Source organism: Streptacidiphilus sp. MAP12-16 (assembly GCF_041262165.1).
GTDB lineage: Bacteria > Actinomycetota > Actinomycetes > Streptomycetales > Streptomycetaceae > Streptacidiphilus.
On sequence record NZ_JBGCBY010000019.1, the window covers coordinates 56589 to 168306 of the forward strand.

Consider the following 111718-nt stretch of genomic DNA (forward strand, 5'->3'; position numbering starts at 1 on the left):
GACCCCATGCCGGACCCGCTCCCCATCGCCGCGGTGCAGGCGGCCCCTCGGGCGATCGACGACCCGGTGCAGGACTTCGGCTCCGAGGTCGAGGAACTCCTGCGGACCTTCCCCGACACCCGGATCGCGGTCTACCCGGAGCTGCACCTTTACAGCGCCGACGACACGCCGCAGTCCAGGAACCAGCGGTTGCGGGACTCGGCCGAACCGCTGACCGGCGCCCGGACCCGGCTGCTCGCGGAGCTCGCAGGCGACCTGGGGATCTGGCTGGTGCCCGGCAGCATCTGCGAGCGGGGCGAGGACGGACAACTGTTCAACACCGCGCTGGCCTTCTCCCCGCGCGGAGAGCTGGCCGCCTCTTACCGCAAGATCTTTCCTTGGCGCCCCTACGAGCCCTACGACCCGGGCGACCGGTTCGTCGTCTTCGACCTGCCCGGCACCGGCCGGGCGGGCCTCTCGATCTGCTACGACGCCTGGTTCCCCGAGGTGAGCCGACACCTGGCCTGGCTCGGGGCCGAGGTGATCCTCAACCTGGTGAAGACCACCACCTGCGACCGGGCCCAGGAGATCGTGCTGGCCCGCGCCAACGCCATCACCAACCAGGTGTTCGTCGTCAGCGTCAACTGCGCGGGCCCGCTGGGATCCGGTAGGAGCCTGATCGTGGACCCGGAGGGCACCGTCCGGGTCGAGGCGGTCGACGCGAGCCCCACCGTCCTGACCGACGTCCTGGACCTCGGCCACGTCCAGCGCGTCCGACGGTACGGAACCGCAGGCCTCAACCGCGTCTGGGACCAGTTCCGCGCCGACGACCCGCCACTCGAACTACCGCTCTACCAGGGTCGGATCGACCCGGCCCGCTGGAAGCCGCCGGTCAACGGCTGAACGCGCTACCTGCCTGGTTCCTGATCCTGCCTGGTTCCTGATCCTGATCGCATTCCTGTTCCCGCTTCCAACGCTGTTCGTAGGTCGCGCTTCCGTTCGTGCCCCTGCTCCTGCCATCCCCCTCCCCTGACAGGACCTGCCATGCCCCTGGAAACCCCCGCTGCCACCCCTGCCCTCACCCGATCCCTCACCCTGAGATCCGTCGTCCTGTTCGGCCTCGCCTATATGGCCCCGCTCATCGTGCTCGGCACGTTCGGGATCATCGCGGAGTCCACCGGCGGTTCGACCCCCTCCGCATACCTGCTCGCCCTGATCGCCATGCTGTTCACCGCGTTCAGCTACGGCCGGATGGCCGCCGCGTTCCCGGTCGCCGGCTCCGCGTACACCTACGTGCGCCGCACCATCGACTCCCGGGTGGGCTTCCTGGTCGGCTGGGCACTGCTGCTGGACTACTTCTTCCTGCCCATGGTCATCTGGCTGATCGGCGGCGCCTACCTGCAGGCCAAATTCCCCGGCGTGCCGTTCTGGGTGTGGATCATCGCCTTCATCACCACCACGACCGTGCTGAACATCCTGGGCGTCAAGGTCGCCGAGAAGGCCAACTACCTGCTGATGGCTTTCCAAGTGCTGGTCATCGTGATCTTCGTCGCGCTGTCCCTGCGGCACGTCGTGCACACCGATGGAGGCGGGGCGCTGCTGAGCACGCACCCGTTCGCCAACAGCGCCACCACCTTCTCCGGCATCTCCGCAGGCGCCGCGATAGCCGCCTACTCCTTCTTGGGCTTCGACGCCGTCACCACGCTCACCGAGGAGACCCTCGACCCGCGCCGGAACATCCCGCGGGCCATCCTGCTGGTCGCCCTGATCGGTGGCGGCATCTTCGTCCTGGTCGCCTACACCACCCAACTGGTGCACCCCGGGGGCACGTTCAAGGACTCGTCGTCGGCCGCGTTCGACATCGCCAAGACCATCGGCGGGGACCTCTTCGGCTCGGTCTTCCTGGCCGGACTGGTCGTCACCCAGTTCGCCTCCGGGCTCGCTGCCCAGGCCAGCGCCTCCCGACTGCTGTTCGCCATGGGCCGTGACAACGTGCTGCCCAGGAAGTTCTTCGGCGCGATCCACCCGAAGTACCGCACCCCGGCACTGAACATCCTCCTGACCGCGGCGATCGGCCTGATCGCGCTGCGGATGAACGTCGCGACCTCCACGTCCTTCATCAACTTCGGTGCGTTCACCGCCTTCACTCTCGTCAACGTGTCCGTCATCGCCTACTTCCTCCGCGAGCGGAAGGCTGGTCGCCGCCACCATCCGGTGTCCTACGTCGTAGTCCCGGTCCTGGGCGCTGCCGCGGACCTCTGGCTACTGACCCAGCTCGACAGCCAGGCGGTCACCCTGGGGCTGAGCTGGCTCGTGATCGGCATCGTCTACCTCGGCATCATGACAAAGGGCTTCCGTACACCGCCACCCGAGATGGAGTTCACCGAAGAGCCCGCATTGGATCCGGTCATCGCGAGCGCGGTCAACTAGCAGAGCCACCTACCGCTCTGTGGCATCGCCCCGACTCGGCGAGATGCCACGGAGCGGCGGGTCCGCAGAAGGCCGAGGCAGTGTTGCTCGGCCAACAATCCGGCGCGCGCCGCTCGTGGTGAAATTGCGCCAGATCCCGGCGAGATTCCCCGCCTTGAACCGATGGTTGCCCGGGTCCTCGGCGGAGGCCGGGCCGGCCCGTGCTCCGGCTCACACGAGGTGCCGGGGGCTCACACGAGGTTCCGGGCTTCGGCAGGAGTGGTGGCAGGAAATCGTCTGGCGGGATGGGCCTGGGAGGCAGGCAAGCGGGAGGGAATTCCGTCGAGGAATCCGTCGACCAGACGGCGCGTACTGCAGCGGACGTAGGGCTGCATGGCCCGGCTTCGCGCCAGAAGGGCGTCCGGGTCGACTCCGTGGCGTGCCACCTGTTCGGCGCCACCGTTGCCGAGCCAGCCCTCCACGGCCGCCGTGGTGATCTCCGGGTGGAACTGCACGCCCAGGGACGACCCGGCCATGAAGGCCTGGGTGCACACGTCGCTGCGGGCCAACTCCACCGCCCCGGGCGGGATCACGCACCGGTCGAAGTGCCAGACGAACCAGGGTCCAGGCGGCACGAGGGCCGGGTCGTCGGTCTCGACGTCGATCCAGCCGATCTCCGCACGCCGTGCCGTCTCCACCGAGCCGCCGAGGGCCGCAGCCAGGGCCTGGGCCCCGAAGCAGACTCCCAGGACCGGTACACCCAGGTGGTGGGCCGTGCGCAGCAGCGCGAGTTCTCCGCCTATCCAGTTGCCGATGGCCGCGTCGTCGTAGACGGACCATGGAGCGCCGAGGGACACGATCAGATCCCAGTCCTGGGCGGCGGGGAAGTCGAACCGGAGGTTCGGCGCATGGCGGTGGCTCTCAGGTACCACGGTCACGGTCGAGAGTTCGTATCCGCGCTCGAGGAGCCGGACCCCGACCTCCCCGGGCTCGGTCACGTGATCGTGTAGGACGACAAGTGCGCGCACCCGGGGCCTTCCCTTCTTTTACGACCGTTCTCAGCCCACTCCCGGAGGGTCGCAGAACGCCCCTCCGATTCCCGTACGTCGCATCGCAGGCATGCAGCACGCGGGGCGCACCAGCGTAGAGCACCGCACCGACGGGACCCGTACGGGGATGAACGGCGGACTGTCCGGGGCCTGCCCCGCGGTCAGGACGAACGCCGGTGGGCGCAGTCGTAACGCCTGTCGCGGGGCGATGTCGACTCGACAGCCCAGGCTCGGCGGGCCGCCGGTGAGACCGGCGAGTCAGTCATGTGACGTTTCGATCAGCTCGACGAGGTTGCCTTCCGGATCGGCGATGTACGCGTAACGCATGCCTTCGGTTACGCCGGGCGCGGGAGACGACACCGGGGCGGCGCCGTATTCACCGGTCAGACGGGTGAACGCGGCGTCGAGGTCCGGGACTTGGAGAGCGAGGTGAGTGAAGGTCTGCACGACGGTGGCAGCAAACGGGTCGGCGTACGCGGCAGGGCTCGAACCGGGCCGTTCGACGAACTCCACACGCAGGTCGGCTGCATCGCTCAGGACGACGGTCCGGACGCCCGCCTCGGGCATCTCCAAGCGCTCGTCCACGTGAGTGAGCCCGAAAGCGCTGCTGTACCAGGCCTCCTGAGCAGTGAGGTCGGCGACCGAAAGGCTGATGTGGTGGAAACGAACAGCGGCCATGGCAACTCCCGTGGTTAATACCTCTCACCTGGTAAGTGGTGTTAACCTTAGCGCCATGAGTTCTCCTGTCAAGCGGCGACCTACCGGACAGCACCACGGGGATCTGCGCAATGCCCTGCTGCGAGCAGCCCTCGAACTGGTCTCCGAACGTGGCCCGCATGGTTTCACCCTGGCCGAGGCGAGCCGCCGGGCGGGAGTGAGCGTTGCGGCACCGTACAAGCACTTCGCCGACCGGGAGTCCCTGCTGGCCGAACTCGCCACGAGGGGATACCGCGAGCAACGGAGCCGCTTCGCTGTGGCTGTGGGCTGCAGCGAGGATCCTGTGGAGCAACTGGCGTCTTTCGCGTCCGCCTACGTCCGTTTCGCCGCTGAGGAGCCGGCCCTGTTCGACATCACCTTCAACGCGGGCCTCGACAAGTCCAGGTTCGCCGAGTTGGCTTCAGCCGGCGACGAGGTGGCCGTCCTCCTCCTACCTGTCGCCCGCCAGTTGACCCCGGACGCAGACGACGCCTTCGACCTGCTGCTTCGCGTTGCCGGTGCCGCGCACGGCCTTGCCGTATTCCTTCGCCAGGGCCTGTTCGGAGTGGGAGGCGGAGCCCTCACAGACACGGAGGAAAAGGCTGCACGCACGGCCCGAGCGATCACGCGACAGCGCGACGTCTGACCACTCACCACTCCGCAGCGACCCCGCCCTTGGCCCCGAGGACCAACTGGTCTCCACCCGCCACTTCCTGCGCGAGCTCAGCCGCTTCGGCACACGCTGGCTTCTCTCACCACGCGGAGACCGTCAGCCAGGAAAGCCTGGAGCGGATCAAGGCCCCTCGGCAGAGCGGTGTCCGTGCGGAATCGCATGTGTTCCGCCTCGATTGGTGCCGCGGTTTTGGTTATGGCGTGCACGTTCCGGATGTCTTCCTTGTGAGGCCGGCAGCGGGTTCATGGACCCGCGGCGGTACGAGAACACATCGAGGAGAGACCACGTGCTCAATACACGGATCGCGACTGCCCTCGCGGCGGCCACGCTCACCGTTCTCAGCGGCGGCACCTCGTCCGCCGCCGCGGCGGGGCAACTGCCGCACCGCGCCGAGGCGACGGCCGTGCATGAGGTGGGCGGCCACTGGGTCGCACCAGTCAGGGGCTACCTCGGCGGCAACTGGTTGCTCTTCCATCGCGGTGACACCGTCACCCTGCAGGGGAAGGGCTACTTCCTGGTCCGCTGGGAGATCGAGTACTGGAGGGGCACCGGGGTCGTCTCCATGCCCACCTACACCGACCAGCAGGGAACCTTCCTGCACGTCGCCTCCGGCGGCCACCGGATGGACGCCCCGTTCCCCGGGGGCCAGCTGGGCCAGACCTGGATGGGCAAGCCCTCGACGGGTTACGAAACGCTGCCTGCAGGAACGCCCATGATCTGGGTGAATGAGTACTACTACCTGGACGGGGCGATCACCATCACCTGCCAGGAGGCAGAGGGTGGGAAGAACGGCAGATACAACCTCGGCATCGCGCCCAAGACCTGGCAGCAGGTCCAGAGCGATGTCCACCCGGCTGGGCTCGGCACCACCGGGGTGGTGCTGGACGCGGGTGCGGCGACCTCCCCGTCCCCCGCCGCATCCGGGAGCGGCGCAGCCGGCGGAGCGACCACGACCACCCCCGTCGCGACCGGTGCGGCATCCACGGCCCGTGCAGCCGATGGGACGCCGACCGCCGCGGCCTCTGGGCAGGGCACCCTCGCGCGTACTGGGGCGAGCTCTGGCACGCCTGTGCTGGCGGCTGCCGCAGCCGTACTACTGGTCCTGGGCGGTGGCGTGCTGTGGCTGCAGCGGCGCCGGGCCAGCCCGTCAGGGCCGGGCACCCGCCACTGACGCCTGGAGGCAGTGAAAGACATACGTGGCTCTTGTGCGGATATCGGGAAATCGGTACGTTTCGTCTTCAATGCGGCTCGCAGGCCAGAATCCGCGGCCCGGCTCCCGAAGGCGCTGCTGAGCCCGGCGTCTGCGGCTACCTGCCGCTTCCCCCGTCCACAGCCCGGCCCGGCGGCATTGCACGACGGATCGACCCGTGCCTGAGCCCCGACGTCGCAACGAGAAACAGGAGCGAATGTGGCGCCTTCCATTCCCTCGGCGGCAGGCCAGCCGCCGGGTCCGCAGCGGGGACGCGCAAACCCCGAAGCTTCCGCTGCGACACCGGCGAAATGGCCGGGCGCCGTGCTGCGCCCTACCTCGCGCGAGTTCGAGCAGTCGGCCAAGGCTTGGCTGTTCGAGCTGGCGCCGGCGCGGTGGCGGTACGAGGAGGTCTTCCACCACGACCCGGCGGAACTGGCCCATATGGTTCGACTGCGGCTTGAGGCCACCGCTTCCACGATGCAGGCCAGCCTGAGGACGGCGCCCGGAATTGCCCGGTCCTACGTCCGTGCGGGTCCACTGGAGCAGAAGCTGGAGCTCTACGCGAGGGAGCGGGAGTGGGCCCGCGCCATGCTCGAACAGGTCAGGCTGGTCGAGGACGGCCTTCGGGCGCTCTACGACCGAAGGGCGCGCAAGGCGGCGCAGCGGGGCGGTCGCCCGCGCCCGATTCCCACTCCGCGAACGCGCCCTGCGACAGGTCCTGGGTGAGAGGGATCGTGCTGGTGGTGGTACCCGACCAGGCCACCCGTCCGGTTGGCGGGTGGTGAACAGCGGTGTGTGGGCGCCCCAGCCAGGGCCGGCCTCGCCGCGGTGGCGGGTCGCTGGGCCTGGCCCGTTCTGGCCATGCGGCCTCGTGTGCTGCTCGGCCGGCTGGCGATGATGGTCAGCGCTGGGTCAGACGGGAGAGCCATTCCACGGCGAGGGGGATCTGGTCCTCGGTGTAGGAGGTGGCGGACAGGCCGGTGAGGGTGATCACGTGCCACTGCTGCTCGCCGTCGGGCTGTTCGGTCAGGACGACGGTGTGGCCGTCGACGGTGCTGATGGAGACCGGCGTCTCAGGCCGGAGCGGCGCGGTGGTGTCGTGGTCCTCGTCTTCGTCGGTCTGGACGTCGTAGACCTCCAGGCTCAGCCGGTCGCCGGCGTGCTGGGGCAGGCGCAGGCAGCCGGTGACCGTGACCGGGGCTTCGTCGTGGAGGTATGACTCGGCGTCGGCGACGCTGCAGTTGCTCTCGTGCAGGACGCAAGGCAGCACGGCGTCGTCCAGGGCTTCGCCGGTGGGGGAGTAGACCAGCGTGAACCGGACGCTCACGCCGGAGCCGAGGTCGGTGATCTCGGGGCTGCCGCTGATGAAGCCGGTCAGGGTCAGCCGGGTGGGGAGCGTGGTCACGCCGCCCTCCTTTTGTTCAGTGCGGCCAGGAGCTCGGTGCGGTGACGGGCGGCCTGGGTTGTCGGCTACCGGCTCGGTGTGAGGCCGGTAGGGGGCGGGCGGCGGATCGGGACCAACCCGGCGGGCCAGCCGCCGATCCAGGACCGTAGGCAGCACGCCGATCACCGGGTCGCCTTGCGGGCCAGGGTGGTGACGGAGTGCAGCAGCTGCAGCGCCGAGGCGGTGCCGCTGTAGTCGGTGGCGGGCCGACCGTACCAGCAGTAGGCCCCCGGTCCCCAGTCGATCTCGCAGCGGTGGCAGCCGCCCAGCGAGCGCCGCAGGCGGTGCCGGGCGCCGATCGCGGCCGCCTACGTGACGAGCGGCGCGGCGTCCGTGCGCGATGCGGTCCTCGTCGAGATCGTCGACCGGGTCTTCCTCCCGCTGGTACGCGGCCGCGGCGCCTACCCTGCGCCCGGGCGAATCGCCGCGTCTCCGCGCCGAACGCGCAGGCGCCGCCGCGCCGAACGCCCAGGCTGACGAGCGTCTTGAGGGGGAGCAGTTCAGCCCGCTGTACGGCCTGGCGCCCCCCCTCAGGCGCACGCTCAGCGGGACGCCCACCCCGTGACAGAGGTACATTCACAGATAGGCCGTGAGGGCCGAACGCCGGGAGGGTCAATGTGGTGGACCGCGGCTCCTTCTCGACCCAGGCCACCGAATTCCCGGTGGCTGTTGGACCGTTACCCGGTCTGCCGATGACGACGTACGAGGCATGGGCTGCACTCGACCTGACCCGAGCGCCGGCGAGCGGGCCGGTCGCCTTCTGCGGTGAGCTCAGTCCCGAGAACCTGCTAGCCGCCTATCGGTCCGGCGTGTACCCGTTCCCAGTCTCCGACCCGCTCCTGCGCGACCTCAACGAGGCGCGGTGGGAGGAGCAGGTTGCGGACGGCCTGATCGCTGTCATCGGCGACGACGACCCCTACACGGTGGCCTGGTGGTCGCCCGATCCGCGACCCGTGATTCCGGTGGCGGGCGTCCACCTCGGGCACCGCCTCGCGAGGCGGCTGCGCAACCGGCTGCCCTGGTCGACCAGCCTCAACCGCGCCTTCGTCCGCGTCGTCGAGGAGTGCCGCACCGGCCGTGAACCCCGGTGGCTCACCGACGAGTTGGTCGACAGCCTGACCCACCTGCACCAGGACGGCAGGGCACTGAGCGCCGAAGTGTGGGAGGGCGACGAGCTGATCGGCGGCGTCTTCGGCCTGCGAACAGGCCCGATCCTCAGCCTGGACTCCATGTTCCATCGGCGCGACGACGCCGCCAAGGTGGCGGTCGCCGACCTCGCCGCGCGCTTCTGCCAGGTCGGCGGCCTCCTCCTGGACGCCCAGTGGGACAGCCCTCAGGCCCGTGCCCTCGGTGTCTTCGCCCTGCCCCGGGCCCACTATCTCGACCTCCTGCGTACCTCCCCCGAGCTTCCGCCGCTGTCTGCCTGCCTCCTTCCGGCCCGCCGCCTGGCGATCTTGCCGCACGACCTCGGTGTTCGCTGACCTGCGTCGACCCGCAGACGCGGCAAGGCCAGCGAGGCGACGACGGTGGCGAGCAGCCCGGCCGCCACTGTCACTGCGTAGCCGTCGGCGGCGCCCGCCGCATCCACCACCCAGCCCGCGGCCGAGGAGCCCAGCGCCACGCCGACGGCCAGGCCGGTGGCGGTCCACGTCATGCCCTCGGTCAGCCGGGCCGCGGGGACCAGTCGCTCCACCAGGCCCATCGCGGTGATGATGGTCGGTGCGATGGACATGCCGGCGACGAGGAGCATCCCGGTCAGCACGGCGAGGTTCGGCGCGAACAACAGGGGCACCAGGCTGGCTGCCATGGTCGAGACTCCGATGAGAAACTGTCGTGAGAGCGGCCCCCGGGGTCTGACCGTGCCGAAGACGATGCCCGCCACGCACGAGCCGAGCGCGTAGACGGCCAGGAGCACGCTGGCGAACGCCTTGTGGTGGTGCTCGCCGGCGAACGCCACTGTCACCACATCCACCGATCCGAAGATCGCACCCACTGCCACGAAGGTCAGTGCGACGGCGCCCAGGCCGCGGCTCTTCAGCGCGGAACCTCCGGTGCGCTGCGCCTCGGGTTTCAGCGACGGTTCGGTACGGCGCTGGGCGGCGAAGAGCACGACTCCCAGAGCCAGCAGACACGCGGACAGGAGCGGACCGGCTTCGGGGAATGCGACGGTGCACAGTCCGATCGACAGGATCGGGCCGACAATGTAGATCACCTCATCGAGTACTGACTCCAGCGAGTACGCGATGTGCAGTTGCGGGCTGCCGCGGTAGATCTCCGCCCAGCGTGCCCTGACCAACGAGCCCATGCTCGGCATGCAGCCCGCCACCGCCGCTGTCACGAACAGTGTCCAGTTCGGGGCGTTGTACCGGGCGCACAGCAGCAACGCACCCATGGCCGCGACGGTCACCGCCGTCGCCGGAAGGATGACCCGGCGCTGTCCGTGCCGGTCGACGAGTCGGGAAATCTGCGGGCCCAGCGTCGCGGTGGCGAGCGCGAGGGTCGCGGCGACCGCGCCCGCCAGGCGGTACTGTCCGCGAAGCTGGGACAGCATGGTCACGATGCCGACACTGGTCATCGAAATGGGCATCCGGGCGATGAAGCCGGCGGCGGAGAAGCCCAGGCTTCCAGGCGGGGCGAAGATCCGGCGGTAGACGGAGAGCACGGGCACTCCCAAAGGCTCGGCCGACTCCCGCAAACCGTCAGGAAGTAGCCGTCACGTCAAATCGACCCGTACGGGTCGGTAGTTCCGCAGATCAGGCGTACCCAGATGCGCCACGCTCTAAAGATAACGCTGGGTGCATGACCGCCGGCCCAGGGAAGGGCAGAACCGTATGCCTGCCTCCCGCGATTCGACGGATAGGTGCAGATATCACAGAGCGTCACAGGAATGTGGCTTCCCCAGCCACAGCTCGCAGGGAGCGCGCGCGAAGACTGTATGTATACGCGCAATATCCGGGTGGTCGAGTACACTGGTGGCACGTTTATGTCGAAGTCTCAACAGGGAGGATGCAAAGACCGGTGACCTCGGGCTCCTGTCCCTGACCTGGTCTTTTGTCCACTCGATCATACTCCATACGCCGAGCCGTCCGGCCGCACTGAGCCGGGGTTCGGACATCTTCTCGTCGGCTGGAATCGTCGAGATCCAGGTTCCGCGCACCGTCACCGAGCCGGATCCGGGCGCTCCCTTCAGAGGGTGCGCAGGAGGGTGGTTGGATTGAAGACCAGGCAGCGGTGGCGCTATGAGATGGCCGGGTTCAGTGCGTGGATGGTACTGCTCATCTCTCTGTACTACGCCTATCCCGAACAGCGACTGATCTTCGTTGGAATCGGGCTCAGCGGGGTTATCGGAATCCTCAGAGGTATCTCCCTCAACCGCCCGGCACACAGGCTTCCCTGGTTGGTTCTCGCCGCGGCCAATCTCAGTTTCACGGTGGGCGAGCTAGTACAGATCATTCTCATACAGTATCTGCACGAGCCGAATCCGTTCCCCGCGGCCGATGACGGTTTCTACCTGGCAACCTACGCGCTGTACGCCGCAGGGCTGTTCGGCTTCGTCCGCTGGCGGACGGCCAGGCGCGACCGCGCGAGCCTGGTCGACGCGCTGACCTTGACCGTCGGTCTGGCACTGCTCTCCTGGATCTACCTGATCGTCCCCTACGCACACATCGTCGAGCTCACCTGGATCCAGAAGGCGTTCTCCATCGCCTACCCGCTCGGTGACATCCTCGTGCTGGCGATGCTGCTGCGACTGCTTGCTCCGCGAGGCGGGAAGAGCGTGTCACTGGCGCTGCTCACCGCCGGCACGGTCGGCCTGCTGACGGCCGACGTCCTTTACGCCCTGATCCAGCTGCACGGAAACTGGAAGACGGGCGGGCCGGTGGAACTGGGGTGGGCCCTCTTCTACGGCGCCTGGGGAGCCGCCGCGCTGCACCCCTCCATGGTCACGCTGACCCAACCGGTGGAGTGGCGGCCCGATGCCGCACGTGGCCGACTGGGCCTGCTCACTCTGGCATCACTTATCGCGCCGTTCATGCTCATCATGGAGTCCGTACGGGGCGACACCAAGAACGCGGGCGTCATCGGAGCGTTCTCCGCCATCTTGTTCTTCCTGGTGCTCTTCCGCTTGTCGGGCGTGGTCACAACCCATCGGCAGGCAGTCAGCCGGGAGAGGGTCCTGCGCGTCGCCGTGGCGTCGCTGGGTGCCGCCGGCTCGGTGCGGGAGGTGGTTGCTGCCGTCCGTACCGCCGTGGCGACGCTGACGACCGCCGTCGGCCCACACGGTGACGCCCGCCTGGCCATCCACGAGGACGATGTGCTGTGGCTGATACGTGTCGACGACGGCGAGTACACACCCGCGTCGGCGGAGATCAGCGACACTGTGCGCACGCTGACGGCCACCGGCGAGAGCCGCCTGGTGAGCCTCGGCAGCTTGGGGACCGACCTCGTTGATCTCCAGGGTGTGCAGAGCGCGCTGGTCAGCCCGTTCGCGCTGCAGGGCCACCCTGCCGGATACTCGCCGGTCGGGGCGCTGATCGTGGCCGGACAGGAGCATGACCTCATCGTGCTACGGGACAGCCTGCAGACCTTGACCTCCCAGGCGGCGCTGGCGATCGAGCGCATCGCACTGAGCCGGGAAGTCACCAAGCGCAACAGCGAAGCGTACTTCCGGACTCTGGTGCAGAACGCCTCGGACGTCATCCTGATCCTGGACGATGTCGACCGGGTCCGGTACGCCAGCCCGTCGGCCGACCAGGTTCTCGGCTATCCCGCCATGGAGGGCACACTGCTGACGGATCTGGTTCCGACGGAGGACACCCGCACCGTCGTTCGGACGCTCGCCCGGATGCGGGACCGCGACCACCCGGGAAGACGTGAGCACTGGCGGATGGTACGTGTGGACCGCTCAGTCATTGAGGTCGAGGTCAGATTCAGCGACCTGAGGGAGGAGATCACGGTCAGCGGGCTGGTACTCACCCTGCGGGACGTCACCGAACAACGCAATCTGGAGCGCGAGCTCACCCACCGAGCCTTCCATGACTCACTCACCGGCCTGGCCAACCGGGTGCTGTTTCAGGATCGTGTCAACCACGCGCTGACGCAGAGCCAGCGCGAGGGCACAGTGGTCGGTGTCCTCTTCGTCGACGTGGACGACTTCAAGGTCGTGAACGACCTCCACGGCCACGCAGTGGGGGACGAACTCCTCGTCGCTGTCTCGATGCGCCTGTCGACGACGGTCCGCGCGTCCGACACCGCGGCGCGCATCGGTGGCGACGAGTTCGCCCTACTCGTCGAGGACTCGGTGACGCCAAGTGACCTCGAGACGTTCGCTGAGCATGTGCTCAGCGTGTTCGCCGAACCGTTCCGGCTGAGCGTGGGGCCGGTGAGCGTCTACGCCAGCGTGGGCATCGCGACGACAGGGGACAGTCTCGACTCCGTCGAGCTGCTGGCACACGCCGATCTGGCTCTGTACGAGGCGAAGACCGCAGGCAAACGCCAGTGGCGCCGGTACCGGCAGGTCCTGCAGACGGGTATGGCCGAGCGGCACGAGCTCCAGGAGAGTCTGGACAAGGCACCGATCAAAACGTCGTTCACGGTGCTCTACCAGCCCATCGTGAGGCTCAGCAGCGGTGAAATCGCCGGTTTTGAGGCGCTGGTGCGCTGGCCGCACTCCACCCGCGGCGTGGTACTTCCGGAAGAGTTCATCACCCTGGCCGAGGAGAGCGGTCAGATCGTTCCACTCGGCGCCTGGGTGCTCGATCAGGCGGTGGTGGAGGCCGTCCAGTGGCAGCGCATCGCCGCAGGCCGGCGAAACGGGGGAGCCGGCCCCGAGCTGTCGTACGTCAGCGTGAACGTGTCTCCCCGCCAGTTCAGGGATGAGGGATTCGTTGATGTGGTCCACCGGGCTCTCGACCTGTCCGGCATCGCGCCTTCCTCCCTGGTCCTGGAACTGACCGAGAGTCTCCTGATGCGCCACGACGAGCGCGTCCTGGCCGAGATGAGAACCCTCAGCGACCTCGGCATCCGCATCGCGATCGACGACTTCGGAACCGGCTACTCGTCACTGAGTTACCTGCGCGAGTTCCCGATCTCGATACTCAAGATCGACAAATCGTTCGTGAACGAGCTCGGCCACTCGCAGCAGCAGTACGCCCTTGTTGAGGGGATCACCCATCTCGCGGACACTCTCGGGGTCACGGTGATCGCCGAGGGGATCGAGAACCCGACTCAGCAGGAGCTGTTGATATCGATGGGCTGCCCACTCGGCCAGGGGTACCTGTTCGCCCGCCCGCTCACCGCTGACCAGGCCGAATCCTTCCTACTGACTCCACCGGCCGATCGCCGGGCGGGCTTGCGCGATGTGGAGGAGATGGACGCCGCCTTCAAACAGTGAGAACCATCAAGTGGTGACACCGCCGGGGAGTCCGCTCAATGCCGATGCGGCGGTGACGGTGGTGGTTGCGGCCAGTAGGGCAGAGATCTGACTGAGCGTTGACCTGGTCATCGTCGTGGGCCGACCACTTCAGGCGCAGCCTCACGATGCACACACTCACTCGTCGGATCGTCACTGTCCGTGCAGTTACCCTGAGTAGGGTCACCGCGTTGTCGCCGACGTGCTGGTGGGATCCTCCGACGTACGCGAGTGCTTGCCGTTGCCAGGGTCGGGTATAGGGGAACTCAGAGGCTGTCTGACGCTGTGACGGGCGCCGAGGTCGGCCAACGCCCTACGTGGCGGGAGACTGAAGTGACGAACAGCGACCGGATTGTGGGAGAGTCGGCCGAATCGCACGTCGTCCTGCGGAACGACGAACAGCAGTACTCGATCTGGCCAGGCGACACCGGGATTCCCGGTGGATGGCGCCAGATCGGCGAGCCCGGACCGGCGTCGCACTGCGTGACCACGATCGAGGGCATGTGGACCGATATGCGGCCTGCGAGTGCCCGAGCGGTGCAGGCATCCGAAGGAGTTCGCACCGGAGACCATCGGGCCGTACGTGCCGGGCGGTTGGACCAGACGGTGACCGACCTGATCCAGGCTCAGGCCGCTCGTACTCCGAACGCGTCCGCGATGATCTCGGACGAGGGGTCCCTCAGCTACGCGAGTCTGGACGGGCGCGCGACCCGGCTGGCGCACCGGCTGAGGGAGCAGGGGGTTCGCGCGGAGTCCGTGGTCACGGTATGCATGGACCGCAGCGCCGACCTGATTGTCGCTCTGCTGGCGGTACTCAAAGCCGGGGGTGCCTTTCTGCCCCTTGATCCGGACACTCCCCGGCAGCGTCTCGCTCAGCTGGTCAGCGACGCGGATTCCAGCATCATCCTGTCGTCCAGTGACCACGCCCAGCTGTTCGCCGGTCGCAAGGCCGATGTCATCGACGTTGCGGATTCTCCCACCGGGACGTCACCGGAAGGCGCGCAGCCACCCGCCGGTCCCCGGCCCGACGACCTCGCCTACATGATCTACACGTCGGGGTCCACGGGACCGGCGAAGGGGATCATGATCACCAACGGGTCGCTGGCTCACGCCCTCACGGTCGTGGCCCGGGAATACGGACTGACACCGGGTGATCGAGTCCTGCACATGGCGGCACTGGGGTTCGACACCTCGATCGAGCAGATCTTCGTGACCCTGATCAGCGGGGCCACGCTCGTCCTCGCGAGCCGACACGCCTGGGCACCCACGGATCTACTGCTTCAGCTCCCCGAACGCGGAATCACCGTCGCGGACCTCACCCCCGCCTTCTGGCACCGGCTCCTCGGCATCCTGAGCCCCGGAGAGAGTGCTGTCTCCTCACTGAGACTCGTCATCGTGGGTGGCGAGATCATCCACAGCAAGGACTGCCGCCTCTCCTTGCGGAAGATCCCCGGAGCCAGGCTCATCAATGCGTACGGGCTCACCGAGACGACGATCACCTCCACCCTGTGCAACCTCAGCGAGCACCTCCTCGCCGACCAGGACACCGCTCCGGCTCCCGTCGGCCGGCCGCTGGAGGGTACCCGTGTGTATGTACTCGACGGCCGACTGCGTCCCGTACCGCCGCGCGAGAGGGGCGAGGTCTACATCGGAGGCTCCCACCTCGCCCGGGGCATCTGGAAGCAGCCAGGACTGACAGCACGTCAGTTCCTGCCGGACCCGTACGGCCCCACGCCAGGAGAGCGGATGTACCGTACCGGGGACGTGGGCCGCTGGCGCCCCGATGGAAAACTGGAGATCATCGGCCGCGCCGACGACCAGATCAAGATACGCGGCTTCCGTGTCGACCCGGCCGAGGTGGAGGCCGCACTCGTAGCCCAGCCGGGCATTGGCCAGGCCGTGGTGGTGGCTCGCGGCCGCGGTGACGGAGAGAGAGACCTCGTCGCCTGCTACACGGCAGTCGGACCTCATCGAGTCGATGACGCCCGGACAATCGCCGAACAGCTGCGATCCGCCCTCTCCGAGACCCTGCCCGGCTACATGGTTCCGAAGACATTCATAGCCGTGGACCACATGCCCCTCACCCTGAATGGAAAGATCGACCGCGCGGCCCTGCCGCAACCCGACGTGGTGCCGACCCGACCCGACGCCGAACCACGGGCATCCGTATACGCCGGAATGTCCCAGCTGTGGAGTCAGATTCTCGGCGTGGAGTCCACCCGCGCGGATGACGATTTCTTCGAGCTGGGCGGAAACTCGCTCCTGGCCATGGAGATGCTCGCCCGGGCTCGCATCATGTTCGGTATCGGCGTCTCGCAGATCCGCGAACTGACCAGGTCGTTGCTGCACGATTCGGCGCTGGCGGCATTCGCCGAATGCGCGGAAAGAGCGCGCGCCGGTACATTGGTCAGCGCGGACCACCGTGATGTCGACTTCGAATCCGAGACCGGGCTCCGGGTTTCGGTGCACCGGAACGGTTCGCACCCACCGAACTGGCGGCAGCCGACCGACATTCTGCTCACCGGAGCGACAGGATTCTGCGGTGCCCACCTGATCGACGCACTGCTGAAGCAGACGACGGGGCGGATTCACTGCCTGGTCAGGGCATCCGACAGCGACCAGGCATGGGAGCGCATCCGGGCGGTCTATCAGCGCTATCTTCTCCGCGACCTGGCCACCTCCCGCATCAACCCGATCGTCGGCGACCTGAGCGAACCGAACCTCGGACTTCCTCCCGGGACGTTCGAGAGTCTGGGATCGACCATCGACACCATCTACCACCTGGGCGGCCAGGTCAATTTCATCTACCCGTACCACGACCTGCGCGGAGCGAATGTCGAAGGCACTCGGGAGATCATTCGCCTGGCTGCCTCCCGGGCGATTCCGGTTCACTACACATCCAGCATGGCGGTATTCTCCGGGTTCGGGCCGGCCGGGGTTCGCGAGGTCACCGAAGATACGCCACTCGCTTTCGCCGATTATCTGTCGGTCGGATATGTCGAGAGCAAATGGGTGTCGGAAATTCTGCTGCAGAAGGCCTTCGGCGAAGGGCTGCCCATCGCCATCTACCGTCTCAACGACGTGACGGGCAGCAGCGAGACGGGCGTGATGAACACCGCCACCGAAATATGCGCCCTCATCAGGTACATCGCCGACTCCGGGAGCTGCCCGGATATCGACCTACCACTGGATTTCCTTCCGGCCGAATGCTTCGCGCTCGCGGTGACGCACATATCCACGCATCGTCCGGCCGAGGGTATTGCCTATCATCTGACCAACCCTCGGCCCACTCTCGTAGGATCGCTGGCGGACAGTCTGCGCCGACGCGGATACGCGGTCGAGCAGACCCGCTACAGCAAGTGGGTCACCGATCTCATTCACTATGCGGCCGGACACCCGGCCCATCCCATGACGCCATTCGTCCCGCTTTTTGTGGATCGCTGTCGCGGAGCAGACATCACCGTGAGCGAGATGTACTTCAAGAGCACGTTTCCAAATTTCACGCGACGGAACGCCGACCGGGCTCTGGAAGGCAGCGGCATCGAGATCCCGCCCGTGGACGCCAAGTTGCTCGACCGCTACCTCGACTTCCTTCAGCTGTCGGGATACCTCGCCGAAGGGTAGGCGTGCGTCAAGGCGAGGGACTGGTCGCCGTGGGCGCGCAACCAACGCCCGCCGCACCCCACACCCCGACGGCGGAACAGGCCCGTTAGCGACCTTCGCGCCAAGGTCGCCCGCCGAGCCTGAGGACGCTGATCTGGTCCGCCGCTGGGCCGAGATCGCAGCGCGCACGCGGTGATCGGGTGAACTTCCGCGTTTGGCGGTTGTTTGGACTGCGCGGGGGCCTGACGGTGGGTCCATGACGCCGACACTCGACGACACCGACCAAGCCACCGCCCAGCTGGTCCGCACCCTGTGGAACCTCAAGGGCGCGGAGGCCGCCCACAGCCTTGCCTCCGAGGCTCCGGCCAGGGTGAACGCCCCCGCGCCGATGCTCGCCGTCGCCGACCCCTGCCGAGCTCTGTGATGGAGCTCGCAACAGCGACCCGTCCGCCGACCGGGACTTGTTCATTGACGGATGGTGCTACGCGTACCGCGAGACCTTGTAGCAGCTGACAAGCCCCCACCAGAGCCCGAGCTCCCGCAGCGTGGGCCGGGCTCTGCCAAGCCGCCTTGCGGGTTACTCGGCACCCTGGTCTGCATGTCTCCCGTCCAAGGGGCAGGTGACGCCCCGTCATCCAGGGCGGCCCGACCTCGTACATGCACGCCGTGCGCCGACGCCCATCGGTGAGGCCCGGCAGATGAAGGAGCTGTCTTTGACACCACCCATGCCCCCAACAGCGTTTCCGGTAGGACCTGCGCGTGCACTGGCTGCTGCCGGTGTCCTCGCGCTGGTACTCCTCGCCGGGCCGGGCCCCGCACACGCCTGGGCCCCGACCCGCCTCTGCGTCACCCCGATACACGGCCAGGCGGCCTACGAGGCATCAGCCCCGTCAAGCGCGCCTCTTTCCGTGGATGCCGAACCATGTAGAGCCGACCTGGCGGAGCGTCTTCGAGGCCTGGCGGCGGTCGCCGCAGCGCGCAACGTGCTCGGCACGCCGTACGCATGGGGCGGGGGCGACACCAGCGGACCGACCGTCGGGTTCTGCGACGGCGTCAACGGCTATCTCGACGGCGTATGCCAGGCCGACCACACGGTGGGCTTCGACTGCAGCGGCCTTGCCCTGTACTCCTGGTACCAGGCCAGCGGCGGAACCATCGTCCTGCCCCACTACAGCCTGCTCCAGCACGACCATGGACGACACCTGGAGCCGGACCAGCTGATCCCCGGGGACCTGCTGTTCTTCGCCGAACCGGGTGGCCCGATCTACCACGTCGGGATCTACCTGGGCCACGGTGCCATGGTCCACGCCGAGCGTACGGGCACCGTCGTCCGCGTCCTCGATGACGTCTTCCACGACCCCACCTGGGCACCGCGCTACGTCGGCGCCACCCGCCCCAGCCCCCTTGACAACCACCTCGGCAACCCGACACCCGACATCGACAGTGGAACCACTGGACACACCGGCCCGTCCGGACACCGCAGCGTTGATCCGTGAGCTGGACGGATTCAGGGTCCCGGCCCGGCCCGTACCGACGAGGCGCTGGAGCACTCCGGGAAGCCCTGCCGGGGGACCGGCTGAACGGCTGAGCCCGCCCGCCGCGCCGATGCGGGGATCGGTCCTCAGGATTGTGAAGTCAGCCGCGGTCTCAGTCGACCTGGGCCAGCGTCCGTTCTCTCTTACGGCTGCGGAATCTCGCAGCCCGAAGGGCCCTGCGGGCCGATACTCGGGAGCCAGCGCTCGGCTACGGTGGAGCGACCATGACCTACACCGCCGACCCACGAGTTGACGCCTACATCGAGGCCCTGCCCGCTTGGCAGCAGGCCATCTGCCGCGAGGTCCGTGATCTGGTCCACACCGCCGACCCGCAGGTGACTGAGACCATCAAGCGCACCAACCGGCCGTACTTCGTCCTGCAGGGCAACATTTGCGCTCTGCTGGCAGCAAAGGACCACGTCAACGTTTTCCTCTATGACGGGGCTATCGTCCCGGACCCCGACGGGATCATCACCGCCGGCCACGACAACAAGACCGCCCGCACCGTGGCAGTGCGTCAGGGTGAGACCATCAACGCACCGGCCCTCACCGCTATGTTCAAGCAGATCATCGCCAACAACCGCGCCGGTGGCTGGCGCAAACTGAAGCGGTGAGGCCAACCCCGACAGCGCGACGCGCTTTCGCTGCTTACCGTGCGAGGATGAACGAGCCTCGGTGAACCGTCAGGACGCCTGTCGCGAGGGCGACCGCGAAGTTCAGCATGCGAGTCGGCCCATCAGCCAGGAGTGCGGGGAGGGTGGCTTGGGTTCCGCCGGCCGCGATGCGGCGTCCGAGGTCCTCGAACCATCGGCGTACCCAAGCGGTCTCGTCGACCCACTCGACAAGCTCGAACCCGCTGGACTGGATCGTGGCGCGCAACTCGTCGGCTGTGGCCAGGAAGCTGTCGCTACCGTCGAGTGACCAGGGCAGCGGTGGGGTTGGTTGGGCGTCGCCGCTCAGACAGACCTCGAAGGTCGCGAAGCGCGCCCCTGGCCGCAGGCGGCGGGCGATCTCGGTGAAGTAGGCCTTCTTGTCCGCGACGTTCATCTGGACGTGCATGGTGTAGCCGGCGTCGAACTCGGCCGGGTCGAAGCCGGCGATGTCGCCGCAGAAGAACGAGACCTGCCCGGAAAGCCCTGCGGTGTCTGTCAGAGCCACGGCCGCGTGGACGTAGGCGGGTGTGATGTCTACGCCGACGACGGTGCAACCAGTTCTGCGGGCGACCTGCCGTGCCGGTCCGCCGAATCCGGAGCCGACGTCCAGCACCCTCATCCCCGACGCGAGGTGCAGGCTGGCCAGTAGCCGGTCGACGGCTTCGGCTCCGCCACTGTGGAACTGGTCGAACTGGTCCCGCTGCTCCTGGGACAGTGCGGCCAGGCCATCGCCGGCGAGGCGCTCTATCGATGCCACAAGGTCCGTTTCGGTGTAGGTCATGGTGTGGCTCCTGATCTGAGGGACGGATGAGCGGGGACGCACAGGAGGTCGGTGAGGACGGACGGTGTGCCGGCGATCTCCAGGCCGAGGTCCGCAGCCTGATCCGGGGTCAGACGACCGGACAGGACCGCACCGACGAGCGACGCCTGCCCGGAGAGCGTCACGTCGGCGTTCGGGGCCGTTCCGCGGCGGATCTCGAAGGTGGCGTGCCGCAGGATCGCGTGGACGGCTTCGCCGCCGGTCTCGAGCCCCACCGCGACTTCGGTCCCCGGGGTGACGCGCGGCGACAGTTCCAACGCGGCGAACAGCGCGGTCCACTGAGGCTGCACCGCGTCCTCGGCCTCCGTGACAGTTTGCATGCGCTCCAGTCCCCAGCACGCCAGCGCGTGCAGGACGTCCTGCAGCTCCCGGCCTCGGGCTGTGAGCTGGTACAGGCTGGTCCCGACCGGGGGCGGAGCGTCGTACCGCTCGAGCAGGCCCTCGGCCTCCATGGCTTTCAGCCGCTCCGCGAGCAGGTTGCTGGCGATGCCCGGCAGCCCTCGCTTCAGGTCGCTGTACCGGCTGGGTCCTAGCGCCAGCAGCTCGCGGACGATGAGCAGTACCCAGCGGTCCCCGACCACGTCCAACGCTCGGGCCACGGAGCAGTACTGCTGGTAGCTCTTCATGTGGGTAGCCTAGGGTGAGGAGTTTAAAATAGCAAGTGGCCGGTTTAAAATAGCTATCACTTGCTTTATTTATACAAGTATGACAACGCGTGCTCTTGCGCTGATGACCCTGCTGCTCGCGGCCTTCGCCGTGAGTCAGCATCGGGGGAGTGGCCCGAGCTACGTGGCCCCTGAAGAAGTCCGGGCATTGGCGGGAGCGACCTGGTCCGAGCGCTGGTGTGGGCGTGGCGGCGCGCCGGGCGGGCGCTCTCCGCCCGTGCCCAGTGGCATCCGGCCCATGAATGGTCCCCGAGGGGATGCCTTCGACCAGACTCGAAGGTCAAGACGCGTTGCCGGGTTCAGACTGGAACGCCTGTGCCGCCTACGAGCGTGGCGATGACGCGCTCCACTTGCGGTCCGGGGTCGGGGGCGCCGGCCCAGCTGGTCATCAGTAGGTGGTGCACGGTTGCGGTCAGCGCTAGCGCTAGCGCGTCGCAGTCGGCTGCGGCCGACAGGCGTCGTAGTGCCTTCTCGGCGGTCAGGTAGTCGGCGATGGACTTCTGGATGGCCGTGAAGCCCGGTGCGTCGGCCTCCCACGCCTGGCGGATCCGCATCGAGGCGGCGGGGCGCGCCATGGCCAGGCCCGCGATGGTGGGGCCGGCTTCGGCCAGGAGCGCCAGCGCGACCGTGCGCAGGTTCGCGGCCAGCGTGCTCTGGCCGGCCCTGTCGGGGAGTTGCTCGGCCTGTCGCGCGGTGTGCGCGAAGCGGTCCAGGACCAGGTCGGCGACGAACTCGTCCAGGCTGGCGAAGTGGGCATGCAGCAGTCCCTTCGCGCAGTCGGCCTCGGTGGTGATCGCCCTGCTGGTCAGCCCGGCCGGGCCCTCGCGCTTCAGCACGCGCTCCGCCGCGGCGAACAGTCGCTCCCGGGGATTGGGGGTGGTCACACCACGAGGTGACATCAAGCCTCTTTCACGGCGGCGGGGCTGCCAGTATGGGCAAGCGCCCATACTGTATGGGCATGCGCCCATTCTAGGGGCTCTGAGCTCCGCAGACTGCAGGAGGCACCCATGACGCAGATCGTCAACACCGACCAGGCACAGGCGTGGAACGGCTACGAAGGCGAACACTGGGCCCGCAACCAGCAGCGCTGGGACACCGTCAACGAGGGGTTCAACGAACCGCTGCTCACCGCCGCAACGATCGCCGAGGCCGACCGGATCCTGGACGTGGGCTGCGGAGCCGGCCGCACCACCCGCCTGGCCGCGCAGCGCGCACCTCACGGCCACGCCCTCGGCCTGGACCTCTCCGCCCCGATGCTGGAACGCGCCCGCGCCACCGCACGCGCGGAGAGCATCGACAACGTCGGCTTCGAACAGGGCGACGCCCAGGTCCACCCGCTTCAGTCCGCTGCCTTCGACGTGGCCATCAGCCGCTACGGCGTGATGTTCTTCGCCGACCCCGCCGCCGCGTTCACCAACGTCGCCCGCGCGCTGCGCCCGGGCGGGCGTGTGGCCTTCATCTGTGCGGCGGACCCCGGCGGCAATGACTGGGTCCGAGCCATCGGCGCACTGCGCGCCCACCTGCCGGTGGGTGACTTCACCAACTCGGGCGGCCCAGGCATGTTTTCGCTGGCGGACCCCGACCGCATCCACGCCGTGCTTACCTCGGCCGGATTCGCTGACGTCCGAAGCGAGCGGCTCGAGGTGCAGGCGAACTGGGGGCCAGACGCCGCCGACGTCGCTTCCTTCCTGCTGAACAGCGGACCGGGACGCTACTTGACCAGCGAGGCCGACCAGGAGACGCGCGTCCGGGCCCGCGAGGCGCTGACGGACTTCCTGCGCATGCACGAGGCCGATGGCCAGGTGCGTCTTCGCAGCACCGCCTGGCTGGTCACCGCACGCCGTCCGAGGTGACCCCCCAACGGCAGAAGACTCGCTTATCGCCCCGTGAGCACTGCGCTTAGCAGGCCGGGGAAACGCGCCTCCACGTCGCCGCGGCGCACTGTGACGATCCGCTTGCGTCCTTCTGCGACGGTCCTGATCAGGCCCGCTTCCCGCAGGACGCGGTAGTGGTGGGAGATCGTCGGGCTGCTCAGGCCAAGGTCGGCCTTCTCGGCGATGACCGCGCAGTCGATCGGCTCCGAACCGCGATACAGCTCGGTCATCAACGCTCGCCTGCCTGGTTCGGCCAGCGCGCTGAGAATGACGGTGAGATCGAAGGATTCGACCGAGGGTTCGGGTAGTGCACGCGGCATCCGTCGCCTCCTCATCGTTTGACGTACATCGAACTTTAGCCTACTGTCGCATCCTGTGATGCTTCGACAAGTATCAATCAATCTGTCGACAGTCTGGCTGCCCGTCCTCGCCGTCGGCACGTTCGCGTCAGCCCTGATTGAAGGAGGCACCGTGCCACGTACTTCCGAGGAGCCGACCCGATGACCGGCGTACTGGTGACTGGCGGCACCGGGAAGACCGGTCGCGAGCTGGTAGGACTGCTGCGCGGCAGAGGCGTGCCGGTTCGGGTGGGCAGCCGTAACCCGGCCGCCGACGACCCGGATGCGATCCGGTTCGACTGGGATGATCCGGCCACCCATCCGGCCGCTCTGGACGGACAGGACCGGGTCTTCGTGGTGCCTCCGGGGCAGAGCCTGGACCCGGTGCCGACGGTCGGGCCGTTCCTGGCCGAGGCGCAGCGCCTCGGCGTGCGCAGGGTGGTGCTTCTCGGCTCCGCCATCCCCCTTGCCCCCAGGGCGCCGGAACTGGCCGCCCAGGTCCGGGCCCAGCCCGGCTGGGTCGTGCTGCGCCCATCCGGGTTCATGCAGAACTTCCTGAGCCCGCACCCCCTGGGCGCGCGGATCCGGCGAGACGGTGAGATCCGCACCGCCGCCGGTGACGGTCGGCTGGGGTGGATCGACGTGCGGGACATCGCGGCAGCCGCCGCGGCCCTGCTGACTGATCTTGACGCAGTCGCCGGCGATCAGCGTGACTACCTGCTCACCGGCCCGCAGGCGCTGAATCACTGGGAGGCGGCGGCGATCATCACCGCCGGCACCGGACGGCCGGTCCGGGTGGTCCATGCGAGTGCGGACCAGCAGGCGGCCGATCGGCGGGCTGCGGGCATACCCGCAGGGTTCGCCGCGATCCTCGCCGCCGCCGACGCCAGCGTCCGGGCCGACCGCGAAGACAAGGTCAGCACCGCGGTGCTCGACCTGACGGGCCGTCCGCCCCGCACCTTCACCCAGTTCGTCCAGGAGCACGCGGCCCGATGGGCGGCACCAGCCGCTTGAGCGCGGGATCAGCCCCAATGCCAGCCGTTGTCAAGGTCCGCGACCCGACAAGGAAACCCCGTGAACGACGCCGCACAGGCCCTCGGCACCCGCTTCTGCGGGGCCAGCGAGAAGGTGTTGGGGGTCCTGCGGGTGCACGATGGAGAGAGTGACACATCCTTGGTCTTCGATTCGGGAATCGGCAAGGTCACCAAGGCGGCTTCCCCATTCGGCCCAGGGCGGCGGTCGGCTGGCGGTGGTCGGCTCCTGGTGCGGGGTGGTGCCGGAACCGAGAGGCGTCCGGAGGAACAGCCCGCCGCACGGCGACCCGATCGGATCCCGCGGGGGTGATGTCCACAGAGGAGATGATCATGTTCGGTTATCGAGTTCCCGCTCCGGACCAGGCGATGCTGATCTCCGGAGGCCAGCGCGGCATGGGAGCCGCGCCGTTCCGCGTGGTGACCGGCCACGGGGCCTACGTGCTGCCGGTCTTTCGCAAGACCCGTTTCCTGACGCTGGCGATGTGCGAGGCGGAGGTGGACGAGAACTGTGTTACCCACCAGGGCATCGCGCTGACGGTGCGCGCGGTGATCGCGTTCAAGGTCGGCAACGACAAGGAGAGCATCGTCAACGCCGGCCAGCGGTTCCTGTCTGACCAGGATCAGATGTCGGTGCTCACCGGGCGGATCTTCGCCGGCCACCTGCGGTCGATCATCGGTTCGATGACGGTCGAGGAGATCGTCACCGAGCGGCAGAAGCTGGCCACCGAGGTGCTGGACACCTCGAAGGCGGAGATGGGCAAGATCGGCCTGATCGTCGACTCGCTGCAGATCCAGTCGATCGACGACGGCCAGACCGGCTACATCTCGGCGATGGCCGCCCCGCACCAGGCCGCGATACAGCGGCAGGCGAAGATCGCCCAGGCCCAGGCCACCCAGGCCTCGGTCGAGGCGCAGCAGGAGGCGGAGCGGAACCAGGCCGAGTACGCCCGGCGGACCGCGGTGGTCCGGGCGCAGTACAACGCGGAGGTGGATCGGGTTCAGGCGCAGGCCGCGCAGGCTGGGCCGCTGGCCGCCGCACACGCCCAGCAGGAGGTGCTGACGGCGCAGACCGAGCTGGCTCAGCGGGCGGCCGGGCTGCGGCAGCAGCAGCTGGTCGCGGAGATCGTGCGTCCCGCCGAGGCGGAGGCCGAGCGGATCCGGGTGCTGGCACTGGCCGATGCCGAGCGGATGAGGATCCAGGCGGAGGCGGCGGCGTCCAACGACCGTGTGGCGCTGGACCGGCTGCTGATCGACCAGCTCCCGCTGATCGTCAAGGAGGCCGCCGGCGGCCTGGCCGGCGCCAACGTCAATGTGCTGAACGGCGCCGACGGACTGGGCGAGATCGCCGCCGGGCTCGTCGGCCAGGGACTGACCATCCTGGACTCGGTCCGACAGAACCTGGGCACATCCCACTCTCGCGCGGACCGCGATGGCGAATCGCGCAAACGAGCTCTCGGTCCGGTCGACTGACATGCCCGGCCGGGGAGCGAGGAGTCCCGGTGGCCCACCAGGCCGCGACCCAGCAGCACCGGTAGTCGTCACGCCACGACGCTGACGACCGCCCCGGCCCGCCAACAGGGTCACTGCTGCAAGTGCTGGGCCAGGGCGGTCAGGAGGGACGCTTCGGGCCGTGGCGGCGAGACTTGCGGGGGCGCTTGCCGGTCGCAGTGCAGCCGCTGTGGGGATTGATCCCCTCCTGCGGATGGATCCCCGACTTTGGACGACCTCGGACCGGCTTGGACGAACCTGGGCGGGGCGCAACTGCCGATCCCCGGGACAAGCCCCCTCGACGGCTGCACCCGCGTCCACCCGATACGCAGCAGGCCGTGACGGCACCTCGCCGCGTTGGCGCGCCGCCCTGGTAGCTCCGCTACGAAGGGCGCTCCGCCGCCTTGCGAGGCAGCGCCACGGGGCGGAGCCGCATGGTGTCACTGCGACGGCGTGCGCCCCGCGGCGGAGCCGCTGATGCCCGCAGCCGCGAAGATCGGCCGGACAGACCCTAGAAGGGCGGCGGCGAGGGCTCGCGTGCGGGGCTTGCGCATGGGGTCTCCGGGGAGGAGTGAGGATGTCGTGGTCGTGCTATCGTGCGCGCGCCGTTCAGTGGTGGGTTAGTTGCCGGTGACGATGCGTACGGACAGCCCCGTGGAGCTGTAGCGGGGCTCGACCCGGTAGCCCGGGAGGTCAACACTGATCGAGCCGAATCGACCGGTCAGCCCGCGGGCGCTGATGATCTGCAGTTCTTGACCGGGGCACAGGTCAGCGACCTGGGACAGACGGATCGTCAGCATGCTGTCCCAGCCGAGCCGCACGGTGCGTGCCACCCATAGCGTGGGTCCGTCGTGCCGGTGAGGGGTGACGTCCAGGGTGCCGCCGTTCAGCATGCCGGAGCCGTGTACCTGGACGGGCCCGGCCGCCGCGAGATACAGCGTGCCGCCGTCGATCCGGACGCCTCCCCGACCGAGGGCGCCGCCTGACCCGGCGCCCAGGACACCCTGCCGCACCCAGGTGTCGCCGGTGTAGCGGTTGTTCCCGGTGAGGGTCAGCGTGCCGGTGCCCTGCTTGGTCAGGCCGCCTCGTCCGGCGATGTCGTTGTGCCAGGTGTCGGCGGCGTTGAAGCCGCCTGCGGCGGCGTCCATCGCCAACACCACGTCCGCGTCGAAAGCACCGTAGCCGTCGGCCGCGGCAAAGAGGTTCAACCGTCCCCACGACTCCGGTCCGTCCAGTACCGGGTGGCCGGCCGGGAGCGCGGTCGTCCGCAGCACCTCGCGGCGCTGACTCGCGTCCAGGTAGGGCAGCCGGGTCTCCAGCAGTACCTCGGCGCCCTTGGGCACCGTCATCGGGCTGTCGTCCGGGCAACCGCGCGCGGGCAGGCCGTAGGTGAGCAGCGGCGCTACGGCGGCGGCGTTGGCTGCTCGGTCGGCGTAGGGGTCGGTGGAGGTGTCGGCCGCGTGCGCGAAGGCGTTGAGCGTGTCCGCGGTGGTACCGGTCTGCGCCTCGAAGTAGGAAAGTGCCTGGTTGCGGGCGGCGGTCTTGACGGTGGCGTTGGCCGGGTCGCTCAGGATGGCGGCGGCCAGCGCGGTGGCGAGGACCCGGCCGCCGAGTACGTCGACGGCGGAGTGCATGCCCGCCACGATGCGCGAGTCGGCCAACTCGTAGGCCCGGGTCACCAGCTCCTGGAAGCGCTCAGGGACGGCGTAGGCGTAGGCGAGGCCGGCCAGGAAGAAGGCGTTGGTGTGCCCGCTGGGGTAGCCGTCGTCGGTGGCCGGTGTGGTGCTTCGCTGGCGCAGCAGTTGCGGGGCCACCACGACCTCGGACTTGTAGACCGGGTAGCCGAATGCGTCGACGGCGCCGGTGTCGACGACCTCGCTGTCCTCCGTCATCCGCCAGGGCCGGGGGTACAGGTAGGCGAGCTTGGACGGGTTGCCGGAGGAGTAGTTGCCGCGCAGGGTCTGCATCAGCGTGACCACGGCGCCGAGTTGGGAGCTGGTGGAACCGGCGCCGGTGGCCGATCCGGCCGGAGCGCCCGGGGGTACCACATCGTTGATCGTGGTCGGCGGGGTGCCGTCGGGGGCAGAGGTGATGCTGGTGACAGCCAGGGCGCCGGTCTTGTAGAGCCCTGCGAGCGGGCCCAGGGCGTCGATCATGCCGTAGCTCTGGTCCTGGCGGTCGTGGATGAACGCCTGCTTGGCCTGGTCGTTGGTACGGGTGTTGGTGACCTTGATGCAGTGCCGCACGTTCGCCCGCAGCACCTCCCGGTCGAGTACCGTCCCGTTGTTCCAGGCGGTCCCGGTCCGCCAGAGCCGGGCCATGCCGGACAGGATGTCGACCGCCGCGTTGGACGCGGCGGCCAGGTCGGCGCTGATGTTGCTGGTGTAGTGGTCGACGAAGGGCAGCATCGCGTCGAGCGCCGAGGTCCCCGCCGTCGCCTCGGTTTCGCGCGCGGCGGCGATCGGCGCGGGGAGCACGGGCGCGGCTGCCAGCCCCGCCGAGAGGGCGATCGCGCTTCTCAGAAGTGCCCGTCTGTTCAAGGTGGTTGATGCGCCCATGGCTCTTTCCATCGCAAACGTTCCGGCGTCCTGGACGAGCCGGTGCCCTAGGAACCTAGGGGGTACATGACACGGGAGATCAAACAATCCACAACCAGGTTGTTAACGCTCACAAGACACATGGGATCTCACCGGAACGTGTCACGTCCCATGAGATGATTTGATGCAATGAAGACTGTTATGCAGGTTCTGCCTGCTGTTTCGGTTCGTTGATCCAGACCTGCGTGCAGATCGTGGGTGGCGCATCGTGCACTACAGCGAGTTGAGTCGAGTCATCGCTGGGGTCCGGGGCCCAGCCCGACCCCCAGGGCCGCACCGGCCAGCTGTGGCCGCGCCCCAGGGACCGGGAGCGCGCGGAGGCCGAGACCGCCGAAGGCCTGATGACCACCACAGTGTTCACCACCCGCCCGGAGTGGAGCGTGGTGGAGGCCACCCGGATGATGGACCGTCACCACGTCAAGCGCCTACCGGTGATCGACGAGACCGGCCCACTGGTCCGGCATCGTCAGCCGCAGCGACCTGCTGCGCGTCTTCCTGCGCCACCACACCGCGATCCGCGAGGAGAACACCCAAGAGGTGCTGGAACGCACCCTGTACCTCGCCCCCACCGCCGTGCGCGTCGAGGTGACGGACGGCGTGGTCACCCTGCGCGGCGAGGTGCTGCGCCAGAGCCTGCTCCCCATCGCGCTGCGCCTGTGCCGCTCCGTGGACGGCGTCGTTGCCGGCCACGACCAGCTCTGCTACACCTTCGACGACCGCAAGATCGACCTCGACCCGCCGAAGATCCACGGAACCCTGTAGCACCCACCCGGACGCCTCGACCGCGTCAGGCGCGCGGTGCCAGTGGCAGTGCGAACCACACGGCCTTGCCTTCGCTGGTGGGCCGGGTACCCCAGGTGCCGGCCAGGGACTCGACGAGGAGCAGGCCGCGGCCTGACTCTGCGTCGGTTCCCGCCAGCCGTGCGTGGGGGAGGAACGGACTGCCGTCACAGACCTCGATGCTGACTTCGTCCTCGGTCCGACGTACGCGCACGCGCAGGGGTCCGCAGGCGTGTTTGACCGCGTTGGTCAGCAGTTCGGAGGCCAGCAGGCAGGCGGTGTCGCTGATCTCCTCGCAGTCCGAGGAGTTCAGGGTGCGTCGCAGGATGCGGCGGCCCTCGCTGACGCCCGAGGGCCGGGCAGGCAAGGTCGCGGAGACCGTCGTGACCGGGATCTGCGGGACACGGGCCAGCAGCAGGGTGACGTCGTCGCCGTAGTCCTCAGGGTCGGGTAACAGGGCGGCGAGCACCGCGTCCGCGGTCTCCTCCAGATCGCAGCAGTCGGAGACTGTCTTCTCCAAGGCCACGCACAGCGCGCCCAGTTGGAGTTCGATGTCGCTCTGCGGGGTCTCCGCCAGGCCGTCGGTGTAGAGCGCGAGGACCGAGCCGGCCATCACGCGAAGGGTAGTCTGCTGGTGCGGGACCTCGCCGACTCCCAGCGGGACGCTGACCGGGACCGGAAGTGCCCGTGCGCGGCCATCTGGCTCGACCAGTAGTACCGGGAGATGCCCGGCCGAGCACACGCTCACTTCCCCAGCATCCGGATCGAGTACCAGGTAGCAGCAGGTGACCAGCTGATCGGGGAACTCGGACACCACCGCATCCAGGGCCTGCATCAGCTGCCAGGGCGGCATACCGGTCTTCGCCAGCGCGTGCGCCGCCGAGCGGAGCTGACCCATCACCGCCGCAGCCTCCAGGCCCCGGCCCATGACATCGCCGATGAGCACGCCGACCTGGCCGGTACCCAGGGCGACGAGGTCGAACCAATCGCCGCCCACTCCCGCACCCTGACGAGCGGGAAAGTAGCGGCTGGCGGTGGCCATGCCAGGGACGGGAGGTGGCGAGCCCATCAAGCTGCGCTGCAGAGTTAGTGCCACGTGGCGCTGCTGCTCGTACAGGGTGGCCAAGGCCGCCTCTGCCCGCTTGCGGTCGGCGATGTCGCGGACGATCGCGCAGGAACCGGTGATGGCGCCGTCGCGGTCCCGGATCGGCCACAGCGTGACATCGACGTCCAGCAGCCGTCCGCCGCGGGCGACACGGAGGGTCTCGAAGTTTTCGATCTCCTCGCCCTGGCCCAGCCGGCGCAGCAGTTCCGCGATCTCGTCCTGGCGGTCCTCGGGGGCCAGGAACGCGACGTGACGGCCGAGCGCCTGGCTCGCCGGGTAGCCGTAGATGCGTTCGGCGGAAGCGTTCCAGTAGGTGATGACCCCCTCCGGGGTCTTGGCCAGGATCGCATCCTGCGAGGACTCGGCGATCACGGCGAGTTCGTTCAACTTCCTTTCGGCCGCTCGGCGTTCGCTGACATCGCGGATCGCGGCGGAGACCAGCATGCCGTCGGGGGTCTCCAGCGGGCTGAGGCTGATCTCGACCGGGACCTCCCGTCCGTCCTTGCGCAGCCCGAACAGTTCCAGGCCCGCACCCATCGGCCGCACCCGACGGTTGTCCACGTAGGCGTGCCGGCGCGTCGGATGGTTGCCCCGGAAGCGCTTGGGCACGAGCACGTCCACCAGCTGGCCCAGCAGCTCCTCGCGCCGGTATCCGAACAGCACCTCGGTCTGCGCGTTGACCAGCCGGATGACACCTGCGTCGTCGACGATCACCATCGCGTCCGGCGCCGACTCGAGCAGACCCCGAAACCGCTCCTCAGCCGCCTTGCGCTCGCTGACGTCCCGAACGGCGGCCGAGACCAGGAGCCCGTCGGGAGTTTGCAGCGGACTGAGGCTGATCTCGACCGGGAACTCCCGCCCGTCCTTGCGCAACCCGTACAGCTCCAGCCCCGCACCCATGGGGCGGACCTGCTGATTGGCCAGGTACCCGCGGCGATGCCCGGAGTGCTGGCTGCGGAACCGCTCCGGCACCAGGACCTCGATGGGGCGGCCGAGCAGTTCCTCGCGCGGGTATCCGAACAGCGCCTCGGTCTGCGCGTTGACCAGCCGGATGACACCGGCGCCGTCGACGATCACCATCGCGTCCGGCGCTGCCTCCAGCAACGCTCTGAATGGCTCGTCGGTCTTCGTCACCACGGCACCGCCCCATATTCGCCCGCTGAGCACCTGCAGAGAACCGGACACGACGGACTTATCGCGCCTGCGGCTCGCCTCATCCCAGCACGAAGCCGACACTGCGCTCTCCGTTTGTCGGCTTTCAGGCGGAATGTGACCGCGCAGGACCACAACCGCTGGTCCGGGATCGTCACACACGCTGACCGGGCCGGCACGCTGCCCGACAACCGTGGAGGCCTGATGGCCACCAGGCCCGCCGCCCTCACTCAACTCGACAACGCCATCCCTCCCCGGTTCTCCGCGCAGATGGCTGAACCGCGGACCGCTTCCGTCGTGACGAGGGTGGGTTGATCGGGTTCTTGGCCGGGTAGGTGGTGCGCATCATGAACAGTGTTCATTCAATAAGGAGCGTTCATTCATTGAACACTGTTCACTCTTGGTGCTACCGTCGAGCCATGGCCAAGAGGCGCACTTCGCGCGACAACAGTTCCCTTGAGCAGTGGGCGGCGCAGATCGCAGCACTGGACGCCGCACCGAGCGCGCCCCCGTCCCGCAGGGAACCCCTCACGGCCGGCCGGATCGTGGACGCCGCGCTCCAGCTCGTCGAGGTCGACGGGTACGAGGCTTTGACGATGCGACGTGTCGCCGCCGCACTGCAGGCCAGTCCGGGGGCGCTGTACGCGCACGTGCGCGACAAGGCGGCGCTCGACGATCTGATGATCGGAGAGCTGTGCTCACGCATCACGTTGCCCGTGCCGGATCCCGCGCAGTGGCGGGCCCAGGTCCTCGACGTCTGTCGGCAGATGCGCGACCTGTACCTCCGCTACCCGGGCATCGCACACGCCGCATTGGAAAGCACCCCGCAAAGCCTGGACGCGCTCCGGATCTATGAAGGCCTGTTCGCGATCCTCCTGGCTGGAGGAGCGGCACCGCAGTGCGCCGCGTGGGCGATCGATGGCGCGTTCCAGTACATCAGCGCCTACAGCCTCGTCTGGCTGCGGCGGGTTCCCCAGGAGGCCGCCGCAGGGCCGATCGTGGAAAACGCTGAAGTCATCGAGCGTTTCATGATGCTGCCCGCCGACCGCTTCCCGAACACGGTCGCGCATGCACGGGAAGTGACCTCCGGCGAGGGACACGACCGCTTCGACTTCGCAGTCGGACAACTCTTCCGTGGACTCACCTGACACAGAGAAGGTCACCATGAGCGCTGACACCACCCCCTTAGAAGCCGGCCGACCGGCCGCCCTCAGCATTGCCCGCAGTCGCGGTGCCGCAGGCAGCGGCGGACCCCGTGCCGCGAACCGATGGATCGCCCTGGCCGTTCTGTCGATCGGGACAGCCGTGTTCAGCTCCCTCGCCGCGTCGGCGATCACGGGCCATCTCCACGCGCACGCAGCGACGGCCGCGCAGGCGGCGACCATCACCGACGCGACCGTCGCCGGCTACCACCAGGTGTTCTGGATCGCGGCGTTGGTATTCCTGGGCACCGCCGTACTGGCCGCCGCCCTGTTCCGCAGCGGCCCACTGCCAGTCGGGGGTACCGCACCCGCCGCTGCGCTCTGATGCCCGTCCACGCCTGTCACGGCGGGCGCGCACCCGAGTCGACTCGATCCCTCTCCAGCCCCCGCCTCCAGGGCAACCAGCCCCCGCCTCCAGGGCAAGGCGACACCCCCGCCACCAAGGTTCCAAAACAAGCAGTTGAGAGGAGCATCATGAAGGCAGCACAGTTCAGCGCATTCGGAGAGCCCGAGGTCCTGGAAATCGTGGACCTCCCCGACCCGCACCCGGCCCCCGGCCAGGTCCGGATCGTCGTGCACGCGGCCGGCGTCAGCGCCACGGACTGGAAACTGCGCAAGGGCCTGTTGAGCTTCGGCGCAGCGCTCCCGCAGACCACAGGCCGCGACATCGCGGGCGTGGTCGACGAGGTCGGCGACGGCGTGACCGACGTTGCCGTCGGCGACCGGGTGTTCGGCGTTTCCGACGACGGCGCCGGCGCGGCCGAGCTGGCCCTGCTGACCCACCGCGCGATCATTCCCCCCTCCCTCGGGTTCATCGACGCCGCCGCACTGCCCGTCGCCCTCGAAACAGCGACGCGCGGCCTCGACCAGCTCCAAGTCGGCGCCGGAAGCACGCTGCTCATCAACGGCGCCACCGGCGGGATCGGCGGCACAGCCGTCCAACTCGCCGTCGCTCGCGGCGCGCGCGTGCTCGGCGTCGCCGGTGCCGCCAACCAGAGCTATCTGCACTCGTTGGGCGCGGAACCCGTGACGTACGGCGAAGGCATGGTCAAGCGGGTTCGCGCGCTGGCCCCCGGCGGTGTCGATCACGCACTCGATGTCGCCGGGAACGGCATCCTGCCCCAGCTCATCGACCTCGCAGGCGGCTCGCAGAACGTGGTGACACTCGCCGACTTCGAGGGTTCCAAGGAGCACGGCGTGCATTTCAGCAACGGATTCGCCGACGGCCACGCCTTCCACGCGCTCGCCGAGGTGGGCGAGTTGATCGATGCCGGGCGGTTCTGGCTCCCCGTCGACCGGACCTTCCCCCTCGCTGAGATCGCCAAGGCGCATCGCGCCAGCGAGCACGGCAACGCACGAGGCAGGCTGGTACTGGTGGTCCGCTGATGGCAGCGGCGACACGGGGGACGACGTGACCCGTTGCGGCCTGGAACTCCTCCAGCTCCAGCGGGCCGCGACTGGCTTGATCAGGTCCAGTCGCGGTGAGTTCGAGGCGGCGGGCGGCGAACGTCAGGGGTAACTGTCGAACAGCTACAACCCGCCACCCGCAGAGCGCAGTACCAGGACAGACACCCCCGCAGTCGCCGCGGACCCTGACCCGGCCGCCGTGCGCCCGGGCTAAGGGTGCCTTCTCAGCCTGGCGTCAGGGCTGCCGCGCCCAGACGATCCTTTCCTGGAGGTGTAGCGGGTGTCTAGCGTTCGGCTGGCTGGGCCATGATGAACAGGCTGTGGCCGCTCGGGTCGTCCGCCGCGGCCCGGCGGACATCGGCGAGGCGTCATTCGCTCGAAGACCGCGCAGATCAGCTCGCTTGTACGGGCATCCCCGTAGCACATGTGATGATCAACGAGGCAGGCGCGGAGGACCGATCATCGGAGTGGGTATTCCGGGCCCTTGAGGCGGTGGAACGTCGACTTGCCGGCGGGCTGCTTCGCATCCGGGACCGGTGGTGAGCTCCGGCGTCGGCCCCGGGGGAGGCGGGTAGTCTGGGCCGATGGCAGACGTCTCGTGGCGGCACCCGGCGGTGACCGCCGAGTCCCACCAGGTGACCTCCTTCGAGATCTTCTTCGACTTGGTCTTCGTGTTCGCGATCACGCGGGTGGTCTCGTTCATGGCGCGGTCACTGACGGCCCTCACCCTGGCCCGGGGATTGATCCTGCTGTTGCTGCTGTGGTGGTCCTGGACGGCCTACGTCTGGCTGGGCAACCGGGTGCGGACCGACCGTGGTCTGGTCCGGGCTGGGATGCTGGTGGTGATGGCGGCGCTTTTCGTCGCCGGGCTGGTGATGCCGGACGCGTGGAGCCGCCACACCGGGACGGTGGACGCGCCGCTGATCCTGGCCTTGGCCTTCACCGTCGTGCGGCTGGTCTACTTCGGCCTGTACCTGCTGTCCGCCGCCGACGACCGCAGGCTGCGCGTCCAGCTGCTGGCCGACGCGATCCCGCAGACCTTCTCGCAGATCGCGCTCATCGCCGGAGCTGTACTCGCGGGGGGTTGGCAGACGGCCTTGTGGGCCGCCGCGTTCGTCATCGACTTCGGCGGGGGCAGGATCGCCTCCGGCGTTGGCGGGTGGAAGGTCCGCAGCCCGGGTCACTTCGCCGAACGCCACCGCATGGTCCTGATCATCGTGTTGGGCGAATCCCTGATCTCCGCCGGAACGGGGGCCGGCGATTCGGTGTCCAGGAAGATGGTGCTCGTCGCCGCAGCACTCGGATTCGTGGCCGTCGTCTGCCTGTGGCTGCTCTACTTCGAGAACGTCGCCGGCGCCGCGGAGAACGCACTGGAGCAGGCACCACCCAGCCGCCGCGCCCAGATCGCCCGCGACGCCTACACGATGGTCCACTTCCTGCTGATCGCCGGCGTCCTCTACCTGGCACTGGGTGCCCGCGAGGTGCTGTCGGCTGTGAGCGACAGCAGCGCTTCGAATGGCGGCGCGCCTCTGAGCTGGCCCGCGGCAACCGTCCTGTACGCAGGGGCCGCCGGGTATCTGCTGGGTCGAGCGGCCTTCGCCAGGTCGACCGTCCGAACGGTGCCGCCCGCGCAACTGGGCGCCGCCGCAGCCCTGCTCCTCCTGATCCCCGTGGCCCGACACCTGTCCGCACTCGCGGCACTCGCCGTGGTCAGCGTGACACTCATCGCGTTGACCGCATTCGAGGCTCGGACGGCGACCCACGAGCCGGACGAGGTCCAGGAGCACGCCGACACACCCGACCCGACAGACGAAGAGCCTGCGTGAAAGACCTCCGACCCGAATATGGTCCAGGGCCTCGATCCACGTCCTCGTGGACCACTGTGACCGCCACAGGGCCGGCCCTTGCGCCGCGCCCCGAGCCGGACAGGCCCTGGCGGGCCAACGATTCGCACGGCGAGCTGCGGGCGAAGTAGCCGCTGTCGCCCCGGAACAGCATCGTTCCCCTCGACGTCGGGAAGTACCCGCGCCTGACCTCGACCCGGCTGGACAGTGTCGCTGCTGGTCGCAGCCGCGCAGGGGCACGCGTCTCCCTAATTGAAGGGGTCTGATGGCCCGTCATCCGATTAGCCGTTCGTGACCCCAGCTGCCCGCAGGGCCCTCGGTTGGTGTGGTGACGGTGGGCGGCACCGACGCCGGCTCTGTCTTAAGAGGTCCAGGCCCCAGGAGTGTTGTACGGCTCGGACGATGCCGACCACTGCCACCACACCCGACCGGAGCCCGCTCGTCTGGCTTCAGGCATCTGGTGCCCGGCAGCGCTCAAGCGTGGATCCGGAAGCGAGACCTACCGCCTGCGCCGAAGGCTTCAGGGTCCGGTAGCGGTAAGCAGTGCCCTCGCCTCACCGCCCATGAGGCGGCGTTGGCCCGGAAGGCGCCGGAGGGAAGGTGGGCCAGGGCGGAGCCCTTGCCGTCCGCGATGACCTGACGACCAGCTCGCCCTCGCCGTGCTCCTGCTAGCCGTGACTCACTGCCCACCTGTGGCGATTCCGAGGGTGGTCGCGTCCGGGGCGCCGGGCTGTGGCATGGCCGATCGCGGTCGTCGGTGCCGCGGCCCCCAGCGGCTATTCCTGCGGCTCCATGGGCCCGCGGACAGGTGACTGCGCGGCTGCTGCCGTGACGGCTCACAGGTCGTTGAACCGCTCCGGGTTCGTTCGAGACTCGTCGAGACCGCCCAGGCGTCAATCACGCGGGCGGTTCGCCGTGTTCGAAGAGGATTGACGTGAAGTCGTCTCGGGTGGCTGCGCGGTTCCAGTCGCGCTGCAGTTCGCAGATCAGCTGCACCCAGCTGATCTGATGCCCACCGGCCTGGGTGATGCGGTCCAGCGCGGCCTCGTGTGCCTCCACGGAGGTGCCGCCGACCGCGTCCACGATCGGATACACCTCGTAGCCCTCTCGCATCGCGTCCAGGGCTGGGAAGGTCAGGCAGGCCTCGGTCCATAGCGCGGTCATGATCAGCTTGGTTCGCCCGGTGGCCTTGACCGCCTTCACGAAGTCGCCGTCCTCCCAGGCGTTGATGCTCGTGCGGTCGATCTGCTCGACATCCCCGATCGCCTTCTGCAACGGCTCAATGGTGGGGGCGTTGCGCCCCGTGGTCACGTTCACCGTCGAGACCACCATGGGAAGTTGGTACGCGACGGCGGTCCGGGCGACGCGGACGATGTTGCGCACCAGATGGTCTTGGTCCATGGACGTGACCGACTTCACCTGTACCGGCTGGTAGTCGATGATCACCAAGGCCGAGTTCGTGGGCGTCAGAAGCGCATCGACCTTGGGGTCCCGGATCGGAAGACTGACCATTTCGCGCTCCATTCGCCCCCCGAGGGCCAAGGTTTCCGACGCTACCTCTGCCCCCGACGCGCGGCAACAGCAGGCGTGCATCCTCGAAACCGGCCGCACGAGACGCTCAGTATTCTTGGGCCTCGTCGACGCTGGAGGAGCGGCTGGTGGGAGGGAGGAGGTGGCGGACCTGTGGCGGGTCCTGGGCGAGGGAGCGCACGTCCTGTAGAAGTTGCTGGTCGAAGCCGGTGGTGCGGGCAGAGTGCTGCAGCAGGTGCTCGGACCAGGAGGCGACCTGGAAGACCTCGGTGAAGCGCTCAGGTGCTGCGCTGTCGCAGTACAGGTCCCACCGCGCGGCGCCGGTTCGCCTGCGGGACTGTTCGACCGGGCGCATCGCGGCAATGAAGGCATCGACCTCTTCGGCGGCGATGGTGTACTCCACGAGGACGAGCACTGGTGTGTCGTCCGGAACCGCGTCGAGCATCAGCGCAGGCTCCGGCCATGTGGACACAATCGAACGGTCGAGCGGGGCTGCGGTGTGGATGACCGGCCACCAAAGCAGTGTGGCGGTGGCTGCCACCAGCAGTGCAGCAGCGGCCAGCAGTGCCTGGGTGAGCCCGACCGCGCTGGCCATCGCGCCCCAGGCCAGCGAACCGATGCCCTGTCCCCCCATGAAGACGACGAGGTAGACGGCGAGCCCGCGGGCCCGGACCCACCCGGGCAGTCGGAGCTGCAATTCGGTGTTGAAGGTCGACAGGTTGACCAGCCAGGCCGCCCCAGTGGGCAGGAGAGCGACCGTCAGGGCAGGCAAGCTGTGCAGGGTCGCGCTGGCGACGGTGCCGCCGGCGAACACGACGCCCCCCAAGGCGAGCAGGACGTTCTCGGACACGGCGGCCCGTAGCCGCTTGATCGACAGGGCGCCGACGATGGCACCGACGCCCAAAGCCCCGAGGAGCAGGCCGTAGCCTCCTGAGCCCAGGTGCAGGTTGCTGCCGGCGGTCACGGGCAGCAGCGCCCATAGTGCTGAGGCGGGAACCACGAACAGCGCGCAACGGACCAGGATCCGCCGCACGCCGGGTGCGTGGCGCACGTATCGAACCCCGGCGTGGAGTGCAGGTACAGGCGCTTCACTGCCCCGGAGTTTGTCTGCGGGCCGGTGCCAGGCATAGACGGCCAGCGCGACGACGACGAAGCTGGCGGCGTTCACCGTGAAGACGACCGCTGGGCCGGTGAGTGCCACGAGCAGCCCGGCCAGCGCGGGGCCGACCGCTCGGGCGACGTTGACGTTGAGGCTGTTGAGGGAGGCTGCCTGGGGGATCAGCTCGCGAGGGACCAGCTCCGGTTGGATCGCCTGCCAGGCCGGGTTCGTCATGGCCTGACCGCATCCCATGAGGAAGGTGACGATCAGTAGGACCGTGGGTGTGGCGAGCCCCGCCTGCGTCAGTCCGGCGAGTGTCGCGGCGAGCACGCCCATGATCGTCGACAGTGCCAGCAGGATGTGCCGGCGATCGAGCAGGTCCGCGAGCACGCCGGCCGGCAAGGAGACGAACAGCACTGGCAGCAGGCTGGCCGCCTGCACCGCCGATGTGAGAAGGGCCGCGTGGGGCTGGTGTACGAGCATCCACTGGGCGCCCACCGTCTGCATCCAGGTGCCGATGTTCGAGACCATTTGCGCCAGCCACAACAGGCGGAAGGTCGGCACCTCCATCGGTGCCCAAGACGAACGCCCGTGCTGCTGATTCCCCATGGGTTCCCTTTCAGCCACGTCCCGCTCCGGTCGATTCTCCGTCCGATCCAGGCCAGGCGCCGCCCCGACGCGCTGGCGGGCCGGCGGGCCGGCCAGACCGGGCCGAGGCCTGTGGGTGCCGACAATCCTGTCACCTGCGCTGAGCTGCGGCTTCAGGGTCACGATGTGATCACTTGGAGGGTGTGTGCGAGCCCGGCACCGCACGCTTGGGGGTCGTGACGATTCGTCTCGCCTACCGGTTCGGCTGGTTCCTGCTCAGCTGGCTGCGTCTGCTGGCGTGCTCCTCCGTGGCCAAGGACGTCGAGATCCTGGTGCTCCGTCAGCAGCTGGCGATCCTGCAGCGCAGCGGCAGCCCCAAGCCGGTCTTCAGCCGCGGGGACCGTGCGGTGATCGCTGCCTTCTTCCCACTCCTGAGCAAGCGTCACCGCGAAGGTGTGCACCCCAGGACCTCGTCTTCGTCACCAACGGATCCGCGACCGCCGGCTCCAGCCTGGGCACGACACCGCCGCGCCCCGGCCGGACACTTCCCCGGCCTCGGGCGCGTGGGAGCTGAGGCACCGCCTGGCCGAGGGACGCGACGACTTCTGCCACGGCGATCCCGGAGAACATTGCCGGACTCAGACCGCCAGCGGTGAACTTGGTGTCGCGATCGCGGATGAGGTCCGTCGACAGGTGGTGGAGCGGATTGGTGAGCAGGAACCGGTCGCCGGGCGCAATGTCGGCTTATGCGTCTGGTGCTGGTGCTGCAGCGCAGCAGATCATGATGCCGCGCCAGAACCCTCCCCGTGGGCCTGCGTGCAGCCCGTGATGACTGATCAGTGCCCCGACCGGCACGGATGATTTGTCGGCGCCCGCACGGACAGGGTGGCTGGCAGTCGTGGGCGAGGCCGCGGCACGCACTCCCACCCGGGTACCGAGAACCGCTGGGCGCGCCCTCAGGTCAGCCTGTGGGTGCGGTGGTCGCGATGGCGCGGTTCCCAACCGAGGCGGGCCGAGATCCGGTTGGCCGCGGCCATGGTCGTCCGGCCGGCCTCTTCCAGTCGGCTGCCCAGGCGCTCCTTCGGAGCGGAGATGTTGATCGCCGCGATGATCCGGCCTCGGAAGTCCCGGATAGGAGCGGACGCGCCGACCAGTCCCGGCTCGAACTCCTCGTCCACCAAGGCGAAGCCGGCCCGCCTCGCGATTTCCACCTGGGCGTGGAGATCGGCGATCGAGTGCACGCCGCCCGGTTGCTCGGGGTCGGCGGCCCAGCCCTCGGTGAAGCGGACGGCGAGTTCGTCCGGGGTGGCGTTCATCAGCAGTACCCGGCCCGCCGAGGTGCAGTGGACTGGCACTCCTCTGCCCTCCCAGCCGTAGGCACGGAAGGCATGTCCGGGGGAGATGCTCAGAAGCGTCAGCACGGCCTGTCCCCGCAGCTCGCACAGATGGGACGTCTCGCCGATATCGTGGCTCAGTTCGTGCATCACCGGTTCGGCCACCCGCAGCAGCCGGTCCTCCGTGCTGCGCGCGACGAGGGAGAACAGTCGCCAGCCGATCCGGTACTCCAAGGTGTCGGGGTCCCGCTCGACGATTCCTTCGGCCTCGAGGCTCTTGAGTGCCCGCGACACCTGGCTCTTTTCTCGCCCGGTGAGCTCGGCCAGGCGTACCACCCCGAGCCCGCCCCGCCGCCCGGCGTCGTCCGCGACGAGTGCCTCCAAGAGCTCCACGTCCCGACGCAGGCCGTACCCCTTCGCGGCTGGCTGCGTCATGGCCCCACCCTCGGTCGATCCGGCAACTCCCTCGCCGAAGAATGCATCCGATGCGCTGCGTGGCGCAAGAGTTGTGCTCAGCGCAAGCCAGGTTTCGATTTGCGCCTCCCCCATTGCGTTGGCTGCCACTGCTGTCTACGTTCCTGGCCAAGCCCGAAACACGGACGTAACGGGATGCGGCGCCGTTGCCCGCAGCGGCCTCGTTGGAGGAGGAGGAAGAGTGACACTCTGGGAGTTCCTGCAGAGTCGGCAAGACATCCTGATCGCCCAGGCACAGGAGCACGCCGGAGTCGTCCTGGTCTCGATGGGGATCGCGACGGTCATCGGAGTCCTCACCGGGGCGCTGACCTATCGCAAGCCCCGGCTCAGTTCGCTGGCGATCTCGCTCTCGGCGGCGGCGCTGACGATCCCTTCGTTCGCACTGCTCGGGGTCCTCATCGGGCCCCTCGGTCTGGGCTACGCGCCCACTGTGGTGGCCCTGGTGATCTATGCGCTGCTCCCGATCATCCGAAACACGGTGGTCGGTCTGGCCGAAGTAGACCCGGCTCTCACCGAGGCGGCGCGCGGAGTGGGCATGGGCCGACTGCGTTCGCTCGCCACGGTGGAGTTCCCGATCGCTTGGCCGGTGGTGCTGGCAGGCATCCGGGTGTCCACCCAAATGATCATGGGGATCGCGGCCATCGCCGCTTACGTCGGAGGCCCAGGGCTCGGCAACCAGATCTTCGACGGGCTCTCCGACCTCGGCGGAGTCAACTCCACGAACCGTGCGCTGGTCGGCACGATCGGCGTGATCGTACTCGCGCTGCTGTTCGACCTTGCGCTGGTGCTGGTCGGATTCCTCACCGTCCCCCGCGGCGTCCGGACCGGCTGGTCCCCGCTCGCCCTCTTCCGCAGGAGCCTCCGTGTCGTCTGAGCCGATGATCAGCCTTCGCCAGGTCCGCAAGATGTACCAAGGCCAGGCGAGACCCGCAGTCGACGATTTCTCCATGGACATCGCCGCCGGCGAGATCGTGGTCCTCGTCGGTCCTTCCGGTTGCGGGAAGACCACCACCATGCGGATGGTCAACCGTATGATCGAGCCCACCTCCGGCAGCATCCGGGTCAACGGGCGCGACATCCTGTCGGCCGATCAGAACCAGCTGAGACGCAGCATCGGCTATGCCATCCAGCAGGTCGGACTGTTCCCCCACATGACGGTGGCCAAGAACGTCTCCATCGTTCCGCGCATGCTCGGCTGGGATCGCAGGCGGGTGGAACAACGGGTCGACGAACTGCTCGACCTGGTCGGACTGGGCGCCGTCGAGTACCGCGACCGCCTGCCCCGCCAGCTCTCGGGCGGCCAGCAGCAACGCGTCGGGGTCGCCCGGGCACTGGCGGCGGACCCGCCGGTGATGCTGATGGACGAACCCTTCGGAGCCACCGACCCCATCACCAGGGAGCATCTGCAGAGCGAGTTCCTGCGCCTGCAGAAGATCATCCGGAAGACCATCGTCTTCGTCACTCACGACTTCGACGAGGCGATCCGGATGGGGGACCGGATCGCCGTGCTCGGCGAGGGCTCGCTCATACGGCAGTTCGACACACCGGAGAACATCCTGGCCCACCCGGCGGACGAGGTGGTGGCGCGGTTCGTCGGCGCCGGCGCCTCGCTGAAGCGTCTGAACCTGCGGCGACTCTCCGACGTCGCCTGGGAGCCGGCCCCGGGACGGAAGCCGCCGGCCTCGCTGCCCGCCGACGCGACGCTGCACGCGGCACTGGACGCCATGGTCGCGGCAGCCTCGACCCAGGTGGGAGTGCTGGACGCGGACGGCAGGCTGCAGGGACTGGTCGGCATCGACACGCTGATGCGGGCGATCGGTGACACCGCGCCGACGGCCGACCCCCGTGCCGAGGCCGCACTGGAGGGTGCCGCCGGGTCCGTCCCGACGGAGGGTGCGGCATGAGCAGCGCTGTCATTCCCACCGCGGTCGCGGGCCCGGCACCCCGACGAGTCCGACGCGTCGGCCTGGGCCGACTGGCCACCCCCGCCGTCGTGGTCACCGCCCTGCTGGGCCTCTATCTCTGGGTGCACTCTGCCCCGCTGGACTCGATCGAACAGCGCACCCTCAACACCGGCTACATCGCCTCGGCCGTCCGCGAGCACCTCTGGCTGACCCTGGTCTCCACCGTGTTCGTCCTGGTCATCGCCTTGAGCTCCGGGATCGTGCTGACTCGCGGACCGATGCGCTGGCTGGCACCCCTGGCCACAGGAGTCGCCAACATCGGGCAGGCCACGCCTGCGATCGGCCTTCTGGTCCTGCTCTCCGTCTGGCGCGGCATCGGCTTCTCGACAGCCGTGATCGCACTGGTGGCCTACTCGGTACTGCCGGTGCTGCGCAACACCATCGTCGGCATCCGGCAGGTCGACGCCCCGATCGTCGACGCGGCACGGGGCATCGGGATGAGCCCGCTGGCCGTGCTGCTCCGCATCGAGATCCCCCTGGCCCTACCGGTCATCCTGGCCGGCGTGCGCACCGCTCTGGTGCTCAACGTCGGCGTGGGCACCCTGGCTACCTTCGTCAACGCCGGAGGCCTCGGCGACATGATCGTCAACGGGATCAAGCTCCAGCGCATGCCGGTGCTGATCACCGGTGCGGTGCTGGTCGCCTCGCTGGCTCTGCTCGTCGACTGGCTCGGCGCAGTCGTCGAGGACCTGAACCGCCCACGCTAGGCCCGGTGCCAGAAGACCGGCCGCCGCCCGCGCCGGTTCGCCGTTCTCGTCCGCGACGTCACTGACTCACCTTCCGTCCGTCAGCCACTTTCCCTTCCTCTGGGGGTACCCCATGTCCGCACACCGCCACCACTACCTCAGACCCGCAGCCCTTCTGACCGCGCTGTCCTCGCTGGCGCTGGCCGGCTGCAGCACTCATGTGACCACCGACAGCAACAGCGGTGCGAAGGCTGTCGTGGGAGCCGGGTCGATCAAGGTCGACGATTCCCTCAAGGGCCAGACCCTCGTCGTCAGCTCCAAGGACTTCAGCGAGAGCATCGTCCTCGGCGAGATCACCAAGTTTGCCCTGGAGGCCGCAGGCGCCAAGGTGACCGACAAGACCAACATCAAGGGCAGCGCCAACACCCGTGCCGCGCTGGTGTCCAAGAACGTGGACATGTACTGGGAGTACACCGGCACCGGCTGGATCGGCTACCTCAAGCACACCGACCCGATCAAGGGCGCGGCGGCCCAGTTCCAGGCCGTCTCCCAGGAGGACCTCAGCAAGAACGGCATCCAGTGGCTGGCACCCGCGCCCGCCAACAACACCTACGCGCTGGCAGTCCGAGCGGACAAGGCGCAGCAGTGGGGCATCAGGTCCCTCTCCGACCTGGCCGCATTCGCCAAGACCCACCCGGCCGACGCCACCGTCTGCCTGGAGAGCGAGTTCTCCACCCGCAATGACGGCTGGCCCGGGGTGGCCAAGGCCTACGGGATCGACATCCCCAAGAGCAACATCAAGCTGGTGGACACCGGCGTGGTCTACACAGAGACCGCCAAGGGCACCACCTGCACGTTCGGTGAGGTGTTCGCCACCGACGGCCGGATCGCGAACCTCAAGCTGACGACGCTGGACGACGACAAGCAGTTCTTCCCTGTCTACAACCCGGCTCTGACGCTGCGTGCCGAAACTGCGCAGAAGTACCCGGCCATCGCACAGATCATCGCCCCCATCGCGGCCAAGCTGGACAACGCCACGCTGCGCGAGCTGAACGCAGATGTCGACGTCAAGGGCGAGACCCCCGACCAGGTGGCGCAGACCTGGCTCAAGCAGCAGGGATTCATCGGATGACCGACACGTCAGGCACCTACGGCGCGAGCGTCCTGATCGGCGAGTCCTTCACGGGCAGCGGCCCCAACGCCGCCCACCTCAACACCGTGCTGGGCCGCAGGGGTTCGGCGGCGGAGGCGGCCTGGGCCACAGCGCTGGCCACCCCCAGGGCCGGGTACGCGCCCTTCGTGGCGGTGCTGCAGCCAAGCCTGCCGGTCAAGCCGCTGACTCTCTTCGTCAACAAGGCGGACATCCGCGGGGACACCCACGCGACGATGACCTGGGGCGCGGCCCAGGCAGGCGTGGCCGGCGGGGTCGCCGACGCGGTCGCGGAGGGGATCATCCCCAAAGACGCCGCCGACGACCTGCTGCTGATCGCGGCCGTATGGGTGGACTGGGCCGCCTACGATGCCGACGAGGTGTACCGGAACAACCGCGCGGCCACCAGGAACGCGCTCGCCGCCGGTGCTGCCGGGGAGCCGACGGTGGACGCCGTGCTGGCCGCCCGCGCCGAGGTGCGCAACCCCTTCTACACGCCGTCGGTCGAGGCCGCACCGAACGCCGGAGCGGCTCTGTGAAGATCACCGCCATCCGGCTGGAACGCCTCAGCCTGCATCTCGACCCGCCCTTCCACGCGGCCTGGGACCCGCTTCCGCGTACCCGCGCCGCTGCGACGATCGTGCGCGTGGAGACCGACGAGGGGATCACCGGGATCGGCTCCGGCGACACCATGGACGGTTTCGACGCCTACCAGGACCTCTTCGTCGGCCGCGACCCGCTGGACATCGTGCGCCACGTGCGGGTCATCGAGACCATGAACTTCCACTCCGGCCGGTACTGGCCGTTGGAGGTCGCCCTGTGGGACATCATCGGGCAGGTCACCGGGCAACCGGTGGCCACACTCTTCGGGAACGTGCACTCCAGGCTGCGCGCCTACGCCTCCTGCGGGGAGCTGAAACCCCCTGCGGCGCGGGCGGAGTCGGCCTTGGCGCTGCGGGAGCAGGGCTTCCAGGCGATGAAGATCCGCATCGACCGCAACCGCCTGGAGGAGGGACTCGCGACAGTGGCCGCCACCCGCGAGGCGGTCGGCTCGGACTTCGAGATCATGGTCGACCTCAACCAGGCATGGCGGATGTCCGGGGACGTGGAGCCCGCGCTGGACCTCGGCTCGGTGCGGCGCACCGTGGAGCGACTGCGCGAGCTCGGGGTCTACTGGGTCGAGGAGCCGCTGCCCTACGCTGACGCCGCCGGGCTCAGGGCACTGCGGGCGGAGACCGGGGTGAGGATCGCCGGCGGGGAGATGCTGGACTCCTTCGGCGCGCTTGTGGACTACCTCGAACACGACGTCTTGGACATCTACCAGATGGACGTGGTTCTGGCGGTGGGGATGCTGCGCTCGCGAACCCTGGCCGAGCTCGCCCAGTTCAAGCACCGGTTCTTCACCCCGCACAGCTGGACCAACGGCATCGGCGTGCTGGCGAATCTGCACGTCAGCGCCGGCGTGGGCGGGGGACCGTACTTCGAGTTCCCGCACGACCCGCCGGGTTGGACCCCGGAACGCCGGGACTTCATGCTCGCCGAGCCGCTGCAGATCAGCTCCGACGGATTCGTCGAGGTACCGGCCCGGCCCGGCATCGGTGCCGTCCTGGACGAGGAGGCGATCGCCCGCTGGCGCATCGGCTGACGGTCCATCACATTCATCTCTGCAGGAAGGCGGCAGTGCAGTGCACGACATGCTCGAGACCGACTGGCGAGGCCGGGCGGCCACGCTCCGCCCGGAGACCGGGCTCTTCATCGACGGGCGGTTCAGCGACGCGCTGGACGGCAGGACATTCGACACCACGACCCCACGGGACGGCTCAGTCCTGGCTCGGGTCGCCGCAGGGGCGGCTGCGGACGTGGACCGTGCCGTCCGCTCGGCCCGCGCCGCGTTCGAGGACGGCCGCTGGCGCGACCAGTCGCCCCGGGAGCGCAAGCGCGTCCTGTTGCGTTTCGCGGATCTGGTCCTCGCGCACCAGGAGGAGTTGGCGCTGCTGGAGAGCATGGACGTCGGAAAGCCCATCGGGGAGTCCCTGCGGGTCGATGTACCCGGTGCAGCCAACTGCCTGCAGTGGTACGCCGAGGCCATCGACAAGCGCTACGACCAGATCGCCCCCACCGGCCGGGACGCCCTGGCGCTGGTGACCCGGGAACCGCTGGGCGTCATCGGCGCGGTGGTGCCGTGGAACTACCCGCTGATCATCACCTGCTGGAAGATCGCCCCGGCGCTAGCCGCAGGAAACAGCGTGGTCCTCAAACCCGCCGAGCAGTCGCCGCTGTCCGCCCTGCTGCTGGCTCGCCTGGGCAGCGAGGCGGGCCTGCCGGACGGCGTGCTCAACGTCGTCACCGGCTACGGGGAGACGGCGGGGGCGGCGCTGGGGCTGCACCCCGAGGTCGACAAGATCACCTTCACCGGTTCCACCGAGGTCGGCAGGCACTTCCTGCGCTACGCGGCCGACTCCAACGCCAAGGCCGTCTCGGTCGAGGCGGGCGGCAAGTCCCCGCAGCTGGTTCTCGCCGACGTCGGCGACCTGGAGGCCTGCGCCTCTGCGGTGGCCTGGGGCATCTTCTACAACGCCGGGCAGACCTGCAACGCCGGATCACGCCTTCTGGTCGACGCCGCGGTCAAGGACGACCTGCTGGCCGCCGTCATCAAGGCCGCAGCGGACTTCACCGTCGGGGACCCACTCGACCAGACCACCGTGATGGGCCCGATCGTCGACCAGACCCAACTCGACCGGGTGCTCTCCTACCTGGACATCGCCAGGGAGGAAGGCGCCGAGGTGGCCTTCGGCGGCGGCCGTCCGCACCCGGACAGCGGCGGCAGCTACCTCCAGCCGACCGTCCTCGACGCGGTACGCAACGACATGCGGGTCGCTCGTGAGGAGATTTTCGGGCCGGTTTTGTCCACCATCACCTTCCAGGGCGAGGAGGAGGGCCTGAGGCTGGCCAACGACAGCCCCTACGGGCTTGCCGCCTCGGTGTGGACCCGCGACCTGGCGACCGCGCACCGCGTGGCCGGGCGGTTGCGGGCCGGCACGGTGTGGGTCAACACCTTCGACGCCAGCGACGTGACGACCCCCTTCGGCGGATTCAAGGACTCCGGCCACGGCCGCGACCGGTCCCTACACGCCCTGGACGGCTACACCGCCCTCAAGACCACCTGGATCAACCTCGCCTGACGCTATGTCAGAGCGGATCGAGAACCGATATCCGGACAACCGGGAAGGAGCACAGTCGCGTGGAAACAGGATTCATCGGCCTGGGGCACATGGGCGGGCCGATGGCACTCAACCTGCTCAAGGCCGGCTTCGCCGTCACCGTGCACGACGCCCGTCGCGAGGCCGCCGAGGAGCACCTCACCGCAGGCGCCTCCTGGGCGGACTCCGCCGCCGACTGCGCCGCGCGCAGCGATCTCCTCGTCACCATGCTGCCGGGGCCGCGCCAGGTCGAGGCGGTCCTGCTGCGCGCCGGTGCCGCCGCCGCGCTGCGCCCCGGCAGCACCTGGATGGACATGTCGACATCCGCGCCCGAGACCGCCCGCCGTGTCGCCGAGGTGCTGGACCCACGCGGCGTCCAGCACCTGGACGCCCCCGTCAGCGGCATGGCCAAGGGCGCCTCCGCAGGCACCCTGCAGATCTTCGTCGGTGGCGACTTTGAGGCGTACCAGCGGCAACGCCCGGTACTGGAGGCGATGGGCGACCCCGAGCGGATCTTCCACGTCGGCCCGAACGGTGCCGGCTACACCGTCAAGCTGATGATCAATCTGCTTTGGTTCGCCCACCTGGTGGCCACCTCCGAGGTGCTCACCATGGGCGTCAAGGCAGGCGTGGACCTCGCCACCCTGCGTACCGCCCTGATAGCCAGCCCCGCCAACAGCAACTTCCTGCAGCACGACATCCAGGCGCTGCTGGACTCCGGCGACTACGACGAATCCTTCGCCATGGCCCTGGCCTGCAAGGACCTTGGACTGGCCGTCGACCTGGGCCGCGACCTCGGTGTCCCGGTCGAACTCTCCGCCCTGGTCGAGCAGATCTACCGGCGGGGCCGCGCCCAGTACGGCGACCTGGCCGGCGAGATGATCCCGGTCCGGCTCTACGAGGACATCGCAGGCATCGAACTGCGCACCCCCGCGGCCGCGCAGAAGGGACACTGACATGCTCTCCGAGCAGACCCTCAGCATCTCCCCGCACGGGCGGATCGAATTCGGCGCCGGCTCCCTGCAGCGCCTCCCCGACGCGGTGGTCGGCGTCGGCAAGCACCGCGTCTTCCTGGTCACCGATCCCGGCATCAAAGCATGCGGGGTACTCGCTCAGGTCCTCGACGTCCTCGCCGCAGCGGGCATCGAGACCGAGGTCTACGACGGCGTCGAGCCCAACCCCTCCACCGCGACCATCGACGCCGCCGCCGCACAGCTGCGCCGCTTCGGCGACGCCGCGGTCGTCCCGGTCGGCGGAGGCTCCAGCCTGGACGCCGCCAAAGGCATCTCCCTGGCCGCCGTCAACGGCGGACAGGCCGCCGACTACGACTACCGCAACGAGCCCAAGCAGCCCGCGCTGCCGCTGATCGCCGTCCCTACCACGGCCGGAACCGGCGCGGAGACCAACGGCTTCGGGGTCATCGAGAACCGCGCCGCCCACTGCAAGATCTACCTCGGACACGCCTCCGCCCAGCCCGTCGTCTCCATCCTCGACCCCATCCTCACCGTGGGACTACCCAGCGCCGCCACCGCCGCGACGGGCCTGGACGCCCTCGTCCACGGCATCGAGTCACTCACCTCCCGCAGCCGCAACCCGCTCTCGGAGGCATACGCCCACCAGGCCGTCCGACTCGTGTACCGCTGGCTACCGGCCGCCGTCACCGACGGCACTGACCTGGAGGCACGCGCCCAACTGCTCCTCGGCGCGCATCTCGCCGGACTGGCTCTCAGCATCTCCGGCCTCGGCCTGGTCCACGGCATCGCCCATGCCGTCAGCGCCCGCACCGGCGCGGCCCACGGCCTGGCACTGGGCTCCGTGCTCGACCACGTGCTCGCCTTCAACCTGGTGGACGCAACGAGTGCCTACGCCGAACTCTCCTTCGATCTCGGAATCGCGTGCACCGACCGGCAGGAAGAGGCCAACGCTGAGGCCGTGGCTCCCGCCTGCCGGGCCTTCGCCGAGAGGGTAGGCGCGCACACCACGCTCGCCGGGCTCGGCTGCGACGCGGCGATGGTCCCCGACCTGGCCCGCACCGCCCTCGCCGACGCGGTCACCGCCAACAATCCACGACAGCCCAGCCAGCCCGAGTTGGAGGCGCTGCTCCTGGCCGCGCTGGACGGTTGACAGAGCTCCCGCCAGCCCGCGAATCGACCCTGGAGACCAGGCAAATGCCCCCTACCGACTCCGACACCACAACAGAGCGCGCCTTGCTGGCGGCCGTACCCACGGGCTGTCTCATCGACGGCCGGTGGCGACCCGCAGCACGCGGAGAGCTCTTCACGGTCTTCGACCCGGCGACCGGTCTACCCCTCACCCAGGTCAGCGACGCCGCACCGGAAGACGTGTCCGACGCCCTGGACGCAGCCTGCCGGGCGCAACCGGTCTGGGCCGCCACCGCGCCCCGGCAGCGCTCCGAACTCCTTCGGCGCGCCTACGACCTCCTGCACACCCGGCGCGAGGAATTCGCGTTGCTCATCACGCTGGAGATGGGCAAACCCCTGGCCGAGTCCCGAGCCGAGGTTGCCTACGCGGCCGACTACCTGTTGTGGTTCAGCGAACAGGCCGTCCGGATCGCGGGGGAGTACCGGATCTCGCCCCAAGGCGACTCCCGCATCGTCACCATGCGCCAACCGGTGGGCCCGTGCCTGCTCGTCACCCCGTGGAACTTCCCGCTCGCGATGATGACCCGCAAGGCCGCCCCCGCCTTCGCCGCAGGGTGCACCGCGATCCTCAAACCCGCCGAAGACACTCCCTTGACCTGCCTGTACTTCGCCCAGATCCTGGTGGAGGCCGACATACCCGCCGGAGTGGTCAACGTCCTCCCCACCAGCCGCCCCGCGCCGCTGGTCGCCCAGCTACTTGCAGACCCCCGGCTGCGCAAGCTCTCCTTCACCGGCTCCACCGAGGTCGGCCGGTCTCTTGCCGCCACAGCGGGCGCCCGCATGCTGCGCAGCTCAATGGAACTCGGTGGCAACGCCCCCTTCCTGGTCTTCGAGGACGCCGACCTCCAGGCGGCCGTGGAGGGGGCGCTGCTCGCCAAACTCCGCAATGCCGGCGAATCCTGCGTTGCAGCCAACCGCTTCCTCGTCCACGAAGACCTGGCCGACGCGTTCACGAGTCAGCTGGCCGACCGCATGTCCTCTCTCGTCCTGGCCCGCGGCACCGACCCTGCCGCCCAGATGGGTCCCCTCATCAACGAACGGCAACGGGCGAGGGTGGCCCGACTCGTGGACGACGCGGTGGCGCGCGGCGCTCAGGTCGTCACCGGCGGCGGCCCACGGCTCGACCCCGGATGGTTCTACCCGCCGACGGTGCTCGCGGACGTGCCGCCCGGCGCAATGATCAGCAGCCAGGAGGTGTTCGGGCCGGTCGCCACGGTCTGCTCGTTCAAGGGCGAGGACGAGGCAGTCCGACTCGCCAACGACACCGAAGCAGGGCTGGTCGCCTACCTCTACACCCGCGACATCAACCGAGCCCTGCGCGTATCCGAGCTGCTGGACGCCGGCATGGTGGGGCTGAACCGCGGCCTGGTCTCCAACGCCGCCGCGCCCTTCGGCGGCGTGAAGCAGTCCGGGCTCGGCAAGGAAGGCGGATTCGAGGGTCTCGACGAATATCTGACGATCAAGTACCTGGCCGTCGACCAGACCTGATCCGTAAATGAAGCAGTGACCGGGCAGCGCGGGTTGCCCCTCTGGGCGCGGTGCCGTGACAGGTGGTGGCAGGCGGGTAGCGATCAGGCGGTGCCGGCGGTCGGCGTGGTGATGGTGACCTGGCAGCCGAGGGATTCCAGTTGTCGGACCGGGTCGCGGGCTTTGCGGGCGGGCTCGGTCCATCGTAGGTACTGGGCGGCCCCGAGGCCGGTGTAGCGGGCGGTGGGGTCCTCGATGTGCCTGGTCGAGCTCAGCGACCGTGTCGGTGGGATCGATTAGGCCTAGTGGCGGCTCCGTTCAGCGGGCCGTAACGCGCCTGGCCCCGGTACGGGCTTGCGCGTCGCCAAGTTTCCTTTCCTGCAGCTACATTGACGATTCATAAGGTCTGCGAGGAAATCTGTTGGGGGGAGATCACCATGGCCGCAGGACCGAATGGTGCAAGGGAGCGGGCTCGACGGATCTTGGAGGTCGCTGTCCCGGTCGGGCTGGGGGCAGTACTGACCGTGCTCAATGCGCTGGGCGTGATGAACTCCAGCTACGCGGCAGCTGCTGTCCTTGGGGTGCTGGGCGTCATCGGGTACGGCCAGATCGGGCGGGACCGGCAATCCGCTGACCACTTCGACCAGCTGGGGCGGCAACTGTCCGCAGTCCAGCAGGCCTTCGACGGCGTGAGCGAGCTTCAGTTCTACAACCATCACGAACTCTTCTACGAAGCGCTCGCCCAGCAGGTCAGTCAAGCCAAAGAGGAGGTTCTGGTCTGCTACTTTCGCCGTTACGCCCCTGATGAACTGAACAGTCCGGTGGTCCACGCCTACTTCACTGCCTGCAAGGATTGGGTCTTGGCCGCCCCTACCCACCAGTTGCGCCGGATGGTCACCTCGGATAACGCGCCGGGTTTGACGGCATGGAAGGACGCGCAACGCCAGCTGGCACTCGAGCACCGCGCCAGGTACCTGGTGAGACTCGTGGACGTTCAGGGTGATGCGCTGAGCGTCTCGATCATCGACAGGGAGCAGGTCTTCTTCACCGTCGGAACCGATCCCGATGTCGTTACCGGGTTCAGCTTGCGCAGCGCGAAGCTGGGCGAGTACCTCCGCAGGTACCACCAGTCGCTGTGGGACAAGGGGCGCGACATCACCCTCCCTGCCCCTTGAATGCCTGTTCGCACACCGTACCGAGGCCATTGGTCCTGCACCGCACCAGAACGGCGCTCGGACGGGTGGGAACCGCTCCGGCATCCCCTGTCGGCGTCGCGTTGTGCCCTCGGCTCGGGCTTACTGGTCGTGGCGTTGGGCGCTGAGATGGAGTGCTCGTCCGGCGCCCCTGGGCGTAGGTCCCCCGTGGGCCCGGCGGAACGGGAGCCCATCTTCAGGGTGTGTCAGGGGCTCTCGCTCACGAACTGCTTTCGATCTCGGCTTCGTGCAGCGTTGAGGTCTGACCTGCGCAAACAGTCCACGACTCGCGGGAGTTGGGTGTAGTGCAGGCTGCATTGCGCCCCACTGCGGCACCCATTCTCGTCACGCCCCTGCTGCTGTCCGGTAAGCCGCCGCGTCATCCCCCTCACGGGCCGACCGTGCCCGCTCCTGCTGCCGCAGGTGGGTGATCGGCTGGAGGGCGGAGGCGGCCTGGCCGCGCTGCTCGTAGGTCCGGTCAGCGATGGCCACCAGCTGGTCGCTGACCGCGGTGACGCCTTTGTCCCAGCCGGCCTCGTAGTCCTGGCCGTGCTCCCGGTCCCCGCAGCCGCCCAACTCGACCACCACCAGCCGCAAGCAGGCCTCGCTGGAGTTCTGCTGATAGTGCGTGACCTGCCGCAGCGGCACCTCGCTGCGCTCCATCGCTCCGACCTCCCTCACCACTGCATCCCCAGTTACTTCAGAGCCGCCAGCTGCTCGGGGTCTTGTCGCGGCGGGTTTTGGTGTTGGAGATCCAGACCCCCAGCTTGACCACTGCTCCGTCCTCGGCCCCGCCCACGACTTCCTCCGTGTGGGCTCTGGCGACCGTCACCGACCCAGTCCCGGGCCCTGGCAGTGACGCAGGGCTGCCAGTCCCCGGGTGATGGCCGTGGACGCCCTCCAGCGCCCTTCGCGGCCGCCGGCTGCTCCTCCAGGGCGAGGCAGGGGTTGGCCTTCTCTGCGTGTCGGCGGCGGGGCGGCGGGGGCCAGGTGTTGCGCCGGGCTGGAAGAACTCCGTGCTCTGGCAGGCCGGAGCCTGCCAGAGCAGCGTGTTGAATCGGGTCAGTCCTCGATCTGGATGCTCTGGCCGGCACCGTTGGTCGAGGTCACACCCTCGGTTGTGCCGGGCAACACGTTGGTGCACAGGACGATGGGGCTGCCGGAGTACTTGACGTACCCGGCGTTGCACGCGCCCCAGTTCCCGTTGCCGTAGTAGAGCCAGCCCTCGTAGCTGACGCCGGCCTTGCCCGACCACAGGTTGAAGTCATGGCAGGTGGTGCTGGACGTGCTCGGCTTGGTGAAGGTCGAGCCGCCGGAGAATTCGGGGAGACCGTGGGCGTTGGTGCCCGTCGTGCCCGTCGTGCCGGTCCGGAATACACAGCCGACCGCGGCCGGGGTCGCCGCCTGGGCGGGGGCCGCGGCGACGGCGGTCACGCTCCCGATCAGTGCGAAGGCCGCCACGCCGGTCACGAGTCGCTGGGGCATCCTCATGTGCTTCTCCTCTTGGGACAAGGGGTGTTCTGGGTTCCGGGACCCGATCCCTTCGGGCCCGGAGTACGCCGATCCTGGCGGGGAAGGTGTCCCGCAGGCTAGAGCCGCTGACCGGATGACGGATTCCTGGGACGGCGCCGCTGTGACCTGCGGGGACGCGGTATTCGGTGCGGGCCCGGTGGGACGACTCTGCCTGGACGGCAGCTTGTGGATGGGGGATGAGCCACGACCGCGTGCACACCGCGGGGAGGAGCTGACCCGATCCGCGACTCGATCCAAGACTCGATCCGCGGATGATGAAGGAGTGGGCGCCGGTGTCCGTAGCTGTCTGTCTGGATGCCCGGATCGGCACATTGGTCGCATGGGCATCGTCAACGAGGTAGTCGCTGGTCTGGGTGTCGCGGGCGTGCTGGGGGGCGGCTGCTGGGTGCGAGGGTCCGTTGTGGCTCTCGGCGATCCGCGACGCGTTCTCCCGCCGCGTGGTGGCCTGGGAGACCTCCGCCCGTGCGGACGCCGACCTGGCCCTGGCCACTCTGAAGTACGCCCTGGCCAGCCGCCAGGTACTGCCCGGACAACTCGTCCACCACGCGGACCACGGCTGCCAGTACACATCCATCAAGCAACGGGCGCGGAAGGACCGGTCGCGGGGCAGGCCGACCACGCCCATGAACCGCAGGTAGCGCTGCACGGCGTCCGGTAGCCCGGCCAGGTCGGCATCGGTCACCACGGCTTCGGGATACGGTCCGGCCCGCAGTGCGGCGGCAGTGACCTGCTTCGACATCGCGTCGTACAGGCGGTCTTTGGGCCGAGGCGGGGGTTGCGCCAGGTTGCCACGGTCCATCGCGCGGCGCGTGCCAGTCATCGGTCGGTGTCGACGGGTCGGGTGCGGCGGCGGATCGCCACCGTACCGGTGACCAGTGCCAGGACAGCTGTGAGCGGGGTGATTGCGGACCACCAGGTGATCGCCGCACAGGGCAGTGCCCCGAGCAGCAGGACGCCCGCTGCGACAGGTACGGAACGGCCCGCGATCCATGGCGCGGCCGCCACGGCGAGCCCTGCGGCCAGCCCCAGCACCAGCGGGAGCGGCGTGTCGGCGGTCGCGGCGACGAGCATCAGGCAGGCGCCCAGGATGCCGGTGAGGACGGCCGGCCAGGCACCTCGAACGGCGCGCGCAACACCGGCGGGCGCGGCGCTGATCTCGGCAGCCGCGGCCGACAGCAGCAGAGCGCCGGGAGCCCACCACAGCCGCCCCACCGTGGAGAAGCACACCAGGCCCGCGACCAGCTCGGTTGCGGCCACGGCGGCGCGGTGTCCGGTGCTCGGCGGCCGGATCGCCCGCAGCTGGACCAGTGCTGCCGCCAGGGCCAGGCCCGACAGGCCGATCGTCAGCAGGCCCAGCGGGAGCGGATTGGACTTGCTGCCTGCCCAGGCCCCCAACTGTGTGCCGGCGGCCGCCTGGACTATGCCGGCGACCACGCCGAGCGCGCCGCCGAGCAGGCCCGACCATGCCGCGTACCGGTCCGAGCGCGCGCTCACAGGATCACCTCCGAAGCCGGCCGGCGCGGGGACTGCCGCCCGGAACGTACGGGACGGCCGAGCCGGAAGGCGACCAGGGCCTCCCGACTGCCCGGGGCCGCAACCAGCGCGGCCAGACCCAGTGCGGCCAGCCGCGGACCGAACTCCGGCTGCCGACCCAGACTGCGGTCGCGGTCGACGCGTTCAGTGATCTGGTTCATGTGCTGCAACGCCAGCCCCCGCGCGGTGACGGCGAGATGGATCCGCTGCAGCAGCCGTCCGCCGGCGAGTTGCTGCGCAGGGTCACGTGGGTCGGCGACCAGGAGGACGCCGTAGGCGGCGGCCGTCTTGGTGTGCACTGTGCGGGTCTGGTTCACCCAGAATGTGTCCCCGGACGCGCGGGAGGTCGCGGGCAGTAGCTTGGCGATGGAAGTCGTCAGGGAGCCCAGACCCTGGCCGTCGAGGGTCAGGCCGTCCTTGTGCCGCTCGATCGCGTCTGCGCTCGCGCGGAACCACCGGAACCCGTCCTCGGACTGAGCCTGGTCCGCGGTCACCGCCCGAGCGGCGTCGACCAGCAGCGCACCCATGTCCTGCTTGGCCCGGCTGGTCGTCAGCCAGACCGGGGTGACGGGCCCGGAGTTGTCGGCAAGGGCCGCCAGCTCGGCCAGGAAGCCGGCCGGTAGGGGCGCATCGGCGTATGGGCCGCGGTTGGAGCGGCGCGCGCCGATAGCGTCGTACAGCGCCGAGTTCTGCACCCGGCTGGCAGCCAGCTCGATCCGGGCGACCAGCCGCGGGTCGGACGGATCGGGCAGCAGAGCGACGCTGGGCTGGTAACCGCGGGCCCGAGCGGCCAGGACGAGGTTCTCCAGCGCGCAGCCGAGACCCACCCGCATCTCGCGGCCGTACGGGTCGGGTGCGGCCATGCGCCGGGTCGGGTCGGCGAGCAGGTCGATGCTGGTGTCGCTGACGCGGAAGTACCACGGCTGGGTGTTGTGTGGGCTGGCGGCGAGCACCGCCGCAGCCACCATGCCGCGCGGACCGGGCTGGTCGCGCCAGTGCCGCCACGCGTCGAAGGCCCTCCCACCCGTCGGGCCGAGCAGCTGGTTGTCGTACGCCCGGTAGGAGACGGCCCCTGTGCCGACCACCGCGATCGTGAGCACGCCCATGCCGGCTCCCCGGAGCACTCCGCGCCTGGACACCTCATGGTTCCGATCCTCGTCGGCCGGCTCGCCCCGGGGGACGGCGGGATGGGTCCGGTGAATCATGTGGCCCTCCTTACGGGTCGTGTACGGTAACGACTCCTTCGCCGATGAGCGGATCGCACGCTCGCCGGATCCAACACTCGTCGCCGAGGGAACCGGAGCGAAAGGGTCCAACAGACCCCCCGGCGGGCCACAGGTCCCACCGCACCCGCTGGACCTGCTGACTCGCAACAGCGGCGTCGCGCAGGGGCGGCCCCGCGGAGCCCCGCCGGACCTTCTTGCAAGGCTCGCAGCGAGTTCCACCACGTCCGGGACACCCAGCGCCGTTGTGATGGACGGGGAGCGGCCTGCCTCAGCCCTCCGGCTGGTGCCTCCGCGATGTCCCCACCTGGACGGCAGAGCAGACGCGAGGGGTAACCACTCCTCGCGCCTGGCCAGGGGTGCCGGTCGGGACGCGGACGACCCCTTGCGTGTGGGGGTGAGGCGATACCCGCGTCCTCTCGGGAGCGCCTCGCACCAGACACGATGGCTACCGATTGTTGCCCTGGTGTTGCCGATTCGTGTCGCGGGTGTACATATCGCCCTATACGGACATTGCGCCCGCACAGCAGAGGACCCCGACCTCGACCAGGGGGGCTTCGCCAGAGCTTCGGCCTACAGCGTGAACAGCTTCGAGTCCCCCTGGTGCTTGTTGGCACGTGCTGTCACGTCCCGCTTCAGCCGCAGGCGCTCCAACGCCGCCTGCACCTGGAGGTGTCCGGCCAGGCAGGCCGCAGCGTCCATATCCGGTACATGCCCCACGCGGTCTCATCGTGGTGCGCGTCCTGACTTCATGGAGGCGGTTCCTGCTCGCCGTGGTGGGGGAGGGGTGCGGTAGTGGGTGGTCCGGGCGATGGCAGCGCGCGGGAGCAGGTGGTGGTCCGTTCGAGGCTGGCCTCGTGGGGTGTCCTCGATCAGCTCGCCGGGCAGCACGTCGAGGGCTGGGACGGTCTCCAGATGCCGGTGGGCGGGTGATCGATCAGCAGCACCCGGTCGCCCTTGCGCAACAGGGCTGGGACGGTCAGGGGGGTGACGCCGAGCCGGTGGGTGTCACCGACGATCCCGCGTTGGGCGTCGGCGTCCAGTCCGGCCGGCCCGGGCCGGGTCACCGCTGGTCCTGTTCGGCCTGGTGCTCGGCCTCGGTGGCCTGGAGCCGGTAGGAGTCCGAACCGGTCTCGATCAGGGTGCAGAACCGCTGGCGTCGGGGGCCTCGCCGGTGACGGCGAAGTGCCGCAGCACCGCCTGCTGGACCGCCCGCAGGCCGCTTCGCCGGGGCGAGCCGCCCGCGTCCGCCTCGTCCCACCGGGTCGAGCACGTCTACGACCTCTGCGTGCCCGGCCTCAGCGGCTGCCGGAAACTGCCGAGTCCAGGGCCCGGCGCAGCTCCTTCACCGGGCGAGCCCTCCACACGACCATCCGCGCCCCGGTACAGGCGGCAGGACACGCTCGGGGCCGGGCAGGACACGCTCGGGGCCGCCCCGGGCGAGGCGAACGGGTCCACGCCGTCGATCAGGACGGTGGGCGAGCCGGTCATCCCCCACCGGGCGGCCTCGTCCTGAGTGGTGACCTCCACCAGGTCCAGGCTCGCGCTGCGGCCATCCAGCGCGGTGGTGATCCGCTTCTGGAGCACGAGGGCGTTCGGGCAGTTGGGGACCGTAGGCGCAGTGACGCGCATCGCTTGTTTCCTCGATCAGGCGGCCGGGGGCCAGGTCGGTGACCTCGCGTGCGGCTCGGCCCGCCGCCGGCGGCTTTCCGATGGCGGGCCGAGGAATCAGCTGGTCGGGAGCGGTTTGGTCAGGCCAGGGTGAGGAAGAGCTTTTCGAGTTCGGCTTCGGTCATGGGCGGTGCCGCGCCGTCCGCGGTGGCCATGCACTGGCGCATGCCGCTGGCGACGATTTTGAAGCCGGCGCGGTCCAGGGCGCGGGAGACGGCGGCGAGTTGGGTGACGACGTCCTTGCACTCGCGACCGGCCTCGATCATGGCGATGACGCCGGCGAGTTGTCCCTGGGCTCGGCGCAGGCGGTTCAGGACGGGGGTGGCGGCTTCCTCGTCAACGATCACAGCGATTCCTCTCTGGGTTGCAGCCCCATTGTACCCCCTGGGGTATGAGTGGCCCGGGGCGGTGGGCCACCGGGTGGGGCTCCGGGCTGCGGCTCAGCCATGGGAGAAGTGGATGTCGGGCAGGATCTTGCGCAGCCATGCCGGGCACCTCCAGGCGGCGTGGCCGGTCAGGCGGAGCATGACGGGCAGCAGGACCAGGCGGACCAGGGCGGCGTCGAGAAGCACGGCGACACCCAGGACGATGCCCATCTCCTTGGGGGGCAGCGGGCCCGAGAGGGCGAAGGTAAAGAAGACGGCGACCATGACGGCCGCGGCGGAGAAGATCACGCGCCCGGAGTGGGCCAGCGCCCCGACCATGGCCTGCTTGGGGTCGCCGGTCTGCTCGTAGTGCTCCTTGGCGGAGGCCAGGAGGAAGACGGTGTAGTCCATGGCGATGGCGAAGATCATGGCGAAGAAGAAGACGGGCGCCCAGCCGTCGAGGAAGCCCTGCGGGGTGAAGCCGAGGAGACTGGCGCCGTGGCCGTCCTGGAAGACCAGGCGGGCCACGCCGAAGGCGGCTCCGGTGGACAGCAGGCTGGCCGCGGTGCCCAGGGCCGCGATCAGCGGGGCTTGCAATGCGATCAGCAGCAGGACGAAGCCCAGGGCCAGGATGACGCCGATGACCAGGGGGGTCTTGTCGTTGAGTGCGTGCTGCAGGTCCAGGTTCTCCACGGCCGCGCCGCCGACCAGGGTGCCGTGCGGCAGTTCGGCGCGCAGCTGGTCCACGGTGGCGGCGAGTTTGGGGTCGGAGGGGTCGACGGTGGGGACGGCCTGGACCATGGACCAGGCGGAGCCGTCGGCGGCCTTCTGCACGGGCATGGTGAACGCGATCCCGGGTGTCCTGGCGACCTGCGCCTGGACGGTGGGGCCCTGGGCGGCGGGCGTGATGATCTGCAAAGTGCCGGGAGCGCCAGGTCCGAACGCCTGCTGGACGGCGGTGTAGCCGGTGCGGGCGGAGGCGTCGGAGGGGATGACGGTGATGGACGGCATCGCGGTGCGCAGGCCGATCACCGGGGCGGCCAGGGCCAGCAGGGCGACCAGGGCCACGGCGCCGTAGGCCAGGGGCTTCTTCCACAGGCGTTCGCCCCAGGCGGCGAACCGTGCCGATCGGTGCTCGCCAGTGCGTACCCAGGGCAGGGCGAGGGCGTCGACGCGGTGTCCGAGCCTGCCAAGGACTGCGGGCAGCAGGGTCAAGGTGGCGCCCAGGACGAAGAGCACAGCGAGCATGATGCCCCCGGCCATGGAGCGGAACGCGGGGGAGGGGACGAGCATGACGGCGGACAGCGCGACCAGGACGGTGGCGCCGGACAGCAGGACCGCCTTGCCGGCTGTGTCCATGGTCTCGGCCAACGCCTGGGCGGTGGTGCGGTTGTTGCCCATGCGTGCGCCGCGGAAGCGGACCACCAGGAACAGGGCGTAGTCGATGCCCAGGGCGAGGGCGAACATCATGGCGAAGTTCATGGCCCAGACCGAGACCGGGAACAGGTGGCTGATCAGCACCAGGGACCCGGCCGAGGCGGCCAGTCCGGCCATGGTCAGCAGGAGCGGCAGTCCGGCGGCGACCAGGGAGCCGAACGCCAGCACCAGGATCGCCATGGTCACGGGCCAGGACAGGATCTCGGAGTGCATCATCGCGTTGTGGTTGGCGGCGTTGAAGTCACTCCACAGCACGGAGGCACCGGTAGCGTGCACGGTGATGCCGCCGGTGGACAGGGCGGCCAGGGGGCCCTTGAGGGCGTCGGCGGCGCGCACCATGTCATCCGGATTGGCCTTGGCCCCGGCCAGCAGGATGGCGGTGCGCCCGTCCTTGCTGATGGTGGCTCCGGGTTGGGGGGCGACGACGGCGGAGATCCGCGGGTCGGCCCTGAGCAGGCCTGTGGCCTGGGTGATGACCTGCTGGACGGCGGGGTCGTTCACCGGCCGGTCGGCGGTCACCACGATCTGCAGTGCGGTGGAGGCGTTGCCGGCGAAGTGCTGCTGGGCCAGGGTGCGTACCTGGACCGAGTCCGAGCCGTTGGCCTGCCAGCCTGCCCCGGACAGGGCGGTGGTCACCTGGGGCGCGAACGCGCCCAGCGCGAGGACGAGCAGCAGCCAGGCCGCCAGCACGGTCTTGAACCGGCGTGCCGACCAGCCCCCCAGCCGCCCCAGCACTCCGGGACCGCGCACGAGGGCGGGAGTGGTGGGCGCAGCGGGTGGGCTGTCGGCCAGGGAGAGAGGGTCGGGGCGGTTCACGCAGGCTCCTGAATACGGGGTGGGGTATCTGGGCTAGGCAACAATACCCCAGTGGGTATCAACCAGCGCCGGAGGCCGGCGGGCCCCGCATCTTGGGCCGGTCCCGCCCGCAAAGGCCGCACTCCGGGCCGAATGCCCCTGCCGATGCGGGTGGACGGCGCTGCAGGAGGCTCCGGACGGCGGCCGTGCGGCCGGACCCCGTGCAGGTGCGAGGCATGGCGCGCCGGGGTGCTGACGGGTCTGCGCGACGGAAGCGGCCCGGGGTCCGACAGCCGGGCGCCACCACCGCTCCTTCCGTTCCACGGCGCAGTCGGGCCGCCGTGGCGCCTGGCCAACACGACATGCCCGGGGCGCCCGACGGGGTGGCTTCGGTGCCGACGCCCACAAACCGGACTGCGGAAAATACCTAGGGGGGTATAATGCAGTGTCGGGGCGCGCTTGCCCCGACATCGACGCGTAGCACCCGAAAGGCCTCGACGATGAGCTATGACCGCACTGTGCGCCTTGAGCGCGACTTCGCCACTACTGTGACGGACGTGCGCCAGGCCCTGGCTGACCAGGGCTTCGGCATCCTGACCGAGATCGACGTCACCGCCACCCTCAAGGCCAAGCTCGACCACGACATGGAGCCCTACCTCATCCTGGGTGCCTGCAACCCGCCGCTGGCGCACCGCGCCCTGGACATCGACCGCGCCATCGGCCTGCTCCTGCCCTGCAACGTGGTCGTGCGCCAGGACGGCGACCACACCCTGGTCCAGGCCTTGGACCCGCAGACCATGGTCACCCTGACCGGCCTCGACCGACTGGGCCCCGTCGCCGACGAGGCCGCCGCACGCCTGGACGCCGCCCTCGCCAGCCTCACCTGACCCCGGTCTCCCATCGCCCTCGCGGGACGCCCGACCCGAGCGCGCTGTCACCAAGGCGCGGGCAGCACGCCACCCCAACTTGGGGGACACCGTGCCGACCCCGCCGACGTAGATCCGCAGGCCCTGCGCGCCTGGGCGGCCGACGCGCGTGCGAGGACCGAGGAGCTCGCGAGCGTCATCGAGGACATCGCCGAGCACGGCCTGCCCGCCAGCACCGGTCGGTCCTGGGAGAAAGTTCGCGAAGCCCACCTCGCTGACCTCGCCAAAGGGCAAGATACGGCGCGTGTCGCCTAGTCAGGGCCCGCGTCGCGCCCGCGTGGAACCGACTGAGTTGGTCGAGCAGCAGCTCTCCAAGCTCACCGCAGCCGAGACTGCACGTCTGGACCGGGGCATCGTGGCACTGTCCGTGGCCCCCGAACTGGGGGTCCCGATTCCGGGGTCCCCATTGCGCGACTACCGCGATGACGTCGAGGACGTAATCGCCGCCGTCGCAGTTGTCTTCGCCTATCGCGGTCTCAACGACCAGCTAAAGCAGAACGACGCGATCGTGGGCGCCCAGTCCGCCATCAAGTGGCGACAGCAGGTGATTGAGCTTGTCTGTACCAAGCGCGTGAACGAGCGCACCGGCAACGAGGTCGACTTCCAGGACATCGTCAAGGGCTACCCGGTCGCCGAGGGCGAGTACGTGGTCGTCGAACCCGACGAGCTGGACCAGATCTCCCCCTCCCGCTCCAAGACCATCGAGGTAACTGGCTTCGTCGACCTGGACCAGGTGGAACCGGTCTTCTTCGACCGGACCTACTACATCGGCCCCAAAGGCGCCGAGTTCGCCAAGATATACAAGCTGCTCACCGATGCCCTGGAGGCGTCGAACCGGGCGGGTATCGCCTTGTTCGCGATGCGCGGTAAGGAGCACCTGACCGCGGTGCGTGCCCACAACGGGCTGCTGGAGCTGCACACGATGCACTTCGCGGACGTGATCCGCGACCCCCGCCAGGAGATCGACTCGCTCCCAACCGGGCAGGTGAAGGTGACCGAGAAGGAACTCGATACCGCCCGGCAGCTGGTCGACATGCTCGCCGTGGAGTGTGATCCCACCGCCTACCGGGACACGTTCGAAGAGCAGGTCCGCCAGTTGGTCAAGGACAAGGCGAGGGCCGGGAGATCGCCGTCTCACGCTGCGAGCCCGCTGGAGGCCACCAACGTGGTGGACCTGATGGACGCGCTGCAGCGCAGCGTGGAGGCCGCCCGCGGCAGCACGCCGACGCCTGCCGCCAAGAAGTCGAGTCCGCGCACGCCGAAAGCCTCCGACGGCACGAAGAGCACCTCCGCCAAGACGGCCAAGAGGGCGCCCGCGGCGAAGAAGCGCACGGGGCGGCGCGAGAGGACCTGTCCCAGTTGACCAAGGCGGAGCTGTACGAGCGGGCCGCGGAGCTGAACATCCCCAAGCGATCCGCGATGAGCCGCGACCAGCTCCAGGACGCGGTCGCCAGGGTCGGACGAGGGCACCTGCGCTCGGCGAACTGAACCAACCGACGGCATCGGCCTGCGTCAGGCGGGCGCGGCGGACTTGATGGGCAGAGACGCGAGCAGGGGAGGACAGGATGAGCTCCGGCGAGAACGACGGCATCAGCCGTCTTGGTGTTCTGATCGTTGACGCGATCATCGACGACGACCTCATGCGGGGTGCGGTCACCACGGCGATGGTCGCCGAACCCGGCAGGGTACTGGCCACGGTTGACGGCACTATGTACGTGATCACCATCGCTGCCAGCCCAGATGGCTGACGGTCGGGGTTGCTTGCTGCGGCGCAGAACGAATCGTCGCTTCGTTGCCGCACCGTCAGGTGGTGCGAGGCAGGGACTCCGCTTGAGGAACTGCACCTGCAGCCTTGACTTGTCTGGTGGCTTCCGGGCGATCATGGCCCATGAATCGTGCATTGTCGACGCCGCCAGCGGTCCCCTCAGGGATACTCTCCAGGGCCCCGCAGCCTGTGCTGTCCGCCGCCCAGGGCCTGCTGCTGCGGCCATGGGAACCGGCTGACGCTCGAGTATTCCTGTCGGCTTACCAGGACGATGAGATCCGCCGCTGGCACACGCGTCGCCCCCTCACAGAGGCCCATGTCCAGGAGTGGTTCGACGCCTACCGCCAGGACTGGGAACGCGAGAAGGGCGGCCACTGGGCCGTCGCCCGGAACGACGGCGAAGTGCTCGGCCGGATTGCTACGCGCAATTGGAATTTCGACGACGGCATCGCCGGCGTCGGCTACTGGGTGCTCCCAGCGGCCCGCGGCGCCGGTGTGGCGACCTGCGCCGTCACGGCGCTCTCGGCCTGGGCTCTGGATGAGATCGGCTTCTACCGCCTGCATTTGGACCACTCGACGCGCAACCATGCCTCCTGCCGTGTTGCTACGAAGTCCGGCTACCTGCTCGAAGGCACCAAGCGCAGTGCCGCGGTGCATGACGACGGCCGACACGACATGCACCAGCACGCCCGCATCCGGGAAGCTTGAGCCGGTCCGATCGGCGGATTACGCACGCCAGACGACAAAGCGCGGCGACGGAGACGGTGCCGAGAAAGGCGTACCGGCGCGTATCGGTGGGCCCGCCATCGTTGGCCAAGCGGATCGCGCTTCGACGCGGCCGTGCCTAGGGTGTGTATCGAAAGTGCCTGGTGAGGATGACGGAGAGCCCATTTGTGATCCAGAATGATTGGATGGTCACGCTTGAGACCCCCCGTTTGATCCTGCGTCGCTGGCGCGAGGAAGACGTTGCGCCTATGGCTGCCGTCAATGCCGACCCCGAGGTCATGCGGTGGATTCGTGACGGCAGCGTACGTGACGAACAGCAGACTCGCGGCGGGGTCCAGGCATGGGAGAGCGAGTGGGAGTCACAGGGCTTCGGCCTGTTCGCCGTGGAGATCCGGTCCACTGGCGAGCTGGCCGGGTTCACTGGGCTTTCGGTGCCCGACTTCTTGCCGGAGGTACTGCCGGCGGTTGAGGTCGGCTGGCGGTTGGGACGTTCCCACTGGGGGCAGGGCTTGGCCACCGAGGCCGCTGCGGCCGCTGTACGGTTCGGGTTCCAAGAGCGAGGGCTGGAGCGGATCGTCAGCATCACTCAAGTGGGCAACGACGCCTCCGAACGGATCATGACCAAACTGGGGATGCATCCGGTCCGTGAGACCGTCAATCCCACCTGCGGGCGGCGAGTACGGGTGTTCGAGTTGTCGTCGGACCAGTACGTCACAAGCACTCGTTGATGGCGGCAACGAGAACGGTAGCCTCGCAGCGGACCGCGAGTTTGTTGTACCGATGTCTCTTGAGGCGATTGATGCCGCACTCGACCGCGTGCCGGGCCTTGTAGACCTCTGGGCGCAGTGCAGGTCACGCCGGCGGTGAGGGTGCGTCAGCTGTCAGAGTCGGGAGCTGGGGTGACGTCGAGGATTCGTACGCTCTGTCCGGTCCAGCGGGCGGGGTCGGCGGTGGCGATAAACGCGCCGTTGGGGCGCTCGAGGCTGGGCTGGGTGGCGTGCCGGGTGTGGGCCTGGGCCCAGGTGTTGTCCTTGGCGAGGGCGAGGGCGGCGGGAAGGTCCAGGTCGACCACGGTGATGGCGGGCAGGGCGGCGAGGTGGTCGGCGGTTCCGGGGCGGGCGCGGTCGGCCTCGACCAGTGCAGCAGGTGCCGAGCCCCCCGCCATCCAGGAAGGAGGTGCACCATGTCCGACCAGAACCCCCCGATCTTCGACGCCGTCGACGCACTGCTCGCCGCAGTAGAGACCGGCGCCGTACTCCCGCCACCGGAAGAGCGTGCCCGACTGCGCCGAGCGGCCGGGCTCACGGAGGCCGCCGTCGCGCAAGCACTCAAAGTCCGCCCCGCCAGCACCTCCGCATGGGAGTCCGGGCGCAGCGAGCCGACCGGCGAGAAGTTCGACGCTTACCGCCGCGTGCTCGAAGGCCTCGCGACCAAGTTCCCCACCACTCCGGCCACTGTGCCTTCGCCCGAGCCCGCCGACCAGCCACCGGCCCCGGCCGCTGCGCCTGCGCCCGCCGCGGCGGCAGTGGACCCTGCAACTCCCGTGCCCTCTGTTGCACCGGCCAAGGGGCGGCGTCCGGCCGCACGCGCCAAGTCACCGGCGACGGCGAGCACGCCGATCCCTGCCGCGGACCCGCGGTTCGCCAATGGCCCGTTGCTGGTGCTGGACGGCGACGGCTGCGCCTACGGCATCGGGGGCCTGATCCTGGACTGCCCGGCGACCACGGTCTCGGCCCTGGTGGAGTGGACCCTGTTCTCCCGGGTTCGAGGTTGTCAACACCGAGACCCATGAGTCGGCCCCGCGTTCGCGGGGATGCTCCGTCGCCGACGTTGGCCAGCCACGACAGGGGATTGTCGGCCCCGAGCTCGCGGGGATGCTCCCCGGGAAGGCACCTACGGCGGCCTGGCCATCATGTCGGCCCCGCGCTCACGGGGATGCTCCTTTCGGCATCGACCTGAACAACGTGCCCTGCGCGCCGTGGGCTGCTGGCCGGGATTGCCGGTTCTCTTGCCCAGTCGACGGCGGCCGAGGGACGGCACGGCCTTCCCGCAGCAGACTGATAGCGAAGCTATTTTGTCCGCTTCTGTACCGAAAGGACGGCGCAATCGAGAAGGAGGCGTCCCGCCGTGGTTCAGCGGAATCAGCCACCTGGAAACCGACCAAATTGGGGGCCGTCCCGGCAAGCCTCACGTCCAGCCGAAACCCACCCCCTGCGCTTTCCCCGCTTGCGCATCTTCACGTTGGCCGTGCCTCGGGCGGAGGCGTCGGCCGCGTCCGGCTACGAGTTCGGACGACTCCGGAAGGGCCTTGGACGACCCCTGACGGGTTCGGACGAACCTGGACGGGGCGCGACTGCTGATCCCGTCGGCGTCGATGACCGCCTGTTACGGTCCCCAGGTCCAGGTCCAGGTCCAGGTCCAGGTCCAGGGCGCGGCGGCGGCGGCCCTCGCCGTGGTCGTACTTCGCGCACCGGCGCCCGCAGATCCTGCAACGCTGGCGTCGGCCCTTGGCCGGGCGCAGCGGGTGGGATCCGGCGAGGGGATGCCGTTGACGACCGGCAGCCCCGTGGGCTCCTCGGGTGGGTCGAAGGCGGCGGCTGTCGTCATGGCCGAGCAGAGCAATGGCCTGCGGCGGCGGCAGCGTGCTGTGCGGGTCTACGTCTGCGGCCGAATATGACGTTCTGGTCATATAGACTTTGTGGCATGACAGAGAGGGAGATCTACCGGCACTTGCGTGAGTTGCGCGACGATTTCACACCGCCGCACGGGTTGGGTTGGCCGGAGATCAGTGACGGCCAGATCGTGATGATGATGAGCCCGCGGCCGCGTCACCAGCTCACCGCCAAGCTCATCTCCCGCCAACTCGACGCCCAACTCGACTCAGGCTTGATCGCGGCGGAGGCCACCGATGTCGAGGAGGAGTCCCTCGGCAAGCTCCGTATCCCGGACATCCTCGTGGTCCCTGAGGCCGCGATGGACACCGACGACCCGATCGACCCCCGTGAGATCCTCCTCGCCGTCGAGATCGTCTCCCCGTCCAATCCGTCCAATGACTACGAGGCCAAGCTTCGCGACTACCCGGCGATGGGGATCCCCCACTACCTGATCGTGGACCCGCGCGATGGCACCTGCCGCTACTACCACGGCATCGTCCGCGAGGACGGTCGGCCCTCATACGACAACCGCCACGGCTACAGTTACGGCGACGTCATCACGGTCGAGGGCTGGACCATCGAAACCGCAGGCCTTCCCCGTTACAGCGGCAAGGACCTCAAGCGATGAACACCGAACCGGCCGCGCTGGTCCGCAGGTGGCGTATGCAGCGCGGCTTGACCCAGGCAGAACTCGCCGCCCGCTCCGCTACCGCCCAGGCTGTGATCTCCCGCATCGAGTCCGGACGCGCCACACCCAGCCTCGACGCGCTCACGCGCATCGCCGAAGCACTCGAATGCTCGATAGTGCTCGACTTCGCACCGCACAGCGTGGTCGATCGATAGTCCTGCTGGTGTCGGCCGGCGGATCTGGGCCGGTCGGCGCTGTGTGGAGGAGTAGTTCGACGCTCCCGCACGGGTGAGGTGGAGCGTAATGCTGGGCGCCGGATGGTGGGGCGCGTGAACGCGGCGGCCGGCGCCGTCGGGGAGCGGCTGATGCCCGCCGGGTGGAGTGACATGCGTGTCTGCGGTTCGAAGTACGACAGGGTCCGCGACATGTGGCACCTGTCCGAGGTCGCGAAGCTCATCCGTGAGGACATCAAGTTCGTCCGCAAGATCGGCCTCAGGAGCGCCGGGCCCGGTGCGCTGGCCGTCGCGCGGACCCGGTGGCCGACGTGCTGGAGGGCATCACGTTCGCGGTGCGGACCCGGAAGTACTGCGGTGGCGGCTCCATCGACATCGTCATCCGGAACATTCCCCAGGAGTGGGGCTACACCACTGGCGTCGAGGACCGCGGCAACGAGCGGCGGACCGCGACTGCGGCACTGAAGGCCCTGCTCGACGAGCTGCGCCCGGTCCACGGCGCCGACAACTACGACGGCTCCGACCTGAGGACCGACCACTTCGACGTCAACTACTACGGCGGCGTCCGGGCCGAACAGCCCGAAGGCTGGGCCGGCAGCATCTGACCGCCCATGTCTCCCGGGCCCCGCCCTCGCGCGGTTGGACGGCGGGGCCCGATGCTGGCACGGGTGGGCTGCGCCCGGCGCCGGGGTGCTGCCCGCTGTCCTCGCCGGGGTGCTCCGTGTCCGGTTCCCTGGCGGTCCCCGCCCGGGTCGTCCGGGTGGAGAATCTGGCCGCGTATCCGTACGTGTCCTTCTGCGATGCGGCGCTGACTGCTGCCCCGGCCCTGCTGGACGTCTCGCACTGTGAGGTGTGTGCGGTCATCCGCGGCGAGTCCTACCTGAACCTGGTGCCGTGCCGCCCGGAGACCGTGCATCACCTGACGGTGTGGAGGCCCGCCGACTGGGCGGTGGTCGTGCCCGCTGACCGTCTCGACGACCGGATCGGCCGGTTCTACCTGGCGGGCCGCATCACCACCGGCGGCCACCTGGTTGGCCAGCAACTGGGACCGCGAGCGTGGCGAGGGGCACACCCGGCCCGGCTACCTGCACGCGGTGCTCGCGCCGATCGCCCGCGACGTCGACGCCGCCGTCTCAGATGCGAAGACCCAGGCCTTGCGGCTGGTCGCCGAGATGCGCGTGCAGGGCTCGCTTTAGGCGCACCGGCGTCGTCGCGCTCGCCGCTCGGGCCGGGTCGCAGCAGCGCCCCGGCCAGGCCCTGCCGCTCCCGCCCGCAGGCCCGGTCTGTGGCTGGGCCCTGTTCTTCACCAGTCGCCTGCCGTACGGATCGTGACGGGTCGGGGGCCGCACCGAATCGAAGGAGTACTGCTGAAATCGGCCCCGCCGACATCTGGTTCAGCCTGTGCGGCGTGTCCTGGTCGATGCCGCCCGTCGACTCGTCTGATGGACCGCCACGGGCCACGTCGACTGTCGGCCTGCTCCGGTGTCCCGCAGTAGCTGCAAGCAGTCAAGGCCGAGGTGAGGCGAGTGTCAGCGCAGTCCGGCGAAGAGGTCGTTCTCGGGCACGGCCGCGCCGGTGTCGTCCTGGACCCGGACGAAGGTCTCCACGCCCATCAGCTCGGTGAACCTCACCTTGCCCATTTTGAGGAAGAAGATGTTCTCGCCCTGGCTGGCGTGCGCAGCCAGCGCGTCGAACTTCTGACCGCCGAACTCGGTGGTGTCCACCCAGGTGGTGATCTCCTCGTCCGGGAGTCCGATCTCGGGCATCTCGGCGGCCTCGGCCGCATCCGGCTCCTCCCAGTCCGCGCCGAACTCGCGCATGACCTCCCCGAACCGCTGCATCATCGAGCGCGGCGCCGTTGTCCAGTACACCTTCGGCGTCATCGTGGTCATCGCCAGAGCCGCCATCGTGATGCGGTTTGCCTGGATGTGGTCGGGGTGGCCATAGAACCCGTTCTCGTCGTAGGTCACGACCACATCGGGCCGGTAGAGGCGCAGGAGCTCGGCGAGGCGGGCTGCGCCCTTTTCCACGGGCGTCTGCCAAAAGGACCCGGGGGCGTCGTTGGCCGGCCAGCCCATCATCCCGGAGTCGGCGTAGTCCAACATCTCCAGATGGCTGACCTTCAGGACTTCGCAGCTCGCCTTGAGTTCTTGACGCCGCATCGCGGCCACGGTCTGCGGATCGTGCCCGGGCTCGCCCGGCTTGACTCCTCCCGGTCCGTCACCGCAACCGCCGTCGGTGCACGTGACGAGGACCGTGCGAATGCCCTCCTGCGCATAACGCGCGAGGACACCCCCTGTGCCAGTCGCCTCGTCGTCGGGGTGGGCGTGCACTGCCATCAGCGTCAAGGGCCGGTCACTCATAAAACAGTCCTCCTGTGTAAAGCTGGTTCTGAATCTGCGGCGTGCGGGCAGGTGGTCGCCCGCACTGTCGGGCGGACAGGGCCTGGGGCAGCCGGGCAGCCCCAAGGGCCCAGCATCACGCTTGGCGGATGACCTGTGGATCTCTGCCCCCGCCCGCGCCGGTCCCTGCGCCAGTGCAACAGTGTCGGCCAGGCTGGCTGTTCCCGCTCCGGGCCGCGGGACGCGCTCCATGTTCACTTCGGATCCCTTCCCTCGGTCATGAAACCGGGTGCCACGACAACCCGTCGCCTCATGCGTCAGCTGCGCGCCTGCGGGGCTACGGTCTCCTACGACCCGGACATCCGCTCGGCGCTCTTCGGTGAACGCACCGTCGGTCTCGCCGCCGTAGAGGAGTGCGTCGCGCTTAAGCCACCTGGTCAAGGCCAGCGAGGAGGACCTCCAATGGCTGTACCCCGGCGTTTCGGCGCGCGAGAGCGCCGCCCGCTGGCTCGCACCGGCCCGGCGTCGCCGCTGTGGCCGGGCCGACCCCGGGCGCCTGACTGCTGCCGTCGTGTCCGAGTGTGCCGTCCAGGACCCCGTTCTTCCTGCCGAAGGGGGACGGGGTCCTTCCTGCTCGCGGGTCGGCCGGGGACAGGTGCGGGGATACCCGGGTGGTCCCGGGCGGGGCTGCTGTGTGCCGGTTCGTGCCGGGCGGTCTTGGCCTGTCGCCGGGTTTCCGCTGTGCTGCGTGCGACTGTGCCCGTGTCGGCCGGATCGGATCGGATCGGCGCGCGCGGGGGCATGGGTTCCCCGGTTCCTGGGCCGCCGGCCTGGCCGGAGCAGTGCATCGCGTAGATCACCGCCAGGCCGGGAGAGTTGGGGTCTGCTGCCCGGCCGACTGGTCCTAGATTTACGAGTAGTCGATGGTTCGCCTGCGGCCGGGGCGAGCCGTCGCTGTGGTCCGGGTTCTGTCCCTGACACACGCACCTCTCCCCCCTTCCACTGATCTGGAGTTGCTGCCCATGTCCTGTTCGACCGCACCGTCGTCGCCCTCCATAACGCCCTCACCGCCGCAGTGGCCGTCTCGTTCGCGGCTGGTGGTCGCCAGGCAGGTGGAGGCGCTTGGGCAGGCCGCGGCCCAGCAGGTCGCGGCGTTGATCGCGGACACGGTCACCGCGGTGTATGCGTCGGCTGCCTACCTGGTGCTGGGATCGTCGTGGGGCCGCTCCCTCTGGCTGGCCAGTATGCGCGTCGCCGAGGGCACTGTGCTGCACTTGTTCGACGGCTTTCCGCCGAAGCGGCTGCCCGCTCTGTCCGCCGGTCATCCGCTGCTCGCCGAGTGGGGCGAGGTAGACGCGTTCGACCCGTGCCAGCTCCAGCACGCCTTGAAGCAACTCCTGGACGGCGGCATGGTGCGGGAGGTGCTCCCTGGTGACCTGCCCTGCGAGGCAGGCGTGGATCCCGAGCGCGACGGCGAGGTGGGTCTTGCCGGTGCCGACGGTCCGAGCAGGATCACGTTCTCGCGGGCGTGCAGGAAGTCGAGCTGTCCGAGGTGCTCGACGGATCCATCCACATGACCTGCCAGCCGTGGCCGTCGAGGTCGTAGAAGCTGCGTGAGTACATGAAGCCGTGGTCCTCGGGGCCATCCGCCTCGGCGCCGCCCGCGGCGAGCGCAGCCTCAGCGACCGTGTCGACCTCATCGCGGGCTGACACGCTGAAGCAGTAGAGCGCCAGCGTGTGCGTGGTGGGATCGGCCATCGGCAGCTTCGAGAACTGTGCGAACGTCTCGTGGCTGAGCAGCATGACGCAGGCTTGCTCGCCGACCAGCATGCTGGCGGCGGTCTCGTCGGTGAACATCGGGTTGTAGCTGAACCCGAGCCGCGCGAAGAACGCCTTGCTGCGCTCGATGTCCGCCACGGGGATGTTCACGAACAGCATGCGGCCGGCGTGTGCGGGAGCGGTCATGATGGGTCTCCAGTCCGAGGTTCGATGGTGTACACCGGGGTAGACCGGCCCAGCCTGCGGAACTCATCGGTGGATTTCGGAACTCGCATCGAGCGACAGGCCGAAGCCGGGGGGGGAACAACTGTCAAGGCCGGTTGAAAAGTGGACCAGTCGCGCGCCGCAGCGGCGCAGGTGGACCGGTCCTCAGTACCAACACCCGCTTCCCGGGCCCCTGCTACGCCTTGGCGCACCGAGTCGTGTACTGGGGCGACCCGGTGGCCGACGAGGTCCGCCACGACTACGCCTGCGCCCAGCACCTGCACAAGCTCCTGGCGACCCGTACCCCGGACGCGGAGTTCGCCGCGATATGTTCCGCAGCATCCCTGCCGCTATGGTCGCCGACCACGTCAGGCAGCAGCAGACCGACTGACCTCTGTCGCCTGCCCCGCCCTTGGCCCCGCGACGCCTGCGCCGACCGGCTCGGCGCCGTCGACCTGACCGTCCTGGGCCCAGCACGCGTTTGTGGGTCAGCTGGTCTTGGAAGTCGGTGCCGGAGTCAAGGGATCGCCGTTCAGTCCGGTGTCTTCCGGGAAGGACCACCAAAGCTCCTTGTCTGTGGTCAGGAACGGTGCCCGCACGCCGACCTCGCCTCCGAAGTCGAGTACGTCCGCGATGTCATGGAGGTATGCCGCCAAGGACGGCCATCCGTATCCAAAGGAACCCGTGCTGTCGTGATGCGCGTCTCCTACGCGACCCCGGTGCGGCCCGTGCCGCATGTCGATGATCTGCGAATCGCCGTCGCTCTGGGCCCACGGGATCCACTGGGGATGCCACCAGGGCTCACCCCCCTCCTCCTCGTTCCGGCACCGGACAACCCGGCAGGGCCCGCCGAAGGCGACACCTCGGCCGCTCGTACCCGTCGTGGCCATGGCCGCCAACACCACCCGCTTGCGCCGTACACCCCCGGGAAGTCACCCGATGCAGGCGCCGTCCAACCTGGTGGTTTGTACGACGTCGGCGACCTGGGTCTGATCCATGTCCAGTCCGCGTACTTCGGGCAGCCCGAGCGGCGTGCGGTGACGATCAGTCTGGGCTCGGCGGGTGACCGCAGCGGCTACGGCCTGAGCGCCTGCACATCGACGACTGGCATCTGACGGGCGCCGCCACCGGTCAGCCTGGGTGCGGTGCAGAGCGCCGACGGGCCCCGTTCGTGCTGGGAGGGTGTATCCAGGTACACCCCCGTTTCGGGGTCCACACCCAGGGCGGGCCACTCCGCGACCTGGGCACACTGGGCTGCGAAGATCCGCATCCGGTCGGCGACTTGACGAGTCGAGGGACCGAGGAGCTGAGGAGCCGAGGAGGCCCACCGTGAGTGCGAACACTGTGACCGGAGCCGCTGCCCAGGTGGGCCGTTTGCTCGCCGCCGGCTTGCAGACGCTGTACGTGGTCGGGCTGGCTGTGGCGGGGACCGCAGCTCTACTGGCGGCCCCGGTTCTGGTGTTCGCGACGGTGATCGGCGTGGACGACAGGATCGGCCCGGCGGGCGGCGGCCGGTTCCATCTCATCTTCGGCCTGCTGTTGGCGGTGGTTCCGTGCGCGGTCTGGGGCCTGAGCTGGGCGACCGGGGCCGGCGGGCGGGCCGCCGGGGCGGCGCTGCTCGCCCCGGGAGTCCTGGCGGTGGCCGCGACGACGACCTACGGCGGCGCACCGCCCGGCGGTGGGCATGGGGTGGTGTGGCCGGCCCTGGCGCTGCTCCCGCTCGGAGTGCTCAGCGCGCGCTGGGTGGCGGCGGAGACCAGGCGGCTGGTCGGACGCTGGACCGGGGTGGCCATCGAGCAGCCGTACCGGCCCGCTCCGCAACGGTCCGCGAACGCGTGGCAGAAGGTGTCGTGGCGGAGCCTGTCGTGGCGGAGCCTGCGGTGGCGCGCCGGCGGGTGGCTGACGGATCCGGCGACCTGGCGGGACGTGGCGTGGACGGCCCTGACCGGCTGCGCGGTCCTGGCACCGGCCGCCGGGTGCGCGGCAGCCGCAGCGATACCGTGGCTGCTCGGACCGCCGGCGCTCTTCGTGCTCTATCTGGCCGCCCTCTTCCTGTCTCCGCTGATCGGCCTGTGGGCCGCCCCGCTGCTGCTGACCCTCCACGCCCGGGGTGCCCGCGCGCTGCTCGGGCCGACCCGGCAGGCCGAACTCGCCCTGCGGGTCCACCACCTGGCGCAGACCAGGGCCGACACCATCGACTCCGGAGCGGCGGAGATGCGCCGGATCGAGCGGGACTTGCACGACGGCGCGCAGGCCCGGTTGGTCGCGCTGGGCATGGTGCTCAGTGCCGCCGAGCACCTGATTGACAGCAATCCCGAGGCCGCGCGGGCCATGCTCGTCGAGGCCAAGTCCTCCTCGGCCAAGGCGCTGGGCGAGCTGCGCGACCTGGTCCGGGGCATCCACCCGCCGGTGCTCGCCGACCGCGGTCTGGCCGACGCGGTCCAGGCGCTGGCCCTCGACCTGCCGCTGCCGGTGCGGTTCGCTGGCGGGCTGACCGGACGTCCGCCCGCGCCGGTCGAGTCGGCGGCCTACTTCGCGGTCAGCGAACTGCTGGCCAACGTCACCAAGCATGCCGGGGCCACCCAGGTGTGGATCGAGATCGGCCATACTGGCGCAATGCTCCGGATCGGCGTCACCGACGACGGCCACGGCGGTGCCGACCCCGCCGTCGGCAGCGGACTGCGCGGGATCGAGCGCCGGCTGGCCGCGTTCGACGGCGTCCTCGCCGTAAGCAGCCCACCGGGCGGGCCCACCATCGCGAACCTGGAGGTTCCGTGCGCGTTGTCATCGCCGAAGACCTCTTCCTGCTCAGGGACGGTCTGATCCGCCTGCTCGAGGCGCACGGGATGCAGGTCACGGCGGCCGTCGAGACCGGCGACGAACTGCTGGCAGCGGTGGCGAAGGAGCGGCCCGACATCGCCATCGTGGACGTCCGGCTGCCGCCGACCTTCACCGACGAGGGCCTGCGCGCTGCCTTGACAGCCCGTCAGACACAGCCCGGACTACCGGTACTGGTGCTGTCGCAGTATGTGGAGCAGCTGTACGCACGAGAGTTGCTGGCCGATGGCAGCGGCGGGATCGGCTACCTGCTCAAGGACCGGGTCCTCGACAGCGACCAGTTCGTGGACGCGGTGCGCCGGGTCGCCCTCGGCGGCACCGCGATGGACCCCGAGGTGATCAGCCGCCTGCTCACCCACAACTCCTCCGCCGGGCCGGTCGCGGCCGTCACCCCGCGCGAGCGGCAGGTGCTGGCACTGATGGCGGAGGGCCGGTCGAACGCAGCCATCGCACAGCAGCTGGTGATCAGCGAACGGGCCGTCGCCAAGCACACCGCGTCGATCTTCGTGCGGCTGGACCTCCAGCCCTCGGACGACGACAACCGCCGGGTGCTCGCCGTGCTGGCGTACCTCAATCGGTGACCCACCCTTCCGGCGTCGGCGGGTGGCCGCCCAGCGCGCGCCAGACCAGGGGCGCGGCGCGGGGGGCCAGTCCGGCGGGACGGGTGCGCCTGCGAGGGCACGGCCGTACCAGCTTCCGGTGCACATCGTCAGGGCGACCGTCACGTCGGCGTCGTCGTCGATCACTCCCAGGCTGCGGGCACTGTCGAAGATCGCGAGGAGCCGTCGCCGTCGCGGGGCGATCACCCGGTCGCGGTAGTGGCCCAGGACGTGCGGTGACCAGGCCCCCGGGGCCACCGGCACTTCGCCGTGCTGGTGCGCGAGCCGGGCGGGATGCTCCTGGGCAGGTTCACGCGCGACGGCTGCACCACCCGCGGCACGTTGTACGCGGTGGTGCTGAGCCGCAAACGGGCCGGGGAGATCACCGGCGAGGTCAATACCGGGGGTTGCTGTCCTGCGTGGGAGGGTCAGGGCCGTTCCCGTCCGTCAAGGCGGTCTTGGGCGGCTGCGCCCGGCTGCCAGGCGTAGACGCGGACGGGGTCGAGGTGGAGTTCGTTGGGTCCCATGCAGTCGGCGGCCCAGGTGGCCAGGCGTGAGCCGCAGGCGCAGCCCAGGTTGGGGCCGTGCGCGCCGGTGGGGCCGCAGCACCCGGTCCAGTTGTCCCCGCACGTGAAGGGATCGAGGCGGGGCAGGACGTCGTCGGGGTGGACGACGAGGCTGTCGCGCTGGCCCGCGGAGATGGTGGACCCGGTGCCGGTCCGCAGCAGCCCGCGGCCCCTGCTGCGGGTGTGCTGGCGGGGTGCGGCGGCCGCCCTGAAAGGTGCGCCCCACGGATCGGGGTCGATGGCGTAGTGCCCGCGCGGGACGGTGGAGCGGGCCCGCTGGGTCTTCTTGTCCCGGCCCTCGTCCGGGTCGTCGACGTCCGGGACGGCGGGCAGTGCCACCAGATCCCCGGTGAGCGCGGTTCCGCACCTGGCGCAGGAGAAGACGGTCACACCTCGGGTTCTACCACGTGCCGGGCCGGCCCGCCACTGAGTAGATGGGCTGGCTGGCGAGGGAGCCGGAGCGTCGCCGTCCTGCCGTGACTCGGCATCCGCAGATGGGAATCGGGGCGAGCAAGCTGTCCCATCCAGCAGCGAGGGGTAGGGACTTTCTGGGCTCTGACCGGGTCAGCGTGAATGATCACGACGGCGGCTGACGGCCGGTCATGCCGGGCGCCGCAACCGCTGCTGCTGCGCCGTGGCGAAACGCGTGCGGCAGCAGCGCAGCAGCGGTGTGCAGCGAGGAAACCGCTGTGGTGGCGGCCTCGGGATCAATCGGGCAGTGGTTAGCGGTAAGCCCGCTCGGCCGCTACAGCTTCCGTGGCTCCGGCACGGTCGGCGGCGCGCTGCGACCCTTGCGCGACCCGGCCCGTGCGGTTCGTCAGCGATGATCAGGATGTCCTTGGCGGTGCGGCCGGGCCGGTCCAAGCGCCGACCGGGTGGTCGCCGGCGGGTCTGGCGACCGTCGCCCCTGTGCGGGCGGCCTGGCGGCGGCGCGTCACCAATGGCATGGCGGTCCCGTTCACGCCTGTTTCCATAGTAGAAAGTTGTGTGTTGCCGACTTGGAAACTCTAGGGTAGCTTTCCATCATGAAAACCGATGAGATCCCGGAGCGTCCCTCTCCGTTGGAGGCGGCCGCCGCGCTTGAGGCCGCCAGGCAAGCCCGAACCGCGGGCCACACGTCGATCCAGGCCTGGCTCTTCCTGGTCTATGGCCTGATGGCGACCGTTATCATGCTGCTCCACCCCTCGTCCGGCTTGCTCACGCTTGCGGTGGTCAGCACCTATGGGGTGGGCGTCGTGGCGGCTGAGCACGTCTATTACAGGCGGGTCGTCGCGGCCGGCGTCGTGCCCCGGAAACTCACCATTCGCCAGACGGTGGTCGTGGGGGCGCCCACGGCCGCACTGTGGATCGCCCTTGCGTTCCTGAACGAGACGTGGGGGTGGATCATCGGCGCCGTGGTGGTCGGATGCTGGACGGCCGGATACGGACTCGTGCACAGCCGGCGTGCGCGGACCCGGGCATGAAGACGGACACCAGGTCGCCAGACGGTTTCGACGCCACGATCCACGCGGAGAACCGGCTGCGGATCTGCGCGCTGCTGGAAGCGGTGGAGCAGATCGAATTCGCCCTAGTACAGGAGCGGCTACAGGTCAGTGCCTCGGTGCTGAGCAAACACGTCAGCGTGCTGATGGACGCCGGCTACGTGCAGCAGACCAGGGCCGTGCGCGACACCCGCCAGCGCGTCTGGCTCTCGCTCACCAGTCCTGGCCGGGCGGCCTACCACGCTCACCTCGCGGCCCTGCGTGCGATCGTGGGAGAGTCACCGGAGTGAAGGACGGGCCGTACGACGCGGAGAGTTAGTATCAAGGTTTGTTGTAGTAGGTGCCTCGGCTGCAGCGAGGCCCCTAGAGCCGTGTCAGCGGTCCGCGTCCTGTGTCTTTGTGCTGGTCGCGTCGGTCCTTCCGGGCACGCCCGGAAGGACCGACGTAGAGGATGTGGACCGCATCCGCAGAGAGTGGAGCTACCCAGAGGCCGGGTCCGGCCGCAGGCTGCGGTCGGACCCGGGTCTGCGGTCCGACACCTTCGCGGTGACCTGGTCGTTGGCCTCGGCAGGCCAACCCGGCGCGCCACACAGGCATGAAGATCGGAACATCATGAGTCGCGAACCAGACCCAGCCGTCCTCTACCCGGACGTGGCCGCCCACGGCAGCCTCGCCGCAGCACTCCAAGCCGCAGCCGCTGACCAAGGCCTGTCCCTTCCCCTGGCCGTCACCCCGTCCGATCCACTGCGTCATGCCACGATCACCAGTGTCGTCCCGCATCGCCGCTCGTCCTACATCGCGGCGTGGCATCACGAGCGAAACTGGACCATCTGGGGCTCGTCCAACGACAGGCTCATGCTCTGCGGCAACACCAAGGACATACGTGAACTTCCCCAAGTGATCCGCGGCTGGGCGAAGGGGGCCAGCCTCGACGAGATCAGGCAGGCCGCGACCTTTGACCTTCTGACCGGACGTTTCGAGGTCCCCGACAACAACCCCGCCGACGTCATCGCCTCAGAGTGGCAGTGGCTGCTGAAGGAGGCCGATCACGCCGACTGGCCGCAGTACCAGGCGCTCATCGAGTCCGCCCACGCCGAACCGAAGCTCCGCAGGCTCTACCCCTTCACGAGCCACTGGGCACTGAGCTTCTCCAACACGCCCGACTACCCGTTCTCCCCGTCCTTCGTCTCGATCGACTCACCCCGGGGAACCGGCGACTACACGATCAGAGAGTGGTGGAACGGCCCCGCCCTGCACCACGTCACCACAGCCGCCGAAGCGATCGCCATCGCCGTCGGCCGGATCCCTGCCGACCTGCTCCAGACGTCTTCTGAGAACCTTGCACAAGACTCCTGAGAGCGACACCGGCGACCCCGGGAAGGGAAACGATCGGGCATGGCCGACCGCATCTACCTCCGGCATTCCACCGACAAGCAGACCGACGCGCGCCAACGGCATGCCCTGGCCGCGCTGCTGGCCGCCGGCGCCCCCGTCTACGAGGACCCCGCCACCTCCGCCCGCCAACTCTCCCTCGACCGTGCCGGCTTCACCCGACTCCTGCACGAGGCCGCCGTAGGCGACACCATCCGCATCGCCGACGCCGCCCGCCTCACGGCCACGGCGACCGCCCCCTGATCTCCGAAGCCGGGAGCGGGTTTACCGCTAACCGCTGCCCGATTGATCCCCGAGGCCGGTTGGGTAAGCGCGTTGTCCGGGGTAACCCCTGCGCTGGTTACCCGATGCCGCTGCGGCCGTCGTGCCAATCGATCAGCAGATCGGCTTCACAAGCCCCGGACCGAGATCATCTGGTCCACGGCTTCCTGGACCTTTGGCAGGGACGCTGCGATGGCCTCGCTGTCGGGCTCCTCACCGAGCAGGTCGACGGCGGTCGCGCGTGTCAGGACGATATCGGCCTCGTAGACCAGCCCGGCGGCCCACACGTCCAACTCCGCCTCGGATCCCTCGCCGAAGCTGATGTAGAGAACCGGGCGCTCAGCGGAGGAGTCCAGCAGGGTACGAAGGTGCGCGGCGGTGACCTGCGGGGCGGGCCTGTCGACGGTCGGTTCCATGGTGTGGCGCTCCTCCGGTTGATAGCTGATCAGCCTATCGCTCCGGGGCGGGAGCCCGTCGTAGTCAGCGCAGAGCTGTCACGAAGACGTGGTGATTGGCCGCAGTGTGGGCGTGCTCGCGCTCCGACCAGCGGATGCGCTCGGTGATCTGGTGGTCGTCGGCGACACGGGCCCGGGGCGGTTGAGGTGGCTGCTCCACCACCGGGCGTTGTGGGCCTGGCGTTCGAGGATGGCGTTGGGGAGGTTGGCGCGGGAAGCGGCGTCCAGCCCGTAGGCGTCCGTGAGGACGCGTACCTGCGCGGCCTGGGCGGCGGCGGGCGGTGCCGCAGGCTTGGACGACACGCAGAAGGTCCACGCCATGTAGGCGTGGGAGGTGTTCAGTTGTATTGGTTGCTGCTCAGGTTCATCGGGCGCGGTGAGTCGTTGGTGTCGTTCCGTTCTTGGGCGGTGTTGGTCGAACTGGGCCGTCAGTTCAGCTCGACGCGAGTGTGCGCTGGTGATCCCCGGTCAGCGGCGGCCGGTGGCCAGGATGACGAGGAACTGGCCGCCGCCCGCCTCGATGTCGGCCGTCACCGGCAGCCCCGGTACCAGTCGGGAGAACCGGTCCACCAGCCAATCCGCCGCCTCTTGGGCGTCCTTCCTGGTCGGACAACGGCCCACCATCTCGCGGCCCCCCTTGCGCTCCAGCCTCCCGGCAACGGTGATCAGCGGCGCGGGTTCGACCACGTACAGGCGGTCCGGCCAGGCGATGACCACCTTGACCGCGCCCTTGCGGGTGTTGCACCCGCGGTGCGCGAGCCGCTCGGCGACCTTGGCCTTCCGGTCGGCGGTCCGGCTGTCGACGCTGGGTCCCCGCGGGTCGTTCACCGACATGTCGGGGTCGACTGGTTCGTCGCACACCCAGCACCGCCAGCCGTCGCGCTCGGCCACATCATCGAGGAGACTCATCCGACTAAACTAGCCTGCCCGGCCGCCACCTCGCGCACCAGGGCTCTGATGCTGGACCTCCCGGCCGTCAGGGTCGTGGCCACCGCCGTGGCGGTGGACCAGCCCCGCGAACGCGCCGTCTGCGACGCCTACCGGCAGATCCGGGACGCCTGGACAGCGGGCAGGAGTTGAGTGACGTCGTTGCGGTTGCCGCCGGTCACGGTGACAGCCAGCGGGATCCCGTTGGCGTCGACGATGACGTGGTGCTTGCTGCCGGTCGTGCCCCGGTCCACCGGCGAGGCGCCCGGTGGACTCCCCGCCCTTCAAGGCCCGCAGATGCGAACCGTCGACCGAGGCCCGGGACAGGTCGAGCACGTCGCCGGCGCAGTTCGGCGAGCAGGAGTTCGTGCAACTGTTGCCACACCCCCGCCTCGTTCCAGTCCCGCAGCCGCCAGCAGGTCATCCCCGAGCCGAAGCCCAACTCCTGCGGCAGGAACTCCCACCGGATCCCGGTGTACAGCACGAACAGGATCCCGCACATGACCTTCCGCTCGTCAAGCCGCTTGCGTCCGGGGCAGCGATAGCGCCGCGCACCACCGGCAGCAGCGGCTCAATCCGCTCCCACAGTCCGTCCTCGATCTCCCACGGCTTGCGCTTGCCCATCTCTGCAGCCGTCACACACCCCTCTCGTCCGGCACTCGACGTGACGAGAACGGCATCTGAAAGTTACTCATTCCCCAGAGGGCTGCTCGACGTCCGACAGCGGGCCGGTCCCGGTGGAACCCGTTCGGCCGACGCTGCGTCAGAACGGCATGACTGACGCGGGAAGGCTCCTCAGGAACGTCTCCGCCGCCGCTGCCCTCTGTGCGGCCACCGCCCTGCTGGCCGCCTGCGGCTCGGCGCGGGCGGGCACGGCCGACTCCGCCGCTGGTGCCGTCGCGCCGACCCACTCCGCCTCGACCGGCGGCACACACACCATCACGCAGAAGTCGGTCGATCCCAAGGCATGGCTGATCCCCAAAAACGTGGTCTCGATCCGCGTGATCGCCCAGCCGGGCTGGGGCAGCACCCTCCCCCCGGTGGAGAAGCGACCGCCCGCGCGACCGCTCGCCACGGTCTCCGACCGGAGCACGGTGGAACTCGTCGGCCACCAGCTGAACACGCTGGATTTTGGGGGTGTCGTGCCGTGCGGGCCGGGCGACGGGGCCTACCTGGAGCTGGACTTCTACTCCGCCGGGCACCCGAAGTCGCCGTCCGCCACGGCAGTCGTGAACCACCTCGGCTGCAACGGGGTCCTGCTCTCCGCCCCCGGCCGCCCGTTCCTCACCCACCAGGGCTCAGTCCTTGACCACGTGTTGAAGGATCTCGGGCTGACTTTCCCCACGCGCTGACGCCACCGCGACTGGGCACCGGCACGCTGTCCGTTCCGTTAGGAGTCCTAAGTGGCAAGGAAGGGGTCGAACGTGGGGTGTTCTGATGGGAACCGCTACGGCTACGCCTACGGGTGGCCGATGGGGCCGTCAGGGAGGAGGTCGGCGAGATAGCCGTCCATGTCGGGCTTCTCGGGCATCAGCATGTGCCGCACCCAGGCGTTCCGCTCGTGCGCGAGCACGCCGAGCTCGTATATGCAGCCGATGGCCGAAAGGTGGTCCAATGAGACCAGGTTCGTCGGGTCCTCGTCCGGGCAGCCGAGGAAGGGGACGCCGCCGGAGGCGAACTTGCCCCAGATCACGTTGCCCCAGTACCAGCTGTAGACGTTGAGGTGGCTGCCCGCTCCACTGCGGAAGAGGACGGTGAATGCGGCCGGAGGGGTCTCGCCGTCCTCCGGGGAGAGCATGCCGGGAACCATCGCGTACGCGCGCTCTTCGATGACCGGGTCGATCGGGACGGCGTTGCGGCTGAGGTGGTAGCGCTTGACGAGGCGGCCGCCGATGACGTCGGTGCCTGCGTGCCAGACCTGGGGTTGGGTGAATGCCATGACTTCAAGGTAAGCCGGATCGACTGACATCTACTGTCAGTGTTTCCGGCAATGATTGGCGGCATGCGCGCGAGTCGACTCCTCCAGATCATCCTGCTCCTGCAGACCCGGGGCCGGATGACGGCCCAGAGCCTCGCCGACGAGCTGGAGGTCTCCGTCCGCACCGTCTACCGGGACATGGACTCCCTGCACGAGGCAGGCGTCCCCCTCTACGGCGACCCCGGACCGGCCGGCGGCTACCAACTCCTTGCCGGCTACCGGACCCGCCTCACCGGCCTGAACAACGACGAGGCCGAGGCCATGTTCCTCGCCGCGCTCCCCGGCCCCGCCGCCGAGCTGGGCCTCGGCTCCGTCATGGCGGCAGCCCAGCTCAAACTCAAGGCCTCGCTCCCACCGGAACTGGCCGACCGGTCGGGGCGCGTGCAGCAGCGGTTCCTGCTGGATGCGCCGGGCTGGTACGACGACGGGGATCAGAGCCCTTACCTGCCGCTGGTCGCCGACGCGGTCTGGAACCAGCAGCGCATCCAGGTGCGGTACCAGCGGTGGACGGCCCCGACGGAGGTGACGCGGACCCTGGACCCGTACGGCATCGTCCTGAAAGGCGGACGCTGGTACGCGGTTGCCAAGAGCGGCAGCCACGTCAACACCTACCGCGTCAACCAGATCCTGGACCTCCAGGCCCTGGGCGAGACGTTCGACCGGCCCGACGACTTCGACCTGCCGGCGTTCTGGCGCGTGCAGGTGGTGGAGTTCCGAGGGCGCCTCGTGCAGGGCGAGGCTGGCATCCGACTGTCCGCCGAAGGACGCCGGCGCGCGTCCGACCTCTATTCGTCGGACTTCGTCAACGCGGTCGACGCCACCGCCGAGGACGATCCCGAGCGGCCGGGGTGGGTACGGGCGACGGTGCCGATCGAGAGCCTGACACACGCCGAGACCGAGTTCTTGAAGCTCGGTGCGGACGTCGAGGTGCTTCAGCCGGAAGATCTCAGGAAACAGATCACGTACACCGCCGCGGCGCTCGCGGCGATGTACGTGCGGCGCGATGAATCAGGCGTCTGACGACTTACGGGTCCCGCCGGCTCACTGGTCCGACTCGACTCCGGCGTCCTGCGGCGCGGGTGTCGGCTTCGCCCGTATCCCAGGCGTGACATTCGCAAGCCAGTAGTCGCCGTTGTAGTGCTCCAGCACACGGCGGTCCATCATCCGCCGCCACAGTGGCGGGAACGCCGCGACGACGATCACCGTCGCGCAGCCGGCGGCGAGCTGCGGGGCCTCGGTGAAGGAACGGAGCACCTGGTAGGCAGCATTGGGGAGGCCGGGCGTGCGTCTGACGATCTGCGTGCAGAACCTCGGGCACGGAGGGCTCAGGAACGGCGGCGGCGACCCGGAGGACCGATGGCCGCTGCTGGCCGAACGGATCAACTCCGCGGCCGAGCGCGTCGACGTGGTCCCGCTGTGCGAGGTCGTCGATTGGCACATGTACGGACACAAGCAGCTCGCGCGGGCGAAGGCCGACCTGGGCCTGGACGCCCTGCCGTTGGCTCCCTCGAAGAGCGGCTACGGCACCGCGCTGCTCTGCCGCCCTGAGCTGCTGTGGGAGGCGATCTTCCTGCCCGCGCGGGCGGCCAGGGTGCCGATGCGGGAGTTGGCCGGCGTCAACCGCAAGATGTAGGAGTTGGAGATCCGTGAGCGCCTCCAGGCAGCGGATCCGCGCTGACCTTCACGGTGCCGCGCTATGCGATCGCGCGGCCGTTGACCAGATGCGCCGCCGACCGCCGGCGCATGTCGGCCGCGGGGGCGCCGTAGCCCAGTCGCGCGGCGACGGGTCCCGGTCGAGCAGTGCCGCGAGGTCGACACGGACCGTCAGCTCTGCTCGCGGCAGCCGTTCGGCCGTCAGCCCCGTTGTAGGGTCCACATTTTCGCGAGCATTCCAGTGGTCCTCGGCCTGGGCGTCTTTCAGCGTGAGCAATGCACTAGGAAACAGTGGAGTTTGATCATGAGCAATGACCGACGTCGCTTCCGCGGCGAGGACGAGCGCGGCCCCGGACGATCAAAGCACTGAGGCCGTTGATCGTTCGGGACCGGGTCGTGTCCGCCATGACAGGGAGACGGGTTCAGACCGTCCGCTGGATCAGGTTCCCGAGCTGTAGAGGGGGAACGCGGAGTATGTGCCGGGGTCCGTCCAAGCTCCGCCGTGAGCCACGTCCTGGCCGTTGTAGTACAGGTGGTAGGAGTTGTGCGGCCACGCGCCAGCCGGGTCGAGGGAGCCGCCGGTGTACTGCCAGTAGGCGTTGTACGTGCTCATCGCGCCATTCCAGGCGCTCAGGCCGTTGCCACCCTTCTCGATGATCCACTCGGCGCTTCGGCTGACGTTGCCCGAGTAGTTCTCGCTGTACGTGGTGTACTGCCCCTTGGTCTTGTCCTCCATGAAGTAGTACGCGGTGTAGCCGGACACCCAGACGTCGACGTAGATGTCGTCGCCGATGCCGAAGCTATATGGGTGTACGAAGGCGACGGAGCCCTCGGGGTACACCTGGTGCCACATGTAGTGCACGTTGTAGCCGTTGCAGTCGTAGTGGTCCTCGCTCCCGGCCTGCACCAGCGGGTCTCCGGAGACGCCGTTCCCGATGCCGACCCAGGGGCTGACCATCGAGTAGCAGGTGTTCGGCTGCTTCGCGTGGCCGCCCGGGACGATCCACTCCCAAGTGGCCTCGTCCGTGGCCTGCGGGACCTGGTTCCCAGCCCAGTTGGAGGAGGTCACTGGGTTGCCCGGACCAAGTGACCAGGCGGGAGAGACGATCCCGGTCTTGAGCTTCGGTCCGGGGATCATCTTGCCGTGAGTGATGCCGGCGCACGTCCACGTGGTGGTGTCCGTGGTGCGGTGCTTGGCCGCCTTCATCGCGGCCTTCCAGGCTTGGTCGTTGTGCTTCGGGTGCCGGGGGAAGCCGTACCGGGCCAGTTCGGCGTTGGACGCGGTGAGCGGGTTGAAGTCCGCAGGCGCGACCTGCGGCGACATGCGGACCGTCGGCCTGATGGCTGGCTTGGCGCCGTTCGGACAGGACGGGTGCCACCCGCTCGCGCCAGCCCTGGCGGACGCTCCGATCGTTTCGCCCGAGGCGCTGGACGCCCCGGCGGTCGTGAGGAGGAGACCTGACATCAGTGACAGGCTCGCGACAAGGACTGACCACCTGGAATGGCGACGCATCGCCCACCCCCGTTAGCGATGAGAGGACGCGCTTCGAGTGGCGCGTCGGAACGGACGGCATTCTGTCGCGCTGTGCTGACCACGTCAATGGTCCAGACAACCTCGAAGCTCACCCGCATGGCAGCGGTCGCGACCACCACTCCTGCCTGTGAAGCCCGTCCCGTCGCTCCTTGTGATTGGGGTTTCGTAGTCCCAGGGGGCCCCAGGCCGGGCAGGAAGAGTACCCGCCACCGGGGAGCCGGGTCTTCCTTGTCGCCCTCGTCTGTCTCGAACAGGACCAGGGCGCCATCAGGTTGTTACTGGTGTCCCTTGTACGACGGCGATCCGCTCTCCATGACGGGCCCCTCCGGGCCACAACCCAAGCGGAGACAAGGTCACGACCGCAGTCAACGTGACAGCGCCATCTGACACATCCCACCGGCTGTCGCACTGCTGGTGCTGATGGGAACGTGCGGCGGCGACAGGTGGCCGGAGTCCGGGGGCGTCCCCGGGCGGGGAGCCTTAACAACTCCCTAAGGGAACCCCACCCTCATCTGGGTTGGGTTTCCGGAGAGGTGCCGGCTCTGTAGCGTCAGGGCGGCCGGATCGAGCGGGTTCCGTTGACGCTCGTCAGGACAGCATTCCGCGCGGACGCTTCCCCCCGTCCAAGGGCTCTGCGCGGCGATCCGGCCCCCAGCCACGCATCGTGGAGGTATTGCGCATGACGCCGTCCCAGCACAGTCGTAACACCAGCGGTTCGCGCCGTCGCCGTTCCCGTCGTCGAACGGTCCTCGGGGCTTGCGCCATCGCGACCACCCTCGTCGGCGGCACGCTCACCGCGCTCGCCGCCGGCGCCAGCGCAGCACACACGATCGGCGCATCGATGTGTCCGGCCCAGTCCGACACGCCGAACTTTGGGCCGAACGTGCACATCTTCGACCCAAGCATGTCCAGCGCCACCATCCAGGCGCAACTGGATGCCCAGTTCGCCCGGATGAAGGACACCGCCACCGCGCAGTTCTCCGAGAACCGCGTGGCCGACCTGTTCAAGCCCGGCGCGTACAAGGTCGAGGACAACGTCGGTTACTACACCTCGGTGGCCGGACTCGGCCAGAACCCGGACGACGTGACCATCAACGGTAACGTCACCGTCGACGCCTTCAACGCCAGCGACCACGGCCAGGCCTTGCAGAACTTCTGGCGCTCCGCGGAGAACATGGCCATCAAGCCCTCCAGCGGATCTGATCGCTGGGCTGTGGCACAGGCCGCCCCGTTCCGCCGGATCGATGTTCACGGTGGCCTGCAGCTCTACCCGGCCAGCTTCGGCTACGCGAGCGGCGGCTACATCGCGGACACGAAGGTCTCCGGACAGGCGTCGTCCGTTTCGCAGCAGCAGTGGTACACCCGGGACAGTAGCCTGGGCAGTTGGGCCGGCGGCGTGTGGAACATGGTCTTCTCCGGCACCCCCGGCGCACCGGCGAACACCTTCCCGAAACCGCCGGAGACCACGCTGGCGACCACTCCGGTCTCGCGCGACGTGCCGTACCTGTACGTCGACGGCACGGGTAAGTACCGGGTGTTCCTGCCCTCGTTGCGTACCAACGCCTCCGGGCCGAGCTGGGCCAAAGGCAGCACCCCCGGCACGTCGCTGCCGATGAACCAGTTCTATGTCGTGAAGGCCGGTGACACGGCGGCGACCATCAACACGGCTCTGTCCCAGGGCTGCAATCTGTTCGTCACCCCGGGCATTTACCACCTCAACCGGACCCTCAATGTCACCAGGGCCAACACGGTCGTGCTCGGTATCGGGTACCCGACCTTCGTCCCGGACAACGGGGTCAACGCGATGCAGGTCGCCGACGTCGACGGCGTCCGGCTCAAGGGCCTGCTGTTCGACGCGGGTACGGCCAACTCGCGGGCGCTGCTGACAGTTGGCCCCTCCGGTTCGTCCGCGGGCCACGGGGCCAACCCGACGACGATCCAGGACGTGTTCTTCAGGATCGGCGGTGAGATCGCGGGTAAGGCGACCGCGAGCCTCGTCGTCAACAGCAACGACGCGATCATCGACCACATCTGGGCCTGGCGTGCTGACCACGGCAACGCGGGCACGGTCGGCTGGACGACCAACACCGCGGACAACGGCCTGATCGTCAACGGGAACAACGTCGAGGCGACCGGCCTGTTCGTCGAGCACTACCAGAAGTACCAGGTCACCTGGAACGGCCAGAACGGCAAGACGATCTTCTTCCAGAACGAGATGCCGTACGACGTTCCGAACCAGGCAGCGTGGAAGAGCCCGACGGGGGTGAACGGATACGCCGCCTACAAGGTCGGCGCCAAGGTCACCACGCACGAAGCGTGGGGGTTGGGCAGCTACTGCTACTTCAACGTCAACCCGTCGGTGAACAGCTATCACGCGTTCGAGGTGCCGAACACCGCGGGCGTGAAGTTCCACGACGCGCTCACCGTCTCGCTCGGCACCACCGGCACGATCACCCACGTCATCAACGACACGGGCGCGCTCACGCCACCGAACACCGTTCCCAGCAACGTGGTCAGCTACCCGTGACCTGACACTCGGCAGCGCCGGCCGGCCCGATAATTTCGGGTCGGCGGCGTACGCCTCCCAGAGGCGTTGTCAACTTGTTGCGGTGCTGGGCGGCTTGGTCCGGGTCGGAGCGTGACTGCTCGTGGTGTTGGCCTTCGTTCAGGCCGCAGTGGGCAGGCCGGTGGTGCTGGTGATCTGCCTCCAGGTGGTGGAGCGGGATCTCATCTCGTTGCGGGAGTCGGTGGCGGTGAGGAGGTGTCGTCGAGGTCTGAAGTGTGAGGAGATCCGGCTGAAGGCAGCCAGGAAATCTCTGGGCCGCGCCGACGGAGCGGAAGCCCTCCATGGCGCGTTCGCGTTGCCTGGTGGGCTGGTGCGAGTTCTCCGCCCGGTTGTTCACTTCTTTGTGGGAGCGGTGTTCGACGGAGGGCATGACCTGCCGGAGGGCGGCTCCGTAAGAGCGGAATTTGTCGGTGACCACCACCCGCGGCACTGACCGGGTCCCGGTGAGGAGCTTCTGGAAGAAACGCCTGGCCGCAGCTTTGTCACGCCGGTCGGCCCTGCTCAACGCCGGTATACGGCGGCCTGCGTGGCCGCGCTGGCCCTGGCCGTGGACGCGGCCCGGGTCGGCCTCTCGTGACCGAATCGGCTGTGACGCCACGGGCCTGTGGGACGTGTGCAACCATCCTGACCGCTGGGATGTATTAGCTGTCGAACGCTCCCGCAGCTGTGTTCGCCTTCTTTGCCGTGCGATAGAGAGTCTCTGCCTTCATGCCTAGCAGGTCCCGCCGCCGCCCTCCCGCCCACTCAGTCGCAGCCCCCGGTGGGCGTACACAGGCGCAGCGGCGTCGCCGTGGTGGTGGTCGCGGTCGTGCCCGGAGGAAGGGCTCGCGGGTCGGCGGGACGGCGCTGTCGCTGGTCGTACTGCTGACGATCGTCGCGGTCGGCGGCTATCTGCTGAGTGGCGCGGGGGAGTCCAGGGCCACGGCCGCAGCCGCGTCCGGGGCGCCCTCGACGTCCACGAAGCCCAGCCCCGGCCCCAGCCCCAGCCCGAGCCCGCGCCGGTTACCCTCCGCGAAGCCGAGTTCCGCTGCCGCGTTCCCGACCGGCTACCCGGCCAAGGGCAACGGCAGCTACAGCTACGCCTCCGGCAGCACCGCGCGTTTCGGCACGGGGACGCTGCAGCGCTACCGGGTGGCGGTGGAGAACGGCCTCGGGGTCGACCCCGCACTGTTCGCCGCCCAGGTGGACGCGGTGCTCGGCAACACCCAGCGCGGCTGGAGCGCGGGCGGGCAGTGGTCCTTCCAACGGGTCGCCTCCGGTCCGGTGGCCTTCACTATCTACCTGGCCTCGCCCGGCACCGCGTACCACTTATGCGAGCGTCTGATCGGCCTGGACATACGCGAGGCCGCGCCGGGCGGGGTGAACTGCAGCAACAACGGCAACACGGTGGTGGAGAACATCGCCCGCTGGATCGACCTGACCGATTACTACAAAGGGCAGCCAGATCTCTACCACGCGCTGGCGATCAACCACGAGGTCGGGCACTCGCTGCACCACGGCCACGTCTCCTGCACCGGCGCGGGGGACCCGGCGCCGGTGATGATGCAGCAGATCAAGGGGCTGCACGGCTGCGTCCCCAACGGCTGGCCCTACAGCGCCTCGGGCAGCTACATCACCGGAGCGCCGTCGCCCTGACCACGCACCATTTCGCGATCGAAAATCACGGAGACGTAGCGCTGCTCCACCCTGGCACGGACCCGCAACGCCCGCCCGGGGACGAGTCATCTGCATCGGCCGCGACTGCGATGACGTCCCGGCCTACCTCGCCGACTCGCTGACCTCGCTGCTCGGCCGCTGCCTGGGCTGTTGGAGGGAGGAACGCAGGGGCAGCGGCATCGGCGCGATGCTGCTGTAGTGGGCGCAATCGCGCTGGCCCTCAACTCGCGCTTGGGTCAGCACTCTCACATGAGGATCACGAGTCGGACTCTTCGGCGCGATCCCGCCGATCCTGGCACGCCGTCACCTCCGTGCCGTGGGGCGGTGTCACAGACGGCGTGACTCGGCTCCGGCTCCAGCCGTGCGGGGCTCATTTATCTGTCGCCGCAGGTCGTGACGCGTATCGGTAGTCGTTGATTGCGCCTCCCAGTACGCGGGTGCGCAGTAGTCGGCGGTTGTGGAGGTCGATGGCGGGTGGTGTCCTATGTGACGTGTCGGGATGGAGTTGCCCTCGGGAGCGGTGCGGCCGATGCCGGTTGTAGTGGTCCGCGAACTCGGTGAGGACTTTGGTGGCGTGGGATGCACCACGCACGCCCGTCTGCGGAGGGGCAGCCGGGTCAGTGCGGTGCGCACGTCGAGGACGGCGGCCACGTCGGGTCCCTCCGTCCGCCCCGGGACGCGGGACCAGAAGAGCGTGATCCGGCGGCGCTCCCGGACCGTGCTCCGGAGCCGTTCGCGTGCCATGTTGGCCACCACGCCGCGCGCATAGGCGCGCGGGTGCTCGGCCGCGCGGAGCCGGTCCCAGCTCTGCCAGAGCGTGACCAGGGCATCGGCGGCCAGGTCGTCGGCCGCGTCCGCCTCCCCGGTCAGGAGGTGGGCGAAGCGCGCCAGTTCGGCGTAGTGGCGTTCGAAGAAGTCGTGGAACTCTGCGGACGCGTCGTCAGGGAGCATCTCCCTCGGTCGCCCTTTCTTGCATGTGCGCGTTAACAACGCATGAGGGTAACAGCGGTCGTCAACGGGTCCAGGCGGCTGGATGGCCGCACGGTTAATGCCGGGCGAACTGGACGCCGGTCGGTTGGGCGTCGTTCGGCCGTAGCGCGATCCCGCCTACGGTCAGCTGCTGACCGTAGATGTCGGTGATCCTGATCGGCCCGCCGCAACCGCTGCCGTCGCTGGAGACGAAGTAGTTGTAGTCGGTGCGCGGGAGCCGGCGCCAGCCGCCGGCCGTCCGGACCTCCAGCAGCGCGACCGGATTCCGGTGGCCGATCACCTGGATGCCGCACCACCAGCGGGTGGACCCGGTCTTGTAGCGGAGGGAGAGCGGGCCCGGAGAGGCGGGGCTCAGCAGCGTCCAGGTGATGGGCAGGCGGCCGACCGAGAGGTTGGCGAGCCGCGCGAAGGCCTGCTGGCTCAGGTCGAGTTGGCCGGGCGCGCAGGGCAGGGGGCACTCGTTGACGATCCGCACCGTCAGGGAGGCGCCGTTGCCGGCGCGCACGAGCACGTAGTCGCCGCACGCCTTGGACGACTCGTAGTCGGTGTAGTTCATCGCCGCCACCATGAGGTCACTGGACGGTCCGAACAGGCACGCGCCGTTGCCGTCCGCGGCGGCGTACGCGGTCGCGACGCCGTGGTAAGTGACGGAGGGCTTGATCCGTCCGGCCAGCGGCGCCACCGCTGACCCGGCAGGTGCCGCGCCGCCGGTCGACGCCGACCGCGACGCGGACACGGACGCCGTGCCGGTGCCGGACGGCCGCGCCGCCGCGCTCGCGAACCCGGTGGTGCTGGACGCGGTCACCGGTCCGGCGCCGGGCGCGGCGCCCGCCTGGGCCGCCGAGACGGCGCGCCCGGCGTCAGCCGGGCCTCCGCTCGGCAGGAAGGCCAGCGCCAGGCACGCCAGCACCCCGACGGCCAGCAGCGCCGCCGGAATGCCCGTGATCAACCCGCGTCCGCTCCGCCGCCTGCTCCGTGACTGTGGTGCGGCGTGCCTCGTTCCCCTCATGCCCATCCGTTCGGTCGGTCCGGTCGAGTCGGTGTCTCACCTCTCTGTTGCCGCCGCGGGCGGAAAGGTTGCCGATCCGAGCGGACTTTTTTCGACGGGCGGAACGACGGGCAGGAGGCAGGCGGTCGCCGGCCCGGGGATCAGCCCTCGACGAGCACCCGCACGTCCCACGCACCGAGGGTGACCGGCGTGCCGTCCGGGATCGGGCTGCCGTCCAGGATGTCGGTCAGGTCCGTCGGTGCGGGCAGCTCGGCCGGCTCCCAGATCCAATTGTGGACCACGTGCACGCGGCGACCGTCCGGCGAGGTGCCGCTCGCGACGGTGACGGACAGCGGCAAGTCGGTCCAGCCGCTGCGCGGGGTCGGCCCGAGCCAGGTGCCAGGGCGCAGGCGAGCTCGCGGCCCGGGACGGTGCCGACACAGGTGACACGGCCCGCGCCGTGGCGCCGGGTGGTGACGGCGGGCCAGCGGCCGAAGTGCGGGTGGTCGTAGTCGGCCAGCACCTCGGCGTCGTCGACGGCCAGGCCGTCCACCCAGCGTGTGGCGACCGCGTCGGCGGACAGCGCGAGCGGACTGCCGGGCACCGCACGCAGCGTCACATCGGCCGTGAGGTTGGCGTACTCCTCGCAGGTCACCCCCGTCACCCCGGTGAGGCGTGCGGGGGCGGGCTCGTGCCACACCCGCGCGAGCTGGTCGGCGTGCCCGGTGCGAGGGCCCAGGACGAGGTGGCCGCCCGCGTGGGCGTAGGACGCGAACCAGCCGAGCAGCGACTCCTCGGCGAGCTGGAGCCCCGGGACGACCAGCACGGGGTGGAGCTGCGCCCTCAGTTCGGGGGCCAGGCTCTACAGGGCCGGCGGTGCGTCAGGACGAGGTGCCGGTGACGGAGGTGCCCCGAGCCGTCAGGTGGTAGGTGACTGCCGCGCCGCTCCAGAAGCGCACCGTGAGCGTGACCTGCGCGCCCTGCCTGATTCCCTTGAAGAAGTCCGGGGTGAGGATGAGGGTGTTGTGCGTGTAGTCGGGGACGAAGTCGCTGTCGAAGCCCTGGAACGGCGTCCAGCTGTTCGGACCTGCGTTGCTGCCGTCGGCGTATCGGGCTTCCACCGTCGCCAGCACGTCACCGCGGAACTGCGCCGGGATGGTGAGACCACTCGTGTTTCCGTTGGCGCCGGACAGGACCGGGGTCGCGGAGGAGACGACGCTGATCGGCCACGGAGCCCCCGCCGAGAACTGGGCCGACAGCGTCGCGGCGACGCCGTAGCCGTGGTGTGCCGTCAGCCGGGCGAGCAGGGCCGGGGTGAGGGTGAGGCGGTTGCCGGAAAGCGTGTAGTCCCGGCCCCGGACCAGCGCGGTACGGCCCGGGAACAGGCCGCGGAAGGTCCTGCCGTTCGGGTTGAGGACCAGGGTGCGGGCGGTGACCGGCCCCGACTTCGGGACGAAGACCTGGTCGCTGGAAGCGGTGCCCGAGCGGGTCGTCCAGCCGGCCTTGATCTCGGCGAACAGGCCCGGGTCCCGCCACCGCAGGGTGGTGCGGTCCAGGTAGGCGCCGTTGTCCCACAGGAAGCCGGTGATCCCGTTGATCCGCTCCTGGTGGCCGATCTCCTCGAAGTACTTCAGCGCCTCGCCGCGTTCGACGATGCCCGGGTGGTTGACGTCGGGGTAGCTGAGCAGCCCGTACTCGCCGAGGATGACGGGGATGCCCTTGGCGACGAACGTGTTGTGCATGCGTCCGAAGACGGTGGTCATGTCCCGCAGGCTCGCGGAGTCGAACGTGACCACGCCGGCGTTGTCAGAGCTGAACGGCCAGTAGCCGTAGTAGTGCAGGCTGGCGATGATCCGGTTGTCGTGCAGCGACGCGATGGTGGTCGCCAGGTCGTTCATCAGCGACTGGTCCGGCGTGTCGCCGATGGTGGGCAGGACCAGGAAGCGTGTCGCGTTCGCGCCGCCCGACCCGCGCACGATCCGGTGGAAGGAGGTGTTCAGCTCGTTGAGCAGAGCGGCCTTCTGCGCGTCCGTCGCGCCGGTGAAGGTGGGCTCGTTGACGCTCTCGAAGACCAGGTGGTCGGACTCGTCGCGGAACGCGTGGGTGAGCTGCGTCCAGGTGGCGTCGTAGCGGGCCAGGACTTCGTCGTGGTCGGCGGGCATGCCGGCGATCCACTGCCAGGAGTCGTGGTGGACGTTGAGCACCACGTAGAAGCCGTCCGCCAGCGCCCAGTTCACCACCTGCTTGATCCGGGCGACGTAGGCCGGATCGATGGTGTAGCCGGGGCCGGAGCCCTGGTGGCCGCTCCAGGTGACCGGGATGCGGATGCTGCGGAAGCCCTGCGCGCGTATCGCGTCCAGCTGGGCCTTGGCGACCACCGGGTTGCCCCACGAGGTCTCGGCCGGGATGGCGTCGAGGCTGTTCCCCAGGTTCCAGCCGGGCTGCATGGCGGCCACCGCCGCCACGACGCTCGACGGCGCGTGGGGGACCGCCGCGGGCGCCTGGACGGGCGCGCCGCCGTTGGTCGCCCCCGACGCGGTGCTGTAGACGAGCCCGCCGGCGGCGATCAGCGCCACCGGCGTCCCCACCATGAGCCCGAGCCTGCTGCGACGGTGCCGTGGGGCCTGGCGAGTTGCCTTCATCTCTCAGTCCTTCGTGACGAACGAACGTGATCCGCTCCCTTGTTGCCGCGGGTGGACCGAAAGGTTGCTCGTGGGGAGGAAGAGAAATGGAGAGGGCTGTCCTCGGGGACGTCCGTGGGACGTCAGCCGCTTGCCGGACGCGGCGCGGGGGCGGAGCTGGAGCGCAGCGAGATGGGCGGGGTCAGCAGGATGTGGCGCGGCGGCGTCTCGGGTGCGGCGATGCGCTCGACGAGCAGTTCGACGGCCTGCGCGCCCATCTGATGGGCCGGCACGTCCGCGGCGGTGAGCGGTGGGCGGAAGGCCTGCGCCCACTGGCTGGCGGCCACGCCGACGATGGAGACGTCCCGGGGCACGCGCAGGCCGGCGTCTTCCAGTGCGTGCTGGACGCCGGGCAGCGCGGCCTCGTTGAGGGTGGCGAGCCGGTGACCTCCGGGTGCTCGGCGCGGATGCGCTCGACGACGGCGCGGCCGGAGGCGGCGTCGTCTCCGCCACAGGTACGCGTAGCCGGACCGGCATCTGACACGCAGCCGGCCGCCTCGTCGGCTGTGGGGACACCCGCAACCGCCGCGACATCTGTTGCTCAGTCAGATGTCGGATAGCGAACAGTCGATGAAGAGATGTCATGTCCCCTTCCGGTTTCGGATCGCCATCCGGAGACTCATTGTCATGACCATCTCTCTACGCGCGTCGAACACGCGCAAGGCCTTCCTGGTTCTCACCGCCGGTGTGCTCGCCGTGGCCGGTCCCGTACTCCTTCCCGCCACCAGTGCGCACGCGGATGTTAGCGGCACGGTCTGTCAGACCGCGCTGCCGACGCAGGCCGACGACACCCTCAACCTCATCGCCCAGGGCGGACCGTATCCGTACCGCCAGGACGACTCCGTCTTCACCAACTACGAGGGCGTGCTGCCCACCGAGCCCTATGGCTACTACCACGAGTACACCGTGGTCACCCCGGGCAGCCCCACCCGCGGCGCCCGCCGCATCGTCGCGGACCAGCCGGACCAGCTGGACTACTACACCGACGACCACTACGCGACGTTCTCGCTGATCGATTTCAGCTGCTGATCAGCCAGGCCGGCACCAGGCAGCCCGCCGCGGGAGGCGGCCGGTGATCCGGGCGTCAGCCGAGTCCGGCCATGCCGCCCTCGCGCACCTTGAACTTCGCACCGACCCAGGCGCGCAGTTGCTGCGCGAGGGCGGCTCGCTCGTTCTCGGGCACGGCGGATGCGGGACGATCGCGGCTCCGTGCGCGACGTCCTGCTTGCTCCACAGCCCCGGGCGCTCCACGACGTAGTGCACATCCGCCCAGCGCAGCTCGCGCACCCCGCGAGCATCGGTCAGCCGCAGGCCCGTCTCGCGCGACCGATCGGCTCGAAGAACCGGGCACCGGCCCCGCGCCACGACGTCGGACGCGTCCTGGCCGGCGGGGAACCCCCATACCCGCCCACCCACCACCAGACCGGAACCAAACCCCGACGCACCGGCCAACCAGCGCTATCAACCGCTAGGACCTGCGGGTAGACCCACAAACGGCAGCTCAGCCGGATGTCAGCGTGTCCCCGGCGGCCATCGAGCAGGTGATGACCGCTTCCAGCTCGGCGTGGGTGGCGCCGTCGCGGGCTTGTACGGACAGGCCCTGCACCACGGTGGCGTGGTAGCGGGCGATGGCGTCGAGGTCGGCGGGTGGTGTAGTGAGGTCACCTTCGGTGACGCCGCGGGCGAGCCGGTGTTGGATGGTGGTGCGCATGTCGCGCCGCAGGTCGGCCAGGAACTCGCGGACCGCGTGGTTCTCCACGGCGCCGGTGGGCGCGGCCAGGATGAGCATGGGCTCTGGTGTGCTGCTGGCCACGAACCGTGACTCCTAGCCGTAGTTGGCGGCCACGGCTGGGTCGAAGCCAACCTTGGATTGCGCTCGCTCTCGGGTGGCGGTGATTCCCAGACCTACATGGCGGATAGGTCGATCTCGGCGCTGAACGGTTCCTCGGCCGAATCGCGCGGCCGGGACTCGATCCCCAGCTCGGCATTCCGCGGGAACGGTCGCCTGTTCCGAACCACAAATTCTCCCGCGACCTGTCAATGTCGGGCCAGGCCCGTTCGTAGTTGGGGTGAGAGGCTGGAAGTGTCGGCCCCACGAGGAGGTCCACCATGACTCAGTACCTGTTGTCCGTCCACAGCGTCGACGGCGAGGTCCGCGAGCCGATGACGGACGAGGAGATGCAGCAGTCCTACAAGCAGGTCATGGCCCTTCAACAGGAGATGAAGTCCGTCGGCGCATGGGTCTTCGGCGGACGCCTGGCCGAACCCGCCACCGCCACCGTCGTGCGCACGTCCGGTGGCTAGGTGCTGACCACCGACGGACCGTTCGCGGAGTCCAGGGAGCACCTCGGCGGCTTCTACATCATCGCCGCCGACGACCTCGACGCCGCGCTGGCCTGGGCGTCGAAGGTCACCGACCTGATCGGCCGGCCCATCGAGGTCCGTCCGTTCTGGGATGAGCCCGCAGCCTGACGTGCTGCCGTCGCCGGGGACGCTGACCGCCGTGGTGGGTACGGTAGCGCCGGTTGACCCGCAGTACGGAGTCCAGCGTCGCGGTGACCAGGTTCCCGTCCGTGACGACGTTCTCGGACAGGGCCGCGTTCGCGCCGTCGACGGTCGGGCTGTTGGTGGAGGCGTTGCTGAGTCCCTGGCCGTCGAATTCGTCGAAGACACTGGCCGTGCCGCTCCAGTGCGGCACCGCCCGCACGGTCACCGTGCCCAGGTGGGCGCTGGCCCGGTTGGCGTTGACCTCGAAGGTGAGGCTGGTGGTCTCACCCGCAGGCGAGGTGCAGTCGAACGAGGTGGTGAGCATTCCGGTCCTGATGTCCAGTGCCTGCTGGTAGTCGCTGGTCGTGCCGGCGGAGGGGGTCTGGGCCGGGGGCCGTGCCCCGGTCGGATAGGTCGCGAGATAGTCGACGTTGACCCTCGCCGTGTCGCCCTGTGCGACGGTGATAGCCAGCGTGTTCGATCCGGCGGTCAGCGTCACCGGCACGGTCAGCACCGCCCAGGTGTCCCAGTCGGCCGTGGCGGGCACGGTCAACTGCTGGAGCACACCGTTGACCGAGAGGTGGAGTGTCTGCGGGCTGCCGCTCCCGTGCCCTCGGAACCGAACCCTTGTTTCCGAACGCCGCCGTGGTGAGCAGGCCCGGTCAAAGCCGCTGGTCGCCGTGCAGGCGCAGCACCTGCGGCTGCGGCATCCGGCGCTGCAGACGTGTCAGGGCCGTCGACTGCTGGGTCCGCATCCGCTCCAGGCTGGCGTCGTAGTCACGCTGGATTGCGGTGACCTGCCTGCCCCACCGCTGCTCCGCGCAGGCCAGGGAGTTGGCGTAGGAGGTCTCCAGGTGGGCGCTCAGGTCCGCGTACTGCTGCCGTTGCTCGGCAGCCAGGTCCAGGTACTCCTGGCGGTACACCTCTTGCTGCGCCACGATCTCCCGGGTCTGCGCCAGGACCTGCTCGGTCACTTCGCGCCGGGCCCGCAGCTGGCGCCGGTAGGAGCCTGCCATCACCTCGGTGAACGCGAGGAGCAGTACGCATGTGACGCTGAGGAAGATGACGGCCGCGGCCTCCGTGGAATCGGGATCACCATCGTGCTCCGCCGGCCCCCGATCCGAGCTGGCCTTCTCGATTTCCGCAGGCTCATGCGTCAGTGTGTTCGGCGTTCGCCGGGAGGCCTGTCTTGGCCGCGGCGACAGTGAGCGCGAGGCGGATCGCTGCGGCGGCATTGGGGACCAGGATGTCTGACTGAAGGCCGGCTTGACCGACGGGGTTGAGCGTCCTGTCGAGCGTGAGGTAGTGGCCCAGGGAGAGCCCTGGAGGCAGGTCGCGTGGGCGCTGGGCGATCTCCCAGCCGTACTTGAGGGGGCGGCCGCCCTGACGGGCCAATGCGTCCGCGCGCTTCCGTTCCCTCGCCAGCCAGGTGGGGTCGGTGATGAGCAGGAGCAGACAGATTTCGGGGCGCAGGGTCATCAGGTTCACCGACACCCCTGTGTAGTAGAGCTTCGCCTTGTTCTCGGCCCTCAGGCGTTCGATCTCCGGCTCCTCATGTGGGAGGTAGATCGGTCGGCCCCCGGGGTCCGCGTACTCCTCACTGTCGTAGAGCTCCTCGATGAATTCGCGGTGGAAGGTCCGCTCCACATTGAACTCGCGTTCGACGAACGCGCTGCTCGGCACCAGCCCCGGAGGCTCCAGCGGCTGGAAGATCCCGGACGGGATCACATGGTTGAAGAATCGGTGGGTCGCCACATCCTGGGACCGCGGCGTGAGCATGATCTGGTACCCGCCGTCCTCGGTGGCAAGCATGACGGTTGCCGCGACCGACACGGCGGCGTTTCGGCGACGGCCGTCCAGGACGATGTCGTCCCCGCACCCCGCGCGATGCAGCCAGTTCCGGTGCGGAAGCCTGCTCAGGTCCACGGGTTGGTCTTCGCGTCCCTTGTGCGCGTTAGTCAGCTCCTCGTCCAGGTACTCGCTGGTGGCCAGGGAACGGTAGTAACGGCCAGGGACGCAGTCGATCCGGACGCCGCCGCCCGGTTGGATGCGCATGCGGTCGAACGCCCAGGTCGGCCCGTCCCAACGCCTGTTGTTCTCTCCCTTCGCCACCTCCTTGGCGTAGCGCCGCCAGGCGTCGGGGTTGTAGTCCTTGGGCCACTTGTGGGGGTCTTCCTCCAACCGAGTGGGGAACGGCTTGTCGAGGGGAAGGCGCCCGAGGGCCGACTCCACGTTCGACCACTCCTCGGGCGGGGCGGGGAAGACGCAGATCGGAGCCGTCGTCCCGAAGAGCTCCACAAGCGGGAACCTGTCCTGGTCGTACAGGCGCCGAAGCGTCTCGAGATAGCCGCTGCCCCGCAGCACCGCGGCCACGTCACTGGGCTTTTCCCGCAGCGATGGCGTGTTCTCGATACTTGCCCGCGTCCACAGCGCATGGCACCGACTCCTCTCGTCCTCGGTGGCCTTGAGCGTGTCCAGCAGGGAGCAGAAGGAGGACGGCCATCCCGGAAGCGTGTCCCCCGGGCGCGGGTTGAAGATCCTCGAAATCGTCTTACTGGAGAGTCCGCTCCTGCGTGCGAGCTGATCCTCCGTCGTACCCGCAGCGCGCTTCCGCTGCAGTTCCTCAAGGAAGTCACGGAGTTCCCTGTGGCCCCCTGCTGGGAGCTCGGCCTTGGCACGTGGCATGTCATCGTCCCCGTCGAAGCGCTGGCAGTGACGCGCACCGATGCCCCCCGACACGCCGGCTCGCGAAGTTCAGCTTCGCCCCCCATGCCCGGCCGCGCAGCCGAAACGTCAGCTTTGCCCCGTGAAGCGTCACAGGCCCTGACGCAACAACATCGGTCGCTACAAAGGGAGTCAGCCCAGCGAGAGGAGGCGAAACCCGTGAAGATCCCGAAGATCAAGCTCGACCGGGCTGCGATCGTGGCCAACGTCATCGGCGGCACGATCTGCGTGCTCATCGAGTACGGGCTCCACTACCTGGCCGGCTGACACCAGGACTAGCAACCACGACCAGCTGGACCAAGTAGCAGAGCGTCATTGGCACACTCCACCGGCGGACCAGCACCCCTGGTGCCAACCCGACACCAGGGATCAAACAAGGGGACCAGCAGCCGCTGGTCCCCTTCCACGCGCCCACACGCCATACCGTCACACTGTCTCGGCGGCGACGGCCCCTCCCTGCCCCGCCGCCAACTCGCTTGATCACACCCACAGGTCCAGCAGAAGAGCCTCCTTTCCCGGTGGCGAGGATCGCGGGTGCGGGCCGCACGCTCCCAGAGGAGTTGACAGGCCCTCACAGATCGGTCCGGGCGTTCGGCTCCGCGCCGCTGGGCACCGGGTGTAGAAAGCGGTCATGCCGCGAACACACCAAGACCAGTACCCGACCATGACCAGCCGCGAGATTGACGATCTCGTCAACTCGGAGCACGGCGACGACGACTCCATCGGTCACGGGCTCTCCCCGGGCGCACCTGGTGCGCACGGCGGCGGGGATCGGTATGTCCGCGACCGGGCGGGTCCGGTCGATCGCGCAAGGTGATTTCGGCCTCAGGACATCACCCGAGGACCGCCGGATGGGCCCGCGACGCGCTGTCCCTCTACGTCAGCGCCTATGCACTGGAGCAGTCGCTGGTCCAGCAACGGCGCCGGCACCAGGATCAGGAATGGGTGCTCAGCCACGAGGAGTTGTTGGACCGCTTCGCCGCACTGCCTGCCGGGAAGTTCCCGCAGACTCGACGCCATGCCGCTGCGCTGATCTCCGGCACCGGACACGACCGCTTCGAGTTCGCCCTCGGCCTGCTCATGAACAATCTGCGGCCCGCATCCGGTTGACCTGCGGCGTGCGGTGGCCACATGGTGCCGAGACGATCACAAGTCGCATCATGAGGCGCGCGCTGGTGGTCGGTGGAACCGGCAGGCTCTTGGGTGTCGTCGCCGAACTCGTCCGCGACGGCTGGTACGCGGTCGCGCCTGCGGCTGACCCTCACCGCCACCGATGGCCTCGCCCCTGACGGGGGCGAGGCCATCATGCCGTTCCGCAGAGGACCGAGGCCCGACCACGTCACGGACGCCTACGCGACGCATCGCCCCAGCTCACGAACGACCCGTGGTGCGCACGGCCGTGGGCATCCCTGGCCCTGGTGCGCATCGGTACTGTCGGGCGGCGCGCACCAGGTGTTCGCGGACAGGGGCGGTGCGCACCGCCGCACCTCTGCGGTGCGTTGAAATGCGCACCGCGCACCGCGTCTGCCTGCGGTTTCAGGTTTCAGCGCACACACCGGTTTTACGGCGCGCGCGGTTAATCTCTCGGGATGGACGATCTGCGGGGCGGGGTGAGGGCCGGGTCGCCGGTCGGGGAGTGCGGACACTGCGGAAAGCCGGTGCCGACAGGCGGGCGGGGGCGGCCGCGGCGCTACTGCGGCCGGGCTGCCAGTCCAAGGCGTTCCGCCACCGCCGCGCTGAAAAGCAGGAGAAGGTGCTGGCGGCCGCCGTTGAATCAGCGCGCGCCGAAAAGCCGGGCGAACCATCGACCGTCACCGGAGACGACGCTTTGCGCAGCAGGCCGCCTGGTTCCTGACGGAGCTGGACGCGGGCCCGGAGGCGGGCAAGGCGCTGGAGCGGCCGCAGTTCCACGCCTCCGCTGAGCTGGCCCGCCTGTTCGTGGACGCCCGCCAGGTCGCGGTCGATCTGCGCGGCCCCGGCACGGACGACCTGGCGTTCTGGTAGAGCTGTGGCGCGACTGGGACGTGGCCGGGTGGCGCGAGGACCCGGACGTCGTCCAGGTCCGCCACCGGCGCCTGGTGGCTGGCCGGGCGGAGTAGGTCGGCGCCCGCTGGCTGGCCGCCACCGGCACCACCGCGTACCTGCGCGAGCGTGACGGCAGCCGGGCCCACAAGCTGCGCTGGTTCCCCACCGCCCAGGCCGCCGCCGTCGCCCTGGCCCTGCGCCACCAGGACCAGTGGGCCGCCCTGGCACCGGAGCCGACATCCGCTGACCGCTGACCGCTGACCCAAGGTCAGGCCGACTGCTCCCGCTGAGCGCGCTCACGTTGGAAGGCGGCCAGGCACTGCTCCTGGTCCGGCGGCAACTCGCAGTCGACCTCGGCAAGGGCGTCCGGGTCCAGGGGCGGTCGGCCGACCTGCTCCATGCCGGGCAGGGCGAGCACGCTCCAGCGCGCCAGGTAGCGCCGCCGGCGGGCCGGAAGCCGATCACCGTGCCCGCCGTCCTGGGGCGGCTGTGGCGCTCGATCAGCGCGAGCAGCCGGTCGGCGAAGGCCGTGGTGACCGTCGGGTCGGTGACGCCGTCCAGGGCGACGACGACCGGCTCGCGGTGCCCGGTGACCCGCAGCGCGAGCTGCCCCGGCACCGACCCGCTGATCTCGTTGATCCGGCTCGCCTGCAAATGGTCCCCGCCGACCTCCACCCACACCGTGCCCGCCCTGACCGCCACCGCGCCCTCCCCGTTGCCGGACCCTCCGGCGCCCGCCGGAACCGCCAGCATCACCCCGCCCCAGTCCGCCTGTCACCTGAGCTCCGCGCCCGAGGAATCAGCACGGAAACGGCCCTGACCCGGCCCCTGGACGGCGCGGCATGGGGCCCGAATCCGTGTCGACCAGGGCCGGTTGCCGCCTGCCCAGGAGCAGGGGGTTGGCGTTGGGGAACGGCTGCTGCCACCCGGTACTGGCGTCCCGTCAGGAACGGCGGGAGGAACTGGGCATGGTCTGGTCCACCCACGAGGTGGCGTAGCAGGCCAACTTCGCCGCCGCGCAGGCATCCCGCAGTGTCAGTCGTAGGCCTGACCTGCGCGAATGTGGCAGGCCCGTTGCCGAGTCTTCCTGCTTGACGGGTCAGCAGCGGCCCCTCGCGTGCTGGAGCAGATCCCAGTGGAGCGGCCTGCGAGGGTTACTGGGGAACGTCCTGTTCGTGACAATGACATCTGGGAACATGCCCGCAGGGGCAATGCGTCCACCAACTCGGGGGAACCATGCCGAAGTAGCTCCTGTGCGGGGTGATGGTGTTGAACTCGCAGGTGTAGTCGGGGGTTTGGTGTAGTGGGCGAGGTCTGCACTTATCCCAGAAGTTGGGCGATTCGGTCCTGGTCCTGGTCGGTGGCTGTGAACGTGACGAGTTTTTGTTCGGGATCCTCTGCGAGTTGAAGCACGACGTGGTGGAGTTCGAGTTCTCCCAGAACCGGATGGCGGAGCCGTTTGGTGCCGGAGCCCAAGGGTGTGACTGTGTGTTGTGGCCACCAATCCCTTACCTCTGGGCACGCGGCATGCAGGCGTTCGAGCAACTCGCTGAAGCCCGAGTCGCCCGGGTGGCGAGCTGCGGCTGCGCGGAACCGGCCGAGCAGTGCGGATGCTTCAGCCGGCCAGTCGACCATGACCTCCCGGGCCTCGGGATCAGTGAACATCCACCAGAGCAGGTTGCGGTCCTGGGTCGGCCGGGCGGGCCAGTCGGTCCACAGTGCCCGGGCTGCCCGGTTGGAGGCCAGTACATCCCAGCACCGACCGGTGACATAGGTCGGACACGGGTCGAGCCGGTCAAGGAGTGCGAGGACTGCGGGCGGGAGCGATTCGACGACGCGAGTCCCTGCGGGTGGGGCGCCGTGGATGAGCTCGTGGATGTGAGCCCGTTCGGCGCCGTCGAGCCGCAGCGCCGTCGCCAGCGCGTCGAGCACCTGACGTGAGGGCCGCACGTCGCGGCCCTGTTCCAGGACGGTGTAGTACGTCGAGGAGATGGCCGCGAGCTGGGCCACTTCCTCACGACGCAGGCCACGGGTCCGGCGTCGGACGCCTGGCGGCAGACCGACGTCACAGGGCTGGAGCCGTTCGCGTCGCGAGCGTAGCAGGTCTCCCAACTCTCGTGCCCGGATCGCTGACTGAGCCATCCTGATACTCCTATTACTAGGAACAACGTCCTGTGGATACCAGTTTACGATGTGGCTACTTTGGCGCCATGAACACACGAAGCACCGGTCTGGAAGGTCGCACCGTCTCCACGGCCGACGAGCCCGCGTCGAAACCCACCCTGTGGTGGGACGACCACCGTCCGGACCCCGGCGCGACCGGGTCATACACCATCTGCACCGAACGAGTCGGCATCCCGGCGGGCGACGGGCCGCCGATGGGTGCGTACCTCGCCCGCCCTGCGGTTCCCGGTCCGTTCCCCGGCGTCGTGGTGGCCATGGAGCTCTTCGGCGTCGATGCCGCCGTCCGTGACGTCTGTGACCGACTGGCCGGGCTCGGGTTCGTGGCGCTCGCGCCGGACCTGCATCACCGGACCGCGCCCGGGGCAGAACTCCCTCGTGACCCCGCCGGCCGGGAGCGAGGCTTCGAACTCTTGGAGTTGATGACGCGGACCGCCGTGCTCCAGGATGTCCGCGCCTGTATGGACCACCTTCAAGCGTCTGGCAGCGAACACGTCAGCATGGTCGGACTGAGCCTGGGCGGTCACATCGCCTACCTCGCGGCCACCGAGTTCGACCTCGCCGCGGTGGCCGTCTTCTACGGAGGATGGCTGCCGACGACCGACATCTCGCTCAGCCGACCCGAGCCGACCCTGTCGCTGACCCCGGCCATCACCGGGCAGGTGCTCTTCCTCGTCGGCGAGAACGACCATGTCGTCCCACCCGGCCACCAACGCGAGATCGCCGATGCGCTGCGCGAGGCCGACATCAACCACGAGGTCGTCGTCTATCCCGGTATCGGACACGGCTTCCTCAGCACCGACCCAGCCACGGCTGCCGACGCGTGGCACCGCGTCCACGCACTGCTGACCAGCGTCGGAGCATAATTCCCGAGCCTCCATGCAGGAAGCAGTCAATACATGTCGCGGGCGATGTGCCCCGCTCCTGATACGGCACGGGCGATCGCTGCGGCCGCGAGGCCGACGAGGCTAAAGGTGAGCCATTCAGTGCGTCCGAACTGTTCCATCGCTCACGCTCCCTCGATCTGCACTGCCTGTGTGCGCTGCCGCGCGGATCCGAGTGGCCTCCGGTCGTCGAGGACGGCCACGGACCAGTACCCGGCTACTCCCACGCCATTGCGTCGCCGCCGATCCAGTCCACGGTGGCGTCCTGGGGCAGTCCGGCCCGTTCGAGGATCGTCGGGGACAGCAGGAGCGCGGTGACGGACGCCGACAGACCCAGCATCGGACCGATCGCGTCCAACTGCGCCACGAGGAAGTGCTCCGCGAAGAAGATCACCACCAGGGTGATGGCGTTGCCTTCGATGGCGGGGCGTCGATCGAACTGGCAGCCCGGGATGGGGAGCAGAGGTCCTGCCCCGGGTGTATCGGGACATCCTGGAGGTGGCCGCGGACGCGTCGGTGCCGGTCCGCAAAACCGGGAAGATAGAGGGCGCGCGGTCGAAGCTGAAGCGGCTGGCCGCCTAGGATCTCCTCCATGGCAGGCGCCCGAAGACACTCCCGGAACAGGTGGGACCGGTCCCTGGTGACACTGGTCGGCGTCCCACCTGCGGACGGGTAACGGCGGTGTGACGTGAGGCGAAATGCCCTCGTCGCACCACCTGACCGCCAGGGGTGTCGTCCAGTGGATGCGTGGTTCTGCACACACTGCTCGGCGCGGCGCGGTTCAAAGTCCCACAGTGTGGCGGAGTTTGGTGCGGACGTTTTCGGCGTCGGGGTGTTGGAGGTCTTCGAGGATGGCCAGCGCGTGCAGCCAGGTCTCGTCCGCGGTGTCCGCGGCTCCGGTGGCTTGCTGGGCGTCGCCGAGGCGGATGAGGCTACCGGCTTCGTAGTAGCGGTCACCGATCTGCTGGTAGAGCTCGATGGCGTGCTGGAAGCAGCTGATGGCTTCGTCATGGTTGCCAAGGTGGTGGTGGGTGTGGCCGAGGCTGTCCCAAGTGCCTGCTTCACCCGCGTGGTTCCCGAGTTCGCGCTGGAGTATGAGGGCCTGTTGGCAGTAGGTCAACGCCTGCTGGTGGTCTCCGAGCAAGCTGTGGAACCAGCCGATGTTGTTGAGGGCGTTGGCCACACCGGCCGGGTGGCCTTGCGCCTGTAGCAGGCTGTGGACTTGTTGGGCGTGGCGAAGTGCCTCGCGGTTGCGGCCCTGTTGCTCGCATACCAGGGCGAGGTCATGGTGGGTGTGGGCTTGGCCGGCCCGGTCGCTGGGCCGTAGGCAGAGCTCCAGGGCACGGACAAGATGCTGATGGGCTTTCTCGAGTGAGCCGAGTCGCATGCAGGCGCGTGCGAGGCCTCGGTGGGAGCACGCCTGCCCGGTTCGGTCAGCGACGCGTTGGGCAGCGCTGAGAGCGATGTGCCCGGTGGTGGATAGATCGATCCAGTGTCCTCTGCGGTCGAAATAGGTCAGGAGTGTGTGGGGTATCTGCCAGGCGTGGGTGTCGAATCTGGCTTCGGCGGCGTGGGTGATGGCGGCGAGCAGTACCTGGTGTTCGGCCTCGAACCAGGCCAATGCCTGGCCGGGGTCGGCGAGTTCCTCGGTGAGCACCGCGTGCTGGGGTCGGACGGGGATGAACGGGTCCCAGGTGGCGTTGAGCAGTTGGGTGGCGCTGTGGGCGGTGTGCAGGTAGTGGTCCAGGACCCGGTGTGTAGCGCTGTCACGCGTGGCGGCGCTGTCTACGGCCTGGGCGCGTTCGGCGGCGTAGACGCGCAGCAGGTCGTGGAAGGCGAAGCGGTCCATGGTGTGCTCGGTGAGCAGGTGTGCGCTCGTGAGCCGATCCAGCGCCCCCCGCGCCCGGTGCATCGGAAGCCCTGCGAGGCTGGCTGCGGCCGGGAGCGATATGTCAGGTCCCGGATGGATCCCGAGCAGGCGAAACATCGTCGCGCTGTCCGCATCGAGGTCTTCATAGGAGCAGGAGAACATCGCGCGTATGTCCGAGGCCTGGTCCCTGGTGTCAAGCGCGTCCAGCCGGTTCCGCGCGTCCTGCAGTTGTGCGACCAGTTTGCCAAGGGGGAGTGTGGGGTGGGTGGCGGCCCTGGCTGCGGCGATGTTCAGTGCCAGGGGCAGGCGGGCGCAAAGATCGATGAGGCGTGCGGTGGCTTCGGGTTCGTTTGCGATACGTCCAGGTTCCAGACGGCGGCCAAGCAGCTCGCGTGCCTCGTGGGGGGTGAGTAGGCCGAGGGTGACGGGCTGGGCGCCTTCAGCGGCGATGAGGCCGACGAGCTGGTTGCGGCTGGTGATGACCGCCATGCAGGTGGGGCTGCCCGGTAACAGGAGGCGGATCTGGTCGGCGTCACGAGCGTTGTCTAACACCACCAGTGTCCGTTTCGTGGCCAGCAGCGTGCGATAGAGCGCTGCTTGGGCGTCCAGTCCCACCGGGATCTGTCCGGTGGGAATCTGGAAGGCGTCGAGGAATCCGCGGATTGCTTCTGCGGGCGCGACCGGGTCGCCGGATGGGTCAAAGCCACGCAGGTTGACGTAGAGCTGTCCGTCAGGGAACTCATGTGCGACCTGATGTGCCCAGTGGATCGCCAAGGCGGTCTTACCGATGCCCGCGGTGCCGTGAATCGCCGAGATCACCACCGTTCCCGGGGTGTCGGCCGGTCGTCCCAACAGGGAGGTGAGCGCTTCCAACTCTGCCACGCGCCCGGCGAAATGCGGTATCCCTGCCGACAACTGCCGCGGCACGACGTTCTGGCGCGCTCGCGGTTCACCGGCACAGCCGGCCAGTGCGGTGTCCGCCCGCAGCATCGACTCGTGGAGTTGGCACACGTCGGGGCATGGGTCGATGCCCAGTTCGTCGGCGAGCCGGGTCCTCAGCGCCTGGAAGGTCGCCAGAGCCTCCGCCTGTCTGCCTGAGCGGTACAACGCGAGCATCAGTTGTCCGGAAAACCGCTCCCGTAGCGGATATTCCGCCGACAGCTGCCGCAGTTCGCCGACCAGGCTCTCGTGGAGGCCGAGCCGGAGATCTGCTTCGATGCGTTCCTCCAACGCCGTCGTCCGTTGCTCGACCATCCGCTGCACCATGCTGTCGTAGCCGCCGTGGAGGACCACGTCCTCGATGGGATCGCCGCGCCACAGGGCAAGCGCCGCCCGCAGCGTGTGCGCGGCTCCAGACGCGTCATCCTGCGCCAATGCATGCGTGCCCAACCCGAGGAGTCTGTCGAACTCTGCACTGTCCAGTCCGCCGGGATCGACGCGTAGCAGATAGCCACCCGGTCCGCCACTGAGACGGTCCTCGTCTTCGCCCAACGCCCTGAACAACCGGCGAAGCCGCCACACATAGGTCTGAATGAGGCCGTGCGCGCTGCTGGGGGACTCGTCGCCCCACACCGCATCGACCAACCGCGCGACCGACAGGGGCTGGTTGGCCCGCAAGACCAGAGCGGTGAGCACGGCACGCTGCTTCGCCGAGGTGACGAGGACAGCTTGGCCGCCTGCTTCAACGCGTAACGGACCCAGGACGCCGAACTCCACGCCAACCCCCCCACCGTGGGCGTCGCGCGGAATCCACGCGGTCCGCCAGGCCCCCTCTAGAACACGACTAGAGACATGTTAGAGACCTGTCGTGGACATTGAAGGAACTCTTCATCGAGCGAAGAGCAGTTCACCAGATGGTCGGACCAGCTGGAGGTAGCTGGAGGTCTTTCCGTCAGCACTCGGCACTCGGTCCGCAGGTGCACGGCGACACTGCGCACCATCGCCGTTCCCCACGCCCAGGAGGCAACAAGTGGCAGCACCACACGTCAATCCAGGCAGTCATCGGCTCCGCGCGGCTGCGGTCATGGTGACGGTCATGGTCGCCGCGTCGATCGGATCCCTCGCCTCGGCCAACGCTTCGGGCAACGTCGGCGGGCCCGCTCGGCGCTCGGCCTCCCGGCACCCGATGATCTGCGAAGTTCCGTGCAGGACTGGTGGACACACACTGGCGCTTCACATCTCGGCGCCCTACACGGCGACGACCTCGTCGAAACCTGCTCGTACATTCAATTGGCTGCGTTGCTTGGCATCGACGAGCGCGGCCAGCGCGACCAACTGGAAGCGAATCTCGACCCCGGCGCTCCACCGAGCGATCCGCAACTCGCCGAGATGCTCGCCGAGGCATGGTCGACCCTGCACGGCGATCCCGCCAGGCTCGATCCGCTGCGCCGCGAGATCACACGCCATCAGTTGCCTAACGGTCTGATCCCTGCGGTCCAGACCCAGCTCGGCGACCTACAGGCCTCGCAGCAGGTCGAAACCCTACGTTCGCTGGCCGACCTGCCGACGCTCGACCCCAAACTCGCGGACGCCCTGCGCGCGCACCGCAGCGACCTCGGCCGATCCGGCCCCGGCGCGTCGGCCACCTGGTTATCGGTGCTGACCGCCGCCACCGGCGGCACCCAGGACACGACCGATCCGCACCTACGATCCCGGGCCATCACGGACCTGCCGTCCACCTTGTCGGTGGACACTGCACAGTCGTGGGCAGGCATGGTCTCAGCACTCGAAACCCTGCACCTGCCCGTGCCCGCTGTGCGAGTCGCATCCTGGCCGGCCGACACGCCTGAGCACCGCTACCTGCGGTACCTGGCCATCGCGGACCTGGCCGAGACCGGCCAACTCGCCGCCCTGCGCGCCCCAGGTACTCCCAACGAACTCGCCGCGCAGGGCATTGACCTGCTGGCGGGCGGTTCGCTTCACCAAGCCGCCGCCGCCCTCACTGCTGCGGCCGCCCTACACTGGCATCCGACACGATCTGATCGTGACCGATTGCTCACGCTGCTCCGTCCCCTCCAGGGCTGCCCAGGCACTCCCGCGCTCTTCCGGGACAACCGCCTGGCTCAGACCTGCGACGTCTACTCGACCACTTCGGCTTGGCACATCTACCGGACACTGGGGGTGACGTCTGGCACTTGACCAGACGCGCATTGTCGTCGAGTGGGACGCGGTGAGACGGCCTGCCGGACGCGGGGAAGTCTGGCAGGTGCCCGCGGGCGGTGAGCCGCGGGTGCTGTGGGAGTGGAGGAACCTTGCTCTGGTCTGGTCGTACACCCGTCCCGGCCGCAGGCCGCAGGTTGCCTCTGGTGTTCACAGGAGGCGTTTGATGTCGCCGTGGGTACGGTAGAAGCCGCCCCGGGCAGCGTGGACCTCGGTGACGAGGTAGCGGGCGCCGGGGATGCGGATGTCTTTGGGGAACTGGACTCGCCAGGTGGGGTCGTAGCCGGGGGAGACGACGCGGATGCGGGTACGGCCCGCGTCCTGCAAGCACTCCACCACGATGCCGTCCGGTACTGCGGTGGTGATGGTTGTCGTCACGGGCTCCACTGCGTGTGTGGGTTCGACCCGCTGTCAGCCCGTGGCTTTGATGTCGGCGGTGTGCGGTACCCGGCCGTCCTGGGCGTCGCTGATCGCGGTCTCGCCGGCGTCGACGCACGCCAGTGACCCGTCGGTGGTGACGACGTAGAGGCGCTCGTCACTCGCTTCCACCGCGGCGAACCCACCGTGGTGGAGCGGCCTGCTGGTCAGCGCCTACACCGGCGGACTGCTGGCCTTCCTGGCGCGGATCAACCGCGGCCTGCGCCGGCGCGAATTCCAAGCCGACCTGTACGCGGCTCGCATACTGGGAGAACCGGCCACCCCATCTTTCGCCAGCTGGGTCACCGAGCGATTTCCCCACGGCCGGGCTCCGCGCTTGCTGCGGCCCTGGTGGTCCCATCCCCCATGGGAGCAGCGCCTGGACCTCGGCACTCTGGACGCGGTGTGGGACGACATCATCGCCGAGTTGGACTCTGACTGGGGCGCCTACACCTACGTCGCTCACATCGGTCTTGGTGCTTGACACCGATTGCTCAAATCCAGCTTCACATTCTCAGGACTGACTGCACATCAGTAGCACTTGTGCATCGGCGACGGTGAAGTGGTCGAGGACGTTCGGCCCGGAGGTGGTGCCGCAGCCGAGCCGGGCGACGGCGTTCCGGGTCCTGGGGGACGCGATCGCCGTCACCCTTGACGATCGTCGACCTTGACCGCGCGGCTGCCTAGCCGAGTCCGACGCGCTCGACGAGGAGGGCGCGACAGGGTACTGATGGTCGCGGGGGTACCGGGCGGCGGCTCGCGTTCTCGTTCGGACGAGTCCGGACGCCGGCACAGGC

112 protein-coding genes and 9 pseudogenes (1 of these 121 running past the window's edge) are annotated in these 111718 nt (G+C 69.0%); 65 read left to right on the plus strand and 56 right to left on the minus strand.

Going from position 1 to position 111718, the window contains the following annotated elements:
• Positions 1-6 precede the first annotated feature (6 nt).
• Together ABIA33_RS24115 and ABIA33_RS24120 are read left to right on the plus strand one after the other, a co-directional pair.
• Positions 7-882 (plus strand): carbon-nitrogen hydrolase family protein, encoded by an 876-nt coding sequence (locus ABIA33_RS24115; RefSeq protein ID WP_370084488.1) that lies wholly within the window; start codon positions 7-9, stop codon positions 880-882.
• A 141-nt stretch (positions 883-1023) separates the two neighbouring features.
• Positions 1024-2409, plus strand: coding sequence for an APC family permease (locus tag ABIA33_RS24120; RefSeq protein WP_370084489.1), 1386 nt, complete (start codon positions 1024-1026; stop codon positions 2407-2409).
• Between the two features lie 230 nt (positions 2410-2639).
• Here the strand turns inward: ABIA33_RS24120 and ABIA33_RS24125 are convergent, their stop codons facing one another.
• On the minus strand, positions 2640-3386 hold the full coding sequence (locus ABIA33_RS24125; protein ID WP_370084490.1) for a type 1 glutamine amidotransferase: 747 nt from the start codon (positions 3384-3386) through the stop codon (positions 2640-2642).
• Between the two features lie 309 nt (positions 3387-3695).
• The gene (locus ABIA33_RS24130; RefSeq protein WP_370084491.1) at positions 3696-4115 is read right to left on the minus strand and encodes a VOC family protein; all 420 of its coding nucleotides are present in this window, start codon (positions 4113-4115) and stop codon (positions 3696-3698) included.
• A 55-nt stretch (positions 4116-4170) separates the two neighbouring features.
• On the opposite strand from ABIA33_RS24130, the gene ABIA33_RS24135 reads away from it, so the two are divergent.
• The 3 genes from ABIA33_RS24135 to ABIA33_RS24145 all read left to right on the plus strand — a co-directional run bounded on the left by ABIA33_RS24135 (position 4171) and on the right by ABIA33_RS24145 (position 6724).
• Positions 4171-4779, plus strand: a complete 609-nt coding sequence (locus ABIA33_RS24135; RefSeq protein ID WP_370084492.1) for a TetR/AcrR family transcriptional regulator — start codon at positions 4171-4173, stop codon at positions 4777-4779.
• Positions 4780-5092: 313 nt separating this feature from the next.
• Positions 5093-5977 (plus strand): LAETG motif-containing sortase-dependent surface protein, encoded by an 885-nt coding sequence (locus ABIA33_RS24140; RefSeq protein WP_370084493.1) that lies wholly within the window; start codon positions 5093-5095, stop codon positions 5975-5977.
• A 342-nt stretch (positions 5978-6319) separates the two neighbouring features.
• Positions 6320-6724 (plus strand): hypothetical protein, encoded by a 405-nt coding sequence (locus tag ABIA33_RS24145; RefSeq protein ID WP_370084495.1) that lies wholly within the window; start codon positions 6320-6322, stop codon positions 6722-6724.
• Positions 6725-6899: 175 nt separating this feature from the next.
• Here ABIA33_RS24145 and ABIA33_RS24150 read toward each other — a convergent pair whose 3' ends face one another.
• Positions 6900-7403: a hypothetical protein gene (locus ABIA33_RS24150; RefSeq protein WP_370084496.1), complete on the minus strand. Its 504-nt coding sequence runs from the start codon at positions 7401-7403 to the stop codon at positions 6900-6902.
• Positions 7404-8134: 731 nt separating this feature from the next.
• On the opposite strand from ABIA33_RS24150, the gene ABIA33_RS24155 reads away from it, so the two are divergent.
• A complete protein-coding gene (locus ABIA33_RS24155; protein WP_370084497.1) occupies positions 8135-8923 on the plus strand; it encodes a leucyl/phenylalanyl-tRNA--protein transferase in 789 nt (262 codons plus the stop codon).
• Here the strand turns inward: ABIA33_RS24155 and ABIA33_RS24160 are convergent.
• The gene (locus tag ABIA33_RS24160) at positions 8818-10104 is read right to left on the minus strand and encodes an MFS transporter (RefSeq protein ID WP_370084618.1); all 1287 of its coding nucleotides are present in this window, start codon (positions 10102-10104) and stop codon (positions 8818-8820) included. The genes ABIA33_RS24155 and ABIA33_RS24160 overlap by 106 nt on opposite strands.
• 768 nt (positions 10105-10872) lie before the next feature.
• On the opposite strand from ABIA33_RS24160, the gene ABIA33_RS24165 reads away from it, so the two are divergent.
• The 5 genes from ABIA33_RS24165 (at position 10873) to ABIA33_RS24185 (ending at position 19603) form a co-directional block, all read left to right on the plus strand.
• Positions 10873-13833, plus strand: a complete 2961-nt coding sequence (locus ABIA33_RS24165) for a putative bifunctional diguanylate cyclase/phosphodiesterase (RefSeq protein ID WP_370084498.1) — start codon at positions 10873-10875, stop codon at positions 13831-13833.
• A gap of 303 nt (positions 13834-14136) precedes the next feature.
• Positions 14137-17475: an amino acid adenylation domain-containing protein gene (locus tag ABIA33_RS24170; protein WP_370084499.1), complete on the plus strand. Its 3339-nt coding sequence runs from the start codon at positions 14137-14139 to the stop codon at positions 17473-17475.
• Positions 17476-17710: 235 nt separating this feature from the next.
• Positions 17711-17878, plus strand: a complete 168-nt coding sequence (locus tag ABIA33_RS24175) for a hypothetical protein (protein ID WP_370084500.1) — start codon at positions 17711-17713, stop codon at positions 17876-17878.
• A gap of 484 nt (positions 17879-18362) precedes the next feature.
• A complete protein-coding gene (locus ABIA33_RS24180) occupies positions 18363-18950 on the plus strand; it encodes a C40 family peptidase (protein ID WP_370084501.1) in 588 nt (195 codons plus the stop codon).
• Positions 18951-19213: 263 nt separating this feature from the next.
• Complete coding sequence (locus ABIA33_RS24185) at positions 19214-19603, plus strand: DUF1801 domain-containing protein (protein ID WP_370084502.1); 390 nt, start codon at positions 19214-19216, stop codon at positions 19601-19603.
• Between the two features lie 34 nt (positions 19604-19637).
• Here ABIA33_RS24185 and ABIA33_RS24190 read toward each other — a convergent pair whose 3' ends face one another.
• The 3 genes from ABIA33_RS24190 to ABIA33_RS24200 form a co-directional block, all read right to left on the minus strand.
• A complete protein-coding gene (locus ABIA33_RS24190) occupies positions 19638-20423 on the minus strand; it encodes a cyclopropane-fatty-acyl-phospholipid synthase family protein (protein WP_370084503.1) in 786 nt (261 codons plus the stop codon).
• Positions 20420-21088 (minus strand): winged helix-turn-helix transcriptional regulator, encoded by a 669-nt coding sequence (locus ABIA33_RS24195; RefSeq protein ID WP_370084504.1) that lies wholly within the window; start codon positions 21086-21088, stop codon positions 20420-20422. Before ABIA33_RS24195 ends, ABIA33_RS24190 begins: the two co-directional genes overlap by 4 nt.
• A 338-nt stretch (positions 21089-21426) precedes the next feature.
• Positions 21427-22026: a TetR/AcrR family transcriptional regulator gene (locus ABIA33_RS24200; protein WP_370084505.1), complete on the minus strand. Its 600-nt coding sequence runs from the start codon at positions 22024-22026 to the stop codon at positions 21427-21429.
• 108 nt (positions 22027-22134) lie between these two features.
• Here ABIA33_RS24200 and ABIA33_RS24205 point away from each other — a divergent pair, with 108 nt between their 5' ends.
• Positions 22135-22980, plus strand: coding sequence for a class I SAM-dependent methyltransferase (locus ABIA33_RS24205; RefSeq protein WP_370084506.1), 846 nt, complete (start codon positions 22135-22137; stop codon positions 22978-22980).
• 23 nt (positions 22981-23003) lie between these two features.
• Here the strand turns inward: ABIA33_RS24205 and ABIA33_RS24210 are convergent, their stop codons facing one another.
• Positions 23004-23321, minus strand: a complete 318-nt coding sequence (locus ABIA33_RS24210) for an ArsR/SmtB family transcription factor (protein WP_370084507.1) — start codon at positions 23319-23321, stop codon at positions 23004-23006.
• 180 nt (positions 23322-23501) lie between these two features.
• Here ABIA33_RS24210 and ABIA33_RS24215 point away from each other — a divergent pair, with 180 nt between their 5' ends.
• Together ABIA33_RS24215 and ABIA33_RS24220 are read left to right on the plus strand one after the other, a co-directional pair.
• Positions 23502-24353, plus strand: a complete 852-nt coding sequence (locus ABIA33_RS24215; RefSeq protein ID WP_370084508.1) for an NAD(P)H-binding protein — start codon at positions 23502-23504, stop codon at positions 24351-24353.
• Between the two features lie 350 nt (positions 24354-24703).
• Positions 24704-25843, plus strand: a complete 1140-nt coding sequence (locus ABIA33_RS24220) for an SPFH domain-containing protein (protein ID WP_370084509.1) — start codon at positions 24704-24706, stop codon at positions 25841-25843.
• Positions 25844-26481: 638 nt separating this feature from the next.
• On the opposite strand, the gene ABIA33_RS24225 is transcribed toward ABIA33_RS24220, so the two are convergent.
• Positions 26482-28419, minus strand: a complete 1938-nt coding sequence (locus ABIA33_RS24225; RefSeq protein WP_370084510.1) for a phosphatase PAP2 family protein — start codon at positions 28417-28419, stop codon at positions 26482-26484.
• Between the two features lie 380 nt (positions 28420-28799).
• On the opposite strand from ABIA33_RS24225, the pseudogene ABIA33_RS24230 reads away from it, so the two are divergent.
• Both ABIA33_RS24230 and ABIA33_RS24235 read left to right on the plus strand, forming a co-directional pair.
• Positions 28800-28853 (plus strand): annotated as a pseudogene (locus tag ABIA33_RS24230) (hypothetical protein); the annotation flags it as partial.
• 142 nt (positions 28854-28995) lie between these two features.
• Positions 28996-29220, plus strand: coding sequence for a BON domain-containing protein (locus tag ABIA33_RS24235; RefSeq protein ID WP_370084511.1), 225 nt, complete (start codon positions 28996-28998; stop codon positions 29218-29220).
• Positions 29221-29245: 25 nt separating this feature from the next.
• Here the strand turns inward: ABIA33_RS24235 and ABIA33_RS24240 are convergent, their stop codons facing one another.
• Positions 29246-31528 (minus strand): PAS domain S-box protein, encoded by a 2283-nt coding sequence (locus ABIA33_RS24240; protein ID WP_370084513.1) that lies wholly within the window; start codon positions 31526-31528, stop codon positions 29246-29248.
• A 386-nt stretch (positions 31529-31914) separates the two neighbouring features.
• Between ABIA33_RS24240 and ABIA33_RS24245 the strand changes: the two genes are divergently transcribed.
• The 4 genes from ABIA33_RS24245 (at position 31915) to ABIA33_RS24260 (ending at position 35930) form a co-directional block, all read left to right on the plus strand.
• Complete coding sequence (locus ABIA33_RS24245; protein ID WP_370084514.1) at positions 31915-32643, plus strand: TetR/AcrR family transcriptional regulator; 729 nt, start codon at positions 31915-31917, stop codon at positions 32641-32643.
• 16 nt (positions 32644-32659) lie between these two features.
• The gene (locus ABIA33_RS24250; RefSeq protein ID WP_370084515.1) at positions 32660-33022 is read left to right on the plus strand and encodes a hypothetical protein; all 363 of its coding nucleotides are present in this window, start codon (positions 32660-32662) and stop codon (positions 33020-33022) included.
• Positions 33023-33171: 149 nt separating this feature from the next.
• On the plus strand, positions 33172-34083 hold the full coding sequence (locus ABIA33_RS24255) for an NADP-dependent oxidoreductase (RefSeq protein WP_370084516.1): 912 nt from the start codon (positions 33172-33174) through the stop codon (positions 34081-34083).
• Positions 34084-34688: 605 nt separating this feature from the next.
• On the plus strand, positions 34689-35930 hold the full coding sequence (locus tag ABIA33_RS24260; protein WP_370084517.1) for a low temperature requirement protein A: 1242 nt from the start codon (positions 34689-34691) through the stop codon (positions 35928-35930).
• A gap of 915 nt (positions 35931-36845) precedes the next feature.
• Here ABIA33_RS24260 and ABIA33_RS24265 read toward each other — a convergent pair.
• From ABIA33_RS24265 to ABIA33_RS24280, 4 genes are all read right to left on the minus strand, one after another.
• Entirely contained in the window at positions 36846-37460 is a 615-nt protein-coding gene (locus ABIA33_RS24265; protein WP_370084518.1) for a hydrolase, read from the minus strand.
• A gap of 106 nt (positions 37461-37566) precedes the next feature.
• The gene (locus tag ABIA33_RS24270) at positions 37567-39147 is read right to left on the minus strand and encodes an MFS transporter (protein WP_370084519.1); all 1581 of its coding nucleotides are present in this window, start codon (positions 39145-39147) and stop codon (positions 37567-37569) included.
• Positions 39148-39344: 197 nt separating this feature from the next.
• Positions 39345-39626 carry a hypothetical protein gene (locus tag ABIA33_RS24275; protein ID WP_370084520.1) on the minus strand — a complete coding sequence of 94 codons (282 nt, stop codon included), beginning with the start codon at positions 39624-39626 and terminating at the stop codon, positions 39345-39347.
• Positions 39627-40121: 495 nt separating this feature from the next.
• Entirely contained in the window at positions 40122-40934 is an 813-nt protein-coding gene (locus tag ABIA33_RS24280; RefSeq protein ID WP_370084522.1) for an IclR family transcriptional regulator, read from the minus strand.
• A gap of 220 nt (positions 40935-41154) precedes the next feature.
• Here ABIA33_RS24280 and ABIA33_RS24285 point away from each other — a divergent pair, with 220 nt between their 5' ends.
• The 11 genes from ABIA33_RS24285 to ABIA33_RS24335 all read left to right on the plus strand — a co-directional run bounded on the left by ABIA33_RS24285 (position 41155) and on the right by ABIA33_RS24335 (position 52777).
• The gene (locus ABIA33_RS24285; RefSeq protein ID WP_370084523.1) at positions 41155-41847 is read left to right on the plus strand and encodes an ABC transporter permease; all 693 of its coding nucleotides are present in this window, start codon (positions 41155-41157) and stop codon (positions 41845-41847) included.
• On the plus strand, positions 41837-42877 hold the full coding sequence (locus ABIA33_RS24290) for an ABC transporter ATP-binding protein (protein ID WP_370084524.1): 1041 nt from the start codon (positions 41837-41839) through the stop codon (positions 42875-42877). Before ABIA33_RS24285 ends, ABIA33_RS24290 begins: the two co-directional genes overlap by 11 nt.
• The gene (locus ABIA33_RS24295; RefSeq protein WP_370084525.1) at positions 42874-43644 is read left to right on the plus strand and encodes an ABC transporter permease; all 771 of its coding nucleotides are present in this window, start codon (positions 42874-42876) and stop codon (positions 43642-43644) included. Before ABIA33_RS24290 ends, ABIA33_RS24295 begins: the two co-directional genes overlap by 4 nt.
• 112 nt (positions 43645-43756) lie before the next feature.
• Positions 43757-44755 (plus strand): glycine betaine ABC transporter substrate-binding protein, encoded by a 999-nt coding sequence (locus tag ABIA33_RS24300; RefSeq protein ID WP_370084526.1) that lies wholly within the window; start codon positions 43757-43759, stop codon positions 44753-44755.
• Entirely contained in the window at positions 44752-45312 is a 561-nt protein-coding gene (fae, locus tag ABIA33_RS24305; protein WP_370084528.1) for a formaldehyde-activating enzyme, read from the plus strand. The genes ABIA33_RS24300 and fae overlap by 4 nt, the downstream gene beginning before the upstream one ends.
• Positions 45309-46418: a mandelate racemase/muconate lactonizing enzyme family protein gene (locus ABIA33_RS24310; RefSeq protein WP_370084529.1), complete on the plus strand. Its 1110-nt coding sequence runs from the start codon at positions 45309-45311 to the stop codon at positions 46416-46418. Before fae ends, ABIA33_RS24310 begins: the two co-directional genes overlap by 4 nt.
• A gap of 49 nt (positions 46419-46467) precedes the next feature.
• The gene (locus ABIA33_RS24315) at positions 46468-47955 is read left to right on the plus strand and encodes an aldehyde dehydrogenase (protein WP_370084530.1); all 1488 of its coding nucleotides are present in this window, start codon (positions 46468-46470) and stop codon (positions 47953-47955) included.
• Between the two features lie 59 nt (positions 47956-48014).
• Positions 48015-48929 (plus strand): NAD(P)-dependent oxidoreductase, encoded by a 915-nt coding sequence (locus tag ABIA33_RS24320; protein ID WP_370084531.1) that lies wholly within the window; start codon positions 48015-48017, stop codon positions 48927-48929.
• A 1-nt stretch (position 48930) separates the two neighbouring features.
• Positions 48931-50097, plus strand: coding sequence for an iron-containing alcohol dehydrogenase (locus ABIA33_RS24325; protein WP_370084532.1), 1167 nt, complete (start codon positions 48931-48933; stop codon positions 50095-50097).
• Positions 50098-50141: 44 nt separating this feature from the next.
• The gene (locus ABIA33_RS24330; RefSeq protein ID WP_370084533.1) at positions 50142-51623 is read left to right on the plus strand and encodes an NAD-dependent succinate-semialdehyde dehydrogenase; all 1482 of its coding nucleotides are present in this window, start codon (positions 50142-50144) and stop codon (positions 51621-51623) included.
• A 416-nt stretch (positions 51624-52039) separates the two neighbouring features.
• On the plus strand, positions 52040-52777 hold the full coding sequence (locus tag ABIA33_RS24335; RefSeq protein ID WP_370084534.1) for a hypothetical protein: 738 nt from the start codon (positions 52040-52042) through the stop codon (positions 52775-52777).
• Between the two features lie 363 nt (positions 52778-53140).
• Here the strand turns inward: ABIA33_RS24335 and ABIA33_RS24340 are convergent, their stop codons facing one another.
• From ABIA33_RS24340 to ABIA33_RS24350, 3 genes are all read right to left on the minus strand, one after another.
• Entirely contained in the window at positions 53141-53476 is a 336-nt protein-coding gene (locus tag ABIA33_RS24340; RefSeq protein WP_370084535.1) for a hypothetical protein, read from the minus strand.
• A 19-nt stretch (positions 53477-53495) separates the two neighbouring features.
• Positions 53496-53627, minus strand: a complete 132-nt coding sequence (locus ABIA33_RS24345) for a hypothetical protein (RefSeq protein WP_370084536.1) — start codon at positions 53625-53627, stop codon at positions 53496-53498.
• 230 nt (positions 53628-53857) lie between these two features.
• The gene (locus ABIA33_RS24350; RefSeq protein WP_370084537.1) at positions 53858-54286 is read right to left on the minus strand and encodes a hypothetical protein; all 429 of its coding nucleotides are present in this window, start codon (positions 54284-54286) and stop codon (positions 53858-53860) included.
• Positions 54287-54681: 395 nt separating this feature from the next.
• Here ABIA33_RS24350 and ABIA33_RS24355 point away from each other — a divergent pair, with 395 nt between their 5' ends.
• On the plus strand, positions 54682-54966 hold the full coding sequence (locus ABIA33_RS24355; RefSeq protein ID WP_370084538.1) for a DDE-type integrase/transposase/recombinase: 285 nt from the start codon (positions 54682-54684) through the stop codon (positions 54964-54966).
• On the opposite strand, the pseudogene ABIA33_RS24360 reads toward ABIA33_RS24355, so the two are convergent.
• The 9 genes and pseudogenes from ABIA33_RS24360 to ABIA33_RS24400 form a co-directional block, all read right to left on the minus strand.
• Positions 54864-55148: pseudogene (locus ABIA33_RS24360) on the minus strand (DUF6544 family protein); the annotation flags it as partial. The gene ABIA33_RS24355 and the pseudogene ABIA33_RS24360 sit on opposite strands and share 103 nt — an antisense overlap.
• Positions 55145-55822, minus strand: coding sequence for a hypothetical protein (locus tag ABIA33_RS24365; protein WP_370084539.1), 678 nt, complete (start codon positions 55820-55822; stop codon positions 55145-55147). The pseudogene ABIA33_RS24360 and the gene ABIA33_RS24365, both read right to left, overlap by 4 nt.
• Positions 55819-57066, minus strand: coding sequence for a hypothetical protein (locus tag ABIA33_RS24370; RefSeq protein ID WP_370084540.1), 1248 nt, complete (start codon positions 57064-57066; stop codon positions 55819-55821). Before ABIA33_RS24370 ends, ABIA33_RS24365 begins: the two co-directional genes overlap by 4 nt.
• 591 nt (positions 57067-57657) lie before the next feature.
• Complete coding sequence (locus ABIA33_RS24375) at positions 57658-57804, minus strand: hypothetical protein (protein ID WP_370084541.1); 147 nt, start codon at positions 57802-57804, stop codon at positions 57658-57660.
• A 152-nt stretch (positions 57805-57956) separates the two neighbouring features.
• Complete coding sequence (locus ABIA33_RS24380) at positions 57957-58151, minus strand: hypothetical protein (RefSeq protein ID WP_370084542.1); 195 nt, start codon at positions 58149-58151, stop codon at positions 57957-57959.
• The gene (locus ABIA33_RS24385; RefSeq protein ID WP_370084543.1) at positions 58148-58357 is read right to left on the minus strand and encodes a hypothetical protein; all 210 of its coding nucleotides are present in this window, start codon (positions 58355-58357) and stop codon (positions 58148-58150) included. Before ABIA33_RS24385 ends, ABIA33_RS24380 begins: the two co-directional genes overlap by 4 nt.
• A 2-nt stretch (positions 58358-58359) precedes the next feature.
• Positions 58360-58716, minus strand: coding sequence for an alkylmercury lyase (locus ABIA33_RS24390; protein WP_370084544.1), 357 nt, complete (start codon positions 58714-58716; stop codon positions 58360-58362).
• A 119-nt stretch (positions 58717-58835) separates the two neighbouring features.
• Positions 58836-59102, minus strand: a complete 267-nt coding sequence (locus ABIA33_RS24395; protein WP_370084545.1) for a metal-sensitive transcriptional regulator — start codon at positions 59100-59102, stop codon at positions 58836-58838.
• 93 nt (positions 59103-59195) lie between these two features.
• Positions 59196-61373 (minus strand): MMPL family transporter, encoded by a 2178-nt coding sequence (locus ABIA33_RS24400; RefSeq protein WP_370084546.1) that lies wholly within the window; start codon positions 61371-61373, stop codon positions 59196-59198.
• 479 nt (positions 61374-61852) lie between these two features.
• Here ABIA33_RS24400 and ABIA33_RS24405 point away from each other — a divergent pair, with 479 nt between their 5' ends.
• The 6 genes from ABIA33_RS24405 (at position 61853) to ABIA33_RS24430 (ending at position 65497) form a co-directional block, all read left to right on the plus strand.
• Positions 61853-62239 carry a DUF302 domain-containing protein gene (locus ABIA33_RS24405; RefSeq protein WP_370084547.1) on the plus strand — a complete coding sequence of 129 codons (387 nt, stop codon included), beginning with the start codon at positions 61853-61855 and terminating at the stop codon, positions 62237-62239.
• Between the two features lie 283 nt (positions 62240-62522).
• Positions 62523-63641 (plus strand): Ku protein, encoded by a 1119-nt coding sequence (locus ABIA33_RS24410; protein WP_370084548.1) that lies wholly within the window; start codon positions 62523-62525, stop codon positions 63639-63641.
• Positions 63638-63766, plus strand: a complete 129-nt coding sequence (locus ABIA33_RS24415; protein ID WP_370084549.1) for a hypothetical protein — start codon at positions 63638-63640, stop codon at positions 63764-63766. The genes ABIA33_RS24410 and ABIA33_RS24415 overlap by 4 nt, the downstream gene beginning before the upstream one ends.
• A 77-nt stretch (positions 63767-63843) precedes the next feature.
• Positions 63844-64026, plus strand: coding sequence for a hypothetical protein (locus ABIA33_RS24420; protein ID WP_370084550.1), 183 nt, complete (start codon positions 63844-63846; stop codon positions 64024-64026).
• Between the two features lie 140 nt (positions 64027-64166).
• The gene (locus ABIA33_RS24425; RefSeq protein ID WP_370084551.1) at positions 64167-64751 is read left to right on the plus strand and encodes a GNAT family N-acetyltransferase; all 585 of its coding nucleotides are present in this window, start codon (positions 64167-64169) and stop codon (positions 64749-64751) included.
• 203 nt (positions 64752-64954) lie between these two features.
• Positions 64955-65497, plus strand: coding sequence for a GNAT family N-acetyltransferase (locus tag ABIA33_RS24430; RefSeq protein WP_370084552.1), 543 nt, complete (start codon positions 64955-64957; stop codon positions 65495-65497).
• A 146-nt stretch (positions 65498-65643) separates the two neighbouring features.
• Here ABIA33_RS24430 and ABIA33_RS24435 read toward each other — a convergent pair.
• A pseudogene (locus ABIA33_RS24435) lies at positions 65644-65919 on the minus strand (hypothetical protein); the annotation flags it as partial.
• Between the two features lie 33 nt (positions 65920-65952).
• On the opposite strand from ABIA33_RS24435, the gene ABIA33_RS24440 reads away from it, so the two are divergent.
• From ABIA33_RS24440 to ABIA33_RS24465, 6 genes are all read left to right on the plus strand, one after another.
• Complete coding sequence (locus ABIA33_RS24440) at positions 65953-66561, plus strand: helix-turn-helix domain-containing protein (protein WP_370084553.1); 609 nt, start codon at positions 65953-65955, stop codon at positions 66559-66561.
• A gap of 582 nt (positions 66562-67143) precedes the next feature.
• Positions 67144-67446 (plus strand): hypothetical protein, encoded by a 303-nt coding sequence (locus tag ABIA33_RS24445; RefSeq protein WP_370084554.1) that lies wholly within the window; start codon positions 67144-67146, stop codon positions 67444-67446.
• Between the two features lie 26 nt (positions 67447-67472).
• On the plus strand, positions 67473-68051 hold the full coding sequence (locus ABIA33_RS24450) for a Uma2 family endonuclease (protein WP_370084555.1): 579 nt from the start codon (positions 67473-67475) through the stop codon (positions 68049-68051).
• Positions 68048-68266 (plus strand): helix-turn-helix domain-containing protein, encoded by a 219-nt coding sequence (locus ABIA33_RS24455; RefSeq protein ID WP_370084556.1) that lies wholly within the window; start codon positions 68048-68050, stop codon positions 68264-68266. Before ABIA33_RS24450 ends, ABIA33_RS24455 begins: the two co-directional genes overlap by 4 nt.
• A 320-nt stretch (positions 68267-68586) precedes the next feature.
• The gene (locus tag ABIA33_RS24460) at positions 68587-68889 is read left to right on the plus strand and encodes a hypothetical protein (protein ID WP_370084557.1); all 303 of its coding nucleotides are present in this window, start codon (positions 68587-68589) and stop codon (positions 68887-68889) included.
• Positions 68890-69315: 426 nt separating this feature from the next.
• A complete protein-coding gene (locus ABIA33_RS24465; RefSeq protein WP_370084558.1) occupies positions 69316-69480 on the plus strand; it encodes a hypothetical protein in 165 nt (54 codons plus the stop codon).
• A gap of 333 nt (positions 69481-69813) precedes the next feature.
• On the opposite strand, the gene ABIA33_RS24470 is transcribed toward ABIA33_RS24465, so the two are convergent.
• Positions 69814-70647, minus strand: a complete 834-nt coding sequence (locus tag ABIA33_RS24470) for a PIG-L family deacetylase (RefSeq protein ID WP_370084559.1) — start codon at positions 70645-70647, stop codon at positions 69814-69816.
• A 1001-nt stretch (positions 70648-71648) separates the two neighbouring features.
• On the opposite strand from ABIA33_RS24470, the gene ABIA33_RS24475 reads away from it, so the two are divergent.
• A complete protein-coding gene (locus tag ABIA33_RS24475; protein ID WP_370084560.1) occupies positions 71649-72203 on the plus strand; it encodes a hypothetical protein in 555 nt (184 codons plus the stop codon).
• Here the strand turns inward: ABIA33_RS24475 and ABIA33_RS24480 are convergent.
• On the minus strand, positions 72139-72564 hold the full coding sequence (locus tag ABIA33_RS24480) for a VOC family protein (RefSeq protein ID WP_370084561.1): 426 nt from the start codon (positions 72562-72564) through the stop codon (positions 72139-72141). The genes ABIA33_RS24475 and ABIA33_RS24480 overlap by 65 nt on opposite strands.
• A gap of 1010 nt (positions 72565-73574) precedes the next feature.
• Between ABIA33_RS24480 and ABIA33_RS24485 the strand changes: the two genes are divergently transcribed.
• From ABIA33_RS24485 to ABIA33_RS24495, 3 genes are all read left to right on the plus strand, one after another.
• Positions 73575-73724, plus strand: coding sequence for a hypothetical protein (locus ABIA33_RS24485; RefSeq protein WP_370084562.1), 150 nt, complete (start codon positions 73575-73577; stop codon positions 73722-73724).
• A gap of 214 nt (positions 73725-73938) precedes the next feature.
• Entirely contained in the window at positions 73939-75432 is a 1494-nt protein-coding gene (locus ABIA33_RS24490; protein WP_370084563.1) for a histidine kinase, read from the plus strand.
• Positions 75384-76028 (plus strand): response regulator, encoded by a 645-nt coding sequence (locus ABIA33_RS24495; protein ID WP_370084564.1) that lies wholly within the window; start codon positions 75384-75386, stop codon positions 76026-76028. The genes ABIA33_RS24490 and ABIA33_RS24495 overlap by 49 nt, the downstream gene beginning before the upstream one ends.
• Positions 76029-76154: 126 nt before the next feature.
• On the opposite strand, the pseudogene ABIA33_RS24500 reads toward ABIA33_RS24495, so the two are convergent.
• Both ABIA33_RS24500 and ABIA33_RS24505 read right to left on the minus strand, forming a co-directional pair.
• Positions 76155-76310 (minus strand): annotated as a pseudogene (locus ABIA33_RS24500) (hypothetical protein); the annotation flags it as partial.
• Positions 76311-76474: 164 nt separating this feature from the next.
• Positions 76475-77002, minus strand: a complete 528-nt coding sequence (locus tag ABIA33_RS24505) for a hypothetical protein (RefSeq protein WP_370084565.1) — start codon at positions 77000-77002, stop codon at positions 76475-76477.
• Positions 77003-77637: 635 nt separating this feature from the next.
• On the opposite strand from ABIA33_RS24505, the gene ABIA33_RS24510 reads away from it, so the two are divergent.
• The 4 genes from ABIA33_RS24510 to ABIA33_RS24525 all read left to right on the plus strand — a co-directional run bounded on the left by ABIA33_RS24510 (position 77638) and on the right by ABIA33_RS24525 (position 79728).
• Entirely contained in the window at positions 77638-78075 is a 438-nt protein-coding gene (locus tag ABIA33_RS24510; RefSeq protein ID WP_370084567.1) for a hypothetical protein, read from the plus strand.
• On the plus strand, positions 78072-78383 hold the full coding sequence (locus tag ABIA33_RS24515) for a transcriptional regulator (protein ID WP_370084569.1): 312 nt from the start codon (positions 78072-78074) through the stop codon (positions 78381-78383). Before ABIA33_RS24510 ends, ABIA33_RS24515 begins: the two co-directional genes overlap by 4 nt.
• A 322-nt stretch (positions 78384-78705) precedes the next feature.
• Positions 78706-79449: a DUF6193 family natural product biosynthesis protein gene (locus ABIA33_RS24520; protein ID WP_370084570.1), complete on the plus strand. Its 744-nt coding sequence runs from the start codon at positions 78706-78708 to the stop codon at positions 79447-79449.
• A gap of 39 nt (positions 79450-79488) precedes the next feature.
• The gene (locus ABIA33_RS24525; protein WP_370084571.1) at positions 79489-79728 is read left to right on the plus strand and encodes a recombinase family protein; all 240 of its coding nucleotides are present in this window, start codon (positions 79489-79491) and stop codon (positions 79726-79728) included.
• A 146-nt stretch (positions 79729-79874) separates the two neighbouring features.
• Here the strand turns inward: ABIA33_RS24525 and ABIA33_RS24530 are convergent, their stop codons facing one another.
• From ABIA33_RS24530 to ABIA33_RS24545, 4 genes and pseudogenes are all read right to left on the minus strand, one after another.
• Positions 79875-80162 carry a hypothetical protein gene (locus ABIA33_RS24530; protein ID WP_370084572.1) on the minus strand — a complete coding sequence of 96 codons (288 nt, stop codon included), beginning with the start codon at positions 80160-80162 and terminating at the stop codon, positions 79875-79877.
• Between the two features lie 78 nt (positions 80163-80240).
• Positions 80241-80504, minus strand: a complete 264-nt coding sequence (locus ABIA33_RS24535; RefSeq protein ID WP_370084573.1) for a hypothetical protein — start codon at positions 80502-80504, stop codon at positions 80241-80243.
• Positions 80505-80669: 165 nt separating this feature from the next.
• Complete coding sequence (locus ABIA33_RS24540) at positions 80670-81110, minus strand: hypothetical protein (protein WP_370084574.1); 441 nt, start codon at positions 81108-81110, stop codon at positions 80670-80672.
• A gap of 146 nt (positions 81111-81256) precedes the next feature.
• Positions 81257-81752, minus strand: a pseudogene (locus ABIA33_RS24545) (IS5 family transposase); the annotation flags it as partial.
• A 149-nt stretch (positions 81753-81901) separates the two neighbouring features.
• Here ABIA33_RS24545 and ABIA33_RS24550 point away from each other — a divergent pair.
• Positions 81902-82480, plus strand: a complete 579-nt coding sequence (locus tag ABIA33_RS24550) for a hypothetical protein (protein ID WP_370084575.1) — start codon at positions 81902-81904, stop codon at positions 82478-82480.
• Between the two features lie 107 nt (positions 82481-82587).
• Here ABIA33_RS24550 and ABIA33_RS24555 read toward each other — a convergent pair whose 3' ends face one another.
• Positions 82588-83067, minus strand: coding sequence for a hypothetical protein (locus ABIA33_RS24555; protein ID WP_370084576.1), 480 nt, complete (start codon positions 83065-83067; stop codon positions 82588-82590).
• A 63-nt stretch (positions 83068-83130) separates the two neighbouring features.
• Between ABIA33_RS24555 and ABIA33_RS24560 the strand changes: the two genes are divergently transcribed.
• Positions 83131-84126, plus strand: a complete 996-nt coding sequence (locus ABIA33_RS24560; RefSeq protein ID WP_370084577.1) for a helix-turn-helix transcriptional regulator — start codon at positions 83131-83133, stop codon at positions 84124-84126.
• 21 nt (positions 84127-84147) lie between these two features.
• On the opposite strand, the gene ABIA33_RS24565 is transcribed toward ABIA33_RS24560, so the two are convergent.
• Complete coding sequence (locus ABIA33_RS24565) at positions 84148-84360, minus strand: hypothetical protein (protein ID WP_370084578.1); 213 nt, start codon at positions 84358-84360, stop codon at positions 84148-84150.
• A gap of 28 nt (positions 84361-84388) precedes the next feature.
• Between ABIA33_RS24565 and ABIA33_RS24570 the strand changes: the two genes are divergently transcribed.
• Positions 84389-84739 carry a hypothetical protein gene (locus tag ABIA33_RS24570; protein WP_370084579.1) on the plus strand — a complete coding sequence of 117 codons (351 nt, stop codon included), beginning with the start codon at positions 84389-84391 and terminating at the stop codon, positions 84737-84739.
• Between the two features lie 459 nt (positions 84740-85198).
• Here ABIA33_RS24570 and ABIA33_RS24575 read toward each other — a convergent pair whose 3' ends face one another.
• Positions 85199-86083: a hypothetical protein gene (locus tag ABIA33_RS24575; protein WP_370084580.1), complete on the minus strand. Its 885-nt coding sequence runs from the start codon at positions 86081-86083 to the stop codon at positions 85199-85201.
• A gap of 889 nt (positions 86084-86972) precedes the next feature.
• Here ABIA33_RS24575 and ABIA33_RS24580 point away from each other — a divergent pair.
• Positions 86973-88820, plus strand: coding sequence for a hypothetical protein (locus ABIA33_RS24580; RefSeq protein ID WP_370084581.1), 1848 nt, complete (start codon positions 86973-86975; stop codon positions 88818-88820).
• A 138-nt stretch (positions 88821-88958) separates the two neighbouring features.
• Here the strand turns inward: ABIA33_RS24580 and ABIA33_RS24585 are convergent.
• Positions 88959-89352 (minus strand): annotated as a pseudogene (locus ABIA33_RS24585) (DDE-type integrase/transposase/recombinase); the annotation flags it as partial.
• Positions 89353-89567: 215 nt separating this feature from the next.
• Here ABIA33_RS24585 and ABIA33_RS24590 point away from each other — a divergent pair.
• On the plus strand, positions 89568-90494 hold the full coding sequence (locus ABIA33_RS24590) for a DUF3152 domain-containing protein (protein WP_370084582.1): 927 nt from the start codon (positions 89568-89570) through the stop codon (positions 90492-90494).
• 348 nt (positions 90495-90842) lie between these two features.
• Here ABIA33_RS24590 and ABIA33_RS24595 read toward each other — a convergent pair whose 3' ends face one another.
• The 6 genes from ABIA33_RS24595 to ABIA33_RS24620 all read right to left on the minus strand — a co-directional run bounded on the left by ABIA33_RS24595 (position 90843) and on the right by ABIA33_RS24620 (position 95719).
• Positions 90843-91466 carry a sigma factor gene (locus ABIA33_RS24595; RefSeq protein ID WP_370084583.1) on the minus strand — a complete coding sequence of 208 codons (624 nt, stop codon included), beginning with the start codon at positions 91464-91466 and terminating at the stop codon, positions 90843-90845.
• Between the two features lie 94 nt (positions 91467-91560).
• A complete protein-coding gene (locus ABIA33_RS24600; protein WP_370084584.1) occupies positions 91561-92454 on the minus strand; it encodes an expansin EXLX1 family cellulose-binding protein in 894 nt (297 codons plus the stop codon).
• Positions 92455-92654: 200 nt separating this feature from the next.
• Positions 92655-92801 (minus strand): Beta-galactosidase C-terminal domain, encoded by a 147-nt coding sequence (locus ABIA33_RS24605; protein ID WP_370084585.1) that lies wholly within the window; start codon positions 92799-92801, stop codon positions 92655-92657.
• Positions 92741-93319: a beta-galactosidase trimerization domain-containing protein gene (locus ABIA33_RS24610; RefSeq protein WP_370084587.1), complete on the minus strand. Its 579-nt coding sequence runs from the start codon at positions 93317-93319 to the stop codon at positions 92741-92743. The genes ABIA33_RS24605 and ABIA33_RS24610 overlap by 61 nt, the downstream gene beginning before the upstream one ends.
• A gap of 55 nt (positions 93320-93374) precedes the next feature.
• Entirely contained in the window at positions 93375-95135 is a 1761-nt protein-coding gene (locus ABIA33_RS24615) for a cellulase family glycosylhydrolase (RefSeq protein WP_370084589.1), read from the minus strand.
• Positions 95136-95257: 122 nt separating this feature from the next.
• Positions 95258-95719, minus strand: a complete 462-nt coding sequence (locus tag ABIA33_RS24620; RefSeq protein WP_370084619.1) for a substrate-binding domain-containing protein — start codon at positions 95717-95719, stop codon at positions 95258-95260.
• An 82-nt stretch (positions 95720-95801) separates the two neighbouring features.
• On the opposite strand from ABIA33_RS24620, the gene ABIA33_RS24625 reads away from it, so the two are divergent.
• Positions 95802-96203 (plus strand): ribonuclease domain-containing protein, encoded by a 402-nt coding sequence (locus ABIA33_RS24625; protein ID WP_370084590.1) that lies wholly within the window; start codon positions 95802-95804, stop codon positions 96201-96203.
• Positions 96204-96675: 472 nt separating this feature from the next.
• Here the strand turns inward: ABIA33_RS24625 and ABIA33_RS24630 are convergent, their stop codons facing one another.
• Complete coding sequence (locus ABIA33_RS24630; RefSeq protein WP_370084592.1) at positions 96676-96987, minus strand: hypothetical protein; 312 nt, start codon at positions 96985-96987, stop codon at positions 96676-96678.
• Positions 96988-97283: 296 nt separating this feature from the next.
• Between ABIA33_RS24630 and ABIA33_RS24635 the strand changes: the two genes are divergently transcribed.
• Together ABIA33_RS24635 and ABIA33_RS24640 are read left to right on the plus strand one after the other, a co-directional pair.
• Entirely contained in the window at positions 97284-97478 is a 195-nt protein-coding gene (locus ABIA33_RS24635; protein WP_370084593.1) for a hypothetical protein, read from the plus strand.
• Positions 97479-97646, plus strand: coding sequence for a YciI family protein (locus tag ABIA33_RS24640; RefSeq protein ID WP_370084594.1), 168 nt, complete (start codon positions 97479-97481; stop codon positions 97644-97646).
• Here ABIA33_RS24640 and ABIA33_RS24645 read toward each other — a convergent pair.
• The 3 genes and pseudogenes from ABIA33_RS24645 to ABIA33_RS24655 all read right to left on the minus strand — a co-directional run.
• Positions 97585-98256, minus strand: a pseudogene (locus ABIA33_RS24645) (carbohydrate-binding protein); the annotation flags it as partial. The gene ABIA33_RS24640 and the pseudogene ABIA33_RS24645 overlap by 62 nt on opposite strands.
• Positions 98257-98323: 67 nt before the next feature.
• Entirely contained in the window at positions 98324-98677 is a 354-nt protein-coding gene (locus tag ABIA33_RS24650) for a hypothetical protein (protein WP_370084595.1), read from the minus strand.
• Positions 98678-98810: 133 nt separating this feature from the next.
• Positions 98811-100346, minus strand: a complete 1536-nt coding sequence (locus ABIA33_RS24655; RefSeq protein WP_370084596.1) for a hypothetical protein — start codon at positions 100344-100346, stop codon at positions 98811-98813.
• A gap of 852 nt (positions 100347-101198) precedes the next feature.
• Here ABIA33_RS24655 and ABIA33_RS24660 point away from each other — a divergent pair.
• Positions 101199-101495 (plus strand): hypothetical protein, encoded by a 297-nt coding sequence (locus ABIA33_RS24660; RefSeq protein WP_370084597.1) that lies wholly within the window; start codon positions 101199-101201, stop codon positions 101493-101495.
• A gap of 1216 nt (positions 101496-102711) precedes the next feature.
• Complete coding sequence (locus ABIA33_RS24665; protein WP_370084598.1) at positions 102712-103230, plus strand: hypothetical protein; 519 nt, start codon at positions 102712-102714, stop codon at positions 103228-103230.
• Between the two features lie 500 nt (positions 103231-103730).
• On the opposite strand, the gene ABIA33_RS24670 is transcribed toward ABIA33_RS24665, so the two are convergent.
• Positions 103731-104552 carry a helix-turn-helix transcriptional regulator gene (locus ABIA33_RS24670; protein WP_370084599.1) on the minus strand — a complete coding sequence of 274 codons (822 nt, stop codon included), beginning with the start codon at positions 104550-104552 and terminating at the stop codon, positions 103731-103733.
• Positions 104553-104620: 68 nt separating this feature from the next.
• Here ABIA33_RS24670 and ABIA33_RS24675 point away from each other — a divergent pair, with 68 nt between their 5' ends.
• Positions 104621-105457, plus strand: a complete 837-nt coding sequence (locus tag ABIA33_RS24675) for a dienelactone hydrolase family protein (protein WP_370084601.1) — start codon at positions 104621-104623, stop codon at positions 105455-105457.
• Positions 105458-105692: 235 nt separating this feature from the next.
• Here ABIA33_RS24675 and ABIA33_RS24680 read toward each other — a convergent pair whose 3' ends face one another.
• Both ABIA33_RS24680 and ABIA33_RS24685 read right to left on the minus strand, forming a co-directional pair.
• Positions 105693-105872 carry a hypothetical protein gene (locus ABIA33_RS24680; RefSeq protein ID WP_370084602.1) on the minus strand — a complete coding sequence of 60 codons (180 nt, stop codon included), beginning with the start codon at positions 105870-105872 and terminating at the stop codon, positions 105693-105695.
• A gap of 384 nt (positions 105873-106256) precedes the next feature.
• Positions 106257-109061, minus strand: a complete 2805-nt coding sequence (locus tag ABIA33_RS24685; protein WP_370084604.1) for a BTAD domain-containing putative transcriptional regulator — start codon at positions 109059-109061, stop codon at positions 106257-106259.
• 426 nt (positions 109062-109487) lie between these two features.
• On the opposite strand from ABIA33_RS24685, the gene ABIA33_RS24690 reads away from it, so the two are divergent.
• Entirely contained in the window at positions 109488-110483 is a 996-nt protein-coding gene (locus tag ABIA33_RS24690) for a hypothetical protein (protein ID WP_370084605.1), read from the plus strand.
• Positions 110484-110654: 171 nt separating this feature from the next.
• On the opposite strand, the pseudogene ABIA33_RS24695 reads toward ABIA33_RS24690, so the two are convergent.
• Both ABIA33_RS24695 and ABIA33_RS24700 read right to left on the minus strand, forming a co-directional pair.
• Positions 110655-110846, minus strand: a pseudogene (locus ABIA33_RS24695) (molybdenum metabolism regulator); the annotation flags it as partial.
• An 86-nt stretch (positions 110847-110932) separates the two neighbouring features.
• Positions 110933-111044: pseudogene (locus tag ABIA33_RS24700) on the minus strand (hypothetical protein); the annotation flags it as partial.
• 214 nt (positions 111045-111258) lie between these two features.
• Between ABIA33_RS24700 and ABIA33_RS24705 the strand changes: the two are divergent.
• Positions 111259-111405, plus strand: coding sequence for a hypothetical protein (locus ABIA33_RS24705; RefSeq protein ID WP_370084606.1), 147 nt, complete (start codon positions 111259-111261; stop codon positions 111403-111405).
• A 30-nt stretch (positions 111406-111435) separates the two neighbouring features.
• On the opposite strand, the gene ABIA33_RS24710 is transcribed toward ABIA33_RS24705, so the two are convergent.
• Positions 111436-111570: a hypothetical protein gene (locus ABIA33_RS24710; RefSeq protein WP_370084607.1), complete on the minus strand. Its 135-nt coding sequence runs from the start codon at positions 111568-111570 to the stop codon at positions 111436-111438.
• A gap of 34 nt (positions 111571-111604) precedes the next feature.
• Positions 111605-111718, minus strand: the 3' portion of a protein-coding gene (locus ABIA33_RS24715) for a hypothetical protein (RefSeq protein ID WP_370084608.1). It continues 513 nt past the right edge of the window; 114 of the gene's 627 nt are visible here — the last part of the coding sequence; the start codon falls outside the window, past its right edge; it ends in the stop codon at positions 111605-111607.

What these genes read in the sequence shown, in the direction of transcription:
- ABIA33_RS24350 (WP_370084537.1), bottom strand. Translation starts at nt 54,286, where the DNA reads ATGAGGATGCCCCAGCGACTCGTGACCGGCGTGGCGGCCTTCGCACTG.
- ABIA33_RS24260 (WP_370084517.1), top strand. Translation starts at nt 34,689, where the DNA reads ATGGCAGACGTCTCGTGGCGGCACCCGGCGGTGACCGCCGAGTCCCAC.
- fae (WP_370084528.1), top strand. Translation starts at nt 44,752, where the DNA reads ATGACCGACACGTCAGGCACCTACGGCGCGAGCGTCCTGATCGGCGAG.
- ABIA33_RS24315 (WP_370084530.1), top strand. Translation starts at nt 46,468, where the DNA reads ATGCTCGAGACCGACTGGCGAGGCCGGGCGGCCACGCTCCGCCCGGAG.
- ABIA33_RS24205 (WP_370084506.1), top strand. Translation starts at nt 22,135, where the DNA reads ATGACGCAGATCGTCAACACCGACCAGGCACAGGCGTGGAACGGCTAC.
- ABIA33_RS24210 (WP_370084507.1), bottom strand. Translation starts at nt 23,321, where the DNA reads ATGCCGCGTGCACTACCCGAACCCTCGGTCGAATCCTTCGATCTCACC.
- ABIA33_RS24330 (WP_370084533.1), top strand. Translation starts at nt 50,142, where the DNA reads ATGCCCCCTACCGACTCCGACACCACAACAGAGCGCGCCTTGCTGGCG.
- ABIA33_RS24255 (WP_370084516.1), top strand. Translation starts at nt 33,172, where the DNA reads ATGAAGGCAGCACAGTTCAGCGCATTCGGAGAGCCCGAGGTCCTGGAA.
- ABIA33_RS24455 (WP_370084556.1), top strand. Translation starts at nt 68,048, where the DNA reads ATGAACACCGAACCGGCCGCGCTGGTCCGCAGGTGGCGTATGCAGCGC.
- ABIA33_RS24445 (WP_370084554.1), top strand. Translation starts at nt 67,144, where the DNA reads ATGACCGCCTGTTACGGTCCCCAGGTCCAGGTCCAGGTCCAGGTCCAG.
- ABIA33_RS24120 (WP_370084489.1), top strand. Translation starts at nt 1,024, where the DNA reads ATGCCCCTGGAAACCCCCGCTGCCACCCCTGCCCTCACCCGATCCCTC.
- ABIA33_RS24480 (WP_370084561.1), bottom strand. Translation starts at nt 72,564, where the DNA reads ATGCTGTTCGTGAACATCCCCGTGGCGGACATCGAGCGCAGCAAGGCG.
- ABIA33_RS24550 (WP_370084575.1), top strand. Translation starts at nt 81,902, where the DNA reads ATGACTGACGCGGGAAGGCTCCTCAGGAACGTCTCCGCCGCCGCTGCC.
- ABIA33_RS24615 (WP_370084589.1), bottom strand. Translation starts at nt 95,135, where the DNA reads ATGAAGGCAACTCGCCAGGCCCCACGGCACCGTCGCAGCAGGCTCGGG.
- ABIA33_RS24530 (WP_370084572.1), bottom strand. Translation starts at nt 80,162, where the DNA reads ATGGAACCGACCGTCGACAGGCCCGCCCCGCAGGTCACCGCCGCGCAC.
- ABIA33_RS24425 (WP_370084551.1), top strand. Translation starts at nt 64,167, where the DNA reads ATGAATCGTGCATTGTCGACGCCGCCAGCGGTCCCCTCAGGGATACTC.
- ABIA33_RS24295 (WP_370084525.1), top strand. Translation starts at nt 42,874, where the DNA reads ATGAGCAGCGCTGTCATTCCCACCGCGGTCGCGGGCCCGGCACCCCGA.
- ABIA33_RS24420 (WP_370084550.1), top strand. Translation starts at nt 63,844, where the DNA reads ATGAGCTCCGGCGAGAACGACGGCATCAGCCGTCTTGGTGTTCTGATC.
- ABIA33_RS24200 (WP_370084505.1), bottom strand. Translation starts at nt 22,026, where the DNA reads ATGTCACCTCGTGGTGTGACCACCCCCAATCCCCGGGAGCGACTGTTC.
- ABIA33_RS24650 (WP_370084595.1), bottom strand. Translation starts at nt 98,677, where the DNA reads ATGGCAGGCTCCTACCGGCGCCAGCTGCGGGCCCGGCGCGAAGTGACC.
- ABIA33_RS24270 (WP_370084519.1), bottom strand. Translation starts at nt 39,147, where the DNA reads ATGGAGGTGCCGACCTTCCGCCTGTTGTGGCTGGCGCAAATGGTCTCG.
- ABIA33_RS24670 (WP_370084599.1), bottom strand. Translation starts at nt 104,552, where the DNA reads ATGGCTCAGTCAGCGATCCGGGCACGAGAGTTGGGAGACCTGCTACGC.
- ABIA33_RS24245 (WP_370084514.1), top strand. Translation starts at nt 31,915, where the DNA reads ATGGCCAAGAGGCGCACTTCGCGCGACAACAGTTCCCTTGAGCAGTGG.
- ABIA33_RS24185 (WP_370084502.1), top strand. Translation starts at nt 19,214, where the DNA reads ATGACCTACACCGCCGACCCACGAGTTGACGCCTACATCGAGGCCCTG.
- ABIA33_RS24190 (WP_370084503.1), bottom strand. Translation starts at nt 20,423, where the DNA reads ATGACCTACACCGAAACGGACCTTGTGGCATCGATAGAGCGCCTCGCC.
- ABIA33_RS24300 (WP_370084526.1), top strand. Translation starts at nt 43,757, where the DNA reads ATGTCCGCACACCGCCACCACTACCTCAGACCCGCAGCCCTTCTGACC.
- ABIA33_RS24220 (WP_370084509.1), top strand. Translation starts at nt 24,704, where the DNA reads ATGTTCGGTTATCGAGTTCCCGCTCCGGACCAGGCGATGCTGATCTCC.
- ABIA33_RS24475 (WP_370084560.1), top strand. Translation starts at nt 71,649, where the DNA reads ATGTCCTGTTCGACCGCACCGTCGTCGCCCTCCATAACGCCCTCACCG.
- ABIA33_RS24405 (WP_370084547.1), top strand. Translation starts at nt 61,853, where the DNA reads ATGAGCTATGACCGCACTGTGCGCCTTGAGCGCGACTTCGCCACTACT.
- ABIA33_RS24335 (WP_370084534.1), top strand. Translation starts at nt 52,040, where the DNA reads ATGGCCGCAGGACCGAATGGTGCAAGGGAGCGGGCTCGACGGATCTTG.
- ABIA33_RS24655 (WP_370084596.1), bottom strand. Translation starts at nt 100,346, where the DNA reads ATGCCACGTGCCAAGGCCGAGCTCCCAGCAGGGGGCCACAGGGAACTC.
- ABIA33_RS24575 (WP_370084580.1), bottom strand. Translation starts at nt 86,083, where the DNA reads ATGTCGCCGCAGGTCGCGCCTGCGGACTTCAACCCGCTCACCGCGTCC.
- ABIA33_RS24280 (WP_370084522.1), bottom strand. Translation starts at nt 40,934, where the DNA reads ATGACGCAGCCAGCCGCGAAGGGGTACGGCCTGCGTCGGGACGTGGAG.
- ABIA33_RS24130 (WP_370084491.1), bottom strand. Translation starts at nt 4,115, where the DNA reads ATGGCCGCTGTTCGTTTCCACCACATCAGCCTTTCGGTCGCCGACCTC.
- ABIA33_RS24510 (WP_370084567.1), top strand. Translation starts at nt 77,638, where the DNA reads ATGAAAACCGATGAGATCCCGGAGCGTCCCTCTCCGTTGGAGGCGGCC.
- ABIA33_RS24515 (WP_370084569.1), top strand. Translation starts at nt 78,072, where the DNA reads ATGAAGACGGACACCAGGTCGCCAGACGGTTTCGACGCCACGATCCAC.
- ABIA33_RS24635 (WP_370084593.1), top strand. Translation starts at nt 97,284, where the DNA reads ATGACTCAGTACCTGTTGTCCGTCCACAGCGTCGACGGCGAGGTCCGC.
- ABIA33_RS24595 (WP_370084583.1), bottom strand. Translation starts at nt 91,466, where the DNA reads ATGCTCCCTGACGACGCGTCCGCAGAGTTCCACGACTTCTTCGAACGC.
- ABIA33_RS24390 (WP_370084544.1), bottom strand. Translation starts at nt 58,716, where the DNA reads ATGCGCGTCACTGCGCCTACGGTCCCCAACTGCCCGAACGCCCTCGTG.
- ABIA33_RS24440 (WP_370084553.1), top strand. Translation starts at nt 65,953, where the DNA reads ATGTCCGACCAGAACCCCCCGATCTTCGACGCCGTCGACGCACTGCTC.
- ABIA33_RS24325 (WP_370084532.1), top strand. Translation starts at nt 48,931, where the DNA reads ATGCTCTCCGAGCAGACCCTCAGCATCTCCCCGCACGGGCGGATCGAA.
- ABIA33_RS24450 (WP_370084555.1), top strand. Translation starts at nt 67,473, where the DNA reads ATGACAGAGAGGGAGATCTACCGGCACTTGCGTGAGTTGCGCGACGAT.
- ABIA33_RS24470 (WP_370084559.1), bottom strand. Translation starts at nt 70,647, where the DNA reads ATGAGTGACCGGCCCTTGACGCTGATGGCAGTGCACGCCCACCCCGAC.
- ABIA33_RS24540 (WP_370084574.1), bottom strand. Translation starts at nt 81,110, where the DNA reads ATGAGTCTCCTCGATGATGTGGCCGAGCGCGACGGCTGGCGGTGCTGG.
- ABIA33_RS24675 (WP_370084601.1), top strand. Translation starts at nt 104,621, where the DNA reads ATGAACACACGAAGCACCGGTCTGGAAGGTCGCACCGTCTCCACGGCC.
- ABIA33_RS24225 (WP_370084510.1), bottom strand. Translation starts at nt 28,419, where the DNA reads ATGGGCGCATCAACCACCTTGAACAGACGGGCACTTCTGAGAAGCGCG.
- ABIA33_RS24430 (WP_370084552.1), top strand. Translation starts at nt 64,955, where the DNA reads ATGGTCACGCTTGAGACCCCCCGTTTGATCCTGCGTCGCTGGCGCGAG.
- ABIA33_RS24250 (WP_370084515.1), top strand. Translation starts at nt 32,660, where the DNA reads ATGAGCGCTGACACCACCCCCTTAGAAGCCGGCCGACCGGCCGCCCTC.
- ABIA33_RS24215 (WP_370084508.1), top strand. Translation starts at nt 23,502, where the DNA reads ATGACCGGCGTACTGGTGACTGGCGGCACCGGGAAGACCGGTCGCGAG.
- ABIA33_RS24555 (WP_370084576.1), bottom strand. Translation starts at nt 83,067, where the DNA reads ATGGCATTCACCCAACCCCAGGTCTGGCACGCAGGCACCGACGTCATC.
- ABIA33_RS24175 (WP_370084500.1), top strand. Translation starts at nt 17,711, where the DNA reads ATGACGCCGACACTCGACGACACCGACCAAGCCACCGCCCAGCTGGTC.
- ABIA33_RS24135 (WP_370084492.1), top strand. Translation starts at nt 4,171, where the DNA reads ATGAGTTCTCCTGTCAAGCGGCGACCTACCGGACAGCACCACGGGGAT.
- ABIA33_RS24370 (WP_370084540.1), bottom strand. Translation starts at nt 57,066, where the DNA reads ATGATTCACCGGACCCATCCCGCCGTCCCCCGGGGCGAGCCGGCCGAC.
- ABIA33_RS24560 (WP_370084577.1), top strand. Translation starts at nt 83,131, where the DNA reads ATGCGCGCGAGTCGACTCCTCCAGATCATCCTGCTCCTGCAGACCCGG.
- ABIA33_RS24580 (WP_370084581.1), top strand. Translation starts at nt 86,973, where the DNA reads ATGACGCCGTCCCAGCACAGTCGTAACACCAGCGGTTCGCGCCGTCGC.
- ABIA33_RS24525 (WP_370084571.1), top strand. Translation starts at nt 79,489, where the DNA reads ATGGCCGACCGCATCTACCTCCGGCATTCCACCGACAAGCAGACCGAC.
- ABIA33_RS24625 (WP_370084590.1), top strand. Translation starts at nt 95,802, where the DNA reads ATGACCATCTCTCTACGCGCGTCGAACACGCGCAAGGCCTTCCTGGTT.
- ABIA33_RS24520 (WP_370084570.1), top strand. Translation starts at nt 78,706, where the DNA reads ATGAGTCGCGAACCAGACCCAGCCGTCCTCTACCCGGACGTGGCCGCC.
- ABIA33_RS24155 (WP_370084497.1), top strand. Translation starts at nt 8,135, where the DNA reads ATGACGACGTACGAGGCATGGGCTGCACTCGACCTGACCCGAGCGCCG.
- ABIA33_RS24265 (WP_370084518.1), bottom strand. Translation starts at nt 37,460, where the DNA reads ATGGTCAGTCTTCCGATCCGGGACCCCAAGGTCGATGCGCTTCTGACG.
- ABIA33_RS24590 (WP_370084582.1), top strand. Translation starts at nt 89,568, where the DNA reads ATGCCTAGCAGGTCCCGCCGCCGCCCTCCCGCCCACTCAGTCGCAGCC.
- ABIA33_RS24195 (WP_370084504.1), bottom strand. Translation starts at nt 21,088, where the DNA reads ATGAAGAGCTACCAGCAGTACTGCTCCGTGGCCCGAGCGTTGGACGTG.
- ABIA33_RS24115 (WP_370084488.1), top strand. Translation starts at nt 7, where the DNA reads ATGCCGGACCCGCTCCCCATCGCCGCGGTGCAGGCGGCCCCTCGGGCG.